Genomic DNA, 114,327 nt, shown 5'->3' with positions numbered 1-114,327 from the left:
CGGACGACGCCGCGTCCGCACCCCTCGACGTGTTCGCTCCGGACATCGAGATCGCACTGACGAAGGCCCTCAGCCCGCAGGAACCGATCGCACCGGGAGGCACGGTCGTGGCGCAGCTCCCGGCGACCACCAGCACGGACTCCGCGTTCGTCACCCCGACGACGATCACCGTCGAGGACGTCGCACCCACGCCGCACGACCAGAGCTCCTTCTGGAACGCGTTCGACCCGGTCGCGATCGCGCCGACGCAGGTCCCCGCCGGCACCACGCTCACCATCGAGTACACGACCGACGACGGCGACACGTGGCAGCCCCTGCCGATCGACGGCCTCCCGGCAACCGGCCCGACGAGCTTCTCCGGCACGATCCCCGCGGACCTGCAGGGCGAGGTCACCGGGCTCCGGTTCGAGTTCACCGACCCGGACGGCTTCCCGCAGGGCACCACCGTGCAACCCAACGTCGTCGCACAGGCACGGGCGGACCAGCGCTGGGGCGGCGACCCGACGAGCACCCCCGACGCCGGCCCCACCACCTACACGAACCACGCCACCGCGCAGGGCGAGGGCAGTGTCGACGGCGGCACCACCATCGTCAGCGACCCCGCCGAGGCCGACGCCGACGCCGCGATCGAGTCGGTCACCGGCGACGGCAGCACCATCGCCGGGAAGCGGTGGACCGACACCGACTTCAGCACCGACCGTGCCACCGTCGACAGTCAGTCCGGTGCCCAGGTCGGGACGGTCCTGCAGTGGGGAGCCCGGACGACCGGCACCTCGGCGATCACCGTCACCGATCCGGCCGGCAACGCGGACGACCCCGCCGACACCGTGTTCCAGGCGTTCGACCTCCGCGCGATCGCCCCGGTGCCGACGAGCGTCGACCCGCTCTGGCGCTGGGACACCGTCGCGTCCGTCGAGCTGTTCAGCGGCGGGACCTGGTCCACGGTCCCGGCACCGGCCACGGGCTGGGTCGACGGCAGCGGCTTCGTCGGGTACACGCTCTCCGCCGACCAGAGCGCCGTCACGACCGGCGTCCGGATCACCGTCGTCCCGAACGACGACGCCCGAGCGTCGAGCACCGACCCGACACGGCCGGTCCCGGGCTCCGGGATCGCCACCAGCACCACGCCGCGACCGTTCGACCTCACCTGGCAGCTGCGGAACGTCCTCCGGGTGCCGGGGGACGCCGGCGACCGCTGGGTGAACGGCACCACCGAGTACGACCTCAGCACCGCGGGGTCGATCCGGAACACCGTGCAGGTCAGCGCGACGACGGACGACGGCGTGGAGACCGCGTCCGCATCCGACGACCTCGTGATCCTCGACCGTCCGCCGCTCGTCGGCGTGACCAAGGCCTCCGAACACGACACCGTCACCGTCCCGGCCCGCGGTGACGTCGACCCGGGCGACTACCCGACGGACGACGTCACGGTCACCGCCAGGAACGGCTCCGCGTCCCGCGCCTCGTACGTCCGCGTGACCGACCCGATGCCCTGCACGCCGGCGTCCCTCTCCGACTGCACGAGCGACCCGGATGCCTGGGCGGCGGACCCGTTCGCCGATGCCGGGTACACCACCAGCAACCCGTTCGAGCGGTTCACGCTGACCGGTCTCGACTTCGCCTTCGACGCGAGCGAGGTCGATGCCGACGCGTCGACGGTGACGCTGTTGCACCGCGCCGACGACGGGACGACCTCGACCAGCACCACGTCGATCTCGGGTGCCAGGGCCGCCACCGCCGCCCAGCTCGCCGACGTCGTCGGTGTCAGCGTCGTCTACCAGGGCACGGACCCCGCGGAAACCGGCGGGACGATCTCGTCCGGCGACGCGCTGACCATGACGATGCACACGCAGCTCCGCGCCACCCTCCGGAGCTTCCCCGCCGTCCCCGTCACGGTGACGACCGTCACGAACCGGGCCTTCGCGCAGTCCTACGACCCGGTCCTGGCTCCGTCCGGACAGACGAGCACCCCCACCGACTCGGCGGCTGCCGACGTCGTCCTCGTCCGCGGGGTCCTCGACGCCACCGCCACGAAGACGTTCGACCCGGACACCCTCCTCGAAGCCGACCGGGCGGACACGGTCGACGTGACGCTCACCGGTGCGCAGGGCCCCGACGCGACCGTCGCGCCGGACACCGTCACGGTCGAGGACACGGACACCGGCTTCTGGAACGACGCGCGCCTCGTGTCCTTCTCCCCCGACGACGTCACGTTCCCCGCCGGCGCCGACCGCGTCCGGGTCGACGTCCGCTCCGACGGCGGGTCCACATGGCAGCTCGGCACGGCCTCGGCGACGGCGACCCTGCCGACGTCCGACCTCGCGGCGATCACCGGCATCCGGTTCGTGTTCGACCGTGCCGACGGCGACGTCCTCTCCCACGCCCGCCCGCCGACACCCTGGACCGCCACCGCGGTGCTCCACGTCCGCGTGCTCGACACCGCCCGCGACGGCGACCCCGTCCCGTTCCCCGGGACGATCGACGACACGACCACGGTCACCGCGCACCGCACCGACGACACCCTGTTCCCGGACGCGACGGCGACCGGCACGGACGAGCTGACGCTCGACCCGGGGACCCGGACCCTGGACATCGTCAAGGCCCCGGCGAACGACCAGCACACCGTGGCGGTCGGCTCCCCCGTCCCGTGGACCATCACGATGCACAACACGGGGACCGGCATCATCACCCTGCCCTCGGTCCGCGACGAACTGCCGGACGCCCTGAGCTGGGACGGCACCGACCCGACGTTCAGCACCAGTGCCGGCGGGACCCTCGCCACCACCGTCACCACCGCCCGGGCCGACGACGGGGCCATCGTGTTCACCTGGCCGACCGACGGCGACCGGATGGCACCGGACGAGACCTTCACGATCACCATCCCGCTCGTCCTGCAGCCCGGACTCCACGAGGGCGAGCGCACGACGAACACCGTCGTCGCACGGACCGGCGCGGCGCTCGACGGCTGCACGAACGACTCCGGCAACGGCCAGGGCATCGTTCCCGACCTGCCCGCCGACCAGTGCGGCACGACGAACTACGTCCAACCGACGCCCGGGCCCGCCCTCCGCACCAGCAAGGCCGTCCGCGGGGACGTCGTCGATCCGCTGGTGTCGGGCGCATCGGACCCATCGGACCCCACCCGCTCCTGCACACCGGACGCTGACGGCTACTTCCTGCCGCCCTGCGTCGCCGAGACCCGGGTCGGTGGGACCGACCAGTGGCGTCTCGCCGCGACGAACACCGGCACGGTGGACCAGACCACCGTGACCTTCGTGGATCCGCTCCCGCAGCCCGGCGACGTCCTGCTCGCGACCGGCTCGGCGCGCGGCAGCACCTACCGGCCGGTCTTCGACGGCACCTTCGGGGTCGAGATCACGGCGCCGGCCGGATCGACCACGAGCTGGCAGGTCACCACCGACCCGACGGTCTGCTCGAGTGCCGGTGGGACCACGTGGACGTCGGATCCGACCTGTGCCGCGAACACCTGGACCGACAGCGCCGACTACTCCGGCGACTGGCACGCGGTCACCGGCATCCGCATCCTCGTCGACGCCGCCGCAGCCGGCGGGGTCGTCCCCGGTGGCTCGGTGTCCGCCGACTACCGCACCGTCGACGAACCCGCGTCCGCCGCCGACCCCGACGGTGTGCCGGCGACCGTCCCGCTCGCGGACGCGATCGCGTACGACCAGGTCGGCACCACCGCCACGCTCGCCGACGGCGGACTGCCGATCTCGCAGGCGCCCGTGAAGGTGGGAGTCGCACCGACGGCCGGCGCGATCCTCGTCCGGAAGCACGTGACCGGCGCCGGCGCCGATCGTGCGCCGACCCGGTTCACGGCGGACGTCCGGTGTTCCGTGGCCGGCGTCGAGCTCGACCTGGGCGACGCGGCACAGCTGGAGCTCACGGCGGCGAACGGGTTGGAGGCACGGGTCGACGGCATCCCGGTGGGCGCCGACTGCGTCGTCACCGAACACGGCGCAGCAGGGGCGTCCGGCGAGGACTCCCGCACGGTCACGCCGGGCACGGTGCGGATCCTGGTCCGGTCGACGCCGGACGAGGCCGTTCCGGATCTGCAGGTGGTGACGATCACGAACACCTACGACTTCACGCCGACGCCACCCACGCCGCCGACGCCGCCGGCCCCGGCGCCGACGCCGTCGTCGGGCGGGACGGGCACCGGCGGGGGTGGCTCGTCGGGGACCGTGACCGGCTCGGGGAACCTGGCGTTCACGGGGATGGACGGTGCCGGCGCGATGTCGATGCTCGTCGTCGCAGCGCTCGCACTCGGCGCGGGACTCGTCCTGCGGCGTGCCGCACGCCGTCGCCGGTGATGCCACGAGCGGGCCGGAGCCCGGCCCGCTCTGTCCGATCTCCGTCAGTAGTTAGACGTCCTAGTAACTCCGTGGAATGATCGTTCTCAGCGGCACCCGGGACGGGTGCCGGACGGATCGGAGCGGATCGACATGAGCAACGCAACTCTCGTTCGACACTCGCAGCGCCACCCGTTCAGCGAGGTGCGCGAAGCGCGTCACCAGCGCGCGCTGCAGATCAGCGCGGTCATCAGCGGCATCGCCGGTGTGACCGCCACCGCACTGGCACTCGTCACGATGGGACTCGGCGCATGAACATCGACGGCATCAGCACCGCCCACCGTGGCACCTGGTCCAAGCTCAACCGGCTGCACACCGCCACGATCGTGCTCCCGATGCACACGAAGCACATCGACGACGCGGACCGTCGCCCGGACCGCCCGACGCGCTAGGCGGGCTTCTTCGCCCGCGACGGCTGCACGCGCGGCGGCTCCCCCGGCATCTTCGGGAAGTCCGGCGGGAACGGCAGCTCGCCGAGCCCGTTCTCCAGGTCGCGCTCCCACCACGCCAGGAGCGGTGCGATCGAGCCCGCTTCCTGCCCCATCGACTCCCACGGGTCACCCGTGGTCCGCAGGCGCTCGGGCATCGTCAGGATCGTGAACGTCGTCGGGTCCGCGTCGCGGAGTTCCTCCCACCGGATCGGCGCCGAGACCGAGGCGTGCGGGAGCGCCCGCGGACTGTAGGCGCCGGCCATCGTGCGGTCCCGGTTCGCCTGGTTGAAGTCGACGAAGATGCGCTGCCCGCGCTCCTCCTTCCACCACGCGGTCGTCACCTGGTCCGGCATCCGCCGCTCGAGCTCCCGCGCCGCCGCGATCACCGCGTGCCGCACGTCGAGGAACTCGTGCTCGGGCCGGATCGGCGCGAAGACGTGCAGCCCGCGGTTGCCGCTGGTCTTGATCCACGCCGTCAGGCCGACCTCCTCGAGGACCTTCCGCAGCTCCTCGGCCGCCGGCACCGCGTCGTGGAAGTCCGTCCCCGGCTGCGGGTCGAGGTCGATGCGGAGCTGGTCCGGGTGGTCGCTGTCCTCGGCGCGGGAGGCCCACGGGTGGAAGACGACGGTGTTCATCTGCGCCGCCCACACCGCGACGGCCGGCTCGTCGAGCACGAGCTGCGGGTGTTTCCGGGCGCTCGGGTACGTCACCGTCACCGAACGGACGTAGTCGGGCGCGCCCTTCGGCGGGTTCTTCGAGAAGAACTGCTCACCGTCGACGCCGCCCGGGAACCGCTGCAGGGACACCGGACGGTCGCCGTTGGCGCGGACGAAGGCGTCGCCGACCTCGATGAGGTAGTTCGCGAGGTCGAGCTTCGTGATGCCGGCGTCCGGCCAGAGCACCCGCGACGGGCTCGACAGCCGGACCTCCCGGTCGCCGTCCGGGCCGGGTACGGTCAGCGTCGTCGCTTCGCTCGCCATGCAGCGGAACCTACTCCCGGCACCGGGGTGTCGGGCGTGCGGGGCAGGATGGGCGGGTGAGCGCGTACCTCGGAGTGGACCTGGCGTGGGGGCTCGGGACCGCGACGCGGCGACCGAACGAGACCGGGCTCGCAGCGCTCGACACCGACGGGCGGGTGCTCGACGCGGGGTGGGCCCGCGGTGTCGACGAGGTCACCGACTGGATCGCGCAGCACCTCGGCCCGCGCACGCTCATCGGCGTCGACGCGTCGTTGGTCGTGACGAACCCGACCGGCATCCGCGAAGCGGAGCGGCAGGTCGGACAGCGCTACGGCCGGTGGAAGGTCGCGGCGAACCCGACGAACCTCGCCTCCGCGGCGAGCGCCGGCGCCCAGCTGCTCGACCGGCTGACCGCGCTCGGCGTCGGGTACGTCAGCGACACCGCGGCGATGCGGGAGCGCCGGCGGCCGGTGGTCTTCGAGTGCTACCCGTACACGACCCTCGTGGGCGTCGAGGAGCTCGGCTACGACGACGAGCGTCCCCGCTACAAGCGCCTCGACACGAGCATCCCGCCAGCGACGGCCAGGGCTCGTCGCGCGGTGGCGTTCGACGACCTCGTCCGGCGCCTCCGGGAGACGCCGCTCGACCCGCCCCTCCACCTCGACGCGCACCCGCTGACCGCTGCGCTCCGAGATCCTTCGGTGCTGCACGGCCCCACGCACAAGCACCGGGAGGACCTGCTGGACGGCGTCCTGTGTGCCTGGACCGCCACGTTCTGGGACCGGCACGGCGACGAGCGCGTGCAGATCCTGGGCGGTGATCCGAGCCTCCCGTCCGATCCGCTCGACGAGGCGGGCCGCACGCCCGTCGTCGTGACACCGGCCCGCGGGTCGCAGCGGCGGCCCCGCGGCTAGGGTTGAGCGTGTGACGAGGACCTCCGAACCCCTGCGCATCGGGCTGGTCTCGCTGCACACCTCCCCCGGCGACGAACCCGGGTCCGGTGAGGTCGGCGGCATGAACGTCGTCGTCCGGCACCAGGCCGAAGCACTCGCCGACCGCGGCCACCACGTCGAGATCATCACGCGGCGGTCGGCGCCGACGCAGCCGGACTCGGTGTCCCTCGTGCCGGGCGTCTGCCTGCGGTTCCTGTCCGCCGGTCCCGCCGAGACGGTCCCCAAGGGCGAGCACGACGCGTTCATCGAACCGTTCCGCAACGAACTCGCGGCGCTCGGCCCGTTCGACGTCCTGCACTCGCACCACTGGTTCTCCGGCGCCGCGGCCCTGCCCGTCGCCCGGCAGCGCGGCATCCCGCACGTGCAGTCCTTCCACTCCATCGCCGCCGACTCCGCGTCGCCGCTGTCCGAGGGCGAGCGCCCCGAATCGGCCGGCCGGATGGCGGGCGAGTCGACGCTCGCGCGCGACTCGGACGCGGTCGTCGTGGTCAGCGAGGCCGAGGCGGAGACCGTCCGCTCACGGCTCGGCGGCGACCCGTCCCGCGTCTGGATCGTCCCGCCGGGAGTCGACGGGTCCGTCTTCCGCCCGGCGCCGCCGGACGCGCGCCGGGCCGACGTGCCCTACGTCGTCGCAGCGGCGCGCGTGCAGCCGTTGAAGGGGCTCGACCTGGCGATCGAGGCCATCGCCGGCATCTCCCGGGAGGCCCGCCCCACCCTCGTCATCGCCGGCGACTCCTCGAGCGAGGCCGGTGACTACGTCGCCGAACTGCGTCGGCTCGCCGCCGAGCACGGCGTGGCCGACCGCGTGACCTTCATCGGTCCGCAGTCGCGTGCGGACCTGGCGTTCCTGTTCCGTGGCGCCGCTGCGGTGCTCGTCCCGTCGCACTCGGAGACCTACGGGCTCGTCGCGCTGGAGGGCTCCGCTTCCGGGGTGCCCGTCGTGGCCGCCGCTGCCGGTGGCCTCCGGGAAGCGGTGCTCGACGGCGAGACCGGCGTCGTGCTCGAGTCCCGCGCGCCCGCGGTGTGGGCGGCGGAGATCGAGCGGATCCTCACGGAGCCCTCGTACGCCGCGGCGCTGTCGGCAGCCGGGCGGGAGCACGCCGAGCGGTTGAGCTGGGAGCGTTCGGCCGGCGGACTCGAGCAGGTGTACCGCCGGGTGCTCGGGCGCGCGTGATGGGTGCTGCCGCGCCGCTCCTGCCGCGAGACACCGCCGTCCGCTCGAGACGCCGCCCCCTTCCGCGGCGTCTCGCGGGCACGAGGGCGTTTCGCGGAGGCGGAGGCGGACGCGGACGCGGAGGTGTGGCGTGACACCGCTCGACGCGTTCTGGGCGGCGCTCGATGCCGTCCCGGTCGCGGACGATGCGGAGGCCCTGTACGACCCGAGCACGGCGGAGGGGTCACTGCTGCGGACGAACCTGGCGCGGTACCTCGACGCCGTCGGACCGGGCGCGGACACGCTGCTCGTCGCCGAGGCTCCCGGGTGGCGCGGCATGACGAACACCGGAGTGCCGTTCACCAGCGTCCGCGAGCTCGGGCCGGAGTACCTCGTGCCGCCGGCGCCGACCGCCCCCTGGGAGGCCTCGTCGCGCATCGTGCACGCTGCGCTCGCGACCTGGTCGGGGCCGCTCCCCGTGGCGTGGGCGATCTTCCCGCACCACCCGTTCGTCGCCGGTGACCGGCTGACGAACCGGACGCCGCGCCCGTCGGAGGTCCGCGACGGAGCGCCGGTCGCGCTGGCGCTCGTGGCTGCGCTCGGGGTGTCCCGCGTGGTCGCCGTCGGGCGGAAGGCGCAGGGTGCGTTGGCGTCCGCGGGCATAAACGCGATCGCGGTGCGGCACCCGGCCCAGGGCGGAGCGCGGCAGTTCACGGAGCAGCTGGCGGCGCTGTCGCGCTGACGGCTGGAGTGGGCCGGACCGGGCGGCTGGCCTGGCAGCGGCGGGCGGCTGGCCTGGCAGCGGCGGGCGTCAGGCGGACTGGATGTCGACGCCCTTCGCGGCGAGCGCCTCGGCCACGTGGGCGGGCAGGCGTGTGGCGACGTACACGGTGTGCAGCGCCGGCAGGTCGATCACGTCGTCCCAGTTCTGCGGGTCGTAGCGGTCGTCCGAGCCCTCCCAGCCGGGGTGCACGTCCTGCAGGATCTCGAGCGCGGAGTCGACCGTGACCTCGGTGACGAGCGACAGATGCGACGGCAGGAGGTCGAGGTCGTCGTAGTACTCGCGGGCCCGGTCGTCCTGCCCTTCGACGTCGAGGTCCTCGTCGGTCTCGTCGGCGGAGTCCCCGTCGTACGGCTCGATCACGTCGAGGTCGTAGCAGAGCACGTCGAGGACGAGCAGCTTCGCGTTGAAGTCCGCGAACTCGACTGGTTCTTCGGTGGTGTTCGACTCGTCGTACATGCAGCGGATGCTATCCGTGCTGATCGCGGCGCGACCGGTTTCCGGCAGGACACGGACAGGTTGCGATCGACGGGGAGAACCCTGAGAAGCCGGACAGGGAAGCGTGCTTGGTGGAGGGTGGTGCATGACCACCATCAAGACCGATCGGCCGGACACGGAGCAGCCCGAGCTCCGCCGGGTCATCGGACCCAAGCTCCTGTTGCTCTTCATCGTCGGGGACATCCTCGGCACGGGCGTCTACGCCCTCACGGGTCAGGTCGCGGCCGAGGTCGGCGGAGCAGCGTGGCTCCCCTTCCTCATCGCCTTCGCGGTCGCCCTGCTCACGGCGTTCTCCTACCTGGAGCTCGTCACGAAGTACCCGCAGACCGCCGGTGCTGCGCTCTACGTGCACAAGGCGTTCGGGATCCACTTCGTCACGTTCATCGTCACCTTCATCGTGATGTGCTCCGGGATCACGTCGGCGTCGACGGCCTCCAGGGCCTTCGCCGCGAACCTCGGCGCCGGCTTCGGCCTCGAACTGCCGAACGCCGTCGTGATGCTCATCGCGATGGGCTTCATGCTCGCGGTGATGGCGATCAACTTCCGTGGCGTCAGCGAGAGCGTGAAGACGAACGTCGTGCTGACGCTCGTCGAGCTGAGCGGCCTGGTGATGGTGATCCTCATCGGCTTCTGGGCGATCGCCGGCGGCAACGCGGACTTCTCTCGTGTGGTGATGTTCGAGACCCCGGAGGAGAAGAGCCTGCTGCTCTCGGTGTCCACCGCGACGTCGCTGGCATTCTTCGCGATGGTCGGCTTCGAGGACTCGGTGAACATGGCCGAGGAGACGAAGGACCCGTCCCGGATCTTCCCGAAGGTGATGCTGACGGGCCTCGGCATCACGGCCGTGATCTACGTGCTGGTGTCCATCTGCGCCGTCGCCGTCGTACCGATCGGTGAGCTCGCCGGCAACGAGACGCCGCTGGTCACCGTGGTGCAGACCGCGGCGCCGGACTTCCCGATCGCCGACCTGCTGCCCTTCATCTCGATGTTCGCCGTCGCCAACACCGCCCTGATCAACATGATGATGGCGTCCCGGTTGCTGTACGGCATGAGCAAGCAGGGCGTCCTGCCCGGGTTCCTCGGCAAGGTGTCCCGCACCCGCCGCACCCCGTCCACCGCCATCGTCTTCACCACGCTCATCTCGCTCGCGCTGATCGGCTGGGTGTCGCTCAGCCCGGACTCCCCCATCGTGGTCGTCCTCGGCGGCACGACGTCGCTGCTGCTGCTGTCGGTGTTCGCGGTCGTGAACCTGGCCGTGCTGGTGCTCCGCCGGGACAAGGTCGACCACCGGCACTTCAAGGCCGGCGTGGTGATCCCGGTCATCGGCGTCGTCACCTGCCTGTGGCTGGTGCTGCCGTTCTCGTCCGGGCGGGACATCGAGCAGTACCAGATCGCCGGCGCGCTGCTGGCGCTCGGGATCCTGCTGTGGATCGTCACGTGGTTCACCCACGGCCGGAAGCAGACCGCCGAGAAGGCGCCGACCGGCCTGGTCACGGAACCGACGAAGGTGGTGCACGAAGAGGAGCACAAGCGCTGACCCCGCCCGCCACGCCCCGGATTGGGGCATGGCGGGTGCTGCGCTTCCCAGCGACTCCTCGTACCCTCGTTCTGGCACCCCGGACGAGAGGACCCGTGCATGCACCGCGTCGGCATCACCCTGGCGTCCGTGTTCGGCGCCGGCATCGTGGCCGTCGGGATCGGCGTCGTGGTCCTGGTCGTCATCGCGGTGAACTCGCTCTCCGGGATCACCGGCTCGGCGTCCACGCCGAGGGCCGTGACGTGTCCGTCGGCTGCGTCGAAGACCGTCGGCGGGATCGTCGTCCCCGAGGGCCCGGTCGCCGGCTACTGCCAGGACCGCCTGGTGAACGCCGCGTCCGTGATCGAGGCCGCCGAGGCGCTCGGCATCGGCCCGCACACCCAGGCCGTCGGCGTGATGACCGCGATCGGTGAGTCCGGTCTGGTGAACCTCGACCACGGGGACGCCGCCGGCCCGGACAGCCGCGGGCTCTTCCAGCAGCGTGACAACGGCGCGTGGGGCACGTACGCGCAGCGGATGGACCCGTACACCGCGGCGTCGATGTTCTACGCGAAGCTCGTGAAGACCCCGGGGTGGAAGACGATGACCCCGACGCAGATGGCCCACGCCGTCCAGGTGAACGCCGACCCCGACCACTACGCGAAGTTCTGGCCCACCGCGAAGCAGGTCGTCGAGGGCCTGACCGGGGAGACGGTCCCCGACACGGCGCCACAGGGCTAGTCGGTACAGGGCCAGTCGGTACGGGGCTCGTCGGTACAGGGACAGTCGGTACGGGGACAGCACCTCACGCCACCGCCTCGGTGACCTCGTCCTCGTCGAACTCGATCATCGCGGCACCCGCGTCGTGCACCACCACCTGACCGCGGAGCCGCACGTGGTGCTCGTCGAGGACGCACGCCATCGCGTCGACCCACTCCCAGTCGACCGGGTACAACGCCGTGGCGCCCGGTCGTTCCCAGGCGAGCACCACGTCGGCCGCGTCGACCTGTTCGACGACGTCGGCGACGAGCGCGCCGAAGTCCTCGACGTGGTCGTCGGGTTGGTAGGGCAGGTCCGCGATGGGGATCACGAGGCGGATCGGGATGGCGTCGGCGCCGATGAACAGCACCCAGCACTGTCGTCGGAACGGACGTTCGATGAGTGCGACGACGAGGTCTACGACGTCGTCATCGGTACGGACTGCGGTCTGCTCGAGTCGGTCGAGCACGTCGGTGTCTGGCATGCCCCAACGCTCGCGGAACAGCTCCCCCGACACCGGCGACCATCACGATCCGTGCACAACGCGGTGCCTGGACCGCCCTGTGGAGGAACGGCCTAGATCCCGTGCGTGATGGCGCTGTCCACGAGCAGCAGCGCCGCGAAGAAGGCCGCCAACACGGCGACGAGCCCCACCGCCGCGATCGGCCACGCGACGTGCCGCCGCACGAGCCGGAGCACCGAGAACACGATCGTCAGCACCAGGACCAGCGCCACGACGATCGGCCCCGCGTAGACCACCGTGCCGCCGAGCGTCTCGTCGCACCGGTTCCCGGGAGCGATGCACGAGTGGAACCCGAGCGAGAGGAACACGATCCCCCACCCCGCGAGGACCGCAGCCGCCGTCGCCGTCGTGAGCAGGGCGATGGTGGCGACCATGTCCGCGACGCGACGGCCGCCGACCAGCGGGTGCCGAGCCTCCCGTCCGGGGACGGAGGATGCAGGGTCCGCCACCCGCGCGTCCATCAGGGACGCCGAGTGCCGCCGCGCGTGGACCACAGTGCGGCGGCGATGAGGAGGGGCTGCCCGAACAGCCGGGCGATGCGCTTCTCGTCGGAGTCGAGCCCGAAGGCGCTCCGGCGGTTCAGCCACTGCGAGACGTTGCCGGGGAAGACCGCCACGAAGAACAGTGCGGCGACCGTGCCGACGAACCGCCGACGCCGCGACGCGAACACCAGCGCCGACCCGAGGCCGATCTCCGCGACGCCGGATGCCAGCACCGTGGTGTCGGTGTCGAGCGGGACGAACTCCGGGACCTGGGCGCGGAAGTCCTGCCGCGCGAAGGAGAGGTGGCTCGTGCCGGCGAAGACCAGCGCGAGCCCGAGCAGGACACGGACGAACGAACGCATGCCACCAGCATGCCCGGACACGTCGACCTCGGTTCCGCGGTGCCCCTCGAACCGGCGTCTCCCGGACATCGCTGCGCCTCGGTAGGTTCGGATCATGGCAGTCCGGACGCGTGACCAGGAGCCGCCGGCCGCTCCGGCGTTCGTGGCGGTCCTCCTCGGCTGCATCGCGCTGTACCTCGGGCTCGTGATCCCCTCGGAGTCGATGGTCCGGCACGTGGTCCTCGCCGTCGTGTTCGGCGTGGTCGGGCTGCTCAGCGGGTGGCGCGCGATCGCGATCTCCGGCCGCCGACGGGCACCTCGTGCGTGGGCGTGGGTCGGCATCGTGCTCGGCGGGATCGGCCTCGTGGCGCTGCTCTACCAGGTGCTCTTCATGGCGACCGGGGGCGCGCTGCCGGCGCCGTTCTGGTCGCCGTACGCGACGCACTGACGCACTGCGGATGCCCGGACGGCGTTCCGGCGGCGGGTTCGGGTTCGGGTGCGTCTGCATCGTTCGACACCGCGGGCGTCGATCGACTCGTGCGGTGTCGAAGAAGTGCTGCCGTGCGGACGCGCCGCCGCAGCGCGCCGCGCCGCCGCCGCGCGCGCGAGCCCCCCGAGGTGCAGAGTGGTCCGCATGGCAACGACGCCCCGAGCCACCCTGTTCCGCCGCAAGCCGATCGAGGAGATCGACGACGCCACCGGCGGTGAGGACGGCCTCAAACGCCACCTCGGCCTCTGGCAGCTCACCGCGATCGGCATCGGCGGCATCATCGGCGCCGGCATCTTCACCCTCGCCGGCACGGTCGCCCACGGCGTCGCCGGCCCCGCCGTCCTCATCTCCTTCCTCGTCGCCGGGGTCGCCAGCGCCGCCGCAGCCCTGTCGTACGCCGAGTTCGCCGGCCTCATCCCCAAGGCCGGCAGCGCGTACACGTACGGCTACGCGGTGCTCGGCGAGATCGTCGGGTGGTTCATCGGCTGGGACCTGCTGCTCGAGTACACCGCGATCGTGGCGGTGGTCGCGATCGGCATCTCCGGCTACGTCGGGTTCCTGGTGGGCCAGTTCGGCATCGACCTGCCCGCGTGGATGCTCGGCGCGCCGGGCACCGGGGACGGCCACGTGCTCGACGTCTTCGCGATCATCCTGTGCCTGCTGACCGCGTTCGTCCTCACCCGCGGGATCCGGAGCGCCGCCCGCTTCGAGTTCGTCGCCGTCGGCATCAAGGTCACCCTCGTGGTGCTCATCGTGGTGCTCGGCGTGTTCCACATCAACAGCGCCAACTACGACCCGTACTTCCCGTTCGGCTTCGGCGGCGTGATGACGGGTGCCGCGACGGTGTTCTTCGCGGTGTTCGGCTACGACGCGATGTCGACGGCGGCCGAGGAGTCGATCGACGCCCGGAAGCACATGCCGAAGGCGATCCTGCTGTCCCTGGCGATCTCGATGGTGCTCTACGTCCTCGCGACGATCGTCCTGACGGGCATGCAGAAGTACACCGACATCGACCCGGCGTCGGGCTTCTCGTCCGCGTTCGCGTCGGTCGGCCTCGGCGGCGTCGCGAACATCATCGCCATCGGCGCGATCGTCGGCATCGTGACGGTGCTCGTCACGTTCATGCTCGGCGCCTCGCGCGTCTGGTTCTCGATGAGCCGTGACGGCCTGATGCCGAAGTGGTTCTCGAAGACCGACCCGAAGCGGCACGTGCCGACCCGGGTGACGTGGATCCTCGGCATCGCGTCGGCGGTCCTGGCGGGTGTGCTGCCGATCGGCGTCGTCGCGGAGCTGACGAACATCGGCATCCTGCTCGCGTTCGTGGTCGTCTGCACCGCGGTGATCGTGCTCCGCTACACGCAGCCGGACCTGCCGCGGCAGTTCAAGCTCCCGTTCATGCCGATCATCCCGATCATCGGTGTGATCGCGTCGCTCTGGCTCGTCACGTTCCTGCAGTGGGAGACGTGGGTGCGGTTCGCGGTGTGGTTCGCGATCGGCCTCGGCGTGTACTTCGGGTACTCCCGGAAGCACAGCAAGCTGGCCGGGTCCGGCGGTTCTACTCCCCTGCAGTCCGCAATTGGTCCGCAGAATCCTCCGAAGAGGTCATGAGGGACGCGGCAGCTGCACGAGTGCGGTCCGCGGCATCCGGCCACAAGTGCGCGTAGACCTCGAGCGTGATGGACGGTGAGCTGTGCCCCATCGCCTTGGCGACCGCCACGGCGTCGAGTCCTGCCCGGATCAGTCCCGAGGCGTAATGGTGCCGCAGATCGTGGGGCGTGACACCCGTGACGCCCGCAGCACGGCATGCGTTCACGAAGTAGTGCCGAAGCGCTGTGGGCGACGGTGGACGACCGAAGAACCAACCGTCGTCGCCGTGCACGCCGATCGTCTCGACATGCCGGGAGAGGCGCAGCAGGAGCTCGTCAGGCACGGGGACCACACGCTCGGAGCCATGCTTCGGTGGCAGTACGTCCAGGTGGCCGACGCGGTTCTGCACCTGCCGTTGCACGTGGATACTGCGACCCGACAGGAACCCGACGTCACCGACCTGCAGGCCAGCCGCCTCACCGATCCTCAGCCCGGCGTAAGCCATGACGTCGACCAGCGAGCGGTAAGCAGGTTCGAGCTCATCCCGAATCGCGGTCACCTCGGCACTCGTCGGGATCCGCATCGCGTGCTCGGCCTTCCGGATGGCCGGCAGCTTCACGCCCTCGAGAGGATCCTGCGCAAGCCGTCGATCGAGGACAGCCGCATGAAGCACGATCCTGACGTACCGGACACGTGTCTTCACGGTCGATGCAGCAAGCGTGCTCGCGAGCGCCTTCACGTAGGACTCACCGTGCGAGCGCTTCAGCTTGCCGAACGGGACATCAGCAAACGTGCAACCCGACAGAGCGCGGTCAGCGAGGCGTCGAGTTCCCTCGGCCCACAATTGATGCTCCACCCACTCGCGGTAGAACTCAGCGAGCGTCATGCGCTGTGCGGCCGGTGCGACGTACGTCCCAGTCAGGCGAGAGGACGCCACCTCGTCGAGCCAGGCCTGCCCGTCGCGCTTCAGCTTGAAGTGGCGTGCGTGCTCCTTGCCGTCGTCGTCGCGATAGCGAGCGCGCCAGGTGCCGTTAGTCCTCTGCTTCAGGCTTGCCATTGGGGTATTCCTTCGCGATGGTCGCGTTGTATTGCTCGATCCATGCGCCGTTGGAACCGCCCGACACCTGGCCGATGTTCTCCTCATCGCCCCGGTCGCGTTGACGATGCTGGCGCACGATGTCTTCGACTGTGGTCGACAGCCATCCCCCGGCGTTGTAGTGACGGTTGGTGGGGCGCTCCGGTAGGAACTCTTCGGTTAGAGCGAGGTTGAAACGAGCCTGCTCGAACCGGTCGATTGCGGCATCTATCTCTTGAGCCGCCTGGCTGCACTCGCGCATCCATGCCTCGATCTTGGCTTCACCCTCGTCGGCCGTGAAGTTGAAGAAGGGCTGGTTCAGCACCTCCGCGGCGGCCTGCGCCTCGGAGAGCCGCAGCGGGCGCTCACCCTTCTCGATGCTCCAGACGGTCGCTTGTGACCACCGGAACCCCCGGGCGCGCATCAGATCCGCAACCTCCTTCTGCGAGAGGTCGCCCCGGGCACGCGCGAAGTTCCGGCCGATCTGTACGTCGTCAACACTCACGTGAGCGACTGTAGTCGAAAGCTAGTTGAAGTCAACACGCGGGAAATCTAGTTGCGATCGACTAGCATCGGTGGTGTACTGAGTTTGCAAGTCGCCGACGACTAGGGAAGGACAACCCCATGGCGAATCGAATCAACACCATCGCCGAGACAGCTCCGCAGCTCCGGAAGACGACGGCGGCTACCCGCTGGTACCTCCGTCAGCCGAACTGCCCGCTCAAGACCGTGCGCATGGGCTCCCGCATCTACGTCACGCAGGACAGCATCGACGCCCTGCTGTCTGGGGACCTCGCGGAAGCCTCATGACCATCACAACGAAGAACGCCCCCGACACGAGCGGCAACTCGGTCGAGGGCAACGATCACAACACCCCAGCTGGAGATCTCATGAACACGCAGGACGCTACCACCATGCACCGGACCACCGACAGTGGGCCTGGTGCATCCCTCAAGATGCTGCGTGAGTCGCACGGCATCGGCATCGAGCACGTCGCCGCGCTCTCGGGTACGGGCATCAACTACCTCAAGCGCGTCGAGGATGGCCTGCTCACCCCGGCGAACACCTTCGTCGCGCGTGTCACCTACGCGATCTGCAGGCTCATGAAGGCACCGAAGCCGCCATGCCCCAAGGTCGGATGCCTGGGCGTCAACCACCGCCCGACCGAAGACGAAGACGACGGCTGGCACACCGCGCACGAGAACAGCGGCGACGAGTGGGAGATCACCGTCGACTGGTTCAAGGACCAGGACACCCAGTGGAAGGTCTACGGACACCTCAAGGACGAGCAGACCGAGCTCACCGAAGACAAGGTGCAGGGGTTCCACGAGGCATGGCAGCGTGCCCGCGCGTACGCCCGCACGCTGAACCGCTCCGGCTACGTGAACGAGGTGCGCTGATGACCGACGAACAGACCAGCAAGTTCCAGATGCTCGCTGCTCACATCGATGACCAGCACGACCGCTGGGGCATGGACGGGGTGATGAGTGGACCCGAACCGCTGTACTGGATCCTCGGCATCCTCCACGAAGCATCGCAGCAGCCCTCGATCGACGGCGCGCGACTGATCGAGGAGATCTTCGAGCAGATGTCGCTCAACTTCTCCGTCGGCTTCGACTTCAACTCGTTCTACAAGCGCATGGAGAGCGAGCGAGCATCTCTCTCGACGTACAAGCCGAGCGTCGAAGACCCGACCGACCAGCGAGACACCGAGCAGCGCATCGCCGCCATCAGCAACGCGCACGACGCATCACCGCCGCCCACCCTCGACATTCCGAACTGACCCACCCGCGAGGGGTGTAGGTACACCCGACACCCCTCGCCTCCACCCGAAGGAGGTGGCGATGACCTGGACCCGACTCGACGACAGGTGGTCCGAACAACCCATGTTCGAGGACATGAGCTTCGAGGACCGGTGGCACTACCTGGCCATGATCCAACGCTGCAGCCGCGCCGAAGCGTACGACGGCGTGATCCGAGCCGTCGACGCCCGACGATGCTCCGATCACCCCGACCCCGCCGGCGCACTCGCACGACTCGTCGAAGCACACCTGATCGAGATCGTGAGCGGTGGCAAGTACCGCGTCGTGCACATCGACGACCACACCCCGCCGCCCAGCTTCCGCAAGAAGACCGAGGCCGATCGCGACCGCCAGCGACGCAAGCGAGCCCACGACAACGACGACCACCACCTGTGCAAGGCCGACGCCGACTGTCGTGTCACGCCGACTGTCACGCGTGACATCGCGCGTGACGTCAGGACAGGACAGGACAGGACAGGCCGGGACGAAGTGAAGAAGATCACGCCCACGAACGAGTGGCCTGTGGTGCACATCAGCAAGGCCCCGGTGTGCGAGGTGTGCATGGAACCGATGTCGACGGACGCTGCGTTGACGATCTGCGAGACGGATGATGAGCGTCACGACGACGCACGGATGAGGAGCGCATCATGACGCACGCTGAAGAGGCCGCTCGGTTGGCGAAGAAGGTTGAGAAGGACAACCCGGCGATGGCAGGTGTGATCCACGCGCTCCTCGCGCTCGCCGAGGGTTCGGCCGGCGGTGACGCGTGGCACAAGCTCGATGACTTCGATGACCTCCCGGACCAGCTCGGACAGGACTACGTGTTCGAGACGGCGGACGGCGGCCAGGTGAAGTGGCGGTTGAGTGCGGACAATCCGTCGAGCATTCACCAGCTTGTGTGGCCGGACGGGTCAAACGTCTGGAAGGACCTAAACGATGCTGTCGACGAGTACACGGGGTGGCGTTTCGCATGATCTGCCTGGAGTCCGTTGGAACTCACGTCTGCGACCTCGAAGCGGGGCACACCGGACTTCATGAGGACGGCCCCGAGGGGACCGCCTTCTTGTGGGGCTACGAGAACGCATGAGCCTCGCCACCACTCCCCTCACTGAGACAACGACAACTCCGCACGCGCCGCGTGTGCCCGAAGGAGAAGAAGTGACCAATTTGACCCCTGATGAAACCGAACCGGAAGTTCTGCTGTCATTCGCCGCTGCGCGCGCTCGTCAGCGGCTCAACGACGCGGCTGGCCTCATCGCTTACGTTCGAACGCTCGTCGCACCGTCAGGTGTCCAACGCAGCGACGGGCTGCCCCGCCCTGCGTCGAAGGACGCACCCGCACCCCTCAGAGTCAACGCGGTCGACGCGGCGGACAGTGCCTACGCGCAGCTCGTGAACTGGGTTGGCTACTGGTCGGAGACACTGCACCTCTCGCCTCCGGTGACTGCAACCTACGCATGGTCAAACGCCCGAGAGGTGCAAGGCTTCCGTGGCGGCGTCACCCCCGAAGGTGCAGGCATGCTCGTCAAGAACCTCACTGTTTGGCTACTGACGCATCAGGACAAGATCGAACGCCACGAGTACGCCGGCAGCTACTTCGATGACGGCGCCGCGATCATCTGGGACCTCCGGAAAAAGTTCCCCCGCTCAGGACGCGGCACACGCCCCGTGTTCCCAAGGTCCTGCCCCGTGTGCGACAGCCCGTCGATGGGCGTCGAGTGGCAATCGGAACAGCTCACCGACTTCACACTGATCTGTGCGTACTGCGGGTTCGAAGGCAGCACCGTCGCCCTACTCAAAGACCCGCATGTGAGTGAGCTCATGCGAGACATGCGCGTTGAGGACACTCCTGAAACGACATCCTGGTGGACGAAGAAGCAGGCGGTGCGGGAGATGCGCCTGACACCGCAGACGCTGAACCGCTACATCCAGCACGACGGCCTCGCCACGCATACTGCGGATGGCACCGTCTACGTCAACGCTGACCAGTTGCGCGAGCTGTGGCGGGCCAAGCGGTCGCGAGACAAGGCAAACCGGGCGATCGCGACCCCCGATACCCTGCGAGCATGAGCGAACAGGACGGCTTCGAGAACGCCGCGCGGCAGTACTGGGTGAAACTTGTCCTCCGCCTACAGGACGGAGGCATCGCCGCGGTCAAGGAAGCACTGAGGGGCATCGACCGCGAGCTGCTCGAAGACATCGTGCTTATCCATGCGATGGACATCGCCGTGCAGTCAGTACCCGCCACGCCGAAATCTCCGGAATAGCGCGGGTGTTCATTCCCGGGCTATACTGTCCGTGACACCGCATGCCCGCCTGACAGAAGTTCGGCGGGCATTACTCTTCCCTCGGTCATCCCGCATGATCGAGGGATACGCGCCTCTAGCTCAGCGGAAGAGCAACGAGCTTCTACCTCGAAGGTCGGGAGTTCGAATCTCCCGGGGCGCTCTCACGAGCCAACGGATCACGCAGGAAGTCCCCGTACGTCACCTCAGCGCTGCGGCTGCCGAGCACATCATCGAGGCGAACCGTTGGCGGTTGCGGTTCCCAGCCTGCACGAAAGGGAGCGACGCTCGCCGGAGCAACGTCTTCCGTGCCCTCGTACGCAGACCTGGAGTCCTCAAGCGCCGGATCGTCGCCTGACGAGCGCAGTTCCCGTTCAGGAGTATTTCGTGTCACCGGTGCAAAGTACCGCCCGCGAACGACCATCTCAACTTCGGCACTTCCATCGCCAAGCTCGCTGCGTTCTGGGCATAACTGCCGGGGATGTCGCAACTCCGCTCCGATCCGTGTGCCACGACGCCCCACACGACTCGCACGTCGCCACGTAGAACGGTTCGATCGCAAGCGGTCTTTCCCCAGGAGCCTGGTACTTGACAACCGCCACCCCGTCGCACTCCTCAACGACACAGTTCACCAGATGCACGACCTCTACTGTGCACCGCTCCGAAGTCCGACGCAGCTAGAGGCCCAGCCAACGGCACGCCGCAGCCTTCCGTTCAGCATCAGCAAGACCATCGCACGGGAACTCCAGCCCGCTCCTCAGCATGCACACCTGACACCGTTCAGGCAGCCGCATGGTGACATCGGCCGCCCAAAGCCGGTACCCGTCGAGCATCACCTCGAACTCGAACTGGTCAAGCATGAACCGATCACCCGGAGCCATCCTTCGACTGTAAGCGCCACCTAGCCCCACGAGGCAGCATCACGGCGGAATCAGGTCCGCCCCCACCGTCAACTCGGGTCTTCCACGTCCTCGTCGACCTTGCGCTCCCCCATGGTGGGAGTGGGGACAGCAAACGGATGGTTTCGGAACCAACGCAACAGCTCACGCGACCGACTGTGGTCAGCGCTCGTGTCCCCGCCAGTCAGGAACGTACTGAAACCCTCTGGCAGCGCACCATCAGCCTCCCGGTGGAAGGCCATCGACCAGTCGGCGAATCGTCGGGTATGGATGTTCTCCTCGACCAACAGACCCACATCGGTGTGCCGCGGATCGTCCACGATCCGTGCGTACCGCTCGAGCACGGCCTCGCGCGGCCCTTCCAGCAGTTGCATGAACCGGCCGTCCTTGAAAATCAGGAGCCCGGACAGTCCAGCCTCAGCGTTGCGGTGCCGAGCCGTCCGAAGAACCTCGTCGAGGTCGGATGAGTTGAAGGGGACGGTCGCCGCGCTCATGTACACGAGGGAAAGAAGCACCAGTACCTCCGGTCGGTGGACGATCAAATCAGCATCGCGCTATCTCAACTCGGAATCCAGCCCCAACCTGGGGCTTGACCGCGTCCCCGAGGAGCGGTGCTGCGGATGATGCCGACATCAACTCTCACCGCACACTCCAACGGACTTCGCCTACGCCATCGAAGATAGGAGTTGAGCATGACGCTCTCCGAGATCCGCGCTCTCCTCAGAGCGCACGGCTACAAGCCCGCCGACGAGCTCGACCGCTTCGACGTGAAGCGCGCGGCCTGCGCGGTCATCGGCGTGGACGTCATGCTCACCGACGGCGCTGTCGCCTACCTGCCCGTCGAGGCGGGGTAGGCCACCTGATGCCCGGAGGGGGTGCCGCTGACACCCGGATACCCGGGGCCCCAGCGGACCGGAGACCCCGTCCAGATCCCCGGACCACTCGACCCGCTCACCGCGCACCGGACCAGAACCAACACGCGCATCTCCTTCGACCCCATCAGCTACGACAGCGAGGTCTCGCCGCTGTACGCATGGCAGCTCGACGACGAGCGCTGACGACAGGAGGACGTCGTGGGTGAGCAGTGGTCAGGCAGCACACGCAAGCACCGACTGCCGCGCGACTGGGGCGAGCGACGCGCGACCGTGCGTGATCGTGCTGGTGGTCGATGCCAGGCCACGATGCGCGACGGCACACGCTGCGTCGAGGTCGGCACAGACTGCGACCACATCGTGCACGGCGACAACCACGCGTTCTCGAACCTGCAGTGGCTGTGCTCATGGCATCACGACAAGAAGACCGCGCGTGAAGCCGCAGAAGCACGACGATTCACGCGCGTTCCGTCCGCACGTAAGCCACGCGAGAAGCACCCAGGACTCAGGTAGAACAAACACTTTCACCCAACCCAAAGTCGCCCCAAACTCTGGGCACCCCCGCCACCCCCGCCCCCGGGGTCCGTCCTGGTCGTAGAGGTGCTGTGGCTCAGGCCGTGTACGGGTCTGGGGATTTCCGCCGTTCGTCATCGAAGGGAACCTCATGCTCGGACTCGCGGTCATCCTCGCCCACCTCCTCGGCGATTACCTGCTGCAGACCGACAGCATGGCGCAGCGCAAGACCTCGTCCTGGCGGTGGGCGCTCACGCACGCTGCGATGTACTCGCTGCCGCACGCCGTGCTGTTGTTCGTCCTCCTCGGCGGCTTCAGTTGGCACTGGCTCGTCGCGCTGCTGATCATCGGTGGCACGCACGCCGTGATCGACCGGTACCGCCTCGCGAAGCACGTCATTTGGGCGCTCAACCACGCGCTCCCTCACGACCATCGCGACGAGTACGCGTGGGCCGAGGCTCGCGAGAACGCCGGCTACTCCCCATCGTCTCCGGTGTGGATGAGGACCTGGCTCATGATCATCGTCGACAACACGCTCCACCTCGCCATCAACGCAGTCACCATCGCCGTCGTGCTGGCGGCCTGAGGAGCGTCTTCCCGAAACGGGGTCCCCTCATGCCTGGTCATGGTCCCGCACCGAAGGATCCGAAGAAGCGCGCTCGACGCAACTCGGAGCCGACGCTGGTCCGGATCCTGCCGCGCGCTGTCGTGTCGCAGCCGGCACTCCCGACGATCGCGGTCGAGGAGGACGGCGAGCTCCGCGAGTTCAAGTGGCCGGCCATCACCCGCGAGTGGTGGGACATGTGGGCGACGTCGCCGCTGTCACTGGACTTCACCGCGACTGACTGGTCCGAGCTGCGGGACACCGCGCTGATCCACGCCCGGTACTGGAACGGCGACATCAAGCTCGCCGCCGAGCTCCGGCTGCGCACCGCGAAGTTCGGCGCGACCCCCGAGGACCGTGCGCGGCTCCGGATCACGTTCGCGCAGGCTGAGGAGGCGGAGACGAAGACCACTGCACGCCGCAGCTCGCGTGACCGCTTCGGTGGCATCGCCCTTCCCCCGGAAGCGACGGCGAACTGATGCCATGGCGACCGATCGACGGCGAGGCGTTCCCGACCCTCGGCTTCCACGTCGCCGATCAGATGGCTGAGTATCTCGACTACGTCGTCTCCCGCGAGCAGCTCGAGTTCCTGATCCGCCTCTACGAGATCGACCCGCTCAGCTGCAAGCGGATCAAGACCCGCGCCGTCATCCAGCGCCCCCGAGGCTGGGGCAAGTCACCGTTCCTCGCCGCGACCGGCATCGGCGAAGCGCTCTTCGAGGTCGTCCCCGACGGGTGGGACGCCGACGGGCAGCCCGTCGCCCGCCCGTGGATCGACTTCAAGACGATCATCAACGTCCCGGTCACCGCGACCTCCGACGACCAGGTGCAGAACACGTGGGCACCGATGCTCGAGATGGCGCGCACCGACGCGCTCGTGAACGAGTTCGACGCTGCTCGGGTGCGGGATTCGTCACGTCGATACTCCTGTCTCGGCCTTGCCTTTCACCCTCCATTCAGGGGACGGGCGCGGGTCCAGGAGTGCGGACCCGACCCGCGCCCGGAGCGGCATCTCGGGCTGAGCCGCTCTCGGCAGGCACCTGTGGCCTACTTGCCAACCAGTATTGCTCCAGTCGGGCGAACTGCCCAGCTGGCGCACGAACCCCGGACACGTCCCGCGATCCGGCGCATGATGATCGAGTCAGCTCGGGGAGGAATCATGGACCAGTCGCGCTACGAACGGGACCCAAACGCACCCGCAGCCCGGATCTCGTCGATGAGCTCGATCCGCCGTCAAGCGAGGCGTGGAGAGTTCGGTGCGCGAGAGGCGTCACCGTTGGATGACCTTTACACGAACACAACCCGTGACGAGCGATTGGTTGCTCGGACCCGGAAGAGCCAGCGCCCACGTCCATGAGCGCGGCGCTCCTCGAAGGCAGCTCAATCCCTCGCTTCAAATTCTGCAGTCAGATGGACGAGATCCGCCGAGAGCGCCGAAGCCCGCTCAGCGGGCACTGCATGTTCAAACACGGCTTCGTACGTGGCTCGCACCATTGCTGCCAACCGCTGACCTGACGGTGTCAGCTCCAGCAGGCTCCCGCGCCGATCGCCCGGGTTCGGGATGCGCCGCAGCAGATCACGCGTCGTGAGCGCGTCGAGAAGGGCCGTGATCGTGCCCGAAGCCAGGCCGAGGCGGCGGCCCACGTCTTTCGGTGTGAGGCTGCCCGTCTGGCTCGTCGAGAGCATCAGCGCGCGTAGAGCGTTTTCGTGGAGGTCGTGTGCACTGGCCAGCCGGCGAAACAGCACGCGCTCGGCGCTCTGCATCTCGACGAACGTCTCGTAGAGGGCCAGCAGGTCACCTTGATGAGCTTGTTCCATGCACACAGTTTGCCTGCTCCGATCCGTCCGCCCTGGGCAAGGCGGTGCCGACCCCCTGAACGAAGTCGGCACCGCCTCGGACCCGCTGGTTGCGAACCCTCACCCAGGAGCATGCTCAAACCAGGCTGGAAATGAGCGTAGATCGGTTCGTTGCGCACCGATAGCCCTCATCCGCAACTGGTGCTGTCGGTGGACAGATGCGCAGCATGGGACACTGGCAGGCATGTCGGTTGGTAACCGACTAGAGCGTCCCTACCTGATCGGGGGGTCACGCTCGGGGGAACGCCCCGTCTGGCGGCGTTCCCCTTCAACAGACGCCCAGTCCGCTATGAAGCTGCCCACCGGCTGCGGCTCAAGTCACGTGTCGACTTCAGCCCTCAGCATCGGTCACGCAGGTTGCGCCGAACTCCACCGCACCCACGCACTCACCTGGGACACCGCACTCTCGAACGATGTGTGCTCTCCAGTAAGGAAGTGGCCCGGGGACTCAACCACGAAACGGTCGGTGCGGGTGACGTCGCAGAGAGTCTCGGCTCCGAGTCGGACCTCCCAGTGGTTCGGAGCATCACGGGTCCAGCGAAGGCGATGCGGCATAGCGGTGGTCCGATCCGAGCGTCGTAGCCGAAGCTCTTCAGTCGGACACTACTCCCCCACCGCTCGGCAGCCGTCGAGCGCCCACCCCGCTCCGATTAACACGACACGTGTGGACCAGAGCACAGTGGGAGTCGGCGGGACTCTTCGGGTCAGGACCGCCAACAGGGGTGCCGGCGATCAGGGTATGCGCCGCCCCACCACCCGGCCTAGCGATGTTCGTGACGAGTCGAAACCAACACCTGAGGGCTGCCTCTCCCGGGGAGGGAGGAGTTCATCAGAGCCGGGCTACCCGTTCGAGGACAGACCCCGAACTGGGGAGCCCGAGGCCAACGATCATGTCCCCCCAGGCGCTCATCAAACGGCGGCTCGTGGCAACTTCTTCAATTCCGTGTATTTTCGCGGTCCAAACTCCGAGCGTGGTTACCAGAACACGATCCATAACCTCGTCGGCACCTACGGTGACGCCTTCAAGATCGTTCAAAGTCAACTGAATTTGCTGCGCTCCATACTTTCGCCACGAGAAAACGGATGGCGGGAGGGCAAGTTTCACAACTTCGGCGTCGGTGAGCAGCCGCACGGTAGCAGCAGCAAAAGGATTTACTTCAGCGTCGAGCACCATGGTCAACATCACGCTTAGTAGCCGGGCAAGGCCAGGAGGCACATGCTCAGCTCGCTCCACCAGCTTGCGCCAATCGTCATACTGCTGCTCCGTGATCGCAACAGCGATTTCTTGCTTTGACGCGAATTGATGGTGCCCCACCGCGGATTTCGGGCGACCCATAGCCGCAGCGATCGTTGCAAAGCTCGTCCCACCATAGCCCCGCGTTGCAAACTCAAGAGCAGCGGCCGACAGGATTGCTTTGCGGGTCTCCGCCTTGTGTTCTTCACGTCGGTTCACCACCTGGTCAACGTACGGGAAGCCGGGGGGCCTTGTCTGGGAGTTCAACACCTGTCGACGAACGCCCACCAGCGGCGAGCCCTCAACGGGGGGCTAGGAACCCATGGCGTTTCACCATACGATCGTCTAGCGACCGGATCTAGGACCGGTTGCAGCCGCCGACGCACTCTGCGCGTCGGTCACGTCCGCCCCGGGTATCGCTGCGTCCTGCCTGTTCGGGTCAGTGCAGAGACAGCGCCCGGGGCGGCCCCCTTCACCCCTCTCGATCCGAGGGGCATATTCGCGACCGCGAACTCCTCCCACCACCAACTCCCCCACCACCAAAGGAAAACTGCATGTTCCAGAAGACCATTGCCATCAGCGGGCTCGCTGTCGTCCTAGTCGCCGCCAGCGCGCTGGTTACCACGCTGCCGGCGTCTGCTGCCACTGCCGACACTTCAGTGACCGCCGCGGTTGCTTCAGGCGGACTTTCCATCAGCGCGCCCGGTGACCTAGATCTGGGTGCCATCACGCCGGGACAGGTGGGCCGCGCCCCGCTGACTGCCATCACCGTCACCGACCTCCGCGCAGGCACGGCTGGGTGGGCTGCAACTGCGAGCATTAGCGACTTCCGTTCCGCTTCACTCGGGACCACCATCCCGAGTGAAGACGCTTCATACACGCCCACCACCGCCACCACAACCGGCACCGCAACCGTCACCGAGCACTCAACTACCGGCGGGGCACAGGCGACCACCGTCCAGGAGGCGGCGGACGTTACCGGAAACAACTCCGCTTCGTGGGACGCCGCGATCGCGCTGGCCGTCCCCGCCGACGCCCTCGCTTCGGACGACTACATCGCGACCCTCACACACTCCGTAGCCTGACCGTGAGCAGAACGCTTCTCTGGCTCACCACTGCAACTCTGGCCGGAATAATCCTCCTAATAGGAGCGGGCCCGGCCAGCGCAGCTGATCAAGAGACGCAAAGCACGGCTCCTGCGGCAGATACCGGACTCGGGATACGCCTCCTCGACGTCCCCGTCGACCAGGCCGATGACCCTCGAGCCCGTGAGTACATAACCCAGAGCGCCTCGCCCGGAACCGTCATCCGCCGGAAGATCCGGATCACCAACGCCACGTCAGCCACAAAAGATATCCGAGTGTATGCGACGGGCGCGACAATCGGCGATGGTACTTTCGACGTGAGTAGCAACGACCGAAACGAGCTGTCCGACTGGACCTCCCTCGACCGTACGAGTGCAGCAATTCACAACGGAAGCTCTGTTGATGTGAACGTATCCATAGAGATTCCAGCAGATGCAGCCGGCGGGGAGTACTATGCCGTCATTTGGGCTGAAATGCGCGCATCCCAGAGCAAAACTGTTCAGGTTGTGAATCGGGTCGGCATTCGAGCGTACATCGATGTCTCCGGAGCCGGGCGTGCCACCACAGATTTTACAATCGACCATCTCCATAGTTCCCTTGACTCCTCCGATTTTCCACTCATTACCGCCAGAGTTCGGAATATCGGGCAGCTCGCCGTCGATCTTGAAGGGCGCCTAAGCTTATCTGAAGGCCCCGGAAAAATGAGCGCAGGTCCATTCACTGGTGCACGAATAGTTTCTTTGGCACCAGGCCAGTCGGGAACCCTGAAATTCCGCACGTCGACAAAGCTCCCAATTGGAACATGGAACGCAACTGTTGAAGCGCGTAGCGGCACTGTTACACGCGAATCCTCGGCCAAACTGGCCCTCAATAAGGTTCACGCGACTGTCATCGAGCCGACCGCTTCCCCCGCCTGGCCAACAGTTATCGCGGTTGTACTTGGCGGCATGGTGATTGCCACCGTGCTTCTAATCCGCAAATTCCGGAAGCGCTACCAATCTCGCGGGGGAAAGCCGTAACCATCGGCAATGATTCCGTATGGACAATACGCCAATGCTCGAAGCGCGCCGCGCACTTTTGCGTTCTACCGACCGTCATAGCGCCACTTGCCTCCTGCGAATGCCTACGCTCGAACACCTGGCACAACTACTCGGCGTTCCACTCCGCGCGATCTTGACTCATTTTCCAACGCGTGCTGGCTTCTTATTTGCAATCTATGACAGGCGTGATATCCGGTGGGATCGTTTTGTCGCCTCAGCGCTTGAGGAACATGGCACAGTCGAGGGCCTTGCACAAGTACTTCGCACCTCAGATCGCCAAATGCCACTCCTCGAGTTTTCCGGAGCAGATATTCCTCTCTCCTCTGCTCAGTCCGATAGCTTCGCGCGACTGCTTCGACGGAGCTCGGTGCAATTCCGACGGGACGTGCTGGTGAGCATGGGCAGGGAGCAATCGACCAAAATCACCGTTAACCAAGTCTCAGCAATAGTCGGCTTGTTCTTAACGCTGAAGATGGATGCCGGTAATGATCAGCTCGGCGAAGTTACTGTTCGCATCTGGCATCAGGAGGCGTCAAGGATCAGTCAGAGCTGGTCTTCCAGCGTCCCGTCGAGCCCTGTCTTCGCAGTTCATGAATAACTCCCGGGAAAAACCCATTCATCCGACACTGCCGGCTCGAAGCACCCTTGCCCCTTCAAGACGCTCGTACGCTTGCCCGAATTGTTTGGACTCAGTATTCCCGGTGAAGAACAACTACTTTGGCGTTGGCCTCGCCGTTCACGAGTGGCTCTACACTTGCGGGAATTGTGGAGCTGCAGGATTTCTTGTGATTGATGAGCCGACAGCTGAGTCGCTCGCAACAGAACCGTCTCGCCATCAAAACCGAGTACTAAAGATTCTCGTAAGGCTTGGCCTGAGCAAGTGAATAGGTCTTTGAACATCGGGGACATAAGCATAAATTTGCTCATACCAAGCCCATCTCCGTGGTCGAAGCAAGAACACGTTGAGAAAGTTATCCGTACTGCCGTTGACACTAGCAGACTCGCCGAAGGCACACGGCTTCCGTCAATCAGACTAGCCGCACGAACAACTGCGTTAAATTGCAAGACGATTCAGAACGCGTATCGCAAGCTTGCCGCCGCTGGATACCTTCGAGCAACGCCCCGCGGATATGTTGCGAGCGGGGGACCTCGCTATCAAGATTTCTTCGCTCGAGAATATTGAAGGCGCTGAACGCCGCCCCGGTCAGGGTGAAGTCGATCGATCCGAATCGCTTGACTTTTCATAGCGGGCCCAAGCACTCCGTGCTCATCGAGCCGGGCGTCACGACGCTCCTCGACGACGAGCGGTTCCGGTTCTGGTCCGCGATCGCACCGGCCCGGCAGGGCAACGAGCGCTCGTTCGCCCCCGCGATCGAGCACCGGAAGCGCGCCAAGAACAAGGTGCAGATCTGATGGGCGACCACGAGCAGACCAGTACTGGGGTCCTGGCGGAAGTCGGGCAGAAGCTCGCCGAAGCGTGCAAGGCGATCGCCGCGGGTCTCACCGCTGGCGTGGGCGGCGCGTTCACCGCGGCTGTCGCGGCCGTCCAGGAGACGTCTCCGGGCGGGGCCACGATCACCGGATATGAGTGGCACGGCGTAGCTCTCGCCGGGTTCGGCTCTCCCTGACCGCGGGATACGCCGCGTGGCAGGCCGTAAACCGCGCCAAGCCTGAGGAGCAGACCAGCGCCCCGTACCCCGACGCCCTCGAGCGCGAGCCGGAGGACGCGCTTGGCTAGTGCTGCGCGGCCAGCGAGAACAGGAAGGCCACCGGGCAGAGCACGACGACGGCCAGGCAAACGCCGATGCCGACCATCTTCGCGCGGGGCGACACGTTGTTGTCAGGCTGAGTCATCGCGATCCTGGGTTGGTCGGGTTGTTGAAGAAGGCGTCGGCGCTAGCATGCCATGCCCGGACCACATCCTGAGTTCGGCTCGATGCCACGTAGGCGTCGATGTTCTGCACCAGAGTGACCTTCCAGTCCTCGAAGCATCGAATCGCACTGTCGCGAGCCTGCTTCGCCTCAGCGTTAGGCGCGCCGGACCACTTGCGGTAGTTCGTCTTTGCGGCGGTGAAGAGCATCGCGGCCTTCACGTGTTCCCGTTCGAGCCACGCACGCAACCACGGCTCATCCTTCGGCAGCTCGCCGAACGTGACGCTCATGCGCCGCAGTCGGTCGGCCACCTCGTCTGAGCCCTGCAGGTACTCGTCAGATAATTCGAGGCTCCTCGCAAGAGTTTGGATGCGGTCCAGTGCAGCGTCGCTCATGTTGCCAGGGTACAAGTCCGCAAGGAGTCCGCAAGGAGTCCGCAAAAGCCCCACCACGGGGCTCATCTCAGTGACACCACGCACCAGCGAGATCCCCGCCAAATCAACGATCACTCCACTCTTCACCACGCGACTACAACTAGAGTCGTGTACTTCGGGTACTCCCGGAAGCACAGCAAGCTGGCCGCCGAGCAGCAGCGCTAGCGCCGGTGCTTGCCGCCCGACGCCGTCGGGTCCGCCAGCGGGTGGTTCCGGAACCAGCGGAGCAGCTCGCGGGAGCGGCTCCGGTCGGCGCTCTGGTCGCCAGAGCCGAGGAACGCGCTGAAGCCCTCGGGCACGTCGGCGTCGTCCGATCGGTCGTACGCCATGGTCCAGTCCGGGAAGCGCCGCGTGTGCAGCGACTCCTCGACGAGCAGGGCGACGTCCCCGTGCCGGTCGTCCTCGAGGATCCGCGAGTACGTCGCCATCACCCGGTCGTACGGTCCCTCGAGCAGCTGCATGAACCGCCCGGAGCGGTGCACGAGCATCCCGGTCAGGCCGTCCTCGGTGTTCCGCATCCGGGCGTGGTCGAGCAGACGCTCGAGGGCGTCGTCGTCGAACGGCTCGGTGGCGGAGCTCATGTAGACCAGTGACTGCAGCATGGTGCTCCCGAGCCTGACGGCTCGGGTCCGCGCGCGACAGCCCCCTGTCCGGGTGGGGGCAGGTCCGCGGAGGTCGGTGGGTGCTGGCACGATGGGCGTGTGCCTGCCGCCCCGATGATCGACGCCGTCGACGTCATCCGCTTCGTCGGGCCGCAGACCTTCGGCCGCGCACGGGACATCGTCCGCCGCGGCCTGGTCGAGGAAGCCACCTTCCACGACGACGGCACCATCACCGCCAGCGTCGCCGGCTCCGAGGACGACCCCTACGTCGTCTCCGTCGACACCACCGTCGCCCGCGGCGAGTTCGTCCGCCCGGTCCGGTCCCGCTGCTCCTGCCCCATCGGCGGCGAGTGCAAGCACGTCGCCGCAGCGCTCCTCACCATCAACGCGCGTGCCCTCGCCGCGCAGGCCGGCCCCCGCTCGGCAGAACCGGCTCCGCCGGCACCGGACTGGAGGCACGAGGTCGCCCGCCTCGCCGGTGACACCCCGCCACCGGTCGCGTCCTCGGGCGTCACGCCCCTCGGTCTGCAGTTCGAGCTCCGCGACGCGGTCCCGGCCCGGATGGCCGCGCGAGCGCGGGCCGCCGGGCGAGCGCTGCCCACGGCATCGCGGTCGGTGCGACTCGGGGTCCGCCCGGTCACTCGGAGCGGCGCGGGCAACTGGGTGCGCGGGCAGCTGACGTGGGGCACGCTCCCCTACTCGATGAACCGGCTCGGCCTCGGCGCGGAGCAGCACGCCTGGTTCCTGCAGTTCGCCGCGCTGCACCGTGCGGGTGCGCTCGCGGGGCTGCCCGGGGAGAGCGACTGGATCCACCTCGACGACTTCCAGAGCCCGCTGCTCTGGCCGCTGCTGCGCCAGGCCCCGGCGCTCGGGATCGCGTTCGTCACCGGGAAGCGGGAGGGCGGTGTCGTGCTCGGCGATGAAGCCCGCGTGCTGCTCGACGTCGCCCGCTCCGAGCGTGGTCTCGTGATCGGCACCAGCGCCGTGCTCGACGGACGCCCGGTCGTGGACGGAGCCGCTCGACTCATCGGCGACCACGGCCTCTACGTCCCGCGGGAGTCCCCCGACTTCCGGGTCGAGCTCGCCCCGACGCCCGAGCCCGTGCCGGACGACCAGCGCCGCATGCTCGTCGAGGGCACCCGCATCCAGGTCCCGGGCAACGAGGTCGACGAGTTCCTGGCGGACTGGTCCCCGCGGCTCCGCGGAGCGCTCGGACTCGTGAGCTCCGACGGCTCGATCGAGCTCCCGGAACGGACCCCGCCCGAACTCGTGCTCACGGTGACGTTCGAGCCGGCGCGGGCACCCCGCACCGACGACGTCGCACACCTGCAGTGGCGGTGGCACGTGGACGGGCGGAAGGACCCCGTTGCCGTGCACGGGCCGCTCCCCGACCTGACGGGCGTCCGCGCGGCGGACGACGCGACCCCGTCGGAGCCGACGGCCGACGACGCGGGCCGAGCCGAGCCTCCCGTCGGTCCCGGGGGTGGACTGGACTGGTTCGTTGACGGCACCGTCGACGGCGCCGACGTCGCCGTCCTGGCGAACGAGCTGCTGCCGGCATTGCCCGAGCACGGTGTCCGCGTCGTGGTGCAGGGCGAGCGGCTGGACTACGAGCGGCTGAGCGGCCGGCCGCACATCCGCGTCACGACGATGCCGTCGGACAAGCACGACTGGTTCGACCTCGGGATCATCGTCAGCGTCAACGGCAAGGAGATCCCGTTCACGCCGCTGCTCACGGCGCTCGCGAGCCGGCAGCGGCGGCTGAAGCTCGTCGACAACTCCTACCTGTCGCTCGGGGACCCCGCGTTCGACCGACTCAAGGAACTCATCGAGGAAGCCCGCGAGCAGAACGAGTGGGAACCGTCGCAGCCGATGACGGTCACGCCGCTCCAGGCCGGGCTGTGGTCCGAGTTCGACCAGCTCGCCGACGAGACCGACCACGACGAGCGGTGGCAGGCGATGGCGGCGCGGCTGCTCGACGCGGCACCGCCGACGGACGTCGTCGTGCCGAGCACGGTGCACGCCGACCTGCGGCCGTACCAGCTCTCCGGGTACGCGTGGCTGTCGTTCCTGGTGACGCACGGGGTGGGCGGGGTGCTCGCCGACGACATGGGGCTCGGGAAGACCCTGCAGGCGCTCACGATGATCGCCGAGCAGCGTCAGGCGGCACCGGACGCACCGCCGTTCCTCGTCGTCGCGCCGACCTCCGTCGTCGGGAACTGGGCGCTCGAAGCGGCCCGCTTCGTGCCCTCGCTCCGCGTCGCCACCGTGACGACGACCTCGTTGAAGGACCCGGCGCTCGTCGCCCGGCAGGCCGCAGCGGCGGACGTCGTCGTGACGTCCTACGCGCTGCTCCGGCTCGACGAGCAGGCGTACACCGACCTGTCGTGGTCGGCGGTACTGCTCGACGAGGCGCAGTTCGTGAAGAACCCGCAGTCGCAGACGCACCGGGTGGCCGCGGAGCTCCGGGCGCCGGTGAAGATCGCGATCACCGGCACACCGCTCGAGAACGGGCTGACCGACCTCTGGGCGCTGTTCTCGATCGTCGCGCCCGGGCTGCTGTCGTCGTGGACACGGTTCGGCGACGACTACGTGAAGCCGCTCGCGTCGCCGGACCTCCGTGGCGAAGCCCGCCGGGAACTCACCGCCCGGCTCCGTCGGCGGATCCGCCCGCTGATGCTCCGGCGGACGAAGGAGAGCGTCGCCGCGGACCTGCCCCCGAAGCAGGAACAGGTCGTCCGGGTGACGCTCGACCCCGCCCACCGCGAGGTCTACGAGCGCACCCTGAACCGGGAGCGCCTCAAGGTCCTCGACCTCATCGACGACCTCGACCGCAACCGGATGATCGTGTTCCGGTCGCTCACGCTGCTCCGGATGCTGGCGCTCTCGCCGGCGCTCGTCGCGGACCCGGCCGAGGGCGCGTCGGAGATCCCCTCGGCGAAGCTGGAGCTGCTGCTCGACGAGCTCGAACAGCTCGCCGCCGAGGGGCGCCGCGCGCTCGTGTTCAGCCAGTTCACGTCGTTCCTCAAGATGGTCGCCGACGCCCTCGACGCGCGCGGGATCGGGTACGACTACCTCGACGGGTCCACCCGGGGGCGCACGAAGGTCATCGAGCGCTTCCGCAGCGGCTCGACGCCCGCGTTCCTCATCTCGCTCAAGGCCGGCGGGTTCGGGCTCACCCTGACCGAGGCGGACACCGTGTTCGTGCTCGACCCCTGGTGGAACCCGGCGGCCGAGTCCCAGGCGGTCGACCGGACGCACCGCATCGGTCAGACCCGGTCGGTGAACGTGAACCGGCTCATCGCGGAGGACACCATCGAGGAGAAGGTGCTGGCGCTCGCGGCGCGGAAGGCGCAGCTGTTCCAGGCGATGATCGACGACGACGCACTGTTCGCCGACGACCTCTCCCCCGAGGACATCCGCTCGCTCCTCAGCTGAGGGACGCGGTCCACTCGGCGGTCGTGGTGACCTCCGCCTGGCGCGGGAACACCTTCTCGAGCAGCACCCGGTGCACCTCGGGGTCGCCGTCCGAGCACGCGTCGGCGAGCACGGTCAGCCCGAAGTCCAGGTCCGCCGCCTGCCGCAGCGTCGAGAGCACGACACCGCTCGTGGCGATGCCGGCGAGGACGAGGTCCCGGACCTCCAGCCCGCGGAGGAGCACCTCGAGGTCCGACCCGGCGAAGGCGCTGACGCGGAGCTTCGTCACGACGATGTCGTCGTCGCCGACCCCGAACGCGGAGTGGATCTGCGTGGACTCGGGCGTCTGGTAGGCGATGCGCTCCCGCATCCTGCCGAACATCTTGTTCGTCGGCGCGGCCTCGGGAGCACCCGGCCGGAACGCCACGCGGACGCACACGACCGGGATGCCCCGCTCCCGGGCGGCCGAGACGGCAGCGGTCGCCGCCGCGAGGACCTCCTCGGTCCCGAGCCGGTCGACGATGCTGTTCTGGTAGTCCATGACGAGGAGTGCAGTGCTCACTCCACGGACAGTACCGCTCCGGTACCGCCTCGGCCTGTGCGCGGGTCAGTGCCCGAGGGCGTCGATCCGGGTGACCTCGTCGTCGGAGAGCGTCACGGTCGCGCCGGCGGCGTTCGACCGGATGCGCTCCGGGTTCGAGGACTTCGGGATCACCACGAAGCCGTGCGCCACGTGCCACGCGACGATGACCTGGGCGGCGTCGACGTCGTGCGCCTCGGCGATGGACACCAGCGTCGGGTCGTCGAGGTTGCTCGCCTTGAAGGGGCTGTAGCCCTCGAGGACGACACCACGCTCGCGGAGTCCGTCGGCGAACGCCGCGTCGAACTCGACCGGGCTCCACTTGACCTGGTTCACGGCGGGCGTGACCCCGGTCGCCTCGATGAGCTCGTCGATCTGCGCGAGCGAGTAGTTGCTCACGCCGATCGCCTTCGTCAGGCCGTCCTGCTGCGCCTGCACGAGCTGCTGCCAGACGTCCGGTCGGGCCTCGCCGTTCGGCGGCCAGTGCACGAGCCACAGGTCGAGGTGGTCGAGCCCGAGCTGCTCCAGGCTCTCCTCGATGGTCTCCCGGACACGGTCGGCGTTGTCCGGCGGGAGCTTCGTCGTCACGAAGACGTCGTCGCGGTCGAGCCCGGAGGACGCGATCGCCTTCCCCACGCCGCGCTGGTTCGAGTACCCCGTGGCGGTGTCGATGTGGCGGTAGCCCGCCTCGAGTGCGGCGCCCACGGCTGCGGGTGCATCGGCGTCGTCGATCTGCCAGGTGCCGAACCCGAGGAGCGGCATCGTTCCCCCGGTCACCGGCACGGACGGTTCTGCGTAGTCGGTCATGCACTCGTGTCTACGCGGCGATGTCGGAGGAGTCCGCCAGGATCGGGTGGACCACCGAGCACCAGGAGCACCATCCCGCATGACGTCCCGCCGACGCCGCACCCGCATCACCCTGTCCTCCACCCTGATCCTCGTCGCGATCGCCGTGGCCGGCTACGCGCTGCACGGCACCACGACCACGACGGATGCCGGCGCGCCGGAGCCGACCCGAGCCTCCAGTCCGGATGCCTCCGCGACGGCGACGGCGACGGCGACGGCGACGACGGACGCAGCGCAGGCCCGCGCGCTGCTCGCCGCGCTGCCCGTCAAGGGGAAGGCGCCGGCGACCGGCTACGACCGCACCGGGGACTTCGGCAGCGCCTGGCTCGACGTCGACCGGAACGGCTGCGACACGCGGAACGACGTCCTGGCGCGGGACCTCACCGACGTCGTGCGGAGCGGTCCCTGCAGGGTGATGTCGGGTGAGCTCGTGTCGCCGTACACCGGGCAGGCGATCGACTTCGTCCGCGGGAACACGACGTCCACCCTGGTGCAGATCGACCACGTCGTCGCGCTCGAGAACGCCTGGACGACGGGCGCGCAGCAGCTCAGCCAGGACGAACGCGAGGCCCTGGCGAACGACCCGGAGAACCTCTTCGCCGTCGACCAGCACTCGAACGCGCAGAAGCGCTCCGGCGACGCCGCGACGTGGCTCCCCGCGAGCACGCCCTTCCGGTGCACCTACGTCGAGCACCAGGTCACCGTGAAGACGAAGTACCGCCTGTGGGTCGTGCCCGCGGAGCGCGACGCCATCGAACGCATCCTCGCGGCCTGCTGACCAGGCAACGCACCAAAACGACAGGTGTAGCCTAAAAACCATGTCTACTTCCCGTTTCACCGACCGTGTCGTCCTCATCACCGGCGGCGGCTCCGGACTCGGCCGCGCCACGGCCGTCCGACTCGCCACCGAGGGCGCGAAGCTCTCCCTCGTCGACGTCTCCGAGCAGGGGCTCGAGGCGTCCGTCGCCGCCGTGCACGACGCTGCTCCCGACGCGGAGGTGCTCACCACCGTCGCCGACGTCTCCGACGAGGCCCAGGTCGACGCCTACGTCACCGCGACCACGGAGCGCTTCGGCCGCATCGACGGCTCCTTCAACAACGCCGGCATCGAGGGCAAGCAGAACCCGACGGAGTCCTTCACCGCCGCCGAGTTCGACAAGGTCGTGTCGATCAACCTCCGTGGCGTGTTCCTCGGCCTCGAGAAGGTCCTCAAGGTGATGCGCGAGCAGGGCTCCGGCATGGTCGTGAACACCGCCAGCGTCGGCGGCATCCGCGGCATCGGCAACCAGTCGGGCTACGCGGCCGCCAAGCACGGCGTCGTGGGCCTCACCCGCAACTCCGCGATCGAGTACGGCCGCCACGGCATCCGCATCAACGCCATCGCCCCCGGCGCGATCTGGACCCCGATGGTCGAGAACTCGATGAAGCAGCTCGACCCGGAGAACCCGCGCAAGGCCGCCGAGGAGTTCATCCAGGTGCACCCCGCGAAGCGCTACGGCGAGGCCCCCGAGATCGCTGCAGTGGTCGCCTTCCTGCTCTCCGACGACGCCAGCTACGTCAACGCGACGGTCATCCCGATCGACGGCGGGCAGTCCGCCGCCTACTGAGACGGTCGGCTGGGCATCGGCCTGGAGGCTCGACCCGACTCCGCCACGCGTGGAACGATGCGGACATGGCTGAGCTCACCGTCCCCCAGGCCTTCGCACTCCTCCTGACCGATGCCGACGGGCGCCGGGCAACGGACGCGCAGACGTTCGATGCCGGCCTCGCCGGCGCGGTCCTGGCGGACCTCGCCCTGCGCGGTGCCGTCTCGCTCGAGGGCAAGGACGTCCGCGTCGTCGACGGATCGACCACGGGAGACCCCGTGCTCGACGGCGTCCTCGGCACGATCGCGGCGGCTGGAGCGCCCCGCAAGGCGAAGTGGTGGGTGTCGCGGCTCGGCAAGCGCCAGCTCCGCGACGACGTCTTCGCCTCGCTGGTCGCCGGCGGCCTCCTGAGCGAGGAGCAGCGGAAGACGCTCGGCATCTTCCCCTCGACCGCGTACCCGGAGCGGGACGGCGGCCCCGAGGCGCTGCTCCGATCCTCGATCGCCGACGTCCTCGCGACTCGTTCCGCGCCGACGCCCTCCACCGCCGCGGTGATCGCGCTGCTCGATGCCACGAACACCCTGCGGAAGCAGTTCGGCAAGGTCGACAAGGCGCTGGTGCGTGAGATCACGTCCGGCAACTGGGCGTCTCCGGCGGTCAAGGCCGTCCTCGAGGAGATCCAGATGGCCGCCGTGATGGCCATCGTCGCCGCCACGACCGCGACGACGGCCTCGACGAGCTGACGCGCGCGATTCCGCTTCCGCTTCCGCTTCCGCTTCCGCTTCCGCTTCCGGGGACCGGTTTTGCTTCCTCGCGTTGACCGATCCGGTTCACGAAACGCGGCTCCAGCGAACCGGATCGGCCAACGCGGCTGATCGGAACGGTTCCCAGCCCCGTTCTGGGGATCGCTCACCTCTACGGGCCTCGGCCACAGTGGTCGGGTCGCAGGTGAACGAAACGGGGGCGACGATGCCGTTGGGTGGACCGGGACCGCGAGACTGGTCCCCACCGGAGTCGTCCGCGATGCCGTCGCGGCATCGAAACCGGACGCGGTCGGCGCTGTACGACCCGACGCCCTGGATCGGCGCGAAGCCTCGCCGAACGACGAGGCCGTGGGCGTACGCCACGCTCTCGATGCTCCTCGGGGCGCTGAGCCTGGGGATCGCGGTGTTCGAACCGGAGCGGTCGGGCGTCCAGACGGGCTTCGTGGTCTCGACCGTCGGGGTGACCGCGATCGTGATGGGTGTCCGCGTCGTCAAGACCTGCCGGTGGGGCTCGGCGCCGGCCCGGGCGTTCGGTCGGGGTGGGGCGATCCTCGGCTCCGTCGGGACCGCGCTCATGGTCTACGCCGTCGTCGGCGTCGGCCTCTCGAACGTCGGCGTCGAGTTGCCAGCGCTCTCACTCCCGAGCGCGGGCAACGGCTCGGTGCTCGCCCTGCCCTCCGCTGCGGCCGCACCTGCCGCGGTCCCAACACCGAGGTCGACCCCGGCGCCGGCGACGCCGTCGACTCCCGCCACCCCGGCACCACCGGCGGCCGTAGCCCCGGCCCCGGCAGCGGCAGCGCAACCCGCGACCCGCGCGGCCGAGCAGTCGGCGGTAGTGCAGAGCGCCGGGACGCTCGCGTTCGTGATGCGCCAGCGGTACGGCGCGGGTCCGTTCCCGGCGGACCTCGCGGTCGGCATGAGCGACCCGCAGCGCATCATGCTCGCCGACGGCACCGGCCTCGCGGCCATTCCGGACGATGCGCGGGTCCTCTACTCGGTGTCATCCGACGGCACCGCCTGGTCGGTGACGATCATCGGTGCCCGGTTCGGGGCCGTCGCGACCTACAGCTCGGCAGTCGGCACCGTCCAGGCCGGCTGAACCGCTCGCGGCGTCAGCCGGGTCAGCGGCGTCAGCCGGGTCAGCGGCGTCAGCCGGGTCAGCGGGGCTCGACGAGCTCGATGAAGCGGGAGAGCAAGGCCAGGCCGGGGATCGACGGCGGCAGCGCCGTGGTGAGCGCCGGCGAGTGCACGAGGTACGCCGCCCACTTCGCCCGCGAGAGCGCCACGTTCAGGCGGTTCGGCATCAGGAGGAAGTCGAGTCCGCGCGGGATGTCCGCCGCCGAGGACGCTGCGAGCGAGACGATGGACACGACGGCCTCGCGCCCCTGGAACAGGTCCACCGTCCCGACCTGCGTGCCGGTCAGCCCGGCCCGGTCGAGTTGCTGCCGGATCACCGCACCCTGCGCGTTGTACGGCGCGACGACGATGACGTCCTCGTCCGTCAGCTTCCGCACGGTGTCGCCGTCCGTCCAGGGACGCCCCACGACGTCCTGCGCGAGGGCCACGACGCGCTGTGCTTCCTCGAGCGAGGAGGTCGTGTTGCCTGCGTGCACGACGGGCACCGGGTGCACGCCGGGCTCGACGCCCTCGAGGTGCCGCCCGGACGCCATGGACGTGAGCTGCCCGTTGTAGGACAGCCCCGAGACGGACGCCGTCAGCGCGGGCTCCATCCGCCGCGTGCGCGCGAGGAAGTACCCGAACTCCGGCGGCAGGACGTGCTCGCCGTCCGCCAGCCACCCGAGCGCCGACTCGTCCACAGGCTCCGGGTGCGAGCCCTGCGACACCTGGGGCAGCTGCTGCGGGTCCCCGAGGAGCAGCAGCCGCGAGGCCGCGATCGACGAGGCGATCGTCGGCGCGAGCGAGAACTGCCCGGCCTCGTCCACGACGAGCAGGTCGAGGGAGCGCCGCTCGATCGTGGACTCGTTCGCGAAGGTCCACGCCGTGCCGCCGACGACGCCCCCGGTGCCGCTCTGCTCGCACGAGGCGAGGAACGCCGCGATCGCCGCACCGTTCTTCACGGGGGTCCACGCCGCTGCCTCGACGTCCTCGGGATCGGCGCCGGACTTCGGCTGCTTCACGACCCGGTCCGCCGGCACCCCGGCGGCGATGACCGCGTCGAGGAAGTTCGCCGACGTGGCGTGCGACTGCCCGACGACACCGACCCGCCAGCCGTACTCCCGGACGAGCCGCGCGACGACGTTCGAGCCGACGTAGGTCTTGCCCGTGCCGGGAGGGCCCTGGATCGCCAGGTACGACCGGTCGAGTCCGAGCAGCGTCGTCACCACGGCGGAGACGGTGTCGTCGCCGACGACCGGGGCGAGCGCTCCCCGCGGCGGCACCCGCCGGAGCAGGTCGAGCGCGGGGTCCGGCAGCATCTCCGGAAGGGCGTCCAGCACGGACCCACCCCACTCGGCGATCGCCTCGGGCTGTGGTTTCGCCCGCGGCGGGGACGACGGCGCGAGCGCGACCGGGAACTCGTGGTGGGGTTCCCCACCGACGGGCAGCCGTTCGAGGAGCAGGACCTCCGTCGCCTCCCCGTCGTCCCGCACGTCGATGACCTGGGCGCGATCCGTCGCGCCCTTCGACCCGGGGCCCGGAGAGCCGACCGATGGCGGAGGCGGGGTGTCGTAGACGAGGTGGGGCGAGCCTCCCGGCCGGAGACGACTGCCGGGCGCGAGCGTCCCCGACAACCGGATTTCTCGGGACTGCGAACGGGCACGCGGCAGCGTGTCCCAGTCCCGCTCCACGGAAGCGCGCTCCACGACCAGCACGTCGCGGGTGTCCGCCCACTCGTCGAGGGGGTTGCGGAGGCGGTCGAAGTGGTCCTGCCAGAAGGTCTTGGCCTCGCGCCGGTGGTAGTCGATCGCGGCTGCGGCGAGCGCCAGCGCCGTCTCGTCCGGGGTGCGGTCGAGCGCGACCACGCCCTCGAGGTGCTCCGCGAGGGCGACGTACACCGGGTTCGGCTCGCGCTCGACGGGGATCGGCGGCAGGTCGAGCTCGGCCGGCGCGTCCGTCGACGGCGGGCGCAGCGAGCGGAGCCAGTCGCGCAGGCGCAGCGTCGAGCGGCAGTCGTAGGCGTTGTAGTCCGCGACCTGGTCGAGCATCCGCTGCCCGGTCGCGGGGTCGCCGTTCCGGAGTTCCTCGATCGCCTCGACGTAGGCGGTGATGCTGTCCGCGGCGTTCGTGACGTCGCTCAGGCGGAGGTCCTCGCCCATGTAGAGCGGCTCGAGCTTCTTGATCGAGTAGCTGTGGCTGCCGACGACCAGGGCCTTGCGGACGATCGGGTACAGGTCGACCAGCACGCCCGCGCGGAGCAGGTCGTCGACCGCCTCTTCGCCGACCCCGTGGCGCGCCGCGAGCGAGAGCAGGTGCGTCCGCTCGTAGGCCGCGTAGTGGTAGATGTGCATGCCCGGGTACTGCGCACGCCGCTCGGCGATGAAGGCGAGGAAGTCCACGAGCGCCTGGCGTTCGTCGCGGATGGTGTGCGCCCAGAACGCCGTGAAGTCGGCCCGGTCGTCGACCAGGCCGAAGAGGTAGTCGAGGCCCCAGTGCACGCCGTCCTCGGTGTGGAGCGGGTCGCCCTCGAAGTCGAAGAACACGTCGCCTGCGTCCGGCACCGGGATCGCGTCCAGGGCCGACGGGTCCAGGACCTCGAAGCGCGGGCGGTGGTCGCGCGCGTGCTCCGAGTCGATCTGGAGGCTCGCCTGACGGACGAGTCGGTCCAGCGTCGACTTCGCCATGGTGGGCACCGGTGCGGTGCGGACCGCCAGGTCGTCGATCGTCAGGACACCCTGCCGGATCAGCTTCGTGCGCTGGTCGAGGCGCATCCCGGCGACGAGGACCAGGTCGCGGTGCTGCTCCACCTGCTGCTGGCAGGCGCCACACCGGCCGCAGCTGGCGTAGCGCGGGTCGCCCCAGGCGAGGGGTTCGTCTGCGCGCAGCCGTTCTTCGATCACCCTTCGCAGTTCCGTTCGCTGCGTGCGGTACACCGGCGCGATGTCGGCCAGGTCGTGCGTGGTCGTCGTGCGGTCACCGAGGACCAGGTGGACCTGCTGGCCCGTCGGGATGCCGTGCGCCTGCATCTGCTCCGCGTAGGCGGTGAGCTGCAGGAGTGCGCTGATCTTGGCGTGCCGGGCGAGCTTGGTGTCGTAGACCTCGTACTCCCCCGCGGCGTTCTGGATGATGAAGTCCGCGAAGCCGATGAAGCCCGCGCTGTCCGGTGTCGGCGCTGCGAAGAACGTCGGCTGGTAGAGGACGTCCGCGCCGCTCCGCATGGCGTCCAGTGCTGCCGCTGCTGCCTCCGCGTACTGCGGGGGTGCCGGGCGGTCGAACTCGACGACGTCGTGGCTCGTCTTGAGGATCTCGAGGTAGTCCAGCTCGTGCTGGTCCCCGAGCTTCGCCGTGCGGTCGAGCATGTCGTCGTGCTCGTCCGGCAGGGCTGCTCCGCGGCCGAGCTTGGCGTCGAGGCGGCGCAGGAACGCCCATTCGCACGACGCCCACGTGGTGAGGTCGCTGGGGCTGAGGAGCGCCCGGCCCTCGGAGGTGATCTGCACGGCTTCACCCTAGGGGCGGGGGCCGACACCGCCCGTTGGCTCGTCGTGGTCTCAGCTGGCCGTCGGTCGCTCCCACATGCTGACGGTGCTCTCGAGCTTGTCGTAGCGGTACGGCTTCGTCTCGCCGGTGGGCTCGTAGCCGAGGGCGGTCCAGAACGGCGCGGCCCAGTCGGCGTTGCGCTCGACGATCCCGAGGCGGATCCGGGACGCGCCGGTCTCCTGTCGCACCCGGTCGAGGATCGCGTCGTGCAGTCGCCGGCCGAGGCCCTTCTCCTGGTGGGCGCCGTGCACGATCAGCAGCCCGATGTACGCGGTCTCCGGGTCGGGGTACCCGAGCAGCACGTCGGCGAACGCGACCAGCTCCCCGTCGTCCCAGAGTCCGATGCTCCGCTTGCCCGCCGGGTCGAGCCCGAGCGGCACGGAGATCAGCGCGGAGAGTGCATCGGACGGGCCGGGCGGGCACCGTGCTGCTCCGCAAGAACGCGACGTGCTTCATCAACGTCGCTGCGTACCGGCGCGTGGAGCTCGACGTCGAGGCTTTCCAGCCTCCCGGCGGGGTGGCGCGCGGCATGTTCGGCACTCGCGGCATGGAGGGCATCGGCGGTCGTCTGACCCTGACGTCGACAGCGCTGTGGTTCCACGCGCACCGGCTGAACTTCGTCCGTGCCGAGTTCGGGATCCCGCTGGATCAGGTCGTCGAGGTACGGAACGCTTCCCGGGGGCTGTCGCGGCAGATCGAGGTCGTGATGCAGTCCGGTGCCCGGCCGCGCTTCCTCGTCTGGGGCGTCCCGACGGTCATCGCGGCGATCGACGAGGCCGGCCGCCGATTGCACTGAAGGCGGGAGTTGACGACCTCAGCGCTCCATCGCCAGGGCGAGGTCGAGCAGCGCCACGTCCGAACCAGCGGGCCCGACCAGGCAGACACCGACGGGGGCGCCGTCCACCTCGAGCCAGGGCGCGGAGACCGCTGGCAACCCACCGACCCCGGCGACCGATGTCATCCGGAGCGTCGCAGCCCGGGTCGCCTGGACGTCGTCATCGGTCGCGTCCCGCAACGGGGCTGGTCCCGGCACGGTCGGGAGGCACAACACGCGTCCGCCGAGCACGTCCCGGACGTCACGGCGCAGCTCCACGAGCCGTGCGCGCGCCGTGCGCACCTGCTCGGTCGTCACGGTGGCCGCGACGTCGAACCGGCCGAGCACGTCGGGTCCGAGGGCGTCGCGATGGGCGGACACCCACGCCCCGTCGTTGTCCCATGCCTCAGCCGCCTGCACGATCCGGAGCACATCGGCCAGTTCGATGAGTGCCGGGAGCTTCACCGCCGCCACCGGCCGGCCCGACGCGTCGAGCCAGCCACGGAAGGCGGTACGGGTGCCGAGGTCGGCGGCCTCGACGAGCGCGTCGGAGACGACGAGCCCGCCGTTGAGTCCCGGCACGTCACCCGCTCCTAGGCCTGAGGCGACCGCTGCGTCCCGGACCACCGCCGCGTCCCGGCCGAGCCACCCGACGGTGTCGAACGTCTGCGCGAGCGGGTGCAGTCCTCCGCGTGACACGGCTCCGTGCGTCGTCCGGAGCCCCCACAGCCCCTGGTACGACGCCGGGACGCGCACGCTGCCGGCGGTGTCCGTCCCGAGGGCGAGGTCGGCCATGCCGAGTGCCACGGCGGCAGCGGCGCCGGACGTGGAGCCGCCCGGCATCCGTGACGGCGCCGCACCGTTCAGCGGGGTGCCGGTGTGTGCGTTCCGGCCGGCGATCGAGTAGGCGAACTCGTCGGTCCGCGCGATCCCGACCACGTCCGCGCCGGCGTCCAAGAGCGCGCGGACTGCCGCAGCGTGTTCCGACGCCACCGGTGCGGACGCTTCCCACGTCGGGTTCCCCAGCCCGCGGACGTACCCCGCGACGTCGAACAGGTCCTTGACTGCAACGCGGACGCCGTCGAGCGGTCCGCTCTCCGCGCCGCGGACGAGCGGCGCCCCCACGACGCGCCAGGTGCTCGCGTCGAACGACCGGGGCCGTCCTGTCACGTGGGCCGCGGTGATCCGCCAGGAGGTGTCCAGCCAGCGGTGCCACACCTGGGTCTGCACACCGCTGCCGCCACCCTCGAAGCGCGAGACTGCCACCACGAGGACGTCGTCCGTGCCGAGCAGCCGGACCTCGGTGGACGCGATCGTGCGTCGAGCCACGCCACCTCGGCCCGAGCGGAACGCGCTGATCACGTCGTGCCCGACGAGCAGACCGGTGTGGTCCGCCCGCATCGTCTGCTGGCCGGGAGCGAACAGGTCGTCGAGCACCGCGGTGTCGTCGCGCATGAGCGCGTCCTCGTACGAGTCGAACGCCTCGCGCAGGCCGGACGGCCACGTCGTCATCCGAGGACCTCGGCGAAGTCGGCCTTGCGGATGGTGGCGTGCGCCCCGCAGACCAGGTCGACCACCTGCGAGATCCGGAAGTCGGTCGCCGCGCTGAGGTAGGCGTACGCGATGTGCTCGTCGACACCCCACCGCGCCCGGACCAGCGCGATCGCGGCCCGCACGCACTGCCGCAATGCTTCGTCGAGGTCCTCGTCCATCCCGGTCGGCACGAGGTACTCGGTCGTCTCCGCGAGCGGCCCAGCGAGGTCCCCGAACTGGCGGAGCGCCTCGGCACGCGGGACGACGTCGAGGCGGATCGTCGCCCGGAGCGACGCCTCCATCGCCGTGAGCGCGACCTCGCCGTCGCCCTGCGCGAAGTGCGGGTCCCCGACGTACACCCCCGCTCCCGGGACCTGGACGGGCAGGTACAGCGTGGCCCCCGCGGTGAGCAGGGCGATGTCGATGTTGCCGCCGTGCGGTCCGGGCGGGACGGAGTGCGGACGCTCGTCCGAGTCGACCGTCACCCCGACGATCCCGAGGAACGGCCGGAGCGGGAAGGTGATCGTCGGTGGGCCGCCCTCGACGCGGGGTAGCCGCCCGACGAGTTCCCCGTCGCGCTCGACCACGTCCGCGAAGACGCTGACCGGTTCCTCGGCGCGGGGCAGCTCGCCGGAGAGCGCGCCGCGCCCGTGCCGGTTCGAGATGACCCCGTACGGCACGCGTGGCGTCATCGCGAGCATCGTCACCGAAACCAGGTCACCGGGTTCGGTGCCCTCGACCGTGATCGGGCCGGACACGACGTGCGGCCCGTCGCCCGGGCCACGGCTGACCGAGCGGGCGATCTCGACGGCGTCGCGGAGCACGAGCTCCGGTGCGACACCGTGCTGGCCGAAGAACGCGACGGGATCGTGCCCCTGGTCCGCCAGGATCCCCTCGTGGCTGACGGTGTCGATCGTCACGCTCGCCCCGGGCTGGACGGTCGCGATCGGCGCATCGGCGCGGGACGGGAGGCGCCCCCACAGCACCGCAGACGGGGTCGCCTCGATCAGCTGGCCCCCCGGGACGGGGCCGGTCCCGGGCTGCAGGACGTCGATCGCCATCACACCAGCCAAGCGTCGGGGTCGAGCCGGCCGGCGGGGACGTGCCGACCGCGGGCCCCGCTCTCGACGAGCGCACCGTCGTGCACCACCACGGTGCCACGGACGATCACCGTCTCCGGCCGTCCGCTGACCTCGATGCCCTCGTACGGCGTGTAGTCGGTCGCCATGTGCAGCGTGTCCGCGGTGATCGTCCACCGGGTCGACGCGTCCCAGATCGCGATGTCGGCGTCCGAGCCGGGCATCAGCGCCCCCTTCGTCGGGTGGATGCCGTTCACCTTGGCGGGGTTGGTGGCGGTGAGCTCGACGAACTTCCGCGGGTCGAGACCGCCCTCGGCGACGAAGCGGGAGAACACCATCGGCAGACGGGTCTCGACGCCGGGCAGCCCGTTCGGCATCTCGCGGACGTCGTGCGTGTGCGCCTCCTTCTGTCGGAGGTCGTAGCAGCAGTGGTCGCTCGACACGGTCGTGATCTCCCCGCGGGTGAGGAGCTCGCCGAGCCCGGCGACCCGGTCGGCTGGGCGGAGCGGCGGGCAGCACACCCAGCGCTCCGGGTCGTCGCCGTCGTAGAGCCCGGCGTCGAGCGTCAGGTGGTGGGCGACCGCCTCGGTGTACACCTTGACACCGCGGCGGCGGGCGTCGGCGGAGAGCCCGACGGCGGCCGGGGTGGACTGGTGCACGAAGTACACCGGTGCGTCGATGGACTCGGCGAGCGCGATGACCTCCGCGACGGCGGCTGTCTCGGCCAGCTCGGAGCGGGTGGTGCCCATGTGGGCCGCGTCAATCTCCCCGCGCGCCGCGCTCCGTCGCTGGTCCTCCTCGATGATCGAGTTGTCCTCGCAGTGCACGACGGCCATGCCGCCGAGCTCCCGCAGCGCCCGCATCGTCCGGAGGATCGTGTCCGCGCTCGCCATCGTCTCGTCGCGGTAGGTGGTGAACATCTTCACGGTGACGATGCCCTCGTCGACGAGGGTGCGGAGCTGCTCCTCGGTGGTGTCGTCCCACTCCACGACGGATGCGTGGAGCGCGCTGTCGCAGACCCCGTCGCCGGCCAGTGCGCGCTGACGTCGAGCGACCTCGAGCGGCACCTCGCCCGGGGACGGGATCGCGAAGTCGACGATGGTCGTCGTGCCGCCGAACACCGCCGCGATGGTGCACTCGCGGTAGCCGTCCCGCGACGTGTACTCGCCGGACGTGTAGCCGACGTGGCAGTGCGCGTCGACGCCGCCCGGCATGACGAGCTTGCCGGTCGCGTCGATGACACGGTCCGTCCCGCCGGGAGGCTCGGTGCCGGCCGCGACGACCGCGACGATCCGCTCCTGCCGCACCCACACGTCGGCCACGCCGCTCCAGGACGCGTCGACGACAGTGCCGCCGCTGATGACGAGGTCGAGGCGATCGGTGGTGTTCATCGGTTCCCTCCGGCTGTGGGGAGCCCAGCGACGGCGAGCGCTCGCTCGCGGTCGATACGCTCCCGCTGCTCCTGTTGCCGGACCCGCTGGACCGCGGGTTCCGGCACCGGCACTGCTGCCAGCAGTGCCTTCGTGTAGTCGTGGGTCGGGTGCTCGAACAGCTGGTCACGGCTGCCCTGCTCGACGATCCGGCCGCTGCGCATCACGGCGACCTCGTCGCACAGGTACCGGACGACGGCGAGGTCGTGCGCGATGAAGAGCACTGCGAGGCCGAGCGACTCCCGGAGGTCCCGGAGCAGGTTGAGCACCTGCGCCTGCACGGAGACGTCGAGCGAGGAGACCGGCTCGTCGCAGACCAGGAGCTTCGGCCCGACGGCGAGCGCGCGCGCGATCGCGATGCGCTGCCGCTGTCCGCCGGAGAACGACCGAGGGTAGCGCGTCAGGTGTTCCGCTTCGAGCCCCACCGTCTCGAGGAGCTCGACGACACGGTCCCGACGCCGGCGCCGATCGCGCTCGATGCCGTGCACGAGCATCCCCTCGCCGACGAGCTCCTCGATGGTCATGCGCGGGTCGAGGGAGGAGTACGGGTCCTGGAACACCATCTGCATGTCGCGTCGTGCCCCGTGCACCGTTCGACGGCCGGCTCCGACGAGTTCGGTGCCGTCCAGTCGGACGGAGCCCTCGTCGGGCCGGAGCAGCGCGGTGACCAGGCGTGCGGTGGTCGACTTGCCGGATCCGGACTCGCCGACGAGTCCGAACGACCCTCCGGCCTCGATCGTGAACGCGACCTCGTCGACGGCTGGACGGCTGTTCCCGAAGCGCTTCACGAGCCCTTCGACCTCGAGCAGGCTCATCGGACGTCCTCCTTCTCCACGTCGCTGACCGACACGAGCCGGACCGACGGGTCCGCGTCGATCCGGGGAACCGCCCCGATCAGTCCGCGGGTGTACGGGTGTTGCGGGGTGGCGAACAGGGTGTCGGTGTCCGCGTGCTCGACGACCGCTCCTGAGCGCATCACGACGACGTCATCCGCGAAGCCCGCGACGAGGCCGAGGTCGTGCGTGATGAGGAGCACCCCCATGCCGCGTTCGGCGGCGATCTCGTCGAGGAGCGCGAGGACCTGGGCCTGCACCTGGACGTCGAGGGCCGTCGTCGGCTCGTCGGCGATGAGCAGTGCGGGTTCGGCGATCACCGCGATGGCGATGACGACGCGCTGACGCATCCCGCCGGAGAACTCGTGGGGGTACGCGTCGAAACGGTCGGCGGCGTCCCGGACGCCCAGGCGTTCGAGCATCTCGATCCCACGGCGGCGCGCGTCCCGCTTGGGCACCCCGCGGAACACCAGCGGCTGCATGATCTGCCACCCGATGGTCATCACCGGGTTCAGCGCGGTGAGCGGGTCCTGGAACACGAGTCCGACCTGCGCTCCCCGGATGCCCCGGACTGCCCGAGCGGATGCACCGACGAGCTCACGGCCGTCCAGACGGATGCTCCCGGAGAGCCGGGCGTCGGTGTCGAGCTGCATGACGGCACGCGCGGTGACCGACTTGCCGGAACCGGACTCCCCCACGAGTGCGACACGCTCGCCGCGGCGCACGGTCAGCCCGACACCGTGGACGACCTCGAGGGGGTCGTGCGCGGTGCCGAACGCGACGTGGAGATCGTCGATGCTGAGCAGGTTCGCGGTCATCGTGCGCCTCCTCGGAGGGTGGGGTCGGTGCGGACGCGGATCCAGTCGCCCACCAGGTTGAATGCGACCCCGGTGACCGCGATCGCGAGTCCGGGGAAGACCAGAGCCCACCAGGCCGAGGTCGCGTTGTCGGCCGCCGCTGCGACCATCGCGCCCCACTCGGAGGACGGGACCTGAGCGCCGACGCCGATGAACGAAAGACCGGAGATGACGAGCATCACCGCGGCGACGTCGAGCGTGAGCTGCACGTAGAGCGGGTCGAGCGAGTTCGGCAGGATGTGCCGGAACACCAGTCGGAGCCGCCCCACGCCGAGGGAGCGAGCGGCGGTGACGTACTCCGCCTCGCGGACGTCCCGCACGATCGTCCGGACGAGCCGTGCGTACCCGGGCCACCAGGTCGCGGACACGGCGATGACGGTCGAGGTCAGGCTCGGTCCGAGTCCCGCCGCGATGCCGAGCGCGAGGACGATCGACGGCAGCGCGAGCCCGATGTCGGTGACGCGCATGAGCACTTCGTCCAGGACCCCGCCGACCAGTGCGGCGAGGACCCCGACGAGGAGCCCGATCACGATCGTGACGGCGAGGACGATGGCCGTCGCGCCGAGGGTGGTGCGAGCGCCCGTGAGCACCCGGCTGAGGACGTCGCGGCCAGTGGCGTCGGTGCCGAACAGGTGTGCGAGGGAGGGCGCCTGCAACGAGTTCCCGATGTCCACCTGGGTCGGGTCGAACGGCGCGATCCACGGTCCGATCACCGCGATCACCACGACGACGGCCGCCACGACGAGCGCGATGCCCTCGAGCAGCGGCGTGGTGCGACGACGGCGACGACGGACGGGTCGGAGCAGCGTGCTCGAGGCGCCGACGGCTGCCATGCGGGAGTCGGTCACGATGCCACCTCCGTGGAGACGAGCGCACTCGGACGACGCCGTGCGCGCGGGGTGCCCATGCCGGAGCGCAGGCGGGGGTTGATCCACAGCTGGACCAGGTCGACGACCAGGTTGGCGATGATGAACACGACGCCGACGACGAGGATCGAGCCGATGACGGCGTAGAGGTCGTTCTGCAGCACCGCGGTCACCATGTAGGCGCCGATCCCGGTCCGGTTGAACGTCGACTCGACGAGGACCGTCGAGCCGAGCATCCATCCGAGCTGCATGCCGAGGATGGTCGACACGGGCAGCAGGGCGTTCCGCAGGCCGTGCCGGACGACGACACGGAGCTCGGATGCCCCGGTCGCCCGGGCGAGGGTGACGTAGTCGGCGTCGAGCGTCGTGATCATGCTCGAGCGCACCGTCCGGGCGACGACGGCGATGAACGCCGCGGCGAGGGTGATCGCCGGGAGCAGCAGGTGCACGATCGCGGAGCCGAAGGCCGACCAGTCGCCGGCGAGGAGCGCGTCGATCGTGGTCGCCCCGGTGACGGTCGGGACCTCGATGCCGAAGCCGAGCTGGCCGTAGAGCGGCAGCCATCCGAGCTTCGCCGCGAAGAGCAGCTGGAGCAGGAGGCCGAGCCAGAAGACGGGGAGCGCCGCGCCGAGGAGCGCGACGATGCGGGAGGCGGCGTCGGCTGCCTTCCCGCGGCGGTACGCGGCGAGGACGCCGAGCGGGACGCCGATGAGCACGTTGAGGAGCATCGCCGCGACGACGAGCTCGAGGGAGGAGGGCAGCACCGTGGTGATGTCGCCGAGCACCGCGCGGTGGGTGACCACGCTCGTGCCGAGGTCGCCCTGCAGCAGCCGGCCGATGAACCGGACGAACTGCACCGGGAGCGGCTCGTCCAGTCCGAGCGCGGTGCGTGCCTGGGCCACCTGCGCCGCGGTGGCGGTGCGGCCGGCTGCGGCGCGGGCCGGGTCGCCCGGCAGGATCTGGACCATGACGAACGCGAGCACGACAAGGCCGGCGAGCACGACGACGCTGAGGCCGAGTCGTTTCAGGACGTACCGGGTCACCGGGTCCTCCTAGGGGTGTGGTGCGGTGATGCGGGTGGGTGGTGGCCGGCGCCCCGCGGGACGCCGGCCACCGGGTGGGTCAGTCGCCGAGCGTGATGGCGTAGACGTCGACGGTCTGGTGGTGCGCCGGTTGGTACGTGTACCCCTTGACGCGGTCGGACATCACGGTCACGTACTTCGAGTTGGCGAGGTTGATCGTCGCGTAGTCGGCGGTGACGATCTGCTCGACCTTCAGGTAGTCCGCCTTGCGGGCGTCCTCGTCCGTGGACGACTGCGCCGCGGCGAGGAGCTCGTCGACCTCGGGGTTCGAGTAGGCGCCCCAGTTCTGGCCGCCGCCGATGAACTGCGAGTCGAAGTTCTGGTACAGCACCGCACTCGCGTCCGGGAACGCCGGGAAGGCGTACACCTCGGCGATGTCGGGGCGCGTCTCCGGCTTCGACGCCATCTCGACGTAGGCCGGGTAGGTGACGGCCTTGACGTCGAGCGTGACGCCGATCTGCTTCAGCGAGGACTGCAGCAGCGTGGCGGCCTGCTCCATCTCGGTGGTGGCCTTGAAGTAGGTCATCGTCAGCGTGGTACCCGAGAGGTCGTTGTCGTCGATGAGCTTCTTGGCGGCGTCGAGGTCGTACTCCGGCTGCGTGACACCCTCGGTCCCGATGTCGAACCCGGACGGGAGCACGCCGTCGAGCTCGGTGCCCGCGCCCTTGAGGATCGACTTCACGTGCGACGAGTAGTCGTACGCGGTCGCGACGGCCTCACGGAGCGCCTTGTCCTTCGTCGAGGTGCCGTCCATGTTGAAGAAGGCGTAGAGCCCGACGTTCGTGGTGGCCTGGTCCACCTTGTACGCGCTGTTCGACTTGTACGACGCCCATTCGCTCGGTGCGATGTCCATCGCGATGTCGACGTCTCCGGCCTTGAGGGCCTGGTTCTCGTCGTTCGCGCTGGAGAAGTACTGGAACTGCAGCTTCTTCGCCTGGCCGTCGAAGCCCTTCCAGTAGTCCTTGTACTGCGAGTACGCGGCGGACTGGTTGTCCGTGTACTTGGTGAGCGCGTACGGGCCGGAGCCGGCGTCGTTCGTGGACAGCCACGACTGTGCGTGGTCGTCGCCCTCGTGCTCGGACACGAGTGCCTTCTCGAGGACGTAGACCCGCGAGAGTGCCGGCACGAACGTGGCGTCCGCAGTGGAGAGCTTGATGGTGAGGTGTGTGTCGTCCGTGGCCGTGGCCGAGTCGTACGCGGTGAGGAAGGAGGCGACACCGGTGTTGATCGCCTTGATCCGGTCGAGCGTGTACGCGACGTCCTCGGCGGTGAGCTTCGTGCCGTCGTGGAACGTGACGTCGTCGCGCAACGTCAGGTCGATGCTCTTGCCGTCGTCGGAGAGGGTCCACTCCTTCGCGACGTTGCCCTTGAGGTCACTGCCGTCGTAGGCGAGGACCGAGTCGTACGCGGGCGACACGACCTCGTCGACGGTGGAGTTGTCGGCCTGCACGGGGTCGAACGAGGCGGGGACCTCGTTCTCGGCGATCACGAGCGTGCTGGTCCTTGCGGACGACGACGACGACGCGTTGCCGCCGGTGGAGCAGCCGGCGAGCACGGCGATGGCGACGAACGCGGTCGCCACGGCCGCGATGCGCCGGGGCGATCGCGTGGGGGTGAGACGGATGGACATCGTGTCCCTCGTTCCTGGTCGGGTGGTGCAGGTGAGTTGGGAGCGGTGCTGGGTGGGATGAAGCTGGGGAAGAACGGTGCTGGGTGGTGCGGTCAGGCGGTCGGCTGAGCACCGCGGGCCGCGGTGGGCTGCCAGGTGCCGTCCGGTGCGACGTCGACGCCGTAGTGCTCGCGCGCCGCCTCGACGCTCACGTAGCCGTCGAGCACGTCGGCCGCGATCGCGGCGGGGTCCCGGGTCAACGGGTCACCGTGGCCACCGCCGCCGGCCGTGCGGTTCACGAAACGGTCACCGGACGCCATGGAGGCTCGGTACATCCCGACGCGCTGCTCGCGCTCGGTCCCGGGCCAGATCACCATCTCGCTCGGCTCCGGCTCCTGGCCTCCGTCGAGCGCCCACGGCCGGGTCTTGGTCTTCTTCTTCATGGAGAGGACCTCACCGGGCTCGGTGTACCGGACCTCGCGGAGGACGCCGACGCCACCGCGGTGCCGTCCGGGTCCGCCGGAGTCGGGGATGAGTTCGAGACGCTCGTGGAAGATCGTCGACTTGTTCTCGAGGACCTCGATGGGCGTGTTCCGGACGGTGGTCTGCGACGGGTGCTGCTGGGCGTTGCCGCCGTCGTGGTCCTTCGTCGCGCCCCACCCGATGCCCTCGTTGTTGCTGATCACGAAGTCGGTGCCGGTGCGCGGGTCGTGGCCGAGCGCCATGAAGCCGGGCTCGTCGCCACCGGAGGACGCGGGGATGTCGTCGAGGACCTGCGCGAGCGCCTTGTGCATCAGCTCTGTCGCAACGATCGCGCTCCACTGGGTGAAGGTCGCCGCCGGGTAGACCGCGTTGAAGATGCTGCCCGGCTCGGCGATGATCGTGACCGGCGCGAAGTGCCCGGCGTTCGAGGGTTCGTTCGGCGTCGTCAGGCTCTTGAACGTCGCCTTGACGATCCCCTCGGTGGCACCGATCGGCAGGTTCACCGGACCGAGGACCTGCGCGTCGGACCCCGTGTAGTCGGCGGTGATGCTGTCCCCGTCGATGGTCACCGTGATCTGGATCCGGATGAGGTCGTCGGAGATGTTGTCGTCGTCGATGTAGTCGAACGCCGTCCAGCTGCCGTCGGGCAGGGCGGCGACAGCGCGGCGTGCGACGGCCTCGCCGTGCTCGATGACCTGCGAGATCGCCTGCTCGACGGTGCCGACGCCGAACTTCGCCCAGAGCTGGTGCAGGGAACGCTCCCCCACTCGGATCGCGGCGAGCTGCGCGTGGAAGTCACCGATGGTCAGGTCGGGCAGGCGCGAGTTGAAGCGGATGAGCTCGAGGATGTCGTGCACGAGCTCGCCGCCGGCGACGACCTTCGTCCCCGGGAAGATGAGGCCTTCCTGGTGCATGTCCGTCGAGTCCAGGACGTACCCGGGAGCCTTGGCGCCGAGGTCCATCCAGTGCGCCCGCACCGCGAGGAACGCCGCGGGGGCGGCACCGCGCTCGGCGCCCTCCTCGAACACCGGCGCGAAGAGCATCGCGTCGTAGGCGTGGGCACCGCTCCAGTACGGGTAGTTGAGGACGAAGACGTCGCCGGGGTGCATGTTCTCCACCCCGATGTACTTCGTGCCCTCGACGAGCGCCCGGTCGTTGGCGCCGAGGAAGTGCGTGATGCCACTCGCCTCGGCCATCAGCCGCTGGTCGGCCGTGTAGAGCGAGATCCCGAAGTCGAGGACGTCGTAGATCACCGGGTTGAACGCGGAGCGGACGAGCGTGCGGCGCATCTGCTCGGCGGCCGAGACGACGTAGTTCCTGATGACCTCGACGGTGGCGCCGTCGAGCCGGTCGGTGGCGGTCATGCCGTTGCTCCCGTGTCGGTGGTGCGGTGCTGGCGGATGGCGAGGTCGCCGTGGGCGTCGACCTCGAGGTACTGGTCGCCGAAGAACACCGTCGTGCTGGTGCCCTCCTCGACCACGGCGGGGCCTTCGACGCGGTCGCCGGCGCGCAGGGTGTCGCGCTCGTACACCGCGAACGGGTGCCAGGCGCCGGTCGCGACGTCCCAGGCGTCGCGGTGCTCGACGGGTTCGACGGGGCTGCCGTCGGACTCGGCGATGCGGCCGAGCGGCGGCTTCGGCTGCTCGCCGATCGCTCGGAGGCGGATCGAGAGGATCTGCCCGGGCTCGGTCATCGCGTGCCCGTGTCGGGCGGCGTGCAGGGCGTTGAAGCGGTCGAGGACGGCCATGGCGGTGTCACCGGCACGGAACTCCACGGGCAGCGCGTGCTCCTGGCCGCGGTACCGGACGTCGAGCGTCCGGACGAGACGCCGACGCTCCGGCGCGACGCCCTGCTCGTCGAGGACGGCCACGGCCTGGTCCTCGAGCTCGCTGAACTGCTCGGTGATCTCGGCGAGCGCCAGGTCGTCGAGCGGCTGCAGCGAGGTCGCAGCGAACTCGTACTCCAGGTCGGACATGAGCATCCCGAAGGCCGAGAACGCGGCGGGCACGCGCGGCACCATGGTGGTGTCGATCTCGAGCTCGCGACCGACCATCGGGCCGAGGAGCGGGCCGGCGCCGCCGAACGCGAGCAGCGTGAACTCGCGCGGGTCGAGCGCACGCTCGATGGTGATCTCCCGGAGCGCCCCGACGGTCCGGGCCGTCAGTATCCGGAAGATGCTCTCGGCCGCACGGGTGGTGTCCATGCCGAGCGGGGCGGCGATGCGTTCGGCAATCGCGGCGCGTGCCGCCTCGGCGTCGACGTCCATCTGCCCGCCGAGGAACCGCTTCGGGTCGAGGTAACCGAGGGCGAGCGCCGCGTCGGTGACCGTCGGCTCGGTTCCGCCCTTGCCGTACGCGACCGGCCCGGGCACGGCGCCGGCAGAGCGCGGACCGACCTTGAGCAGGCCCTCGTCCATCCAGGCGATCGAGCCGCCCCCGGCTCCGATGGTGCGGATGTCGAAGATCGGGATGAGCAGTGGGAGCCCGTCGATCGATGCCTCGTGGACCTCGCTCGGCTCACCGTTCTCGATGACGCAGGAGTCCACGCTCGTGCCGCCGACATCGAACGAGAGCACCCGGTCGAGGCCGAGTTCACGGGCGAGGAACGATGTCCCGACGACGCCGCCTGCGGGTCCGGAGAGGACCGTGGTGAGCGGAGCCCGACGGGCGAGCTCCGCCGTCATCGCCCCGCCCCCGGAGCGCATGATCTGCAGCGGGGTGGCGAGACCGCCCTCCGCGAGCGCCGACTCGAGCGACGCGATGTAGTCGTTCAGCACAGGACGGATGTAGGCGTCGAGGGTGACGGTGCTCGTTCGCTCGTACTCGCGGTACTCGCGGGTCAGGTCGCTCGAGATCGACACCGCCACGTCGGGGAAGACGGTGCGGAGTCGTTCGGCCGCGAGCCGCTCGTGCGTGGGGTCCGTGTAGGAGTGCAGGAACACGACGGCGATCGATCGGAGGCCGTTGTCCTCGATCAGGGACCGACCAGCGGCCTCGACCGCGTCGAGGTCGAGCGCGACGACCTCGACGCCCTGTGCGTCGATCCGACCGGGCACGCCGCGACGGTGACGGCGTGGCACGAGCGGTGCGGGACGCTGGAACGAGAAGTCGTACATGTGGTCGGTCGGGATCGCGGCACGGGCGATCTCGATGAGGTCGCTGAACCCATCGTTCGTGATGATGCCGACGTCGGCGCCGTTCCGCTGCAGGATCGCGTTCAGGCCGAGCGTGGTGCCGTGCGCGAAGGACTCGATCGCGTCGAGGTCGTCGACGAGCTCGACGACGGCCTGGAGCACACCCGCGGCTGGTTCGGCCGGAGTGGTCGGGACCTTGTGCACGGTGATCGCGCCGCTGACGGAGTCGTAGGAGATTGCGTCGACGAAGGTGCCGCCGATGTCGACGGCGACCTTGAGGGACGGAGTCGCGGTGCTCATGCGGCCTGGCCTTCCGAGGTGGTGGGGATGTCGGTGCGGACGATGCGACCGGCCTGGATGACCGTGCCGATGGTGCGGAGGGCGGAGACCGTCTCCGTCGGGTCGTCCGTGGTGAGGACGATGTCCGCGGCGAGTCCCTCGGCGACGGAACCGAACTGGTCCTGCCTGCCCATCAGCCGGGCGGCTTCCCACGTTCCAGCGCGGAGCGTCGTGCGGGTCGGGAGTCCCGCCTGCTCGAGGTACTCCATCTCGCGGACCGCGCAGGACGTCCCGGCGTGCGGCTCCCCCGGCAGGTAGTCCGTTCCCGCGACGATCCGGATGCCGCCGGCGTCGAGGTCGTCGCCGATCGCCCGGGTGAAGGCGCGCTGGATGCTCTCCAGGTGGGTCGGGTGCACGTTCAGGGCGATGTCGATCTGCCACTCGGTGAAGCCGTGGTCGCGCATCCACTCCGGGGAGCTCGTCACCGACAGCGTCGGGGTGAGGTAGGAGTTCGCGGCCGCCATCTGGTCGACGGTCTCCTCGTCCAGGTCGTAGCCGTGCTCGAACGCGTTGATCCCGACCTTCAGGGCCTCCTGGATCGCCGCTCCGCCGCCGGCGTGCGCCACCACGTACGTGTTCTGCTCGCTGGTGGCACGGACGACCGCGGCCATCTCGTCGGCCGTCATCTGCGCACCGTTGAACGTCTCGCCGAGGTGGGCGATCCCGCCGGAGATGAACACCTTGATGTGGTCGGCGCCGGCCTCGAGCTCGGAGCGCGCCGCCTTCAGGAACGCGTCCGCACCGTCGGCGAACGCGCCAGGTCGACCCCGGCCGTGGCCGCCGGTGATACCGATCGCCTGTCCGGAGGCGACGATCCGCGGGGCGTCGAGCCATCCAGCCTGCGCGGCACGGCGGATCATGATGTCCGCCCGGTTGTGCTCGTCGAGCGTGCGGACCGTGGTGACGCCGGCGAGCAAGGCGTCCCGGGCGCGTGAGGCTCCACGGAGCGCCGAGTCGCCGGGGTTCTCGTTGACGTCGGTCTCCTCGAACGGGTACACGATCGTCAGGTGGGTGTGCACGGAGACCAGCCCCGGGAACACGAACCGGCCCTCGAGCTCCAGGGTGTGCTCGGCGTCGGCGGGCGCCGTGTCGGTGATCGTCCGGATCAGACCGTCGTGGAGTTCGACGGCGCGGTCGCGGAGGACGGTCCCCGCCACGACGTCCACGACGTGTCCGCCGACGAGCCAGAGCGCGTCGGGGTGTCCCGGCGTGCCGGGGGTCGCTGGGCGGGTGTTGGTGTTGCGCACGGGGTCAGCCTCCGATCGTGGTATGGGTGAGGAGTCGGTCGGGCGAGAAGGCGCCGACGTCGAGGACGGCGGTCGAGCCCGTCACGTCGTCGGCGACGGCTCGCGCCCAGACCGGGGAGAACGTGAAGGCGTAGGTGCCGCCGACGACGTGGAAGCCAGGGACGTCCGAGACGCGCCCGACGACGGGCATCTCGTCCGGGGTCGCGGCGAGAGGACCTGCCCACGCCCGCGTCAGACGGAGTCCGGACAGACCGGGCAGCACGCGCCGGACCTGTTCGACGTTCCCGTCGACGCTCGCCTGGCTCACCGGCGAGACGCCCTCGAGGTCGAGCCGCTGTGCCGGCCAGCCCCCGCCGATCACGACGGAGCCCGTCGCGACCTGCTTCACGGACAGGCCCTCGCCGATGTGCTGCACGAGGTGCTCGAGCCGCGGCTCGGCGCGGACCGTCTCGAGCATCTGGATCGCCAGCGGCGCCAGGTCGAGCTCGATGCCGGCCATCCGGGCGACCCGGTCGAGCCAGGGCCCGGCTGCGTCGATCACGACCGGCGTGCTGACGTCTGTCGTGGCCGAACGCACCGTCCAGCCGTCGCCGCTCCGCTCGATCGCGTGCACCGGGCTGTTCACCACGACCGCGGCACCCGCACGCCGCGCTGCGGCGAGGTAGGCGGGTGTGACGACCAGGTTGTTCGCCCAGCCGTCCCACGAGCACCAGGTCGCGCCGATGACGGACGTGCCGAGCGCGGGGACCAGTTGCCGAGCCTCCAGGCCGGTGAGCACTTCCGTGGGGATGCCCGCACGACGCTCCCACACGGCCTTCTCGCGGAGAAGCGTCAGCTGCCCCTCGGTCTCGGCGACCGTCAGTCCGCCCTTGACCGCGACGTCGACCGGGGTGCCGAGGCGCTCGCCGAGGCCGTCCCAGAGGCGGTGCGCCTCGGCCTGGAACGGGACGAGCTGCTCGGTGTCCACCGGCACGCCCTGATCCGGACGCTCCGCGTGGATCGCCTGGATGTGCAGGTTGCCCGCGGTCGTGCCGGAGCCCTGCCGGTTCGGCAGCCCTCGCTCGAGGAGGACGACGTCGAGGCCCCGCGAGGCGAGCTCGAACAGGATCGCCGCGCCGAGGACCCCGCCGCCGATGACGACGGCGTCCGCGGTCCGCGCGCTCACAGGACGGCCTGCCCGGCGGCCTCGGGGACGAGCAGTCCGCCATCGGTGAGGATCCCGCGGATCGCCGCGAGCGCCTCCGGGTCGGTCAGCGGCAGCAGCGGCTCGCGGACGTGCCCGCCGGGCTGGTCGAGGAGCTGCATCGCGGCCTTCAGCTGCGGGATTGGCGATGCGTAGATGCCGGAGTAGTCGGGGTTGATGAGGCGACCGCTGATCGCGCGGTACTTCTCGAGCCAGAACGCGGCCAGGTCGTGGTCGCCGGCCTCGACGGCCTCGAAGAAGGGCACGCCGTACGGGGCGCCGACGCCGCCGCCGTCGATGGCACCGTCGCCGCCGATCCCGCCGAGCATGAGCGCGAGGCCGCGGCGGTGCACGAGGCTGCCGAACACCCGGACGCGGTCGGCCGTCGCCTCGAACGTGTCGAGCATGCGGAGCCAGTCGCCAGTGCTGTCCTTGATCGCGACGACCTGCTCGAGGTCGGCGAGGTCGGACATCAGACCGGGTGTCGCGGCGAGGTCGACCGCCACCCCGCGCGGCCAGTTGTAGACCATGAACGGCAACGCGCTCGCCGCGGTGAGGCGACGGTAGAACTCGAGCGACTCGGCCGGCGAGGTGTGCGCGTACGGCGGCACCGTCGCGAGGACGCCGTCCGCACCGGAGGCCTCGGCGTGCCGTGCGAGCTCCCCCGCCTCGGCGCCGGTGAACGCACTGACGCCGATGACGACCGTGGTCCGGCCGTCGACCGCGTCGATCGCGATCTCGGCGACGCTGCGGCGCTCGTCGGCGGACTGGGCGAACCACTCGCCGGTGCTGCCGTTCACGAGCACCCCGTGCACGCCGTTCGCCACGTACAGCTCCATCAGCTCGCGGAGGCCCTGCTCGTCGACCGCGCCGTCGGCGGTGAACGGAGTCGGGGCGGCGGGCCAGTAGCCGTGCCAGGAGACGTCGGTGCGGTTCATGGGGATCCGTTCGTCGTTGCGTCGTGCGGTGGTGTGGTGCAAACGTTTGCACGGCATGTCATTCGTGCGCCAGTGACGAAACAGCCATTTCACACGACGAAACATGCTGGAAATAGGCGACGGGTGTTGCTTGCCGTGGCGGCTGCTATTCCCTATGCTGCAAACGTTTGCACGCACCGCGTGCCGAGGAGGGGGTCCGCCGCATGGCGATCACGCTGAAGGACGTCGCCGACACCGCCGGTGTCTCGACGAGCACGGCGTCGCGTGCACTCCGGGGTTCGCCGCTGATCACGCCTGAGACCCGCACCGCCGTGCAGTCCGCCGCGACGTCCCTCGGCTACCGGCTCAACCGGGCCGCCAGCTCGCTGCGCGCCGGCCGGTCGCAGCTCGTCGGCCTCGTGCTCAACAACCTCGTCAACGCCTCCTTCCACACGATCGCCGAGATCGTCCAGAAGCGGCTCGCCGACGAGGGCTACCAGCTCATCCTCGGCACCACCGACGCCGACCCCACGGTCGAACGACGGCTGCTCGAGACCCTCGGCGACCACGGCGTCGACGGCGTGATCGTGATCGGCACCGGCCAGAACGCCGCCGTCACGAACCGGTTCCTGGAGGACGGGATGAGCGTCGTCAACCTGATCCGCTCGTCCCGCGACAGCGCCGCCCCCACCGTCCTCGCCGCCGACCGGGACGGCGCCTTCGCCGCCGTCGATCACCTGCTCTCCCTCGGCCACCGCCGCATCGGCTACATCGGCGGTCCGGTCTCCACGGACTCCGGCCGCGAGCGGTTCGGCGGGTACACCGATGCCCTGGAAGCCGCCGGCCTCTCGGTGGATCCGTCGCTCGTGCTGCAGGGCCCGTTCACGCCCGACTTCGGCGCCTCAGCCGTGACGACCCTGCTCGACCGGGACACCGGCATGACCGCCCTCTTCGCCGCGAACCACGAATCGGTGTTCGGTGCGCTGCCGGTCCTCGTCTCCCGAGGCGTCTCCGTCCCCGACGACCTGTCCCTGATCTGCTACGAGGACATCCCCTGGCTGCAGATGTGGCGACCGCCGATCACCGTCGTCGACAACGGCGCGAGCGAACTCGCCGAACTCGCCGTCAGCCTCCTCCTGCAGCAGATCAAGCACGACCACGCGGCGCCCGTCGACCGCACCGGCCGCACCTACCGCGTCGGTGCGCAGCTCATCCACCGGGCGTCCTGCGCACCCCTTCCCTGATCCCCCTCGCCTTCCCTGGAGTTCCCGTGACCAACCCCGTCGTCGTCCTCATCGGCTCCCCCACCGCGCCCGACTCCGCGCTGCACGTCGTCGACGCGCACGACCCGCACGTCGACGTGATGGACCTCGGCATCACCCGGGGCGACGGGGTCTTCGAGACCGTGGGGATCATCGACGGCCGCGTCCACGCCGTCGAGGAACACCTTGCCCGCTTCGCGCACTCCGCGTCGATCCTCGACCTGCCGGTTCCGTCCGCGGAGGCCTTCCGCGCCGCCGTTGCGCTCGGTGTCGAGCACCTCGACGACGCCTCGGACGCATACTGCAAGTACGTCCTGACCCGCGGCCGCGAGAGCGGCCCGGTCGGCCGCCCCGGCGAGCCCGTCGGCCCCACCGGGTACGCGTACCTCGACGTCAACCCGTCGTGGGAGCGCGAGCGGACCGAAGGGATCGACGTCGTCCTGCTCAGCCGCGGCTACCAGCTCGACGTCCAGACCGCGGCACCCTGGCTACTGCAGGGGGCGAAGACCCTGTCCTACGCCGTGAACCGGTCGGTGCTCCGCGAGGCCGCTCGACGCGGTGCGGAGGACGTGCTGTTCACCACGATCGACGGGTACGTGCTCGAGGGGCCGACGTCATCGCTCGTCGCTCGCTTCGGCGACGAGATCGTGACGCCCGCCCAGTCCGGCGGTGTGCTGCACGGGACCGCCCAGATCGGGGCGTTCGCGTTCTTCGAGGCGGCCGGGTACACCACGACCTACCGGGACGTGCAGATCTCCGAGCTGGACAGTGCCGACGCGCTGTGGATGACGAACAGCCAGCGGCTCGCGGCGCCGATCCGGTCGCTCGACGGGAAGGCACGCGTCGTCGACAGCGCTCTGACCGCGCGGCTCAACGAGGCGTTGCGGGCCCGGTAGAGGCGGCTGTCGCCGCGATCGGACGGGAGGCTCGGATCACGCCCGGCGCTCGAGCCCGGTCCGCATCGAGTGGATCCAGCCGTGCATCGCCGGCAGGACCGCGGCGGCCGCTCGGACATCGACCGGTTTGAGGTACCCGGCCGCAGTCAAGGGCATCCCGTCGCCCGAGGCGCGCTCCAAGAACCATCGGTGCGCGGTGAGCGCGGCGCGACGATCGACGTCGACACCGAGCGCCTGCGTCGAGCCGGCTTCGACCACGCGGTCACGCAACGCCAGCCCGAGCGGCGTGCCGTCCGTGCGCGCGAGGACGTCAGCCAGCGCAGGGTGGAGGCGGTGGACGACCTGGCGCGGATCACTCACTGCATCCCCCTCATCGTCAGTCACGCCGTAGGGGTTCGACCACGGAATCGGCAGCTCGGTGAGAGCCTGCCGACCCGACCGCCACGAACCGCGGTCCGTCGTAGCCGGCGCGGGAGACGTGTGCGGTGAAGTCGGCGAGCGAGCGGACCCAGTGGCCGCGTTCGCCGTAGAGCGCCTGGTACACGACCACCGGTTCCTCGGTCTCGGTGTCGCGTGCGACGAGCAGCACCTCGTACTCGCCGCCCTTGAAGTGGCGGTACCGGCCGGGCGTCACGTCGCTGCTCACGCCTCGATGCTACGAGTTCCCGGATCGTCCGCCGACCGGAGCCACGACTCGATCCGGATGATCGAACGCCAGTCGCCGCCGAGGACCGCGCTGATCGTCTGCTCGGGGACCCGGAGGAGTGTTCCGACGAACGCGTCCCAGCCGAGCCCGGGCAACGCACCGACGCGCGTCTCGTACAACAACCAGTCCTCGGGGATGCGCTCGAGCAGCACGAAGGCCCTGTCGACGTCGCCGCTCGACGGGGTTCCATCCCGGAACTCGGTCGGTGTCGCCGGACCGACGACTCGACGGACTCGTCCGATCTCTCCCTCGGCGGGCAGCTCAGACAGAACGTCCACTTCGACGCAGAACGGCAGATCGGGTGGAACTGTCCCGAGGCTGACGTCCACCGTGGCCCACCACCGCGAGGGCGGACTCCCCTCGTACAACAGAGGGAGGCCGCCGGTCGGCTCCGCCACGAGGGCACCCCCGCGCCACACGAGAAGAGCTTCACAGGACATCACGGGCATTGCGTCACACCGCTACCCAGCGGTGCGGTGCGATCTGCTGCATGGGCTGCATGGGCTGCATGGGCTGCACGGGCTGCACGGGCTGCACGATCTTCACGAATTGCTTCCTCGTGGTGTTCGTCGTCATCGCCTCTACTGTTGGGCAGTGCCTGACATTTCTGGTTTCACAGCCGTTGCGATCAGGAGACGAACAGTTCATGACGAGCGCGAGGCCAACCGGCGGGGTGCGCGGAGGTGAGGCGAGGAACATGTATAGGTGTCGCTGCCTCGCTGACGAGCGCACGAGGTTCGAACCGATGAGCGACTCGATCCGCGCCTTCACACCGAGGTCGGATGCCTACGCTCGGGTGTTCTTCCCGGTGACGAGTGAGGGCCCGGACACACGGACGTGGTCGCAGGCCTTCGCCACCGCACCGCCGACCCCCGACACCGCCTGGCCAGAGGAGCGAGCGCGATCCTCGAGTCTCAACTCTGCGTCGGGCGACGTCCCATCCGAGGTGGCCTCGGTCCTGATCGACGTCCTCGTCAGATCGGGCGTCGCTCGTGACGAACAGGTCGTCCTCGGCTGGTGGTCGGGGTACGGCGACACCGTTGCACCACCAAACGCCCACCTCGACTTCCTGCCACCCGACGACCGCGAGATGTGGCTCGTCCTCTCGCGGCTCGATGCGATCCCGAGGCTGACCAAGCAGGTCGGTCGCGGACCGACTCGGTGGCTTCCGATGAGCCGGAGCTGGAGTGTCGTCTCCGACATCTACGACCGGTCGGTCATCGTCGTCGGGAGCACGCGTCTCGTTGACGCGGTCGTGTCGGCATCTGGACTGGAAGCGGTCTTCGTGACGGATCGAACGCGCCGCGCGGTGCTGTCCTGACGGACATCCTCACTTGTCCCAGGCTGACGTCGGCCCGAGGCCCCGCCGTGCGCGCTCGGCGTTGAGGACCTCCTCGACGAGGTCGAGCTTGCCCGCGGTGTAGTCCCGTCCGTCGTCGAGGCCGGAGAGCGAGCGCTTCAGCTCGGCGTACCGCTGCCGAGCGGCCGGGTCCCGCAGCAGAGCGTCCCGGAAGAGCCGCTGGTTGCAGTGCTCCCACGCCTCCGCGGCGAACACGTGCAGGATGTGGGTCCGCGTGCCTGACGAGCTCCGGACGTACACGCCGTGGTTCTTCGGCCCGTTCGAGTGCCGCACGTACCCGAGCCCCTCCAGGAGCGGCCCGAGGGCGAACGGGTCGACCCCGGCTGCGGCACGCGCGGCGAGGTCGATGACCGGCTTCGCGAGGAGTCCGGGGACTGCGGTGCTCCCGATGTGCTCGATCGCAGTGACGCTGCTGCCCAACCCTCGAAACACGCGAGCGGCCTCCGAGCGGAAGTCCAGCGCCCACACGGCACGGTGTTCCACGAGCTCGACCATCGCCCGGAGCCTATCGCCAGCCGCGGCTGTGCCCGGCTCTACCGCCGCCGCACAACCGAAAACACCCCGCACCACGCAATGGCGCGGTTCGGAGTGCTTTCGGTTGTGCGAAACCACTCCGTACCACCTCCGCTCCGCCCCGCCCCGCCGCGATGAGCAGCCGGATGAGCCAGCTCGCGATCGCCGCAGCGTTCGCGCGCGGCGGCAGACTCGTCTACGTCGGCGCCGGCACGCCGGGCCGGCTGGGCGTCCTGGACGCTAGCGAGTGCCCGCCCACCTTCGGCACCGACCCGTCCCAGGTCGTCGGCCTGATCGCCGGCGGCCAGGTCGCGTTGACGACCGCCGTCGAAGGCGCGGAGGACGACGAAGCAGCGGCGGTCCGCGACCTCGACGCGCTCGGCCTGACCGGGGACGACGTGGTCGTCGGGATCAGCGCGTCCGGCAGGACGCCCTACGTCATCGCCGCCATCCGGGAGGCCCGGCGCCGCTCCGCCTTCTCGGTCTCGGTCGCGTGCAACGCGGGTTCGGCCGCGGGGCGGCACGCCGACATCGCCATCGACGTCGTCGTCGGCCCGGAGTTCATCGCCGGGTCCACCCGCCTCAAGGCGGGGACTGCGCAGAAGCTCGTCCTCAACATGCTCACCACGCTCGCGATGGTGCGCAGCAACAAGACGTACGGCAACCGCATGGTCGACGTGCGTGCCACGAACGCCAAGCTCGTCGCCCGGGCGTTCACGCTCGTGCAGGACGTGACCGGCGCCCCCGACGCCGAGGTCTCCGCTGCCCTGTCCGAGAGCGACGGCGAGGTGAAGACCGCCATCGCGGTGATCCTCACCGGGGCGTCCGCCTCGGACGTCCGCGAGCGTCTCGCCGATGCTTCCGGCTCCCTCCGAGCCGTTCTCTGACCCTTCCCCGCAACCCGAATCCTTCCCCCGAGGAGCACCATCAATGACCGATGCACAGCAACTCGCACAGCGGATCCTCGACACCGTCGGTGGGTCCTCGAACATCGCCGACGTCGAGAACTGCATGACCCGGCTGCGGGTCGAGGTCGTCTCTGAGTCGTCCGTCTCGCTCGACGAGCTCAAGGCGACCGACGGCGTCATGGCCGCGATCGCGGCCGGCTCGAACCTGCAGATCGTGCTCGGCCCGGGTCTCGTCGACCGCGTGGCCGTCGACCTGGAGGCACTGCGCACCTCCGCCCCGCCGGCTGCGGCTGGTGGGTCCGGTGCGTCCGGCGCTTCACCTGACGAGCTGGCGGCTCGCGGCGCGTCGATCAAGGCGTCGGCGCGCGCTCGTTCGGACGGCCGCACCATGCGCGCCATCCGCCGAATCTCCGCGATCCTCATCCCGCTCATCCCCGCGCTGATCGCCTGCGGTCTCATCGCCGGGATCAACGGGATCCTGACGAACCTCGGGTGGCTTCCCGGCGTGACGCCGTTCCTCGGTGTCCTGTCGTCCGGCTTCCTGTCGCTGCTCGCCGTCTTCGTCGGGATGAACGCCGCGAAGGAGTTCGGCGGCACGCCGATCCTGGGTGGTGCCGTCGGCGCGATCGTCGTCGCGGCCGGGGTCGCGAACGTGACCGTGTTCGGGCAAACGCTCGCTCCCGGGCAGGGTGGTGTGCTCGGTGCGATGGCCGGCGGCATCCTCGCCGCCCTGGTCGAGCGCTTCATGCGCCGGCACACGCCGGACGTCATCGCGCTCATCGTCGTGCCGACCGTCACGGTGCTCGTCGCCGGGTCGATCACTCTCGGCATCCTGATGTCCGTCGCCGGTGTCGTCTCCGTCGCGATCGGCACCGCAGCGACCTGGCTCCTCGCGAACGGCGGCGCGTTCGCCGGGTTCATCCTCGGCGGGTTCTTCCTGCCGCTCGTCATGACGGGCATGCACCAAGCGCTCACGCCGATCCACACCACGCTCATCGACCAGACCGGGTGGACCGTGCTGCTGCCCGTCCTCGCGATGGGCGGTGCCGGTCAGATCGGTGCCGCGATCACACTCTGGATGCGCTTCCGTCGCAACGAAGCGCTCTCGCGGACGATCCGTGGTGCACTGCCCGCCGGCCTCCTCGGTGTGGGCGAGCCCCTCATCTACGGCGTGACGCTCCCCCTGGGTCGGCCGTTCATCACCGCCTGCATCGGTGGCGCGTTCGGCGGCGGTGTCGTCGGGCTGTTCGACCAGCTCGGGCACTCCGTCGGGGCGATCGCGATCGGCGCCTCGGACCTGTCGCTCCTGCCGCTGCTGAACGGGTCGTCCGGGTACGGCTGGGCGCTGCTCGGGTACGGGTCGGGACTCGTCGTGGCGTACATCGTGGGGTTCGTGGCGACGCTGCTGTTCGGGGTGTCCGCGTCGGTCAAGGCTGACCTGGAGGAGCAGTCCGCTCCCGGTGCACCGCTCGACCTGGTGTCGTCGGCCGTGGCGGCTGACGCGACCGATGCGCCTCCGGCTGCCGGGGCTGCGGGTACTCCTGCTGCCGGCTCCGCCGCTGGTTCCGCTCGGGCTGGGGCTTCGCGCTGATGCGGTTGGGCGCGAGCGCGTACCTGGCGCACGCTTCGTTGGCGGAACCGACGTTCGCGGCCGCAGCGGAGGCGGGTGCGACGCTCGCGTTCACCTCGTTGCACGTCCCAGAGGACTCCCCCGCCGGTGCACGAGCCGCCGCGACTGCGATCGTCTCGGCAGCCACTTCATCTGGCCTGTCGGTCATGGCCGACGTCTCCCCCAACACCGCTCGGTTGCTTGGTGATTCGCCGTGGGAGTTCCTGCGGTCGATCGGCGTGGCGCGAGTGCGGATCGACTTCGGGTTCTCGGTCGCGGAGATCCGTTCGATTGCCGCAGTCCTGCCGATCGCGCTCAACGCGAGCACACTGCGGGCCGCCGACCTCGCGCCGTTCGCTCACCTGGACGTCGAAACTCATCCACAACTTCTACCCGCGGGAGTGGACCGGGCTGGCGCCGGCTTTTGTCGCCTCGTCTGTGTCCGTTGCCCGGAAGTTCGGGTAGCGGGTCGGGGCGTTCATCGCCGGCGATTCAATGCGGCGTGGGCCGCTCGGCGAAGGGTTGCCGACCGTCGAGCAGCACCGGACGATGCCGCTGTTGTTCCAGCCGCTCGAGCTCGTCGATGCCGGCGTGGACGATGTGCACGTCGGGGATCCGGCGCTGACTGATCACTCGTGGTCTCGGCTCGGGTCGTTCGTCCGCGAGGACCTCGTCGTGCTCGACGGCACCGCTGCCCCGGGTGTGCATCCGCCGGTCATCGAGGCGCTGGCGGTTCCCGATCGGAACCGGCCCGACGCTGCAGAAGCAATGATCCGGCTGGAGCACTCGCGTGAGCGGTTCGCGAGGTTGCCGCTCCCCGAGTCTGGTGGGCAGCCGAGGCCGGCGGGGTCGGTCACCGTGCAGTTGCCGACGGCGGAAAGGTACTCCGGCGAAGTGGCGATCACGCTGCAGAACCTGCCAGACGACGAACGCGCCGCAGTCGTGGGAAGCGTGCGGCGCCCGATGGCTTCTCGGTTGGCGTGCATGGAATGCCCACCGCCTCACGCCCCCCCTTCTCCGTTCCTCGAGCTGAGTCCGAAGAAGCGGTCGAAAAACGCTTCAAGTCGTCCGATCACACGCTGCTTCTTCTCACCATGACCGCCGTTCGCGGAGAAGCGCGACACCGGCGGCAGCACCGTGGTGATGGCTGTGCCGCTGGTACGCACCTGACCGTCTCGGAAAGCGGTCGCGATGAAGCTCTGGGTCTCGTCCGGCCTGAGGCCTTCGTCCACGATGATGGCCTGAAGCTCCGCCTCTCGGCGTCCGGCGATGTACGCGCGCCACTCCTCGTCGACCTCGCCATCCGCCGATACCGAGTCGACGAAGTCCTCGATGAGGTCCTTCTTGTTGCGGAGCGTCGGGCTGGAATCAACTGCGCGGGAGATCTCGGCGCGGACCTCCTTGTCGTCCCCGTCACCACGTTCATCCCGGTACTTCTGCACGAGCAGGAGGATGTAGTCGACGTTGATCTCAACCTGTTTGACCAGCTCGATCTCGAAGACGAGGTCGTCGTTGATCTGCTCCTTGTCCGCCTCAGTTCCCTTCCGGAACTCGGCGTAGAAGTCGAGGTACAGGCTGCGATAGTCCTGGCTTTGACGGTCGGTGAGCAACGCGGAGCCATCGAACTCATCGAACGAAGTGAGGATGTTCTGCAGCCGCAAGATCGCGCCGAACAGCTGGATGAACTCCTTCTGCGCCGCCTCACCGATGATGGGCTCGCCGAGCGGGAAGGCGTACACCAGTTCTGTGACCTTGTCGGCGTAGTCGTCGTAGTACTCGCCGTACGGCTTGAGCAGCACAACACCGCGGGCGTCCTTGTTTCCGAAGAGGGCGATCGCGTCGTTCGTCTCGTCGTCCAAATCGCGGAAGCTGACGATGTTCCCGTAGGTCTTGACGGAGTTCAGGATGCGATTCGTCCGTGAGTACGCCTGGATGAGGCCGTGCGCACGGAGGTTCCTGTCGACAAAGAGCGTGTTCATCGTGGTGGCGTCGAACCCGGTGAGGAACATGTTGACGACGATGACGAGGTCGATGTCCCGCTGCTTGAGCTTCAGCGACAAGTCTTTGTAGTAGTTCTGGAAGCTGTCACCGGTGGTATCGAACGAAGTCCCGTAGAGCTCGTTGTAGTCGAGGATCGCATCGTCCAAGAACGAACGCGCGTCGATGGTGAGGGCGCTGGTGTCGAAGCCCTCTTCGTCGAGAGCCCCATCCCCGACGGCCTCGTTCGCTCCGTATGAGTAGATGAGCCCGATCTTCAGTCGCTTGTCAGGTACCAAATCCTGCTGCTGCTTGCGGAAGTGGTTGTAGTACATTCGGGCCGCTTGGATCGAAGCAGTCGCGAAGAGTGCGTTAAAACCGCGGACGCGTCGTTCGCCGAGCGTGTAGTGCTCCGCCCGTCTGGTCTTCCGGTCGAAGTGCTCAAGAATGTACCGAACGACGTCACCGACGCGCCGCGGGTCAAGCAGCACGCTCTCCTTGTCGATCGCAGACACCTGAGTGTTGTCGGGGTCACCTATCTTGACCGTGTTGACGTAGTCGATGCGGAACGGCAGTACGTTCTTGTCGGTGATGGCATCGACGATCGTGTATGTGTGCAGCTTCTCGCCGAAGGACTGCTCGGTCGTCTTCAGTTGCGGGTTGCCCCCGCTGCCGGCGTTGGCCGAGAAGATCGGCGTACCGGTGAAGCCAAACAGGTTGTACCGTTTGAAGGCCTTCGTGATGGCGGTGTGCATGTCGCCGAACTGCGACCGGTGGCACTCGTCGAAGATGATGACGACATGGCCGTCGTAGATCCCGTGGCCCTTGTTCCCTGCGATGAACGTCGAGAGCTTCTGGATCGTCGTGATGATGATCCGAGCGCCCGGGTCCTCGAGCTGCTTCTTCAGAACCACTGTCGAGGTGTTCGAATTAGCAGCACCCTTTTCGAAGCGGTCGTACTCGCGCATGGTCTGGTAGTCGAGGTCCTTGCGGTCCACGACGAACAGCACCTTGTCGACGCTCGGCAGCTTCGAGGCGAGCTGAGCAGCCTTGAACGAGGTCAAGGTCTTGCCCGACCCGGTGGTGTGCCAGACGTAGCCACCCGCAGCCACACTGCCGAGTCTCTTGTAGTTTGTGGAGACGTGAATGCGCTGCAGGATCCGCTCGGTGGCCACGATCTGGTATGGCCGCATGACGAGCAGCATGCGATCCGAGGTCAGCACGCAGTACTTCGTCAGGATGTTCAGCAGCGAGTGCTTGGCGAAGAATGTCTTCGCGAACGCCGACAAGTCGGTGATCGGCTTGTTCTGTGTGTCCGCCCACCAGGAAGTGAACTCAAACGAATTCGACGTCTTGCGAACCCGCTTTGAGCCAGGCGCCTCGCTGAGGTGCTGGCGACGGGTGGTGTTGGAGTAGTACTTCGTGAGCGTACCGTTGCTGATGACGAACAGCTGCACGTACTCGAACAGTCCGGAGCCCGCCCAGAAGCTGTCCCGCTGGTAGCGGTCGATCTGGTTGAACGCCTCGCGGATGTCGACGCCTCGACGCTTCAGCTCGATGTGCACCATGGGTAGACCGTTCACCAGTACGGTCACGTCATAGCGGTTCGAACGGGCGGCACCGCCCTCGCTCTGGTCGATCTCGTACTGGTTGATGACCTGCAGCCGGTTGTTGTGGATGTTCTCCTTGTCGATCAGCGTGACGTTCTTGATTGACCCATCGTCTCGCTTCAGTAGCTGGACGTGGTCCTCCTGGAGGCGCACCGTCTTCTCAACGATGCCGTCGTTCGCGCCAGCGACGCGCTCGGAGAAGAACCGCTTCCACTCCGCGTCGGAAAGCGTCACCGCGTTCAATGACTCAAGCTGTGTGCGCAGATTCGCTACCAGCTGCGCCTCTGACGTGATCGGCAGATACTCGTATGCCTGCGACTGCAGCAGCCGAACGAGCTCACGCTCAAGGTCCGCCTCAGACTGATAGGACGAAGCACAAGCATTGTCGAGGATGTACTCGGCAACGACTGTGCTCTCCGACGACACAGCGATTGGGTCGTATTTATGAGAAGTCAGGTCACTCATGCCGATCCTCCGCAAAGGTCAAAAGGTTCTCACGGTAATACTCGTACTGCTTACGCCGAGCTCTGAGCTCAGCAGGAAGACTGTCGCTGAGGCTGTTCGTTAGAGACTCGAAGCTATCGAGGATGGCCGCGATTCGCCGTTGCTCCGTGCGGCGTGGAAGCGGAACAGAGATTGTCGCAAGACGAGCTTTCGAAACGTTGATACGAGTCACCCCACTTGCGGTTTTGATGATCTGAGATCGCATGGGCATGGATCGAAATAAGTGCTTCGAGAATTCGGGATCAAGTCGTCCTTCATCGCGCGGACGAACTCCAATGCAGAAGCTGTTCAAGTACAACGGTTCCAACAGACGCTCGGTTACTACGGACGTCATCCCGACTTCAGCTGCTGATTCCGAAGAGCCGGTGAAGACTATGTCGCCGTAAGAAAGCGAGCGCTGACGCTCGCTTGGGCCCACGCGGACCCGATCATTCGCTTCAACGTTGAGTGCGATGTTCTTGAACACGTTCTTGTATGAAGCGAAGCGAGCGTTTCCATCGCTGGAGAAATCAGCTTTCGATTTACCCGTCAGGCCGCCGAAGATAGCACCGAACTCACCGAGTGGTATGCGCTCTATGTCGCTACCGAAGGTGAGGAGAGAATCGCGGTAGTAATCGTATTGGCGACGTCGAGCTTCCAGCTCCGCTTCCAGCTCCGCTTCCAGCTCCGCTTCCAGATGAGTAAACTGATCTAATACGCGCACGATCTCCCGCTGCACCTTGAGAGGTGGAACGGGGATTCGAAAATCAGTGATCATCGGCTTGCGTATGGAAGTCACGGTCGCGCTGACCGCTTTTCGAAGGATGAATTGCTTGAAGTGAACCAAAAAGTAGTAGTAGGCAAATCTAGTGTCGATATCCGCGCTCAGAAAATTGATGCGGTACGCGCGCTGGTGAAGAGCGTACTTACCAGATACGACGTGGAAGATCTCCCCAATTCCACCCTCACCGGGTATCAGAATTGCATCCTCATCGAACTCAAAGGAATCGATGCGCATCACGTCCTTTGAGCGCACATAGAACGGATATTCACCATCGACTATAGCGTCCTTGCGATCACTGCTTCCGGTACCTACCTGCGCCAGATCTCCGATCCGCTGATACGGAACTCCAGCAGGTGCAAGTCTTTTGATCAGCGCGCCGATCTGGTTCACTGGTCGCGCTCCAAGTCAGCGACAATTGTGTTGATCGAGATGCGAAGCTCCGCTTGCCGCGTCACGATGCACGCGATTTCAGCATTGAGTTCAATGATGTCGACTACCTCACGAGCATTTTCGGCTTCGACGTACGACGACACGGAGATGTTGTAGCCATTTGCCGCGATGCCCTCGTTCGTGACGAGCTTCGCGAAGTGGTCGAAGTCTGCCCGCTCCTCGATCGCGCCGAGTATTTTCCGCTGGTTCTCGGGCGTCAGCTTGTTTTTGTTGCCGACGCGCTTGAACTCGGCCGACGCGTTGAGGAAAAGTACCGAGTTGTCGGTCTTGGACTTCTTGAGCACGATGATGCAGGTGGCGATCGTGGTGCCGAAGAACAGGTCCGGCGGGAGCTGGATCACTGCGTCGACGTAGTTGTTGTCGATGAGGTACTTGCGGATCTTCACCTCGGCTCCCCCGCGGTAGAGGACGCCAGGAAACTCGACGATCGCGGCGGTGCCGTTGACCGACAGCCACGACAGGATGTGCATCGTGAACGCGAGGTCCGCCTTCGACTTCGGCGCGAGCACACCGGCCGGTGCGAACCGAGGGTCGTTGATCAGAAGGGCGTCCGCGTCGCCAGGCCACTTGATCGAGTAGGGCGGATTGGAGACGATCGCTTCGAAGGGCTCGTCGTCCCAGTGGGCTGGCTCGAGGAGCGTGTCCCCGTGCGCGATGCTGAACTGCTCGTAGTTCAGCTCATGCAGGAACATGTTGATCCGGGCGAGGTTGTACGTCGTCAGGTTGATCTCCTGGCCGTAGAACCCGCCGACGTTCTCCTTACCCAACACCTTCGCGAACGTGAGCAGCAACGAACCAGAGCCCGCCGCCGGGTCGTAGACCTTGTTCACCCTTGTCTTGCCGGACACCGTGATTTTCGCGAGGAGCTCTGACACCTCTTGTGGCGTGTAGTACTCGCCGCCAGATTTACCTGCCTGCGATGCGTACATCTGCATCAGGTACTCGTACGCATCACCAAACAGGTCGATGGAGTGGTTCTCGAAGTCGCCGAGCGGGAGCTCTCCGATGGCGTCGAGGAGCTTCACGAGCTTCTCGTTGCGCTTGGTGACGGTGTTGCCGAGCTTGTTGCTGTTGACGTCGAGGTCGTCGAAGAGCCCCTTGAGGTCGTCTTCGCTGTCCGTGCCGAGGGCCGAGCCTTCGATGTTCTTAAACACGGTCGCAAGCGTCTCGTTGAGGTCTGGATCCTGCGGCGCGCGCTTTCGGACGTTCTGGAACAGCTCTGACGGAAGGATGTAGAAGCCCTTCTCATAGACCGTCTCGCGCCGGCCGTGCTCCGCAGCCTCGTCCGGCAGGTCTGCGTAGGCGAAGTGTGCTTCGCCCGCCTCGCGCTCACCCTTGTCGATGTACGCAGCGAGGTTCTCGGAGATGAAGCGGTAGAACAGCATGCCGAGCACGTAGGACTTGAAGTCCCATCCGTCGACGCTCCCCCGAAGGTCGTTCGCGATCCGCCAGATCGTCTTGTGCAGTTCGGCGCGCTGCGCCTCTTTGGTGGTCGGTGCCATCGTGATGTCTCCTGCGGCTGGCCGGTCGGTTCGAGGTGGCCTGGGCCGCTTGATCACCGTAGCGGGAGCACAGGACATACCGAGCGCGCGACGCGGGCCACGAAGCGTTTGCTCTGTGCCAGGAGCCCAGCTCCGTCCGCGTCGAGTGCCACGTATTTTCGCACCACTTTCGGCCCCTCGACGATACGCACAGACTCGGCGAAACCGGAACCTGCGGCGTACACGAGCCATCCCTCCTCCAACCCAAACCGCCGGCAGTACGCCGCCATCTGGTAGAGATCCGCGTTCGGGTACTGCCCGTGCTTCTCAACCTTGTACTTCACGTCGATGCACGCCCGCACGACCCCCTCGACGACCCACACGAGGTCCGGCGCGATCTTCACCGTCCCTTCGACATCGAGCGTCGACGCGTACTGCGACACCAGCTCTCCCCCGTACGGCTTGAACGCCTCGCGCAGCGCAGCAGACACGAAGTCCTCGAACACCGACCACATGTCGACCAGAAACCCGGACGCCACGACCGACCCTGCGCGCTGCTCGACAGACGAGCCCGACAGCACGAGCGACGCCAACGCCAGCGCCGACGAGTACCGCGCGTTCCGTCGATTCGGCCGCACGACCGGCACCGGAGCTCCGACCGGGATCACCGACACCCCATCGAGCACTCGCACGATCCGCCGGAGCACCCCGAGAACGTCCGCCGGTACTCCCGGCAGCCGCAACAACCGCGTTGCGGCAGTGAGAAGTACCTGGTTCTCCGCGATGTCCTCGACGTAGTCGTCGAACGACACCTCGACCGGCAGCGTCTGCCCTCCCCGCCGCGTCAGCTGGTCCCCGATCCGCCACCGACCACGCACGAGCGGCAGCGCATCCTCGCGGGTGACGTACCCTCGGAGCGGCCCTCCCGCTAACGCCCGCGAGGCCTGCCGCACGAACGCATGCGCCAACGCCGGCACCAGCTCGTCGTCCTCCTCGAACCCGAAGTCGTCCTCGGTCCAGAGCGCGCTCCCCGCCCGCGCGTACCCGAGCATCGCGAACAGCCTCCGCACGGGCGTCTTCGGCTTGAGCCACACCGTGTGCCCGGCGATCCGCACGACACCGACCTTCCGGACACCACTCACGCGGTACTCGTCCGCGCCGAACGTCGGCGCAATTGTCGCGATGTTCGCCGCCGCGAGCCCGACCGCCACCGCGCGCGGCAGCCGGTGCACCACCGGCTGGTCCGCCTCTCGCAGCTCAATCGTCGACGGAAGCACCTTCGGTCCCGTCCGCAGCCGAGGACTTCGCCTGGCGACGCAGCGTTGTCAGGCCGTACCGAGCCTCCAGGTCGACGCCTTCGCCGTAGTGGTGCTCCGCCAGCAGCGGAAGGATCTCGTACCGCCACACGTCCTGCAGACCCGTCACACCCAGGTCGCGCATCAGGAACGAGGGACCGACCTTGGCGTCGTGGTCCTGGATCTGCGCGTTGAGTCGCATCAGCAGGTCGGCGCGGTCGTCCTGGAGGCCCTTGGTCGCCGCCCAGCGTGAAAGCACGTTCTGCACGGGCTCGCGTTCCGGGTGCAGCTCGATGAACGCGAACCGGCGCCGCATCGCGGCGTCCAGCATCGCGATCGAGCGGTCGGCGGTGTTCATCGTGCCGATGACGAAGATGTTGCTCGGCAGGGTGAACGGCTCGTCGCTGTAGAGCAAGGAGATCTCGCTGTTGCGGTACTCCAACAAGAAGTACAGCTCGCCGAAGACCTTCGCGATGTTGCCGCGGTTGATCTCGTCGATGACCAGGAAGTAGTTCGCCTCCGGATTGGCGACGGCAGCGTCAGCGAGGCGGCGGAGCGGGCCCCTCCGCAGGGTGAAAGCGAGGTTGCCGCTGTCGTCGTTTGCGACGGGGCGGAAGCCCTCGAAGAAGTCCTCGTACGAGTAGGTCGGGTGGAACTGGACGATGGTCGTCTCGCCGTCGGTGCCGTCTGTGACGTGCTTCGAGAGCGCCTGGGCGAGGAAGGTCTTCCCGGTGCCGGGAGGGCCGTAGAGGATGACCTGCTTGCGGCGCTCGATGAGGTCAAGGGTGTCCTGCAGCCAGACGAGGGGCATGTGCAGGCTCGACGAGAGCTCTCGGCTGACCGAAGGGAATCCGGTCCGCTCCTCCGCCTTTTCTTGGTCATCCGGTTTCGTCACCGGCGGGTCATCCGGTGTCTCCGGTGGGACGGGCACACCGGCCCAGCGAGACCGAAGTGGTTCTCGGTAGTAGACAGCCGCGCCGTTCTCCTTGGCCTGCAGCGCGAGGGTGATGTCGAGGAACTCCCGGTCGGGATCGTCCGGGACCTCGATGGCCCCCGCGTCACCGGCTACTTCACCGCGGAACGCAGTCCGGATCCGATCGCGGTCCACAGCAGAGACCACCTCGCCGAACGCTTCCGGGTGTACGAGGTACATCAACTCGTTGCGCTGCGTCGGGAACGGCGTCCCTGGAACCAAGGCGACGAAGTCCCGCCATGCCCACGGGTCATCGAGCAGGGCACTCCGCTCTTCATCTGCCAACGAAACCCATTGGTGCACGAGCCGCACCACGATCGAGAGAGCGTTGTGGATGCCGTGCGCCATCCCCTGACCAGGGTTGAACGACCACGAGCGGAATGCCTGGTCCACGGAGTCGCTCCTGTCCTGCGGGCCGTCTGGGAGAGGCCCTCAGCTTCCAGATCCTACGGCGACGTCCGTCGAGGCTCGCGCCGCGAGACCTTCCTCGAAGCCGCACCGTGTTGCGCTTTGCCGCATCACCCTCGGACGGGTGATGGCCAGACATGAGCACCACTCGTACGCTGCCCTGTGGAGCGAGAGGTACAACACATGGCGAAACGCGTCGAGACCGGTTGCCGGGACTGCAAGAAGTGCACGAACAGTGCAGCCGCGAACCTCGGCCGGAACAGTGGACGCGCCGGCCTCGCGGTGATGAGCCTCGGTACTTCTGAGCTGGCCATGGGCTTCACGAAGACCTGCCGCGGATGCGGCCACAAGATATCGCTCCACCTCGGCGCAGCGGCGACGACTCCGCAGCCGACCGTCACGGTCCAGCAGCCAGCGGTTCCTTCGATTGCACCGCAGGGTCCACCGCCCGGCTGGTACGCCGATGCACAGGGTGCGAACCGGTGGTGGGACGGTGTGCAGTGGACGGAACACGTGCAGCAGTCAGCTCCACCGGTTCCGCCGACGCCGACACCGGACCAGTTGCACTGATTGACCCGTTAGCTCCTGGTCCAGGAGCGGGGCACGACCAGCCCGACGTCCCTACCGAGCACCAGGAGAGCACTTTGGCAGACGAGATCGACTTCATCAACGACGGAGACGGTGTCGCCATCATCGGCGAGGCATCGGCTGTCGATCGATTCCTGGTGTCGAACGGCTTGGAGTCTCGGGGCTTCGACCTCCCAAAGCTCAGCCAGGCGTACAGCATCGGATCGGGCGCGACCGGCGCCGGAGCGGAGATCGCGGCCAACGCAGGCCGTTGGGTGAAGCTCACCAAGGAGTCCGCGAAGGCGATGCAGCACTCGTCACTCATGAAGGGGTCGTCTGCAGGGGTAAGCCGAGCCGTGCTGACCGACGGCGGCAAAATCAAGGGCCTGCTCGAGATCACAAAAGCGTCGAGGTCATTCCTCACGAACCCCGCAATATTGACCGGTGCGGCTGGGATCATGGCGCAGCTCGCGATGCAGCAGGCCATGGACGAGATAACTGACTACCTCGCAACCATCGACGCCAAGCTCGACGACGTCCTCCGCGCCCAGAAGGACGCATCCCTCGCGGACATGATCGGCGTGGACCTCGTGATCGCTGACGCCCTCCGGATGCGCGACAGCCTCGGATCCGTGAGCGAGATCACCTGGTCGAAGGTGCAAGGCACCGAGTTCACGATTGCTCGCACGCAGGCGTACGCACTCCGTCAACTCGATGCACTCGCCGAGAAACTCGAGAAGACGACGAAGGTCAAGGACCTGGCCGAGACTTCGATCGCAGCGGAGGCGACTGTTCAGGAGTGGCTCGCAGTCCTCGCCCGTTGCTTCCAGCTGCAAGACGGTCTCACCGTGCTGGAACTCGATCGAGTCCTCGAAACCGCTCCCGAGCAGCTCGACGAGCACCGGAGAGCCCTCAAGCTCGCAAGGCAGGAGCGGAAACAGTCGATCTTGCGGAGCACAGGGCGTCTCGTTGCACGGATGGACCACGCTGCGGGAGTCGCCGACCTGAAGATCGTCCTGCACCCGAAGGCGTCTCGTGCACTCGTCAACTCCACGAACCACGTCGCGGACGGCGTAGAGGTCTTCCACGACAGCCTCGGGATCGAACGCGAACGCCGGGCGCTGGAAGCGACACGATGGAAGGATGCCGCGGACGCCGTTGCTGACGGAGCACGGGACAAGGCACTCGAGCTCGGCGAGGACGGAGTCGACCTTGCGAAGCGCCTGAGCGGCGACGCGATCGAGCACGCGGCGTCAACCGCAGGTGCATTGTCTTCCGGGCTGGCGGGAATTGCCGGGCGCCTCCGCCGCCAGGAGGCTGCTGACGACGGACGACTCGAGGAACGCTCCGCCTCGTCACCGGAGTGACACGATGCCGAAGGCTGGAGCCCGTGCCGCAGCGCTCGATCGCGCACTCCAATATGCCGGACTACGCACAACGACGAAGCCGCCCCGTCCGCGTCTCGAGGACCTTCCGAACTGTGTTGGCACTGAGGTTCGCGAGCTCTATCGGCAACTTGGTGGAGTGCTGGACGAGCCGGTGTTCCGTCCCGGAGCTTGGGATTTGGCCTACACGAGCGTGATCGTCGAACTGGACGAGGACATGCATTTCAATCGCTACCGAGCGACAACCCTGCAGAGGACGGCCGCCGAAACTCTCCCGTGGGCCAGTGCATACCGCGGCTACGCCGCCTCGCACGAAGGGCGCTGCGGTACGGGTGGCAGACGGTGGACTAGCCCTCCTGCTGAGCGGATGTTCGGACGTGCGGACCCGCATTGCGTCTTCGAGGGCAACGGCGCGCCGAGGTGGAAACAGCGCGCCTTGTACGACGCGATGAAAGACGCCGTTGCTACAGCCGGTGCCATTCGTCTCGCGCGGCTCTCGATCTACGATCACATCGATGGGGTCCTCATCGAGGACTACCTCCGCGGTCGAGTCCCGATCGTCCCGGACAGGTTACGAGCCCTGGTCGACAGCCGGACTTACACCGGATCAGCGCCCCCACAACTGGTACTCCCGCCACTCGACTCGAGTTGCGAGGATGGTTCACGACCAGACGCCCGAAGGAGGCGCCCGGCCGAGGGGAACCACACACGATGACCATCGCCGGCGACTCAGCACGCGTCGAAGCACGCCGCCAACGCGGCCGAGCCCACGAACTCCGGCGACAGGCCGACGAGGCCGAAGCCCGCGCCGGCCGCTTCGAGATCGCCCACCGCACCGAGAGCGAGACCGCCAAGGTCCTCGCTCCCCTGGCCGGCATCGGCTACCACCTACTTGCCGACCGCCGCTGGCCCGGCAGCAGGACCGCACAGGTCGACATGGTCGTCGTCGGCAGCGCGGGCGTCTTCATCGTCGACACGAAGGCCTGGGGCGACGTCGCCGTCCACGAGGGCCGCATCACCCGCGGCCAGGAGGACGTGACGGACGACATCGCCAACCTCGCTGACCTGGCGTGGAAGACCGAGGCTGCTCTGGCAGAGATCGGCCTCCCTCCGGGTGAGGTCCACGCGGTCGTCGCCCTCGCCGGTCAGAGGAAGGTGAGCGCCGAAGTCGCGTCGGTCGACGTCGTCGGCGTCCACGACCTCATCGCGCACATCACGAAGCGGGGCCGGCGCCTGTCGCCGGTACGTGTCGACGAACTCCTCGCCGCCGTGCTCGCCCACTTCCCCGTCATCGACGAGGACCAGCAACTACCGGTGCAAGTCGTCATCCCGGCAACGGTCCTCCCCCGCGATCCCGACCCGCTCATCGAGACCGAGGAGCTCCAGGACCTCCTGCTCGATGGCGTCCTCGACGCACCGATCGAAGAGTGGATGGCCTTCCTCGACCCGACCCAGGCGAAGCTCATCCGCCGCAGCTTCAACGGACCGGCACGCATCCGAGGCGCGGCAGGCACCGGCAAGACCGTCGTCGGCCTGCACCGCGCTGCCTACCTTGCGCGGGCGACCGGCGGCCGTGTCCTCTTCACCACCTACATCCGCACCCTCCCTGCGGTGCTCGAGTCGCTGCTCGAGCGCCTTGCGCCCGACATGGTGGGCCGAGTCGACTTCGTCAACGTCCACACCTTCGCGAGTCGCCTCCTGAAGGAGGGAGGGGTCGCGTTCCGCGTCGACACCCTGGAGGCCCAGCGCGCGTTCGCCGATGCGTGGAACGTGATCGGAGCCTCCAGTCCACTGCGCGCGTCGCGCTTCACGCGTCGCTACTGGGAAGAAGAGATCGCCCACGTCATCAAGGGGCGCGGGCTGACGCACTTCGACCAGTACGCCGACCTGGCACGCGTCGGCCGGAAACACGCGCTGCCCGTCGAGATCCGTCAGGCGGTCTGGGACCTGTACGAGGCGTACTCGGCGAACCTGCGGTCACGGGGCGTCTGCGACTTCGAGGACGTCGTCCTGCTCGCAGGTGACGCGGTACGCGAAGTCCCACTCGAGCGCTACGACGCCGTCATCGTCGACGAGGCGCAGGACCTGTCCTGCGCGATGGTCTCGCTGCTGCATGCGCTGGTCGGCGACCGACCGGACGGTCTGACCCTCATCGGCGACGGCCAGCAGACGATCTACCCGGGCGGGTACACGCTCGGCGAGGTCGGTATCAGCCTGGCCGGACGCGGGGTGGTCCTCGACGTCAACCACCGCAACACCGCCGAGATCCTGGACTTCGCCAAGCAGATGGTCGCGGACGACCAGTTCGTCGACATCGAGGGCGTCGACGGCGCCGGTGACGCGGTCTCGGCCGTCACGCGATCTGGTCCGACGCCGGGGATCCACGGCTTCACAGACCGCACCGAACACGATGCCGCACTGCTGGCGCGCGTCGAGGAAGTGCTCCGGCTGGTCGGGACTGGCCGCGGCGACGTCGGTATCCTCACGGCGACGAACCCGCAGGCCGACAAGGTCAAGGCTGTCCTCGATGCCGCCGGTGTGCCGTCCGTGTCTCTGAAGCACTACGCCGGCAAGAGCTCGGACATGGTCCGCGTCGGGACGATCAAGCGGGCGAAGGGTCTGGAGTTCAAGCAGGTCCTGCTGCCGCACGTCCCCGCGAAGCTGCTCGCCGATGCTCCCGGCACCGAGTCCGTCGCCGCCCGCGAGCGCCGTGAGCTCGACCGCCGCGAGCTCTACGTCGGCATGACCCGGGCGCGTGACGGGTTGTGGGTCGGAGCACTCGGTACGAACGGACGGAAGGACTGAGATGACCGACAAGGGTGGGCGCGAGCGCATCGACGGCCTCCGGAAAACTGCAGAGGGCGTGCTCACGCACCGCGCCGCCGTCAGAGCCGCTGCGGACTCTGCGCTTGCAACGCTCCGACAGCGAAGGGTGACGGTCGACCTCGACGGGGAACGAGCGGGAGTGGTCCCCCTCGGTCCGGCGGACGCCGCGCTCGCGACCGACCTCGTCCGCGCCGCCGCTCTGCCACCGACCGGACCGCAGACGGACTCACTGATCCGGACGCTGTCCGAAGACGTCCCGAGGGCCCTCGACGACGTCCGTCGCGGTTCCGGGTTCACCGCGATCTTCGCGGGTCGCGTTCGCCGCGAGACGGCGGCCCGAGCGGACGAGTTCCTCGACCGAACGCTCGATTGGATCGATCGCACCGGCGCGACGGGTCAGCTCCGTGCCGTCGATGACCGCGACGCGGCGCAGCCTGTCGTGCCACTGGAGGCCCTGACCGATCCGCGGGGTCCCCTTGCCGCGGCAGCGCCCGACCTCGGCGACGGTGCGCCGCTCTTCCTCGATGCGTTCGGTGACGTGCCCGGCGTCGTGGCCGGGCTGGCGGACGCTGTCGCCTGGGAGCGCGCAGCACACGCCGAGGTCATCGAAGCCGGACGGATGCAGCGCGACGCGGCCGCCCAGGACGCGCTTGCCGACATTGACATCGATCGTCTGCGCGAGGCGACCGGTGATCAGCTCCGCCTCACCGCGCTCCGCGATGCCGGGGTCTCGACCGTCGGGGCTGTGCTCCGACACCCCGTGTTCCCGGGCCAGTTCAGCGGGGTCGGCGAGGTGACGGCGGCACGCATCAACGGAGCCGCTCAGGCGCTCCAGTCTGCCGCTCGAGAAGATGCGGTCGTTCGGATCGACGTCCAGCGTCGCGACGACCAGACGCTCCGACTCGTCGCCGCCTTGCAGACTTGGGAGGCGGCGAAGACGTTGGTCGGGCCAAGCGAGCAGGTGCTGATCGACGCGCTCCAGCCGGTCGCGACGATGGTGGCACGCGGTGCATCGATGGCGCTCGTCGTGCCCGGCCAGACTGGGCGTGACGCCGGTGACCTGGTGCAGCGGATCATCTCCATCGCCGAGGACGCGTGGCGGAGGAGGCAGCGGATCGCCGCGAGCACCCTCGCACCGGTAGGAGACCCATGGCAGGACTTCCTCCAGCGGCCAGCGTCGTTCTTCGCGCTGCTCGACGAAGCCGGTCTGACGAAGCCGTCGGGAGCAGCGGCACGCGGAGACCTCGGCGACGACCTGATCGCTCAGGTGGAGGCGTTCAGCCTCGACACGTCCCGACTCTCCGCCTCGCTCCGCGGGTACCAACGGTTTGCCGCGGCCTTCGCGCTCGTCCAGAAGCGAGTCGTCATCGGCGATGAGATGGGACTCGGCAAGACGGTTGAGGCCCTTGCGTCAATTGCCCACATCGTCGGCACCACGCCGGGTCGGACGCCACACTTCTTGGTCATCTGCCCTGCCGCCGTCGTTGCGAACTGGGTTCGTGAAGCCGAACGACACACCGACGTCCGGGCGTTCAGACTGCACGGCCCGGCGCGCTTGCTCGGCCTCCGGCACTGGATCGACGAGGGCGGTATCGGCGTGACCACCTACGAGACCCTCGAGTGGCTCCGCACCCGAACGCCGGATGACCTGCGGCTCGCTTCGGTGGTCGTCGATGAGGCGCACTACGTCAAGAATCCCGATGCGAAGCGAACCATGAACGCACGGGCACTTCTCCGTCGCGCAGACCGTGCGATCCTCATGTCCGGAACGCCACTCGAGAACCGCGTCGACGAGTTCCGCGTGTTGATCGACCACATCCGGCCTGACCTCGTCGTCGACCAGTCAGACGACAGTCCGCTGCGCTTCCGGAAGCAGATCGCACCGGTGTACCTGCGCCGGAGGCAAGAGGACGTCCTCACGGAGCTCCCCGGACTCGTCGAGGTCGACGAGTGGACTGACCTGACCGACGCGGAGGCGCGTGCGCACGCGGCTGCCGTCGAGGCCGGCGACTTCCACACTTTGCGACAGCTCGCGATGACCGGCGGTGCCGAGTCGAGCAAGGTCGCTTCACTCGTCGAGATCGTCGAGGAGGCACGAGCCAACGACCGCAAGGTGCTCGTCTTCTCGTACTACCGCACGGTGCTCGACGTCGCGAAGCGAGCAGTGGGCGGGATCGTGTTCGGTCCACTGACCGGCAGCACCCCGGCATCGGTCCGGCAGGACCTCGTCGACGAGTTCGCGGCGGCCCCTCCGGGTTCCGTCCTGGTGGCACAGATCGAGGCGGGCGGGGTCGGACTCAACATCCAGGCGGCGTCGGTCGTCATCATCTGCGAACCACAGCTCAAGCCGACGACGGAGTGGCAGGCGATCGCGCGGTCTCGGCGGATGGGACAGCTCCAGTCGGTACAGGTCCACCGGTTGCTGTCGGAGGACGGCGTCGATGCGGCGCTCGTGCGGATGCTGGCCCGCAAGGCGCAGACCTTCGAGGACTTCGCAGCGGTGAGCGAGACAGCGACCTCGTCCGCTCAGGCAGTGGACGTCTCCGACTCAAGGCTCGTCGCGCAGGTGCTGGCCGAGGAGCGACAGCGGCTCGCGGCCGCGTCGGTGCCTCCTGCCACCGGATCGGAGCAGATCACGGTGATGCGCTGACCGCTCGGTCGGCGAGCTCGACCGCCCCGGACAATCAGTCGTTGCCCAGGAGCGCAACGCGAACGCGAACGGGTACCGCGGGTTCCCTGAACGTAAGCAGGTACTTCCGTCCAACCCGCATCACGATCCACACGGCCGCCCTCCCGCCGGTCGAGAACAGCCGGCCACGAGGGCTCCGCGCCGAGCCCTTGATGTCCCAGCCGCCGTAGTCCGCGTACACATCGACCTGCGCAGTTGCCACATCGACGATGTCGCGGCGCTCCAATCGTGACCTCCAGAACGGTGCAACACCGATCCTCACCAGCTCCGGCGAACACCCCACGAACGTGGCAGCGCGCGATGCGAACACCATCGCCGAGACCAGCGACACGAGTACCACGGCAAGCATGATGATCGAGGTGCGGTCAAACCGCTGCACCGCAGCCCCCGCAAGCACCATCGCCCCCGCGGGCGCAATGATCAGCAGCGCCCCGACGGAGACTCCACTGTCCGCTCGACTGACGAAGACGCCCGCGCTTCGACTCGTCGTCCGAGAAGTCAGGTGTGCACCCTCCTGGTTCTTGACCGGACCGGGTTCTGGCGAGAGGCACCTAGCAGCGCCCGATTTGATACTCAACGGTAGTACTTCAGTAGGCTGGTGGAGTATCTGACAGAAGGGGGCTATACATGAGCAACGAAGCTCTCGCCGCATGGTTCGGCGTCGCCATCACACTCTCCATCTCGATCTGCAGCCTCGTCATCGCGCAGCGCGCCGATCGGACCGCCCGTACCGACCGGGACGAGCGCGAAGCGGCACGGGTGAGCGCATGGGTGTCGTTCGTGTTCTCCAACCAGGACACGGAAGACCGTTCGCATTGGAACAACGTGCTTGTCGTTCGGAACGCCTCGGACGCCGTGATCCACAACGTGCGAGCGAAGGCGATCATGAACGGTTCTGAAGAGATCGAGTTCAGCGCAAAGGTGTGCCCGCCCGGTGAGTCGTACTCCGCGTGGATCCACCCGAAAGACCGGCCCCACAAGGCACGCGTCTGGGCGCTTCTGTCGAGCTGCTCAGAGCTCGTCCGCAACGATCACGGCATGCGACCGTTCACTGTCGCCGAGAAGTGGACCCTCGTGTCGATGTCCTTCACGGACGCCCTCGGCAAGCGCTGGGAGTACGAAGCCGGACGCGGCGTGCGGCCAGTCTGACCTGGCGGTCGTCGGTTCTCCGGCGTCGCCTAGGTTCCTGACTCGGCGGACGCTCTGGCGGCGATGAAGCAAGGTACTCCGGCGGGCCGTCCGGTGTAGCCGGTGGACATCGCGCGTGCCGTTCGTTGGGTCGTCTCCGACGAGGCCGCGTTCGTGAACGGCGGCACGATCGACGTCGACGGCGAGATCGCATCCACGCGAACGCGCTGAGACGGACGGAGGACAGTGGTCCTTGCCGCTGTTGCATCCGCGTCGCTTTGCGCAACACGACTAGCGGCGTGGACGCCGCTGCCCTCCGCCTCTTGCGCTCAGCTCAAGCGTCGCTTGGTGGTGCCTCCAGGAACACCGACAGCACGTCTCGGAACACCGCGCCGCCCGGGACGACCTCAATGCGACACGACCTCCCGTCAGCGACGGGAACTGCCCGGAAAGTCCCGTCGGCACCGGCTGAGATCCACTCGGTACCACGACCAGTCGCTTCTGACCACACACGCACGCGCGTCCAGGTGGGCGCCGACCAGAGCCGCTCCATCAGCGAGTCGGCCCCCGGTGGTTTCGGCACCGACTCGCCCTCGATCCGACGATCGATGTCGCTCGTCGGCACCACGATGGGTCCGTCCGACGCGAAGGCCCACGCCGGTGTGAGCCCGCTCCACGCCATCAAGTGCCCGACTGCGCTCCCGGCCGGCAGTATGTCGAACCGACTGACATCGAGGTCTCCGATCCCGGCGACCAGGCCTGCGACCGAACCCTGCGCACGAACGAGCGCTGAGTCGCCGCCGAGCCACATGCCCCAGTGCGCCCTTTTCCCGTGGTGCGCGGCGCTCGCACCAAACCGAACGTCGGGCCGATCGAGGAGACGAACGAACCGTGCGCCATCGTCGGTCAACGCGCCGAAACGACCGGTCAGGCCGGCATCGCGGAGCTCAGCACCGGACGCCGACCGTCTGGATGCGACGCTCACCAGCCCTCTGTCCCGCACGCCCCAGAGGTGCTCCAGTGCAGCATGCGTGAGGGTCCACCGCGCGCTGGGTCGTGGTTGCAGTGCCAGGATTCCGTCAAGTGCTTCGACCCGCTCCCCCAAACGACCTGAAACCACGGGATCGGTACGCGGTTCACTCACGATGCTGCCCCTGCGACGATGTCTGCTCCGTTTGGAAGGTCGCGAGTACCGACCGGAACACCGGACCGAAGTCGTCGAAGTCCTCGACCGCACAGCTCCCCGTCACGTGGACCTGCTGGTCCTCGACGACCGCGAGCCAATGACGCACGCAAATCCAAGTGCGATCGCCGTCATATCCGTACTCGATGGAACGATCCGAGAGCCCATGGAGCCCTTCGGCCGTGACGCTGAGTACCTGTGCTCGGAGTCCCGAAGCCAGGATGGACGCGATCGCCTCGGAGGAGACGACGTGCACGGGTTCCGATGTCGGAGCGGACGTCAGCACGATGGTCGGTCGGAACAGCGCGCCTTCGAGCTCGGGGGCGAGCGCGACGAACGTTCCCGGAAGACTGTCGTCCAGTGACCAATCGCCGGGGACACGGACTGAGGCACTGATCGTCACCGTCCGTGCGCCGTTCGATACCAGCCGGGTTGCAGCCAGCGGGGCGCACCGCCCAGGAGGACAACGATGCCGAGGATGGTAGCGATGATGGCCACAACTGCAATGAGCAACGAAAGGCCGCCCATAAGGTCGGCCAATACGCCTGAGACCCCGATAGCCAGGGCGGCGAGGCCGAGCCAGAACAGCCCGAGGATCACATTGGTGGATGTGTTGCGCGCCCACGAACGCCACAATCCGGTGTACGCGGCGCCGCCGAGCGCCACGAAGACGCTTCCAAACAGGATCATGAACAGCGGGATCATCCGAATACCTTCTTCCAAGTCCCTTCGATGACGTCGGACGACCAAGTCCACGCCTGGTGGAAGTCGTTCTGCATCGCGCTGCCCTCGTAGACGTCCTTTCTGAACTGCTTCCCGGCGTCTTCCCCAAAGTCTCCCATGGCGTACCCGACGAACGCTCCGCCTGCGATGCCGCCGACGACCCCACCGACTGCTCCGAGCCCGATGGTCCCGACCACCGGAAGCGTCACTGTGCCCGCTGCCGCGCCGCCCGCAACACCCAGTGCCGTTCCCACCGTGGACCCGACCGCGGCGCCCGCGCCGCCGAGGACAAGGGAAAAACCACCGACGATCACCGCGTTCTCGGTGGCGCTCTCGAGACGGCGCGACGTATCCCAGTTGGGGTGGTTCTTCATGTCCTTGGTCCACTGCTCGTTGCCGGCCGCGTAGACGGTCACAAGCCCACCGACATATCCCAGTGCTTTGCCCCCGGCCTTGGCCCACCCGGGTACCGCGCCCGGCGTCGCTTGCTTGTCCGGGACGAAGAACCCGTGCGACGAAGTAGGGCCCGTCACCTTGAGCTCGGGCGGGAGAGGCGGGTCCAACAGCAGTGCACCGTCAGCGTCCTTCCAAACTGGATGTCCCAGGACGAAGTGGTCAGCCTCAGGGATGGTCAGCTTGGCGTCGATCGAGGACGCCGGCACGACGATCAGCCGCCGCCACCGGTCCACCGCCTCCTGGCTGGCCCCTGTCCCGAGACCAAATGCCGTCCCCGCTGCGCCGCTGCCACCGAGCGCGTCTGCGACGACCTGCACCTGCTTCTTGCTGTACTTCTCGAGCTTGCTCAGCGCGTCGGCGCAGTCCTGGTCCGCCTGCGCGGCCTGTAGATTGAATGTCGCAATCTGGTCAAGGACGAGCGACGGGGTGGTGGAGGGATCCGCTCCCGGCGACGGCGAAGGGGTCGCGGTCGGCTCCCCGGACGACGACGGGGCTGGGTCCACCGCGGCCTTGAGCTCCGCCTCGTTCGACGCTTGGACCGCCGTGACGATCGACGCTCGGCGGGTGATGAGTCCGGAAACTGTGGTGGCGTAGGTCTCGAGCTGCTTCGCGGCCCAATCCGCGTTCTGTTTGATCATCGCCGCGATGGCGCTCGGCGGCTGTGTTGCGGCCAGCACCACTTCGCGTTCTGGGGTCTCGTAGACGTCGGCCGCGGATAACCGTCCCCACGCTGTCGAGACAAGTGCCATCCGGTCGACCACGCTCGCACCGAATGTCTTCAGCTCGGATGCGGCCCTCTCGAGCGTTTCAGGATCCGGCAACGATGCGAGGGCGGAAGCGGAGATCACGCGATGACTCCCTTCTCGTAGCGTGCGGCCATCTCCTCATCGCCACTCTCGTACGCGGCGACCGCGTTCCGGGTTCCCTCGACCGCACGCCGAACTTGTTGCTGCGTGGCAAGCAGGTCAATTTCGAATGGGTCCGTGCGGATTTTGCCGAGCGCGGCGGCCGTCGCTGGCCCGTGCGCGGACACGGCCGCAAATGCATCTGACAGGGCGGTCGTCAGTGAAACCTCGAGGTCACCCCAGCCGTCGATCTCGGTCTCCGTTGCAGCGATCGCCGCCCTTGCTGCGGCCAGATCGATCCGCCACCCGTTGGACATGGTCGTCTCCCCCCTCCGTCAGACGCGAACCCCCGCGACCGAACACATCGACACTACCCGGTAAAATACCAGAGGGTCATGTCAGCGTTCCGCTGCCGATCCGGATCCGATCCGATCCGATCCGATCCGATCCGATCCACGAGATCAGGCTGACAGGCCGGTCACTCCCCACGCGCCACTCGGTACCACCGCGGCTGCAGCCAGCGTGGGACACCCATCACACCGCTCCAGACCCCGAGCGCACCGGTGACCGCCGCTGTGAACGCGAACACGAGGGACACCCCGAAGACCGGCGTCCGGACGAAGCTCGCTGCGAGGCCCATCGACAGCAGGGCCAGCCCCAACCAGAACCACCCGAAGACGACGTTCTCGTGCAGCCGACCGAGCCACGACCGCCATCGCCCGGCGTAGGCCAGCGCTCCGAGTCCACCGAAGACCACACCCATGGCGAAGAGGGTGGCGATGAGGCCGAACGCAGTCACCCGACCACCGTACTTTCCCGGGTCGCGCGCCCATCGCCGGGCTCACCCTACGATCACACCATGCACATCCGCCTCCTCCAAGTGATGCCGTTCCCCGACGACGGCACCGACGAGGTGCAGTGCATCGTGCGATTCTCCAGTTCGTGGCAGTCACTGACGGAATTGCCAGGCGGCCGCCACCTCACCCGCGTCCCGGGCACCCTCCGCTGGTCGCACGGCGGCGGGCTCTTCGTCGAGGAGCGCTCGGGCAGCCGGTTCACCGTGCAGTCTCTGTGGCCGATCGTCGACGAACCGGACTTCTGGCCGGACGGCCAAGACCCGGACAGCAAGCCAGACGAAGATGACGACCAGGACAGCGGCTTCACGTGGAAGGTCGGACACGTCCGGGTCGACCCGGACGCCGAGACGCGCGGAGCAGCACTCGACCACGCCGAACGCCGGAAGGCAGCGAGAGCTCGCCGCCGCCCCAGGGCGGACCCAGCCGAGCGGATCACCGTTCGTCTGATGCTCGAGTACGGCGCGGACTGGCCGCTCTGGGGTCCGGAGGGCCCGCTCGAGCCGTGGGAACTCGCGCTCTCCCCCGAGCTCACCGAGACCATCCGGCAGTGGCATGCGTTGTGGGACCGGAGCCACGACTGGGAGGACGGCTGGACGAACGCCGACGACCGGGCCGAGCACGAGCGCGAACGCCCGGGGATCGCGGAACAGCTCCGGCAGGAGATCGCGGCGTTCGCCGACCTCGAGGTGTTCGGAGCGGAAGAACAAGAGGAACAGGACTGAGCACGCCATCCTCCGATCGGAGGATGGCGACCACACCCCCTCCGCCGATCCGCCAGCAGCGCAGACCGGCGACGCTGGTCTCATGCCCGCCACCCCAGCCATCGAGGTCCAGCACCTCACGAAGCAGTACCCCACCGGCAAGCGCGCCGTCGACGACATCTCCTTCACGATCGAGGCCGGCGAGACCTTCGCCCTTCTCGGTCCCAACGGCGCCGGCAAGTCGACGACGGTCGAGATCCTCGAGGGCTACCGCTCCCGGACGAGCGGGGACGTGCAGGTCCTCGGCCACGACCCCGCCCGCACGAGCCGCAGCCACAACGCCCGGATCGGCATCGTGCTGCAGAGCACCGCCGAGTCCCCCAACGTCACGGTCGCCGAGCAGCTCGACCACTTCGCGAAGCTCTACCCGAAGCGCCGGGACGTCGACGAAACGCTGCAAGCAACAGGCCTCGCGGAGCAACGCAACACCCGTATCGCAAGACTCTCCGGCGGGCAGCGCAGGCGCGTCGACGTCGCCCTGGGGATCATCGGCCGCCCCGAGGTCCTCTTCCTCGACGAGCCAACCACAGGCTTCGACCCTGAGGCTCGCCGCCAGTTCTGGGACCTCCTCAAGCAGGTCCAGCGCGAGGGCACGACGATCCTCCTGACCACGCACTACCTCGACGAGGCCGCACACCTTGCCGACCGGGCCGCGGTCATCGCCGACGGCAAGCTGCTCGACATCGCGCCGATCGACGAGCTCGGCGGCGCCGAGGCACGCACACCACGCGTGACCTGGACGAGCAAGAACGACACGAACGACAGCGACACGAAAGACAGCGACACGAACACCAACAACACGAGCACGACCAAGCACGACGAACGCACCACCGACCCCGCAGCACTGATCAGGTCCATCACGGACCCGATGCGAGACCTCGAAGTCATCCGCCCGTCCCTCGAGGACGTCTACCTGGAAATGGTCGGCAACGCATGAGCGCCGCAGCAGTCAACACCGCCCGCATCACCTACGAGATCCGCTCCTACTTCCGTGCCCCCGACGCGGTGTTCTTCACGTTCCTCTTCCCGATCATCATGCTGGCGCTCTTCTCGGTCGCATTCAGCAGCGCCCCCGACATCCGAGCGGGAAACGCGAGCGTCGACTACGCCACGTACTACCTGCCCGGACTGGTCGCGACGGGGTTCCTCCTCTCCGGCACACAGTCGCTCGGCGTGGACATCGCCACGGAACGCAGCGACGGCACGCTGAAACGCCTCGGCGGAACACCACTGCCGGTGCTGAGCTACTTCATCGGCAAGATCGGCATGGTCCTCGTCACGACGATCATCCAGACCGCATTGTTGATCGGCATCGCGAGCATCGTCTTCGGCGTGGATCTCCCGACGGACCCGGCGAAGTGGGCGCGTTTCGCGGGCATCATGCTGCTCGGCATCGCGACAGCGTGTGTCCTCGGCATCGCGATCTCGGCACTCCCCCGCGAGGGTCGCCGCGCCACTGCGACGATCGTCCCCGTGGTCCTGGTGCTGCAGTTCATCTCCGGCGTCTACCTCCCCTTCACCCAGCTCCCGACCTGGCTGCAGAACGTCGCGTCGGTCTTCCCCCTCCGCTGGATGGCGTCGGGGATGCGATCGGTGTTCCTCCCCGACGCATTCGCGTCCGCCGAGCCGGGAGGCACGTGGCAACTCGGCCTCGGAACCCTCGTCCTGGTCGCATGGCTGGTCCTGGGCACGGTGGCCTGCATGCTGACGTTCCGGTGGAACCGCAAGGACTCCTGATGCCGGGAAACGCGGGAACGGAACCGCAAAGGTGGAATGCTGACCGCATGACCGGCGAGACCTGGGTGCGCAACCGGTGGCTGCACGCGTTCTTCGCCGCGACGATGGCGCTGACCGCCGTCATCACGGCCGCGGGCTGGTCCCCGTGGGAGACCCGCTGGCCCGCGTACGCCGCGATCGCCGTCCTGGTCGTCGCGTACATCGGGTTCGGGCACCGCGGATACGACGAGCCCCGCGCGGCCGCAGCCTTCCTGCCGCTGCTCGTCGCCGCCGCGCTGGTCCTGCCGGCGGTGGCTCCGAGCACCGCGTTCGTCCAGTGCATCCTGTTCCCGCTGGTGTGGGTCCAGTCCGAGCGCATCCGGAGCGCGGTCCTGCTCTCCATCGCGATCGGCATCGCGAGCGGCATCGGCCTGCAGATCTCCAGCGGCTCCGAGGCGCTCGTCGGCACCCTGCTCATCGAGGGGATCAGCGTCATCGGCGCCTGCGCGATGGGCATCTGGATCTCGAGCATCGCCGACCTGTCCGAGTCCCGGCGCGAACTCCTCGACGAACTCCGAGCCACGCAGACGTCGCTCGCCGAGGCGAACCGCACGGCCGGCGTCGCCAGCGAGCGGGAACGCCTGGCCCGCGAGATCCACGACACGGTGGCGCAGAACCTCGCCGGCATCGTGATGCTCACGGAGCGTGCGCAGAGCGACCTCGCGAGCGACCGCACCGACGCGCTCGAGGAGCGCCTCACCATCCTCGAAGAGTCCGCCCGCGCCGCGCTCGAGGAGTCGCGCACCCTCATCGCTGCGGGCGCCGCTGGGGTCACCCGCGACAGCCTCGGCGGCGCGCTGCACCGCCTCGGCGAGCGCCACACCCGCGAGACCGGCACGCCCGTCACCGTGGACGCGCCCGACTGCGCGCTGGATCGCGACGCGCAGGTGGTGCTGCTCCGCGTCGCCCAGGAGGCTCTGGGCAACGTCCGCACACACGCTCGCGCCGCCGCGGTGCGCGTCGCACTGCTCCCCTCGCCCGAGCAGACCGTCCTGCGGGTCGAGGACGACGGGGTCGGCTTCGACGCGTCGGACCCGTCCGCTGGCCACGGGCTCCGCGGCCTCCGCGAGCGCCTCGCCCTGGCGGGCGGGTCCTGCCGGATCACCAGCGGCCCCGGTCGCGGCACCGTCGTCGAGGCGACGCTGCCCACCGGAGCCGCGCCGAGCCTCCCGGCCGCCCTGCCCGTGACCGGCACCGCGGCGGAGGTGACCCGGTGATCCGCGTCGTGGTGGCGGACGACCACCCCATCGTCCGAGCCGGCATCGTCGCGCTCCTGCAGGACGCCGACGACGTCGAGGTCGTGGGTCAGGCGGCGGACGGCGAGTCCGCGGTGGCGACGGTCCTCGCCGAGCGGCCCGACGTGGTGCTCATGGACCTCCGGATGCCGGGCATCGACGGGGACGCCGCGACCGCGCGGATCCTCGGTGCCGAGCCGGGCATCCGCGTGCTGATCCTCACGACGTACGAGTCGGACGACCAGATCCTCGCCGCGATCGAGGCCGGCGCCACGGGCTACCTGCTGAAGGCCGCGCCGGAGTCCGAGATCCTCGCGGGGGTGCGGGCGACGGCGCGGGGTGAGACCGCGCTGGCTCCCTCGGCGGCCGCGGCCCTGGTGCGCCGGGCCGCGGGCACGCTGCCGATCGGCCCGTCGCTGACGCCCCGGGAGCTCGACGTGCTGCGCCTCGTCGCCCAGGGCAACAGCAACCCGGCGATCGGCCGCGCCCTGTTCCTCAGCGAGACCACGGTGAAGACGCACCTCGGCCACGTGTTCGAGAAGCTCGGCGTCAACGACCGCACCCGGGCGGTCACGCGGGCGATGGAGCTCCACATCCTCTGACCCCGGGGTGATGGGCGAGCGGCGGTCAGCGGCGCGCGTCTACAGTCGTACGAATGCCCGCTCCGCACCCTCGGTCCACCCCGTCCACCGCTGCCGACGGCATGATCCGCGTCCGCGGTGCCCGCGAGAACAACCTCCGCGACGTCGACGTGGACGTGCCCCGCGACCGGATCGTGGCGTTCACCGGGATCTCGGGCTCGGGGAAGTCGTCGCTGGCGTTCGGGACGATCTTCGCCGAGGCGCAGCGCCGCTTCCTGGAGTCGGTGGCCCCGTACGCGCGGCGGCTCATCGCGCAGGGGTCGACGCCGCACGTGGAGTCCATCACCGGGCTCCCGCCGGCCGTCGCACTGCAGCAGCGGCGCGGTGCCCCGAGCTCCCGGTCGACGGTGGGGACGCTGACGACCCTGTCGAACTCGACGCGCATGCTGTACTCCCGCGCCGGCACCTACCCGTCCGGCGCCGAGCGGCTCGAGTCCGACTCCTTCTCCCCGAACACCGTCGCCGGCGCGTGCCCCCGGTGCCACGGGCTCGGCACCGCGCACGAGGTCACCGAGGCCTCCGCCGTGCACGACCCGTCGCTGAGCATCCGGGACGGCGCGATCACCGCGTGGCCCGGTGCGTGGCAGGGCAAGAACCTCCGCGACGTCACGGCGGTCCTCGGGTACGACATCGACCGGCCGTGGCGCGAGCTGTCCCGGGAGGACCGGGACTGGCTGCTGTTCACCGAGGAGCAGCCCGTCGTCGACGTCCACCCGAAGCGGGACCGGGTCGCGAAGCCGTACAAGGGGCGGTTCTGGAGCGCGCGGCAGTTCGTGCTGCACACCCTGGCCGACTCGCAGAGCGAGACGCAGCGCACGAAGGTGCTGCAGTTCGTCGAGTCCGGGCCGTGCGGGCTCTGCGGCGGGACGGGACTGACGCGAGCGGCGCTCGCCGTGACGTTCAGCGGCAAGACGATCGCGGAGCTCAACGCGCTCCCCCTCACCGCGCTCGCCGAGGTCCTGCGCCCCGTCGCCGCGCTCACGGACGCCGGGGCTGCGACGTCCCGCGCGTCGTCGGGCGAGCACACCGAGGTGGCCGTCGCGATCTCGCGGGACCTGCTGACCCGCGTCGAGGTGCTCACCGGGCTGGGGCTCGGGTACCTCAGCCTCGATCGGGCGACGCCGACGCTCTCCCCCGGCGAGATGCAGCGACTCCGCATCGCCACGCAGCTGCGGTCGGGGCTGTTCGGCGTCGTCTACGTGCTCGACGAGCCGAGCGCCGGGCTGCACCCCGCAGACGTCGAGCCGCTCGTCGAGGTCCTCGACGGGCTCCGCGCCGGCGGCAACAGCGTCTTCGTCGTGGAGCACGACATGAGCATCGTGCGGCAGGCCGACTGGATCGTCGACGTCGGTCCCGGTGCCGGGGCGTCGGGCGGGACGGTGCTCTACAGCGGGCCGGTCCCCGGGCTCGCCGAGGTCGAGGCATCGGTCACCCGCCGGTACCTGCAGCCCCGGCAGCCCGGCGTCGAGCGCACCCCGCGGACGCCGACCGGCACGCTGGAGCTCCGGGACGTCACGCGGCACAACCTCCGCGGGCTCGACGTGGACCTGCCGCTCGGTGTCCTCACGGCGATCACGGGAGTGTCCGGGTCGGGCAAGTCGTCGCTCGTCGGCGGTGTCCTGCCCACGCTCGCCCTGACGCACCCGGGCATCGACCGGGTCGTCGAGGTCGACCAGAAGGCGATCGGCCGGACTCCGCGCTCGAACCTCGCCACGTACACGGGGCTCTTCGACGCGGTGCGTGCCGCGTTCGCCGCCACCGAGGACGCCAAGGCCCGCGGGTGGACCGCCGGCCGGTTCTCGTTCAACGTCGTCGGCGGCCGGTGCGAGGTGTGCCAGGGCGAGGGATCGGTGTCCGTGGAGCTGCTGTTCCTGCCGGGCAGCTGGGCGCCGTGCCCGGAGTGCCACGGGTCGCGGTACACCGCGGAGACGCTCGAGGTCCGGTGGCACGACGCGACGATCGCGGACGTCCTCGGGATGACCGTCGAGGAGGCAGCGCCGTTCCTCGCCGAGCTCCCCGCTGCGGCGCGCGCGCTGGAGACCCTGCGGCAGGTCGGGCTCGGGTACCTGCGCCTCGGACAGCCCGCGCCGGAGCTCTCGGGCGGTGAGGCGCAGCGCATCAAGCTCGCGACCGAGCTGCAGCGGGCGCGGTCCGGCCACACCCTCTACCTGCTCGACGAGCCGACCACCGGACTGCACCCCGCGGACGTCGAACTCCTGACGTCGCAGCTCTCGCGCCTCGTGGACGCCGGCAACACGGTCGTCGTGGTCGAGCACGCGATGGCCGTCGTCGCCGCAGCGGACCACGTCATCGACATGGGGCCCTCCGGCGGCGACGACGGCGGGCAGGTCGTCGCTGCCGGAACCCCGGCCGAGGTCGCGGTGTCCCCGGCGAGCCGCACGGCACGCTGGCTCCGCGCCGAGCTCGGGCTCTGACCCCGGCGGCGTCCATCTCGGGGACGTCCGGCGGCGACGCGTGCGAGCCGTCCCGCACCGACGACCACGTTCGGATTCGGAGATGACCGATCCGGTTCACGAACGCCGGGAATCGTGAACCGGATCGGCCAGGAGCCAGAACGAAAACGTCCCCCGGCCGCCCGGGCGACGCTCATGGAGTGCGGGTGTAGCGTCAGGTCGTCAGCATGCTGAAGACCTTGGAGACCACCCCGTGAGCACATCCGCCGCCGCACCCGGCACCACCGCTGCCGATCCCCGCCGTTGGCTCGGCCTCGTGGTCATCAGCCTCGCCGTGGCGCTCATCATCGTCGACTCGACGATCGTGAACGTCGCGATCCCGAGCATCGTCGCCGACCTCGACATCGGCTCGACGCTCGTGCAGTGGGTCCAGGAGAGCTACACCCTGGTGTTCGCGGCGCTGCTCCTGGTGTTCGGTGCCCTCGCGGACCGCTACGGCCGTCGGCGCCTGCTGACGACGGGCGTGATCGTGTTCGCGCTGGCCTCGGTGCTGGCGGCGCTCTCCCCCACGGGCGACCTGCTCGTGGCCTCCCGGGTGGTCCAGGGCATCGGCGGCGCGATGGTCCTGCCGACGACGCTCTCGATCCTCAACGCCACGTTCACCGGCCGCGAGCGCGGGATCGCCTTCGCCGTCTGGGGCTCCACGATCGGCGGCATGGTGGCGGTCGGGCCGCTCCTCGGCGGCTGGCTGACGACGGACTTCTCGTGGCGCTGGGCCTTCGGGATCAACGTGCCGATCGTGGTGCTCATCGTGATCGGCCTCGGGCTCGCCGTCCGGGAGTCCCGCGACACCGCACACGCCGGCCGCATCGACGTCGTCGGCGCGGTGCTGTCGGTGGTGGCGAGCGCTTCGCTGGTGTTCGGCCTCATCGAGGGGCGCACCTACGGCTGGTGGACCCCGTCGTCGACGCCGCTGACGATCGGCGACTGGTCGTGGTCCTCCGGGATCAGCCCGATCCCGATCGCGTTCCTCATCGCGGTGCTCGCGGGATCCGGCTTCGTGCGGTGGTCCCTCCGACGGCAGCGGACGGGGCGCTCGGCGCTCATCGCGCTCGACCTCTTCCGCATCGGTTCGTTCCGGAACGGCTCGATCGCGGCGCTCATCGTGTCGCTCGGCGAGTTCGGCATCATCCTGTCGCTGCCCCTCTGGCTGCAGAACGTCCTCGGCTACTCCGCGCTGCAGACCGGCTTCGTGCTGCTCGCCCTGGCGATCGGCTCGTTCGTCGCGAGCGGGTTCGCCGCGACCGTCGGGCAGCGGATCGGGGCGCTGCCGATCGTGCGGATGGGCATCGGCGCGGAGATCGTCGGCGTCGCCGCGATCGGCTTCGTGGTCTCCGCGACGACCGAGTGGTGGGCGATCGTCCCGTGCCTGTTCGTCTACGGCTTCGGCGTCGGACTCGCGACGGCGCAGCTCACCGGCGTGGTGCTGCAGGACGTCCCGGTCGAGCGGAGCGGCGAGGCCTCCGGCGCGCAGAGCACCGCGCGACAGATCGGCTCGGCGCTCGGGATCGCGGTCCTCGGCACGGTGCTCTTCACCTCGACCGGCAGCATCCTCGAGCACCGCCTGGAGGACGCCGGCTCCTCGGTCCCCGCAGCGACGAGCATCGCGGACTCGGTCGTGCAGTCCTCCGGCGGGGCGATCGCCGCCCTCACCGGCCCGACCGCGACCGCCGCCGCCGAGGCGTTCTCCGACGGCACCCGCGCAGCAGCCTGGTCCGCCGCCGGCTTCCTGGTCATCGGCCTCGCCGCGACCCTGCGCCTGCGCGCCCCACGCGCCGAGCGCGCAGCCGCCGACGACGAGCACGCACCGGCCACGACGAGCGGCGACTGACGGTCGTACCGCGACCCCACACCGGACGGGAGGCTCGGTGCCTGCCCGCACCGTGCCTCCCGTCCGTCCTCGACGCGCGCCGCTGCCATCGGCGCCCGTCCGCTCAGTCCCCGGCCGCTCCGTCGGTTCCAGGGCGGATGCGGAGCACCCGCGCCGTCGGCGCCGTGTCCCCGCTGGTGAGGTGCAGGGTCCCGTCCGCCTGATCCCAGGACGGCACCCACGGTGCCGGTTCGAGCGGGAACAGCGGCTCGACCGACACGGCCTGCCCGGTGAACTCCGGCAGCGGCAGCGTCACCGAGTCGCCCGCCCCGGGGAGCGACCACACCGACAGGTACAGGTCGCCGGACGCGGCGCGGAGGCCGAGGGCGACCCAGGTGTCCTCCCACACGGGCAGCCCGAGCGGCCACACCGGGACCGCGTCCGAGACCACCGTCAGGACCTCCCGGTGCGCCGCGATCGCCGACGCCACGAGGGCTCGCTGCGCGTCGGACATCTCGTTGAGGTACCCGGACAGGTACATCCGGCCGAGCACCCCGTTCACGAGCGACAGCACGAACAGCTCGTCGGACATCGCGACTGCCGGGTACGCCCAGTTCCCGGCCTGCTCGGGGAGCATCGCCGCGGGTGCAGCGGCCGCGATCGAGGCGTACAGCACGGGGTCCTGCTGGTCCGAGGTGGACTGCATGTGCAGCCGCGAGAGCATCGCCCCGTCGGCACGCATCGCTCCCGACGCGCAGTTCTCGATGAGGAGCTCCGGGTACCGGGCCTGCACGTCGTCGAGCCAGTCCAGGAGCGCCCGCTGGTGCTCGAGCATCCCCGGGAACGGACCCGTCATGGTGTTGTCGTCCATCTTGAAGAACGTCACGCCGAGCTGCCCGACCAGCCGGTCGACGACCTCGTCGAGGTGCGCCCGCGCGGCCGGCGAGCGCAGGTCGAGCAGGTGCCGCCCGTGCTCCGCGACCCGCACCCCGTGGTGCTGCACGAAGGCGTCGGCCGGCAGCGTGGACGCCAGCGGGGAGTTGATGCCGACGACCTCGGGCTCGAGCCAGAGCCCGGCCTGCATCCCGCGGGAGCGGATGTGGTCGATGACCTCGGCCAGCCCGCCCGGGAACCGGGATGCCGCCGGCAGCCACTCGCCCACCGTGTCCCACCAGTGCCCCTCGGCGTACCAGCCGGCATCGATGCAGAACAGGTCCGCTCCCGCATCGGCCGCGGCGTCGACGAGCGGCAGCAGCTTCGCCGTGGTGGGGTCGCCCATGAGCGTGTTCATGTAGTCGTTGAAGACCAGCGGCAGCGCGAGGTCCGCCGGTCGCACGTGCCGGATCGCCCGGCGCTGCGCGGTCAGCACCCCGAAGGCCCCGTCGAGCGACGTCGCGATCCCCACGGACACGGGCACGCTCGTGAACGGACGCCCTGGTGCGACCGGCGCCGTCCACTGGTGCTCCTGGTCGGTGGGCCCGCTCAGCACGACGTACGCGTGCCGCCGGGTCTCCCCGAGCTCGTACAGCCACGGCCCGTTGTGCTCGATCTGCCAGACGAGCGAGTACTGCTCGGCCTGCAGGAGCCCGATCGGCAGCGCCTCCCCGGTCGACCACGAGCCGCGGTTCTGCACCACGGCGCGGCTGCGGGGTGGGTGGTGCTGGGCCTCGCGGTCGATGCGGGCGAGGCCGATGTCCCGCAGGGGGTCCGTACGCCACCGGTTCTCCGCAGCCCAGTCGTTGTCGGCGTGCGTCAGCGTCAGGTCGTCCACGCTCGCGCCGGAGTCCGTCAGGAACGCCCCGGTCGCGAAGGACGAGACGAAGTCGACGACGTGCTCGACGTGCTCGACGACGCCGTCGGTCTCGCTGGCGGTTCCGCCCGTCGACACGTCGGTCCACGTCCGGAACGCCGCGACGCCGTCGCGGGCCCGGAACACCGACTCGACCTGGAGGCCCGTGGCCGCGTCCGCCTGTCGGATCCGGAACTCGACGTCGGACCTGTCCACGTCCCCGTCTCCGTCTCCGTCTCCGGGCTCGTGGTGCGTCACCCCGTCCGGCACCGGCCGGAGCCGCGCGCCGATCGTGGAGTCCACGTGCCGGAAGCCGCCAGGGAACCGGCCGTGCCCGATCGTGGTGAGCTCGACGAGCGGCTGCGGGTCGTCGGGCCCGTCGGCGAGCGCCGCCCCTGCCGGGACGAACGACACCAGCGCGACCGGCTGGTCCGCGGCGACGCGGAAGCGCGCCGAGAACCCGGACGTGACCCAGTCGACGAAGGGCGTGGCGCTCACCGGGCTCCGACCGGTGCCGGCGTGCTCGACACCCACGCGCCGACAGTGTGGTCGTAGCACGTGGTGTTGTCGATCTTCGAGCGGTCGAGCGCCGGCCCCGCGGTGACCCGGCGTTCCCCGCGCTCGGGGTCGGGCGCCGCCTCGGCCAGCAGCCGCGTGTAGTCGTGGTGCGGGTCGAGGATGACCGCGTCCGAGGGTCCTCGTTCGACGACCCGGCCGCGGTAGAGCACCAGGATCTCGTCGGAGAAGTGCCGCGCGGTCGCCAGGTCGTGCGTGATGTAGAGCACCGCAAGGTGGTCCTCGCGCTGCAGCCGCCCGAGCAGGTTGAGCACGCTGAGCCGGATCGACACGTCGAGCATCGACACGGGTTCGTCGGCGATGAGCACCTGCGCGCCCGGTGCCAGCGCGCGGGCGATCGCGACGCGCTGCCGCTGCCCGCCGGAGAGCTCGTGCGGCCGACGGGACGCGAAGTCCTCGTCGAGGTTCACGCGGCCGAGGAGCTCCCGGACCTTCGCCGACGTCTCCTCGGAGCCACGGGCCCGGTTGTGCAGCTGCAGCGGCCGGGCGATGTGGTGCTCGATCGAGTGGAACGGGTTGAGCGACGCGAAGGGGTCCTGGAACACCATCTGCACGTGCCGGCGGTACATGCTGCCGAGCACCGGGGTGCCGTCCTCGAGCCGGACGTCGATCGAGCCGTGCGTGAGCGTCTCGAGCTTCGCGAGCATCCGGGCGATCGTGGACTTGCCCGAGCCGGACTCCCCGACGAGCGCGACGGTGCGTCCGGGCAGCAGCTCGAACGACACGTCGTCGACGGCGTGCAGGGTGGTGCGCTTCAGGCCCTTGCGGGTGTGGAAGTCCTTGCCGAGGTGGCTGACGGTCACGCTGGTCATGCGAGTTCCTCCTGGGCGGTGACGGCGTGCTCGAGTGCTTCGTCCTCGACGCCCGAGCGGATGAAGGACCCGCGTGCGCCGGACAGGCTCGGGAACGACTGCAGCAGCCGCCGGGTGTAGGGGTGCTTGGCGTCGTGCTGGATCACCGCTGCCGGTTCGCACTCGACGACCTCGCCGCGGAGCATCACGGCGATCCGGTCGCTGATCTCCAGGAGCAGCGGCAGGTCGTGCGTGATGAAGACCACCGCGAAGCCGAGCTCGTCGCGGAGCCGGACGATCTCGCGGAGGATCTCGCGCTGCACGACGACGTCGAGCGCCGTGGTGGGCTCGTCCATGATCATGATCTGCGGTTCGAGCAGCATCGCCATCGCGATCATCACGCGCTGCCGCATGCCGCCGGAGAGCTCGTGCGGGTACGCCGTGATGCGGGACGGGTCGACGCCGACGCGGCTGAGGGCGTCCTCGGCGATCGCGCGCCGCTCCTTGCGGGACAGCCCCTTCCGGTGCTCGACGAGTGCGTCGTCGAGCTGCGCGCGGATGGTGGTCACGGGGTTGAGCGCGTTCATCGCGCCCTGGAACACCATCGACAGCTTCGACCAGCGCACCGCGCGGAGCTGTTCGTGCTCCAGCCCGAGCAGGTCGATGTCGGTGCCGTCACGGTCGTGGAACGTGATGCTCCCCGAGGTCACCTTCGCCGGCGGCCGGTGCAGCCGGGTGATCGCGTACGCCAGCGTGGTCTTCCCGCAGCCGGACTCCCCCGCGAGCCCGAGGATCTCCCCGGGGGCGAGCGTCAGCGACACGTCCTTGACGGCGTGCACGGGGTGTTCGGTCTCGTAGACGACGTCGAGGTGCTCGATCGTCAGGACGGCGTTCATCGTTGCGTTCCCTTCAGGCGGCGGAGGCGACGCTCGCGCCGACGCTGCGCACGGACGTTGGCGAGTCGGGGGTTGATGACCTCGTCGATGGAGAAGTTCACCAGGGACAGGCCCATGCCGAGCAGGGCGATGAGGAGCCCCGGCGGCACGAACCACCACCAGGCGCCGTTCGCCAGCGCGAAGCCGTTCTGGGCGTAGAAGAGCATCGTGCCGAGCGTCGAGGAGTTCGACGCTCCGAGCCCGAGGAAGGACAGACCGGCCTCCCCGAGGATCGCCGCGATCACCGCGAACACGAACTGCGACGCGAGGACGGGCAGCAGGTTCGGCAGGATCTCGACCGCGATCACCCGCCAGGGCTTCTCGCCGGCGACCCGGGCGGCCGAGACGTAGTCCCGGTTGCGGATCGACATCGTCTGCGCGCGGAGGACCCGGGCGGACCCGGCCCACGACGTGATCGCGAGGACCACGGCGATCGTCCAGAGCCCGCGCGCCTCACGCGGCACGAGGCCGGAGATGACGATGACGAGCGGCAGGCCGGGGATCACGAGGAAGACGTTCGAGAAGAGCGAGAACGCCTCGTCCATGAAGCCGCCGAGGTAGGCGCCGAGGATGCCGAAGAACGCGGACAGCACCGTTGCCAGGAGCCCGACGATGAGCCCGATCTGCAGGCTCCCGCGGGTGGCGTAGGCGAGCTGCGCCAGGACGTCCTGCCCGGTCTGCGTGGTGCCGAGCAGGTTCGCTGCGCTCGGTCCCTGCAGGCCGGAGTCGCGGATGGTGGTCGGGTCGCCGACGAGCAGCGGCCCGATGACCCCGAACAGCGTGACGCCGAGGACCAGCACGATGCCGGTGATCAGCCACGGGGTGGGGGTCGGGAGGAAGCGGCGGAGACCGCCCTTCGTCGCCTTGCGGGTGGCGATCGACGTGGTGCTGTCGGCCTCCTCCGCGAGCGCGCCGATGGTGGGTTCGGTCTCCTGCTGGATGTTCGTCATGGTCTGCGCGCTCCCTAGGCCCGTGCCCGCGTGCGGGGGTCGATGATCCCGTAGAGCAGGTCGACGACGAGGTTCGCGCCGAGGACCGCCAGGGTGATGAACAGGAAGATGCCCTGCATGAGCGCGTAGTCGTTGTTCGTCACCGCGGAGAGGAGCTTCGACCCGATGCCCGGGTAGGAGAACACCTGCTCGGTGACGACGGAGCCGGACACGATGAACCCGAGGGAGATCGCGAAGCCGGCGACGGAGGGCAGCACGGCGTTCCTCGCGGCGTAGTTCCGCAGGATCTTGCCGTCGGAGAGGCCCTTCGCCTGCGCGGTGGTGATGTAGTCCTCGGACAGCGTCGAGACCATCATGTTGCGCATCCCGAGCAGCCAGCCGCCGAGGGACGCGAGCACGATCGTCACCGCCGGCAGCACCCCGTACTTGATCGCCGAGGCGATGAAGTCCCAGTTGAACCCGGGGTTCAGCACGACGTCGTAGCCGCCCTGCGCCGGGAACAGGTGGAGTCCGGTGGCGAAGAAGTACACCAGGATCAGCGCGAGCCAGAAGTACGGCACCGCGGCGAGCAGGGTGGTGGCCGGGACGAACGAGTCGAGCCAGGTGCCGGGGCGCCACCCGACGAAGGCGCCGAGGCCGACGCCGATGATCGCGGCGAGGATCGTCGCGATCCCGACGAGGGCGATGGTCCACGGCAGCGAGCTCGCGATGACCTCGGTGACGGGGGCCGGGAAGTAGCTGACGGACACGCCGAGGTCACCGCGGAACACGTTGGCGAGGTAGCGGCCGTACTGGACGATGAGCGGTTCCGAGGAATCGCCACCGAGGAGCAGCTCGTACGCCTGCCGGGTCGCCGGGGTCACCTGTCCGCCGCGCTGCTGGAGCTTGGCGAGCAGGATGTCCACCGGGTTCCCGGGCAGGAGCCTGGGGATGATGAAGTTCAGCGTCAGTGCCGCCCAGAGTGCGACGACGTAGAAGCCGATCTTGCGCAGGAAGTAGGTCATCGTCGAGTGCCCCTCGGTCGCGATCCCATCGTGATCAGCCCTTCGCCGGCTTCAGCGCCTTGAAGATCTCGGCGTTGTCCGGGCTCGCCCAGACGGCCGGGAAGGCGAAGAGGTCCTTCTCGGTGGGCCAGCCGGTGAACTTCGCCGAGTGGAACTCACTCGTCGTGCCGCCGGTCATCACCGGGATGTAGGGCATGTCCTCGACGATGTGCTGCTGGATGGTGTCGAACTCCGGCTGCGTCGCCGCGGTGTCGGTCGGGTTGATCGTCGCGAGCTTCGCGAGCGCCGCGTCGACGTCCGGGTTGCTGTAGCGGGCGATGTTCATCGGGGCGGCTTCGCCGACCTTCGCGGTGTTCGCCGTCGAGTAGTAGTTGTTGTAGAGGTAGTACGGGTTCGATGCCGGGCCCTGGCCGAGCGAGTCGATCGCGAGCTGGAAGTTGCCCTTGGTCTTCTTGTCGGTCCACTCGTTCCACGACGACTGCTGCGCCTTGAGCTCGATGCCGGCGGCCTTGAGCTGCTGGGTCATCGTGTCGATGGCGGTGATGTAGTCGGTCCAGCCGGTGACGACCTCGACGGTCAGGGACAGCTTCTTGCCGTCCTTGGCGTAGATGCCGTCGGCGCCCTTGGCGTAGCCGGCACCCTTCAGCGCTGCGTCGGCTGCGGCGGTGTCGGCGGAGGACGGCATCACGGCCGGGTCGACGTCCTTGGAGATGGTGTCCTTCTGCGTGCCGGTGAGGGCGAAGGTCGGCGAGATCTCGCTCGCGGTGTTCTCGAACGCCAGCGAGTTGAGCTGCTTGCGGTTGATCGCGTCGGCGATGGCGTGCCGCACGGCCGGGTCGGTCTGCGGGCCGGTGCAGCCGAGCGCGGTGGACGAGCAGGTGAGCAGCGCCATCTGGTTCTGCGGGATGGTGATGCCGTCGTAGCCGGGGTACTTGGCGGCGATGTCGTCCATGTTCGGCACCGGGCCGGTCTGCCAGTCGATCGAGCCCTGTGCGAGCGCGTCGGCGCCGGCGGTGTTGCCGGAGAGCGAGAGGTAGCGGACCGTCTTCACGGCCGGGGCGCCGCCCCAGTACTTCTTGTTGGCCTCGAGCGTGAACGCCTGCGCCTTGAAGGTGCCGAGCGTGTACGGGCCGGTGCCGACGGGCTTCCGGACGACGTCCGTGGTCGGGTCGATGTCCTTCCAGAGGTGCTCGGGGACGATCCAGGTCTTGCCGAGCAGGTTCGGGCCGAGGACGAACGACGGCTTGTCGAACGAGACCACGACCTTGTCGTCGCCGTCGGCCTTCGCGGTGCCGTCGTAGCCGATCGAGTTCAGCGCCTTCTGCTTCTTGAGCATGTCGAGCGTGAAGACGACGTCCTTCGAGGTGAAGGGCTTGCCGTCGCTCCAGGTCGCGCCGTCGCGGAGCGTGATGGTCAGCTGCGTGCCGTCGCCGTTCCACTCGTAGGACTTGCCGAGGAGCGGCTTCGGGTCGTTGTTGTTCACGTTGGTGATGAAGAACAGCGACTCGTAGATCGTGCCGACGCCACCGATGTTCGACGGCGACCACGGGTTGAAGTTGATCTGGTAGTCGCCGGACTGGCCGGTGTACGCGATGAGGGTCGAGGCGGCGTCGTCGGTGGTGCTGGCGCTGCCGCTCGAGCTGCAGCCGGTGAGCGCGAGGCTCCCGGCGAGGAGCACGGCCGCGCCGATGGCGAGCCGCGAACGGGTTGTCTTGAACATCGTTGTCCTCTCGGTCTGCGTCGTCGCAGGTCCACGTTGTGAGCGTGATTGTTACACGCATAAACTAAGTCGGTCAAGAGGCGGCGACGACGCGGCCCGACGAGCACTGGAGACGCGATGGAGCGGACGACACTGGACGGCACGTGGACCCTCGAGGCGGTGCACGGCCCGGCCGAGGCACCGAGCGCCCCGATCGCGGCGGTGGTCCCCGGCTGCGCGCACACGGACCTGCTCCGCGCCGGCCTGATCCTCGACCCGTTCGACGGCGACAACGAGGCCGCGACGCAGTGGATCGGCGACACCGTCTGGCGGTACCGGCGCACCTTCGACTGGGCGGCACCCGACGCCGAGCGGCACGACCTGGTCGCCGAGGGCCTGGACACCCTCGCCACGATCGAGGTGAACGGCATCGTCGTCGCCACGACCGCGAACCAGCACCGCTCGTACCGCTTCCCGGTCGGGCACCTGCTCCGCCCCGGCACGAACGAGCTCGTGGTCACCTTCGACGCCCCCGTGCCCGCGGCCGAACGGCTGTCCGAGCTGCACGGCGGCGAGCTCCCGCACGTCAACCACCACCCGTACAACGCGCTCCGCAAGAACGCGTCGAACTTCGGGTGGGACTGGGGCATCGACGTCGCCACGAGCGGCATCTGGCGCTCGATCGGCATCGAGTCCTGGAGCGGCGCCCGGATCGCCGCCGTCCGCCCGCTCGTCGACGTCGACGGCACCACCGGTGTCCTGACGGCGCACGTCGACGTCGAGTCCGCCGGCGGCGCCGGCGTGTTCCGCCAGGCCATCGGAGCCGCACCGGTCGCGTCTGCGGACGGTGCGACTGCAGCCGGTACGGTCGCACCCGGTCTGGAGGCTCGGATCACCGTGGCCCCGCACCGCGCGTCCGCAGCGAACCCCGGTTCCGACACCGAGCCTCCCGTCCGGATCACCGGCGTGCGCCGCGTCGAAGGCGGGTCCGCGACGCTCCGTCTGGAGGTGCCGGACGTGGCGGTGTGGTGGCCGCGCGGCGAGGGCGACCAGCCCCTGTACGACGTGACCGTCGAGGTCGGCGACGACGTCTGGACCGGCCGCGTCGGGTTCCGCACCGTGACGCTCGACACCGCCGCGGACGAAGGCGGGGCGCCGTTCCTCCTCCGCGTGAACGACCGGCCGGTGCTCGTCCGCGGGGCGAACTGGATCCCGGACCACGCGTTCCTGACCGAGATGACGCCGGAGCGGTACCACGACCGGATCGAGGACGCGATCGCCGCCAACATGAACCTGCTCCGGGTGTGGGGCGGCGGGATCTACGAGTCCCGCGAGTTCTACGACCGCTGCGACGAGCTCGGGGTCCTGGTGTGGCAGGACTTCCTGTTCGCCTGCGCCGCCTACGCCGAGGAGCCCTGGCTCGCCGACGAGGTCGAGCCCGAGGTCCGCGAGGCCGTCACCCGCCTCAGCCGGCACCCCTCGCTCGTGGTGTGGAACGGCAACAACGAGAACCTCGTCGCGTACGCCGAGTGGGGCTGGCGGCGCGCACTCGTCGGCCGGACCTGGGGCAACGGGTACTACCGGTCGCTGCTGCCCGCCGTCGTCGCGGAACTCGACCCGACCCGGCCGTACACGCCGGGCAGCCCGTTCTCGTTCGACGAGTACCTCACGCCGAACGACGACCGCAACGGCACGGTGCACATCTGGGACGTCTGGAACCGGCTCGACTACCGGCACTACGCCGACTGGGAGCCGCGCTTCGTCGCGGAGTTCGGGTTCCAGGGGCCGCCCGCGTGGTCGACCCTGACCGCCGTCGTGCACGACGAGCCGCTCGACCCGGACGGGCACGAGATGCTCGTGCACCAGAAGGCGGACCAGGGCAACCGGAAGCTCGCGGACGGGATGCGTGGGCACCTGCCCTCGCCCGCGTCGATCGAGGACTGGCACTGGGCGGCGCAACTGAACCAGGCGCACGCGATCCGGTTCGGGATGGAGTGGTTCCGCTCCCGGACGCCGGACAACACCGGGATGATCGTGTGGCAGCTCAACGACGACTGGCCCGTGGTGTCGTGGGCGCTCGTCGACCACGCGGGGATCCGGAAGCCCGTCTGGTACGCGGTGCGTCAGGCGTACCAGCCGGTGCTCGTCACGGTGCAGCCGGGCGCTGCCGGTGCGCGCCTGGACGTGGTCGTGGTGAACGGGTCGGGGGCCGCGGTGTCCGGCGAGGTCCACGTCGCGCGGGTCCGCTTCGACGGGACCCCGCTCGCGGCCGAGTCCTTCCCGGTGTCCGTCGACGTCGCCGATGCCGCGCGGGTGTCACTGCCGTCGTCGCTCGCGGAAGCCGGGGACCCGGCGTCCGAGGTGCTCGTCGTCACCGGGCCGCTCGGCCGCACGGTGTTCGACTTCGCCGAGGTCGTCGACCAGGCCCTGCCCGCGTCCCCGTTCACCACCGCGGTGTCCCCGACGCCGGACGGCGCCCGGGTCACCGTGACGGCCACGGCCTACGCGCGGGACGTCGCGCTCTTCCCGGACCGGGTGGACGCGGCGGCCCGGGTGGACGACGGCCTGGTGTCACTGCTGCCCGGCGAGTCCGTGACGTTCACGGTGACGGGCGCTCCCGGCATCGACACGGCGGCGCTGCTCACTCGTGAGGTCCTCCGGCACGCCGGCTCCCTGCTCGCCTGATTGACGAGAGGGAGGCCTCCCCGGGCCTCCCTCTCGTCAGTCGAGCGCGGTGAACTCGAGCACGATCGCGGTGCCCGGCGCGAGCATCGGCAGCCGGGCACCGACGTCCTCGAAAACCGCACCGGAGAGCTCCAGGTACCCGCGCCCGAGCCACGGCGGCGGCACCATGTCGAGCCCGTGCGGCACGCCGAGCCCCGCGGCCGGGGCCATCCGGTAGCGCCGCGCCCGGTCGAGCCCGCGCACCCGCAGCGGCACCGCGAGGGACTGCGGCCCGGTCACGGTCCGGGCGACGCGCACGAGCGCACTCCCCCGGTCGACCGACACCACCGACGTGGTCGCGAGCCCCGGGTCCCCGAGGTCGAGGTGCCGCAGCCGTCCGGTGTGCAGCAGCCCGCGCACCCGCTTGTACAGCGTCGTCCAGGCCCGCAGCCGGTCGAGCTGCTCGGCGGTCAGCCGCGTGACGTCGGTCTCGAGTCCGGCGGAGCCGAACAGCGACACCGCCATCCGGAAGTCCAGGTCGAGGTGGCGCCCGGTGGTGTGCGAGACCTCGGGGCCGACGTGCGCGCCGATGAGCTCCAGCGGCAGCAGCGCCTCGGTCCACCGCTGGATCGCGAGGCGTTCCATCGCGTCGTTGGTGTCCGACGGCCAGACCCGGTCGGTGCGCTCGAGCACCCCGAGGTCGACCCGGCCGCCCCCGCTCGCACACGCCTCGATCTCCAGCCAGGGGTGCCGCGCGCGCAGGCTGTCCATCAGCGCGTAGACCCCGCGGGTGTGCGCGTCGACGCCCGCGCGTCCGGCGTGCACGGCGTGCACGATGTCCCGGTTCATGTCCCACTTCACGAAGTCGACGTGGTGCTCGCCGATCACGGCCGACATGCTCTCCAGGACGAACGCCCGCGCGAGCGGGTTCGCCATGTCGAGCACGTACTGGTTCCGCCACGTGCGGACGTCGTCGTCGGGGCGTTGCAGCAGCCACTCCGGGTGCGCGACGGCGAGCTCGGAGACCGGGCTCACCATCTCCGGTTCGAACCACAGCCCGAACTCCATGCCGAGGTCGCGGACCCGGTCGACCAACGGGCGGAGACCGTCCGGCCACACCGACGGGTCCACCCGCCAGTCCCCGAGCGAGGTGTCGTCCGAGCGCCGGCCGAGGAACCAGCCGTCGTCGAGCACGAACCGTTCGACCCCGATGTCCGCGGCCGTCTCGGCGAGTGCGACGAGCGGCGCCAGCTCCTGCCGGTAGTAGACGGCCTCCCAGGTGTTCAGCACGACGGGCCGCGGACGGTTCGGGTGCCCTGGGCGTGCGCGCAGCGAGTCGTGCAGGCGCGCGGACATCCCGTCGAGCCCCTCGTCGCTCCACACGAACACCGCGTCGGGCGCGGTGAAGTCCTCGCCGGCGCCGAGCACGACCTCGCCGGCACGCAGCAGTTCCCCCGCACCGAGGACCGGTCGGGCCTCGGCGAGCACGTCGTGGCGGTGCACGGAGTCCGCGCTCCACGCCAGGTGCACGGCCCAGACCTCACCGGAGGCGTCGTCGAACCCGGGCGTCCCGAGCACGAGCAACGTCGGCGCGTCGTGCCCGGTCCGGCCGCGGCGGCTCTCCCGGGCGTGACTCCCCTGGGGCAGTGCGCGACGCTGCGGCGTGCGCTCCCGGGTCCAGCGGCCCGCGAGGTCGAACACCTCCGAGACCCGCTCCCCGACGGGCAGCACGGCCTCGAGCGCCTGCAGGTGCACGGCCCGGACACCGCGGTTCGTGACGGTGTGGCGCACCCGGAGCACGCCGGCGTCGTCGAGGGCGAAGACACTGCGGAGCGCGAGCTCCTCGGAGTCCGCGGTGACCACGGCCTCGCGCGACGTCGAGGTCACCTCGACGTCGCGCCACCGCGGCACGAGCGGCAGCCCCTCGACGTGCCCGGCGATCGCGGGGCGCCCCTCCCAGCCGTCCCGTTCGGTGGGCAGCACGGTGAGCGGCCACGGTGCGTCGAACGCGCTCGGCGAGATCGGCCGACCGAGCGCGAGCAGCAGTTCGTCGGTGTCGGCGACGTCCACGGGTCCGACGTCGCGGCCCCAGTGCAGCACCTCGGGCAGGCCGTCGGCGGCGGTCACCAGGACGAGCGACACCCCTGCCGCGCGGAGCACGTGGACCCGTCGGGCCGGGAGTGCCGGCACCGCGGCCGCGGTCGTGTCCCGCTCGACGATGCTCACGAGACCGGCTCCTCGCGGAGCACGCGGACGCGGCCCGCGGGCACGACGGTCTCCGGCCCGTGGCCGGAGCCGTCGAGCAGGTCCGTCCCGGACGCGAGCACCGTGACGGGGTCCGCGCGGTGGTTGACGAGGAACAGGAACGCGGAACCGTCGCGTCCGACGCGACGCACCGCCTCCAGGCCGGGAGGACCGGTGACGGTCCGCGGGACCGCTCGCTCCTCGACGATCCGGTCCACGAGCCGTTGGATGCTGTCATCCGCGAGGGCCGCTGCGACGTACCAGGCGCCGCCGCCGGCGGCGCGGCGCGTGACCGCTGCCCGGCCGGCCAGCGGACCGTCGGTGTACGCGAGGACGACCTCGGCGTCCTCGACGACGACCGCCTCGGCCCAGTCGGTGACGGTCTCGCCGTCGTCGAGCGGCCAGCGCTCCCCGCGCTGCAGCGGGGTGAACTCCTCGGACCACGCGCCCAGGACGTCGCGGAAGGCGCCCGGGTACCCGCCGGTGCGGATGCGGGCGTGCTCGTCGGCGACGCCGGACAGGTACGTGACGACGAGGGTGGCACCGCGGTCGACCACGGCGGCGAGCCGGGCGGCAGCGGTGTCGTCGACGATCAGCAGCGTCGGGAGCACCACCACGTCGTAGCCGTCGAGGTCCGCGTCGAGCGGCACCACGTCGGTGAGGACCTGACGGTCGAAGAACGCGCAGTGCCAGGCACGGAGTTCGCGGGCGTAGCGGAGTGCCCGGTGCGGCTTGAGGCCCGTCTGCATCGCCCAGCCGGAGGCCTCGTCGACGACGATCGCCACCCTCGCCGGCTCGACCGTGCTGCCCTGCACCGGAGCGAGTGCCTGCATCGCGCGGCCGAGCGCGGTGACCTCGCGCCAGACCCGGGTGCGGGTGCCGGCCTGCGGCAGCATCGCGGAGTGGAACTGCTCGGCGCCGGCCGTCGAGGCGCGCCACTGGAAGAACAGCGCGCCGTCGGACCCGCGGGCCACGTGCGCGAGCGAGTTCCGGAGGATCTCCCCCGGTTCCTTCGCCCGGTTGCGCTCCTGCCAGCTCGGTCCGCCGGTCGAGTGCTCCATGAGGAGCCACGGCCGGCGCCCGGCGGTGATGCCGCGCATCCGGTCGGCCGCCGCGGCGAGGTCCTGCTCGCGTCGGGGGTCGTCGACGATCGTGTAGTGGTCGTTCGCGGGGATCGCCACGTGCGTCGCCCAGTCCGCGTAGTCGACCACCTGGGAGGCCGCGCCGACCATGAAGTTCGTCGTCACGGGGACGTCGGAGTGCGCTTCGATCGCGGCCTTCTCGAGCTGGTAGTGCGCCAGGAGCGAGTTCGAGGAGAACCGTTCGGCGTCGAGGAAGAGCCCCGGGTTCGGTGCGCCGTTCCGCGGGCCGCGCGGGAGCGACACCTCGTCGAAGTCGGTGAAGGTGTGCCCCCAGAAGGCCGTGCCCCAGGCGGCGTTGACGGCGTCGATCGTGCCGTACCGCTGCCGGAGCCAGACCCGGAACGCCGCGACGGAGGCGTCGCAGGCGCAGCGGGCGTTCCCGCCGCCGAGCTCGTTGCTGACGTGCCAGAGCCGCACGGCGGGGTGCTTGCCGTACCGCTCGGCCACGGCGTCGACGATGCGGCGCGCGTGCTCCCGGAACACCGGCGAGTCCGGGCACCAGCCGAGGCGACCACCGGGGTGCTGGCGGGTGCCGTCCCGGTCGACCGGCAGGACCTCGGGGTGTGCCCTCAGGAGCCAGCTCGGCGGTGCCGCGGTCGGCGTCGCGAGGTCGACGGCGATGCCGTTCGCGTGCAGCAGGTCGAGGACGTCGTCGAGCCAGCCCCAGGTGTACTCGCCCGGCGACCGCTCGAGCAGCCCCCAGGAGAACACCCCGACGGTGACCAGGTTCACCCCGGCTTCGCGCATCAGTCGGACGTCCTCGTCCCAGACCTCGCGGGGCCACTGCTCGGGGCTGTAGTCGCCGCCGAACGACAGGCCATCGGTGGGCCACGAGACGGTTGGTGCTGCGTTCACGCGCACCAGCCTCCCGTCTCACGGGAGGTTTGTCAACGGGTGTAACTAAGTCCCTACACGCCCAGCAGCTGGCGGATCGCGAGCACCGCTCCGGCCCGCGCCCACTCGGAGAACTCGAACGGCTGCACCTCGACCGTGACCGGGTCCGTGTACGGCGCCATCGCACCCCGGAGCGCCTCGTCCACGCTCGACCGCGCGATGTCGTACACCGGCAGCCCGTCACCCGTGAGGACGATCGCCGCCGGGTCCGCGACGAGCACCACCGTGGACAGGACCACGCCGAGCGCACGGCCGGCGTCCTCGAACGCCCGGAGTGCCGCGGCGTCCCCGGTCCGGGCCAGCTCGACGACCTCGTCGTAGGTGGCACCGACGTGGCCCGAGTTCCGGACGATCACCGGGCTCGGCAGGTAGCTCGAGGCGCACCCGGCGTGCCCGACACCGCAGTCCGGACCGCCGCCGAGCACCGGGACGTGCCCGATCCGCCCGAGGCGCCCGTGCTCCCCCGTCGACACCTCCCCGTTGGCGATCAGCCCCAGCCCGACCCCCTCACCCACCGTGACGAGGACCATCGAGCGGCGCCCGGCACCGGCACCGAACCAGTGCTCCTTCGCCGTGAGCGCGTGCACGTCGTTCGCCGTGAAGGCCGCCAGGCCCGTGCGCTCGGTGAGCATCCGCGCGAACGGCACGTCCGTCCACCCGAGGAACGGGGACGACGACACCACGGCCTCTCCCCCACGGGTCAGCACGTCACCGGGCAGGGAGACCCCGATCGCGCACACCGCCGGGTGCACCCCGCGGAGACGCTCGTGCACGGCCGTGATCTGGTCGGCGACGTCCTCCGCTGTGGTGGACGGCATCCCCTCCTCGTGGAGGGCGAGCACGCGGCCGCCGAGGTCCGTCACGGCGGCGTACAGCCGGTCCTTCGTGAGCTTGATGCCGAGGAACTCCCACGTGCCCGAACTCGCCTGCAGGAGCTCCGAGGGCCGGCCCGTGGCACCGCGGACGTCCGTACCGATCTCGGACACCATGCCGTGTCCGACGAGCACCCGCATCGCCCGCGTCAGGCTCGCACGCGACAACCCGAGCGACCGCGCGATCTCCGCACGCGAGAGCGTCCCGTGGATCAGGATCTCGCGCAGCGCCAGGCGAGAACCTTCCGGCAGCGGTGGCCATGTGTGGGTCATCGTTCCTCCGTCGTCGGCTGATCCTAAACGCAGAAAACCCCCGACCAGTACTGGTCGGGGGTTCCCTGTTCTTGCAACGTTGAGTCCGGCGGCGTCCTACTCTCCCACAAGGTCCCCCTTGCAGTACCATCGGCGCTGAGAGGCTTAGCTTC

107 protein-coding genes, 1 tRNA gene and 1 pseudogene (1 of these 109 only partly in view) are annotated in these 114,327 nt (G+C 69.1%); 54 read left to right on the top strand and 55 right to left on the bottom strand.

Annotation, left to right across the window (positions count from 1 at the left end):
• The 3 genes from EDF55_RS00535 to EDF55_RS18625 form a co-directional block, all read left to right on the top strand.
• Positions 1–4,334: the 3' portion of a DUF5979 domain-containing protein gene (locus tag EDF55_RS00535; protein ID WP_148079022.1), read on the top strand. 1,687 nt of this gene lie to the left of the window's left edge; only the last 4,334 of its 6,021 coding nucleotides appear in the window; the start codon falls outside the window, past its left edge; it ends in the stop codon at positions 4,332–4,334.
• Between the two features lie 132 nt (positions 4,335–4,466).
• A complete protein-coding gene (locus EDF55_RS18630; protein WP_165931497.1) occupies positions 4,467–4,628 on the top strand; it encodes a hypothetical protein in 162 nt (53 codons plus the stop codon).
• A complete protein-coding gene (locus EDF55_RS18625) occupies positions 4,625–4,765 on the top strand; it encodes a hypothetical protein (RefSeq protein WP_165931498.1) in 141 nt (46 codons plus the stop codon). The genes EDF55_RS18630 and EDF55_RS18625 overlap by 4 nt, the downstream gene beginning before the upstream one ends.
• Here EDF55_RS18625 and ligD read toward each other — a convergent pair.
• Positions 4,762–5,784, bottom strand: a complete 1,023-nt coding sequence (gene ligD, locus EDF55_RS00530) for a non-homologous end-joining DNA ligase (protein WP_123653013.1) — start codon at positions 5,782–5,784, stop codon at positions 4,762–4,764. The two genes, EDF55_RS18625 and ligD, sit on opposite strands and share 4 nt — an antisense overlap.
• A gap of 56 nt (positions 5,785–5,840) precedes the next feature.
• On the opposite strand from ligD, the gene EDF55_RS00525 reads away from it, so the two are divergent.
• The 3 genes from EDF55_RS00525 to EDF55_RS00515 all read left to right on the top strand — a co-directional run bounded on the left by EDF55_RS00525 (position 5,841) and on the right by EDF55_RS00515 (position 8,611).
• Complete coding sequence (locus EDF55_RS00525; RefSeq protein ID WP_123653012.1) at positions 5,841–6,677, top strand: DUF429 domain-containing protein; 837 nt, start codon at positions 5,841–5,843, stop codon at positions 6,675–6,677.
• Positions 6,678–6,687: 10 nt separating this feature from the next.
• Entirely contained in the window at positions 6,688–7,890 is a 1,203-nt protein-coding gene (locus EDF55_RS00520; protein ID WP_123653011.1) for a glycosyltransferase, read from the top strand.
• Positions 7,891–8,020: 130 nt separating this feature from the next.
• Complete coding sequence (locus EDF55_RS00515) at positions 8,021–8,611, top strand: uracil-DNA glycosylase (protein WP_123653010.1); 591 nt, start codon at positions 8,021–8,023, stop codon at positions 8,609–8,611.
• Positions 8,612–8,680: 69 nt separating this feature from the next.
• Here the strand turns inward: EDF55_RS00515 and EDF55_RS00510 are convergent, their stop codons facing one another.
• The gene (locus tag EDF55_RS00510) at positions 8,681–9,109 is read right to left on the bottom strand and encodes a DUF6892 domain-containing protein (protein ID WP_123653009.1); all 429 of its coding nucleotides are present in this window, start codon (positions 9,107–9,109) and stop codon (positions 8,681–8,683) included.
• A 124-nt stretch (positions 9,110–9,233) separates the two neighbouring features.
• Between EDF55_RS00510 and EDF55_RS00505 the strand changes: the two genes are divergently transcribed.
• Complete coding sequence (locus EDF55_RS00505; protein ID WP_123653008.1) at positions 9,234–10,685, top strand: APC family permease; 1,452 nt, start codon at positions 9,234–9,236, stop codon at positions 10,683–10,685.
• Positions 10,686–10,784: 99 nt separating this feature from the next.
• Positions 10,785–11,405, top strand: a complete 621-nt coding sequence (locus EDF55_RS00500; protein WP_123653007.1) for a hypothetical protein — start codon at positions 10,785–10,787, stop codon at positions 11,403–11,405.
• Between the two features lie 64 nt (positions 11,406–11,469).
• On the opposite strand, the gene EDF55_RS00495 is transcribed toward EDF55_RS00500, so the two are convergent.
• The 3 genes and pseudogenes from EDF55_RS00495 to EDF55_RS19035 all read right to left on the bottom strand — a co-directional run bounded on the left by EDF55_RS00495 (position 11,470) and on the right by EDF55_RS19035 (position 12,790).
• On the bottom strand, positions 11,470–11,907 hold the full coding sequence (locus EDF55_RS00495) for a hypothetical protein (RefSeq protein ID WP_123653006.1): 438 nt from the start codon (positions 11,905–11,907) through the stop codon (positions 11,470–11,472).
• Between the two features lie 92 nt (positions 11,908–11,999).
• Positions 12,000–12,464, bottom strand: a pseudogene (locus EDF55_RS00490) (hypothetical protein); the annotation flags it as partial.
• The gene (locus EDF55_RS19035; RefSeq protein ID WP_123653004.1) at positions 12,407–12,790 is read right to left on the bottom strand and encodes a hypothetical protein; all 384 of its coding nucleotides are present in this window, start codon (positions 12,788–12,790) and stop codon (positions 12,407–12,409) included. The pseudogene EDF55_RS00490 and the gene EDF55_RS19035, both read right to left, overlap by 58 nt.
• Before the next feature lie 94 nt (positions 12,791–12,884).
• Between EDF55_RS19035 and EDF55_RS00480 the strand changes: the two genes are divergently transcribed.
• Both EDF55_RS00480 and EDF55_RS00475 read left to right on the top strand, forming a co-directional pair.
• Complete coding sequence (locus tag EDF55_RS00480; protein WP_123653003.1) at positions 12,885–13,217, top strand: hypothetical protein; 333 nt, start codon at positions 12,885–12,887, stop codon at positions 13,215–13,217.
• A 186-nt stretch (positions 13,218–13,403) separates the two neighbouring features.
• Positions 13,404–14,867 carry an amino acid permease gene (locus EDF55_RS00475; RefSeq protein WP_123653002.1) on the top strand — a complete coding sequence of 488 codons (1,464 nt, stop codon included), beginning with the start codon at positions 13,404–13,406 and terminating at the stop codon, positions 14,865–14,867.
• Here the strand turns inward: EDF55_RS00475 and EDF55_RS19030 are convergent.
• Positions 14,815–15,903, bottom strand: a complete 1,089-nt coding sequence (locus EDF55_RS19030; protein WP_123653001.1) for a site-specific integrase — start codon at positions 15,901–15,903, stop codon at positions 14,815–14,817. The two genes, EDF55_RS00475 and EDF55_RS19030, sit on opposite strands and share 53 nt — an antisense overlap.
• The gene (locus tag EDF55_RS00465; protein ID WP_123653000.1) at positions 15,878–16,426 is read right to left on the bottom strand and encodes a helix-turn-helix domain-containing protein; all 549 of its coding nucleotides are present in this window, start codon (positions 16,424–16,426) and stop codon (positions 15,878–15,880) included. The genes EDF55_RS19030 and EDF55_RS00465 overlap by 26 nt, the downstream gene beginning before the upstream one ends.
• A gap of 119 nt (positions 16,427–16,545) precedes the next feature.
• On the opposite strand from EDF55_RS00465, the gene EDF55_RS00460 reads away from it, so the two are divergent.
• The 8 genes from EDF55_RS00460 to EDF55_RS00425 all read left to right on the top strand — a co-directional run bounded on the left by EDF55_RS00460 (position 16,546) and on the right by EDF55_RS00425 (position 20,171).
• A complete protein-coding gene (locus EDF55_RS00460; protein ID WP_123652999.1) occupies positions 16,546–16,731 on the top strand; it encodes a hypothetical protein in 186 nt (61 codons plus the stop codon).
• Positions 16,728–17,321, top strand: coding sequence for a helix-turn-helix domain-containing protein (locus tag EDF55_RS00455; RefSeq protein ID WP_123652998.1), 594 nt, complete (start codon positions 16,728–16,730; stop codon positions 17,319–17,321). Before EDF55_RS00460 ends, EDF55_RS00455 begins: the two co-directional genes overlap by 4 nt.
• A complete protein-coding gene (locus EDF55_RS00450; RefSeq protein WP_123652997.1) occupies positions 17,321–17,704 on the top strand; it encodes a hypothetical protein in 384 nt (127 codons plus the stop codon). Before EDF55_RS00455 ends, EDF55_RS00450 begins: the two co-directional genes overlap by 1 nt.
• 61 nt (positions 17,705–17,765) lie before the next feature.
• Positions 17,766–18,374: a hypothetical protein gene (locus EDF55_RS00445; RefSeq protein ID WP_123652996.1), complete on the top strand. Its 609-nt coding sequence runs from the start codon at positions 17,766–17,768 to the stop codon at positions 18,372–18,374.
• On the top strand, positions 18,371–18,697 hold the full coding sequence (locus tag EDF55_RS00440) for a hypothetical protein (protein WP_123652995.1): 327 nt from the start codon (positions 18,371–18,373) through the stop codon (positions 18,695–18,697). The genes EDF55_RS00445 and EDF55_RS00440 overlap by 4 nt, the downstream gene beginning before the upstream one ends.
• A 109-nt stretch (positions 18,698–18,806) precedes the next feature.
• Entirely contained in the window at positions 18,807–19,793 is a 987-nt protein-coding gene (locus tag EDF55_RS00435; RefSeq protein ID WP_123652994.1) for a hypothetical protein, read from the top strand.
• Positions 19,790–19,990: a hypothetical protein gene (locus tag EDF55_RS00430; RefSeq protein ID WP_123652993.1), complete on the top strand. Its 201-nt coding sequence runs from the start codon at positions 19,790–19,792 to the stop codon at positions 19,988–19,990. Before EDF55_RS00435 ends, EDF55_RS00430 begins: the two co-directional genes overlap by 4 nt.
• 109 nt (positions 19,991–20,099) lie before the next feature.
• Positions 20,100–20,171: transfer RNA gene (locus EDF55_RS00425), tRNA-Arg, on the top strand.
• A gap of 786 nt (positions 20,172–20,957) precedes the next feature.
• On the opposite strand, the gene EDF55_RS00420 is transcribed toward EDF55_RS00425, so the two are convergent.
• Positions 20,958–21,407: a BLUF domain-containing protein gene (locus EDF55_RS00420; RefSeq protein WP_260235821.1), complete on the bottom strand. Its 450-nt coding sequence runs from the start codon at positions 21,405–21,407 to the stop codon at positions 20,958–20,960.
• Positions 21,408–21,599: 192 nt separating this feature from the next.
• On the opposite strand from EDF55_RS00420, the gene EDF55_RS18620 reads away from it, so the two are divergent.
• From EDF55_RS18620 to EDF55_RS00395, 6 genes are all read left to right on the top strand, one after another.
• On the top strand, positions 21,600–21,761 hold the full coding sequence (locus EDF55_RS18620) for a hypothetical protein (protein WP_185017010.1): 162 nt from the start codon (positions 21,600–21,602) through the stop codon (positions 21,759–21,761).
• A gap of 21 nt (positions 21,762–21,782) precedes the next feature.
• Complete coding sequence (locus EDF55_RS18615; protein ID WP_123652991.1) at positions 21,783–21,965, top strand: hypothetical protein; 183 nt, start codon at positions 21,783–21,785, stop codon at positions 21,963–21,965.
• Positions 21,966–21,980: 15 nt separating this feature from the next.
• Entirely contained in the window at positions 21,981–22,292 is a 312-nt protein-coding gene (locus tag EDF55_RS00410; RefSeq protein ID WP_123652990.1) for an HNH endonuclease, read from the top strand.
• A 151-nt stretch (positions 22,293–22,443) separates the two neighbouring features.
• Entirely contained in the window at positions 22,444–22,878 is a 435-nt protein-coding gene (locus EDF55_RS00405) for a DUF3307 domain-containing protein (RefSeq protein WP_123652989.1), read from the top strand.
• A gap of 122 nt (positions 22,879–23,000) precedes the next feature.
• Entirely contained in the window at positions 23,001–23,375 is a 375-nt protein-coding gene (locus tag EDF55_RS00400) for a hypothetical protein (protein ID WP_221180706.1), read from the top strand.
• Entirely contained in the window at positions 23,375–24,253 is an 879-nt protein-coding gene (locus tag EDF55_RS00395; RefSeq protein ID WP_123652987.1) for a hypothetical protein, read from the top strand. Before EDF55_RS00400 ends, EDF55_RS00395 begins: the two co-directional genes overlap by 1 nt.
• A 23-nt stretch (positions 24,254–24,276) precedes the next feature.
• On the opposite strand, the gene EDF55_RS00390 is transcribed toward EDF55_RS00395, so the two are convergent.
• Positions 24,277–24,714, bottom strand: coding sequence for a MarR family winged helix-turn-helix transcriptional regulator (locus EDF55_RS00390; protein WP_123652986.1), 438 nt, complete (start codon positions 24,712–24,714; stop codon positions 24,277–24,279).
• An 868-nt stretch (positions 24,715–25,582) separates the two neighbouring features.
• Positions 25,583–26,209 carry a TetR/AcrR family transcriptional regulator gene (locus EDF55_RS00385; protein ID WP_185017008.1) on the bottom strand — a complete coding sequence of 209 codons (627 nt, stop codon included), beginning with the start codon at positions 26,207–26,209 and terminating at the stop codon, positions 25,583–25,585.
• A gap of 332 nt (positions 26,210–26,541) precedes the next feature.
• On the opposite strand from EDF55_RS00385, the gene EDF55_RS00380 reads away from it, so the two are divergent.
• The 4 genes from EDF55_RS00380 (at position 26,542) to EDF55_RS00365 (ending at position 29,740) form a co-directional block, all read left to right on the top strand.
• Positions 26,542–27,072 (top strand): WxL domain-containing protein, encoded by a 531-nt coding sequence (locus EDF55_RS00380; protein ID WP_123652984.1) that lies wholly within the window; start codon positions 26,542–26,544, stop codon positions 27,070–27,072.
• Positions 27,073–27,074: 2 nt separating this feature from the next.
• A complete protein-coding gene (locus EDF55_RS00375) occupies positions 27,075–28,091 on the top strand; it encodes a hypothetical protein (protein ID WP_123652983.1) in 1,017 nt (338 codons plus the stop codon).
• 1,284 nt (positions 28,092–29,375) lie between these two features.
• A complete protein-coding gene (locus EDF55_RS18610; protein WP_185017004.1) occupies positions 29,376–29,525 on the top strand; it encodes a hypothetical protein in 150 nt (49 codons plus the stop codon).
• Entirely contained in the window at positions 29,525–29,740 is a 216-nt protein-coding gene (locus EDF55_RS00365; RefSeq protein ID WP_123652981.1) for a hypothetical protein, read from the top strand. The genes EDF55_RS18610 and EDF55_RS00365 overlap by 1 nt, the downstream gene beginning before the upstream one ends.
• 222 nt (positions 29,741–29,962) lie before the next feature.
• Here EDF55_RS00365 and EDF55_RS00360 read toward each other — a convergent pair whose 3' ends face one another.
• The gene (locus EDF55_RS00360) at positions 29,963–30,379 is read right to left on the bottom strand and encodes a hypothetical protein (RefSeq protein ID WP_123652980.1); all 417 of its coding nucleotides are present in this window, start codon (positions 30,377–30,379) and stop codon (positions 29,963–29,965) included.
• Positions 30,380–30,579: 200 nt separating this feature from the next.
• On the bottom strand, positions 30,580–31,020 hold the full coding sequence (locus tag EDF55_RS00355) for a BLUF domain-containing protein (RefSeq protein ID WP_260235652.1): 441 nt from the start codon (positions 31,018–31,020) through the stop codon (positions 30,580–30,582).
• Positions 31,021–31,119: 99 nt separating this feature from the next.
• On the opposite strand from EDF55_RS00355, the gene EDF55_RS00350 reads away from it, so the two are divergent.
• The gene (locus tag EDF55_RS00350) at positions 31,120–34,458 is read left to right on the top strand and encodes a DEAD/DEAH box helicase (RefSeq protein WP_123652979.1); all 3,339 of its coding nucleotides are present in this window, start codon (positions 31,120–31,122) and stop codon (positions 34,456–34,458) included.
• On the opposite strand, the gene EDF55_RS00345 is transcribed toward EDF55_RS00350, so the two are convergent.
• Positions 34,451–34,999 carry a cysteine hydrolase family protein gene (locus EDF55_RS00345; protein ID WP_123652978.1) on the bottom strand — a complete coding sequence of 183 codons (549 nt, stop codon included), beginning with the start codon at positions 34,997–34,999 and terminating at the stop codon, positions 34,451–34,453. The genes EDF55_RS00350 and EDF55_RS00345 overlap by 8 nt on opposite strands.
• Before the next feature lie 45 nt (positions 35,000–35,044).
• A complete protein-coding gene (locus EDF55_RS00340) occupies positions 35,045–35,824 on the bottom strand; it encodes an aldo/keto reductase (RefSeq protein WP_221180705.1) in 780 nt (259 codons plus the stop codon).
• Between the two features lie 79 nt (positions 35,825–35,903).
• Between EDF55_RS00340 and EDF55_RS00335 the strand changes: the two genes are divergently transcribed.
• The 4 genes from EDF55_RS00335 to EDF55_RS00320 all read left to right on the top strand — a co-directional run bounded on the left by EDF55_RS00335 (position 35,904) and on the right by EDF55_RS00320 (position 39,312).
• Positions 35,904–36,641, top strand: a complete 738-nt coding sequence (locus tag EDF55_RS00335) for an HNH endonuclease family protein (RefSeq protein WP_123652977.1) — start codon at positions 35,904–35,906, stop codon at positions 36,639–36,641.
• A 40-nt stretch (positions 36,642–36,681) separates the two neighbouring features.
• Positions 36,682–37,470, top strand: coding sequence for a glucose 1-dehydrogenase (locus tag EDF55_RS00330; protein ID WP_123652976.1), 789 nt, complete (start codon positions 36,682–36,684; stop codon positions 37,468–37,470).
• A gap of 65 nt (positions 37,471–37,535) precedes the next feature.
• Positions 37,536–38,192 (top strand): GPP34 family phosphoprotein, encoded by a 657-nt coding sequence (locus EDF55_RS00325; protein ID WP_123652975.1) that lies wholly within the window; start codon positions 37,536–37,538, stop codon positions 38,190–38,192.
• 391 nt (positions 38,193–38,583) lie between these two features.
• Entirely contained in the window at positions 38,584–39,312 is a 729-nt protein-coding gene (locus EDF55_RS00320) for a hypothetical protein (protein ID WP_123652974.1), read from the top strand.
• A gap of 58 nt (positions 39,313–39,370) precedes the next feature.
• Here EDF55_RS00320 and EDF55_RS00315 read toward each other — a convergent pair whose 3' ends face one another.
• Both EDF55_RS00315 and EDF55_RS00310 read right to left on the bottom strand, forming a co-directional pair.
• A complete protein-coding gene (locus tag EDF55_RS00315) occupies positions 39,371–42,826 on the bottom strand; it encodes a TM0106 family RecB-like putative nuclease (protein WP_123652973.1) in 3,456 nt (1,151 codons plus the stop codon).
• A 51-nt stretch (positions 42,827–42,877) separates the two neighbouring features.
• On the bottom strand, positions 42,878–43,246 hold the full coding sequence (locus tag EDF55_RS00310; protein ID WP_185017002.1) for an N-acetyltransferase: 369 nt from the start codon (positions 43,244–43,246) through the stop codon (positions 42,878–42,880).
• A gap of 98 nt (positions 43,247–43,344) precedes the next feature.
• Here EDF55_RS00310 and EDF55_RS00305 point away from each other — a divergent pair, with 98 nt between their 5' ends.
• Positions 43,345–43,662, top strand: a complete 318-nt coding sequence (locus EDF55_RS00305) for a hypothetical protein (RefSeq protein ID WP_123652971.1) — start codon at positions 43,345–43,347, stop codon at positions 43,660–43,662.
• An 18-nt stretch (positions 43,663–43,680) separates the two neighbouring features.
• On the opposite strand, the gene EDF55_RS00300 is transcribed toward EDF55_RS00305, so the two are convergent.
• From EDF55_RS00300 to EDF55_RS00240, 13 genes are all read right to left on the bottom strand, one after another.
• A complete protein-coding gene (locus EDF55_RS00300; RefSeq protein ID WP_123652970.1) occupies positions 43,681–45,192 on the bottom strand; it encodes an amidase in 1,512 nt (503 codons plus the stop codon).
• The gene (locus tag EDF55_RS00295; protein WP_123652969.1) at positions 45,189–46,274 is read right to left on the bottom strand and encodes an acetamidase/formamidase family protein; all 1,086 of its coding nucleotides are present in this window, start codon (positions 46,272–46,274) and stop codon (positions 45,189–45,191) included. The genes EDF55_RS00300 and EDF55_RS00295 overlap by 4 nt, the downstream gene beginning before the upstream one ends.
• Positions 46,274–47,683 (bottom strand): dihydropyrimidinase, encoded by a 1,410-nt coding sequence (hydA, locus tag EDF55_RS00290; RefSeq protein ID WP_123652968.1) that lies wholly within the window; start codon positions 47,681–47,683, stop codon positions 46,274–46,276. Before hydA ends, EDF55_RS00295 begins: the two co-directional genes overlap by 1 nt.
• Positions 47,680–48,537: an ATP-binding cassette domain-containing protein gene (locus tag EDF55_RS00285; RefSeq protein ID WP_123652967.1), complete on the bottom strand. Its 858-nt coding sequence runs from the start codon at positions 48,535–48,537 to the stop codon at positions 47,680–47,682. Before EDF55_RS00285 ends, hydA begins: the two co-directional genes overlap by 4 nt.
• Entirely contained in the window at positions 48,534–49,373 is an 840-nt protein-coding gene (locus EDF55_RS00280) for an ABC transporter ATP-binding protein (RefSeq protein ID WP_123652966.1), read from the bottom strand. Before EDF55_RS00280 ends, EDF55_RS00285 begins: the two co-directional genes overlap by 4 nt.
• Positions 49,370–50,260, bottom strand: coding sequence for an ABC transporter permease (locus EDF55_RS00275; protein WP_123652965.1), 891 nt, complete (start codon positions 50,258–50,260; stop codon positions 49,370–49,372). The genes EDF55_RS00280 and EDF55_RS00275 overlap by 4 nt, the downstream gene beginning before the upstream one ends.
• Positions 50,257–51,321, bottom strand: a complete 1,065-nt coding sequence (locus EDF55_RS00270) for an ABC transporter permease (protein WP_123652964.1) — start codon at positions 51,319–51,321, stop codon at positions 50,257–50,259. The genes EDF55_RS00275 and EDF55_RS00270 overlap by 4 nt, the downstream gene beginning before the upstream one ends.
• Before the next feature lie 79 nt (positions 51,322–51,400).
• Positions 51,401–52,990 (bottom strand): ABC transporter substrate-binding protein, encoded by a 1,590-nt coding sequence (locus EDF55_RS00265; RefSeq protein ID WP_123652963.1) that lies wholly within the window; start codon positions 52,988–52,990, stop codon positions 51,401–51,403.
• A 92-nt stretch (positions 52,991–53,082) separates the two neighbouring features.
• Complete coding sequence (locus tag EDF55_RS00260) at positions 53,083–54,816, bottom strand: hydantoinase B/oxoprolinase family protein (RefSeq protein WP_123652962.1); 1,734 nt, start codon at positions 54,814–54,816, stop codon at positions 53,083–53,085.
• The gene (locus EDF55_RS00255) at positions 54,813–56,885 is read right to left on the bottom strand and encodes a hydantoinase/oxoprolinase family protein (protein ID WP_123652961.1); all 2,073 of its coding nucleotides are present in this window, start codon (positions 56,883–56,885) and stop codon (positions 54,813–54,815) included. Before EDF55_RS00255 ends, EDF55_RS00260 begins: the two co-directional genes overlap by 4 nt.
• Entirely contained in the window at positions 56,882–58,171 is a 1,290-nt protein-coding gene (locus EDF55_RS00250) for an amidohydrolase family protein (RefSeq protein WP_185017000.1), read from the bottom strand. The genes EDF55_RS00255 and EDF55_RS00250 overlap by 4 nt, the downstream gene beginning before the upstream one ends.
• Positions 58,172–58,175: 4 nt before the next feature.
• Positions 58,176–59,336, bottom strand: coding sequence for an FAD-binding oxidoreductase (locus tag EDF55_RS00245; RefSeq protein WP_123652959.1), 1,161 nt, complete (start codon positions 59,334–59,336; stop codon positions 58,176–58,178).
• The gene (locus EDF55_RS00240; RefSeq protein WP_123652958.1) at positions 59,333–60,292 is read right to left on the bottom strand and encodes a dihydrodipicolinate synthase family protein; all 960 of its coding nucleotides are present in this window, start codon (positions 60,290–60,292) and stop codon (positions 59,333–59,335) included. Before EDF55_RS00240 ends, EDF55_RS00245 begins: the two co-directional genes overlap by 4 nt.
• Positions 60,293–60,495: 203 nt before the next feature.
• Here EDF55_RS00240 and EDF55_RS00235 point away from each other — a divergent pair, with 203 nt between their 5' ends.
• Complete coding sequence (locus tag EDF55_RS00235) at positions 60,496–61,515, top strand: LacI family DNA-binding transcriptional regulator (protein WP_123652957.1); 1,020 nt, start codon at positions 60,496–60,498, stop codon at positions 61,513–61,515.
• A gap of 26 nt (positions 61,516–61,541) precedes the next feature.
• Positions 61,542–62,429, top strand: coding sequence for an aminotransferase class IV (locus EDF55_RS00230; protein ID WP_123652956.1), 888 nt, complete (start codon positions 61,542–61,544; stop codon positions 62,427–62,429).
• A gap of 36 nt (positions 62,430–62,465) precedes the next feature.
• On the opposite strand, the gene EDF55_RS00225 is transcribed toward EDF55_RS00230, so the two are convergent.
• From EDF55_RS00225 to EDF55_RS19025, 4 genes are read right to left on the bottom strand one after another with little or no spacing between them, the layout of a single operon-like run.
• Positions 62,466–62,789, bottom strand: a complete 324-nt coding sequence (locus tag EDF55_RS00225; RefSeq protein ID WP_123652955.1) for a hypothetical protein — start codon at positions 62,787–62,789, stop codon at positions 62,466–62,468.
• 16 nt (positions 62,790–62,805) lie between these two features.
• The gene (locus EDF55_RS00220) at positions 62,806–63,075 is read right to left on the bottom strand and encodes a DUF1653 domain-containing protein (protein ID WP_185016998.1); all 270 of its coding nucleotides are present in this window, start codon (positions 63,073–63,075) and stop codon (positions 62,806–62,808) included.
• Positions 63,072–63,533 (bottom strand): hypothetical protein, encoded by a 462-nt coding sequence (locus EDF55_RS00215; RefSeq protein ID WP_123652954.1) that lies wholly within the window; start codon positions 63,531–63,533, stop codon positions 63,072–63,074. Before EDF55_RS00215 ends, EDF55_RS00220 begins: the two co-directional genes overlap by 4 nt.
• Before the next feature lie 55 nt (positions 63,534–63,588).
• The gene (locus tag EDF55_RS19025; RefSeq protein ID WP_260235645.1) at positions 63,589–63,711 is read right to left on the bottom strand and encodes a hypothetical protein; all 123 of its coding nucleotides are present in this window, start codon (positions 63,709–63,711) and stop codon (positions 63,589–63,591) included.
• 70 nt (positions 63,712–63,781) lie between these two features.
• Between EDF55_RS19025 and EDF55_RS00210 the strand changes: the two genes are divergently transcribed.
• The gene (locus tag EDF55_RS00210; protein WP_148079020.1) at positions 63,782–64,456 is read left to right on the top strand and encodes a hypothetical protein; all 675 of its coding nucleotides are present in this window, start codon (positions 63,782–63,784) and stop codon (positions 64,454–64,456) included.
• Between the two features lie 9 nt (positions 64,457–64,465).
• Here EDF55_RS00210 and EDF55_RS00205 read toward each other — a convergent pair whose 3' ends face one another.
• The gene (locus EDF55_RS00205; RefSeq protein ID WP_123652952.1) at positions 64,466–64,990 is read right to left on the bottom strand and encodes a GrpB family protein; all 525 of its coding nucleotides are present in this window, start codon (positions 64,988–64,990) and stop codon (positions 64,466–64,468) included.
• Positions 64,991–65,154: 164 nt separating this feature from the next.
• On the opposite strand from EDF55_RS00205, the gene murQ reads away from it, so the two are divergent.
• The 4 genes from murQ to EDF55_RS19195 are packed head-to-tail and all read left to right on the top strand — an operon-like array spanning position 65,155 to position 68,623.
• Entirely contained in the window at positions 65,155–65,895 is a 741-nt protein-coding gene (gene murQ, locus EDF55_RS00200; RefSeq protein WP_123652951.1) for an N-acetylmuramic acid 6-phosphate etherase, read from the top strand.
• Between the two features lie 43 nt (positions 65,896–65,938).
• Positions 65,939–67,507, top strand: coding sequence for a PTS transporter subunit EIIC (locus tag EDF55_RS00195; protein WP_123652950.1), 1,569 nt, complete (start codon positions 65,939–65,941; stop codon positions 67,505–67,507).
• Positions 67,507–68,154: a MupG family TIM beta-alpha barrel fold protein gene (locus EDF55_RS19200; protein ID WP_123652949.1), complete on the top strand. Its 648-nt coding sequence runs from the start codon at positions 67,507–67,509 to the stop codon at positions 68,152–68,154. Before EDF55_RS00195 ends, EDF55_RS19200 begins: the two co-directional genes overlap by 1 nt.
• A complete protein-coding gene (locus tag EDF55_RS19195; protein ID WP_395869627.1) occupies positions 68,048–68,623 on the top strand; it encodes a phospho-sugar glycosidase domain-containing protein in 576 nt (191 codons plus the stop codon). The genes EDF55_RS19200 and EDF55_RS19195 overlap by 107 nt, the downstream gene beginning before the upstream one ends.
• On the opposite strand, the gene EDF55_RS00180 is transcribed toward EDF55_RS19195, so the two are convergent.
• Genes EDF55_RS00180 through EDF55_RS00160 form a run of 5 tightly spaced genes read right to left on the bottom strand, consistent with a single transcriptional unit; the run spans position 68,527 to position 76,971 of the window.
• Entirely contained in the window at positions 68,527–71,577 is a 3,051-nt protein-coding gene (locus EDF55_RS00180) for a type I restriction endonuclease subunit R (RefSeq protein ID WP_123652947.1), read from the bottom strand. The two genes, EDF55_RS19195 and EDF55_RS00180, sit on opposite strands and share 97 nt — an antisense overlap.
• Complete coding sequence (locus EDF55_RS00175; RefSeq protein WP_123652946.1) at positions 71,570–72,769, bottom strand: restriction endonuclease subunit S; 1,200 nt, start codon at positions 72,767–72,769, stop codon at positions 71,570–71,572. Before EDF55_RS00175 ends, EDF55_RS00180 begins: the two co-directional genes overlap by 8 nt.
• Complete coding sequence (locus EDF55_RS00170) at positions 72,766–74,331, bottom strand: type I restriction-modification system subunit M (protein ID WP_123652945.1); 1,566 nt, start codon at positions 74,329–74,331, stop codon at positions 72,766–72,768. Before EDF55_RS00170 ends, EDF55_RS00175 begins: the two co-directional genes overlap by 4 nt.
• Positions 74,332–74,384: 53 nt before the next feature.
• Positions 74,385–75,587: an McrC family protein gene (locus EDF55_RS00165; protein WP_123652944.1), complete on the bottom strand. Its 1,203-nt coding sequence runs from the start codon at positions 75,585–75,587 to the stop codon at positions 74,385–74,387.
• Positions 75,568–76,971 carry an McrB family protein gene (locus EDF55_RS00160; protein WP_123652943.1) on the bottom strand — a complete coding sequence of 468 codons (1,404 nt, stop codon included), beginning with the start codon at positions 76,969–76,971 and terminating at the stop codon, positions 75,568–75,570. The genes EDF55_RS00165 and EDF55_RS00160 overlap by 20 nt, the downstream gene beginning before the upstream one ends.
• A gap of 198 nt (positions 76,972–77,169) precedes the next feature.
• Between EDF55_RS00160 and EDF55_RS00155 the strand changes: the two genes are divergently transcribed.
• From EDF55_RS00155 to EDF55_RS00135, 4 genes are all read left to right on the top strand, one after another.
• The gene (locus EDF55_RS00155; protein WP_221180704.1) at positions 77,170–77,556 is read left to right on the top strand and encodes a DUF2510 domain-containing protein; all 387 of its coding nucleotides are present in this window, start codon (positions 77,170–77,172) and stop codon (positions 77,554–77,556) included.
• Between the two features lie 74 nt (positions 77,557–77,630).
• The gene (locus tag EDF55_RS00150; RefSeq protein ID WP_123652942.1) at positions 77,631–78,920 is read left to right on the top strand and encodes a hypothetical protein; all 1,290 of its coding nucleotides are present in this window, start codon (positions 77,631–77,633) and stop codon (positions 78,918–78,920) included.
• A 729-nt stretch (positions 78,921–79,649) separates the two neighbouring features.
• Positions 79,650–81,743, top strand: a complete 2,094-nt coding sequence (locus tag EDF55_RS00140; protein WP_123652941.1) for a nuclease-related domain-containing DEAD/DEAH box helicase — start codon at positions 79,650–79,652, stop codon at positions 81,741–81,743.
• A 1-nt stretch (position 81,744) separates the two neighbouring features.
• Positions 81,745–84,414 carry a DEAD/DEAH box helicase gene (locus EDF55_RS00135; protein ID WP_123652940.1) on the top strand — a complete coding sequence of 890 codons (2,670 nt, stop codon included), beginning with the start codon at positions 81,745–81,747 and terminating at the stop codon, positions 84,412–84,414.
• Between the two features lie 34 nt (positions 84,415–84,448).
• Here EDF55_RS00135 and EDF55_RS00130 read toward each other — a convergent pair whose 3' ends face one another.
• Positions 84,449–84,832, bottom strand: a complete 384-nt coding sequence (locus EDF55_RS00130; RefSeq protein WP_123652939.1) for a hypothetical protein — start codon at positions 84,830–84,832, stop codon at positions 84,449–84,451.
• Positions 84,833–85,080: 248 nt separating this feature from the next.
• On the opposite strand from EDF55_RS00130, the gene EDF55_RS00125 reads away from it, so the two are divergent.
• Positions 85,081–85,602 carry a hypothetical protein gene (locus tag EDF55_RS00125; RefSeq protein WP_123652938.1) on the top strand — a complete coding sequence of 174 codons (522 nt, stop codon included), beginning with the start codon at positions 85,081–85,083 and terminating at the stop codon, positions 85,600–85,602.
• Between the two features lie 313 nt (positions 85,603–85,915).
• On the opposite strand, the gene EDF55_RS00115 is transcribed toward EDF55_RS00125, so the two are convergent.
• From EDF55_RS00115 to EDF55_RS00090, 6 genes are all read right to left on the bottom strand, one after another.
• Entirely contained in the window at positions 85,916–86,566 is a 651-nt protein-coding gene (locus EDF55_RS00115) for a hypothetical protein (protein WP_123652937.1), read from the bottom strand.
• Between the two features lie 151 nt (positions 86,567–86,717).
• A complete protein-coding gene (locus EDF55_RS00110) occupies positions 86,718–87,167 on the bottom strand; it encodes a hypothetical protein (protein ID WP_123652936.1) in 450 nt (149 codons plus the stop codon).
• Positions 87,164–87,469, bottom strand: a complete 306-nt coding sequence (locus tag EDF55_RS00105) for a hypothetical protein (RefSeq protein WP_123652935.1) — start codon at positions 87,467–87,469, stop codon at positions 87,164–87,166. The genes EDF55_RS00110 and EDF55_RS00105 overlap by 4 nt, the downstream gene beginning before the upstream one ends.
• Complete coding sequence (locus EDF55_RS00100; RefSeq protein ID WP_123652934.1) at positions 87,466–88,791, bottom strand: hypothetical protein; 1,326 nt, start codon at positions 88,789–88,791, stop codon at positions 87,466–87,468. Before EDF55_RS00100 ends, EDF55_RS00105 begins: the two co-directional genes overlap by 4 nt.
• Positions 88,788–89,105 (bottom strand): DUF6507 family protein, encoded by a 318-nt coding sequence (locus EDF55_RS00095; protein ID WP_123652933.1) that lies wholly within the window; start codon positions 89,103–89,105, stop codon positions 88,788–88,790. Before EDF55_RS00095 ends, EDF55_RS00100 begins: the two co-directional genes overlap by 4 nt.
• A 161-nt stretch (positions 89,106–89,266) precedes the next feature.
• Complete coding sequence (locus EDF55_RS00090) at positions 89,267–89,587, bottom strand: hypothetical protein (protein WP_123652932.1); 321 nt, start codon at positions 89,585–89,587, stop codon at positions 89,267–89,269.
• A gap of 60 nt (positions 89,588–89,647) precedes the next feature.
• Between EDF55_RS00090 and EDF55_RS00085 the strand changes: the two genes are divergently transcribed.
• From EDF55_RS00085 to EDF55_RS00055, 7 genes are all read left to right on the top strand, one after another.
• Positions 89,648–90,367 (top strand): hypothetical protein, encoded by a 720-nt coding sequence (locus tag EDF55_RS00085; RefSeq protein ID WP_123652931.1) that lies wholly within the window; start codon positions 89,648–89,650, stop codon positions 90,365–90,367.
• 82 nt (positions 90,368–90,449) lie between these two features.
• Entirely contained in the window at positions 90,450–91,343 is an 894-nt protein-coding gene (locus tag EDF55_RS00080; protein WP_123652930.1) for an ABC transporter ATP-binding protein, read from the top strand.
• The gene (locus EDF55_RS00075; protein ID WP_123652929.1) at positions 91,340–92,143 is read left to right on the top strand and encodes an ABC transporter permease; all 804 of its coding nucleotides are present in this window, start codon (positions 91,340–91,342) and stop codon (positions 92,141–92,143) included. The genes EDF55_RS00080 and EDF55_RS00075 overlap by 4 nt, the downstream gene beginning before the upstream one ends.
• 47 nt (positions 92,144–92,190) lie before the next feature.
• The gene (locus tag EDF55_RS00070) at positions 92,191–93,399 is read left to right on the top strand and encodes a sensor histidine kinase (RefSeq protein ID WP_185016992.1); all 1,209 of its coding nucleotides are present in this window, start codon (positions 92,191–92,193) and stop codon (positions 93,397–93,399) included.
• A complete protein-coding gene (locus tag EDF55_RS00065) occupies positions 93,396–94,019 on the top strand; it encodes a response regulator transcription factor (RefSeq protein ID WP_123652927.1) in 624 nt (207 codons plus the stop codon). The genes EDF55_RS00070 and EDF55_RS00065 overlap by 4 nt, the downstream gene beginning before the upstream one ends.
• A 53-nt stretch (positions 94,020–94,072) precedes the next feature.
• Complete coding sequence (locus EDF55_RS00060) at positions 94,073–96,493, top strand: excinuclease ABC subunit UvrA (protein WP_123652926.1); 2,421 nt, start codon at positions 94,073–94,075, stop codon at positions 96,491–96,493.
• 232 nt (positions 96,494–96,725) lie between these two features.
• Positions 96,726–98,363 carry a DHA2 family efflux MFS transporter permease subunit gene (locus EDF55_RS00055; protein ID WP_123652925.1) on the top strand — a complete coding sequence of 546 codons (1,638 nt, stop codon included), beginning with the start codon at positions 96,726–96,728 and terminating at the stop codon, positions 98,361–98,363.
• A 103-nt stretch (positions 98,364–98,466) separates the two neighbouring features.
• Here EDF55_RS00055 and EDF55_RS00050 read toward each other — a convergent pair whose 3' ends face one another.
• Genes EDF55_RS00050 through EDF55_RS00025 form a run of 6 tightly spaced genes read right to left on the bottom strand, consistent with a single transcriptional unit; the run spans position 98,467 to position 106,107 of the window.
• Positions 98,467–100,665, bottom strand: a complete 2,199-nt coding sequence (locus EDF55_RS00050) for a glycoside hydrolase family 36 protein (protein WP_185016990.1) — start codon at positions 100,663–100,665, stop codon at positions 98,467–98,469.
• A complete protein-coding gene (locus EDF55_RS00045; RefSeq protein WP_123652923.1) occupies positions 100,626–101,519 on the bottom strand; it encodes an ABC transporter ATP-binding protein in 894 nt (297 codons plus the stop codon). Before EDF55_RS00045 ends, EDF55_RS00050 begins: the two co-directional genes overlap by 40 nt.
• The gene (locus EDF55_RS00040) at positions 101,516–102,394 is read right to left on the bottom strand and encodes an ABC transporter ATP-binding protein (RefSeq protein ID WP_123652922.1); all 879 of its coding nucleotides are present in this window, start codon (positions 102,392–102,394) and stop codon (positions 101,516–101,518) included. Before EDF55_RS00040 ends, EDF55_RS00045 begins: the two co-directional genes overlap by 4 nt.
• A complete protein-coding gene (locus EDF55_RS00035; RefSeq protein ID WP_123652921.1) occupies positions 102,391–103,383 on the bottom strand; it encodes an ABC transporter permease in 993 nt (330 codons plus the stop codon). Before EDF55_RS00035 ends, EDF55_RS00040 begins: the two co-directional genes overlap by 4 nt.
• A 14-nt stretch (positions 103,384–103,397) precedes the next feature.
• The gene (locus EDF55_RS00030; protein WP_123652920.1) at positions 103,398–104,387 is read right to left on the bottom strand and encodes an ABC transporter permease; all 990 of its coding nucleotides are present in this window, start codon (positions 104,385–104,387) and stop codon (positions 103,398–103,400) included.
• Between the two features lie 34 nt (positions 104,388–104,421).
• Complete coding sequence (locus tag EDF55_RS00025) at positions 104,422–106,107, bottom strand: ABC transporter substrate-binding protein (protein ID WP_123652919.1); 1,686 nt, start codon at positions 106,105–106,107, stop codon at positions 104,422–104,424.
• 117 nt (positions 106,108–106,224) lie between these two features.
• Between EDF55_RS00025 and EDF55_RS00020 the strand changes: the two genes are divergently transcribed.
• Positions 106,225–108,771 (top strand): glycosyl hydrolase 2 galactose-binding domain-containing protein, encoded by a 2,547-nt coding sequence (locus EDF55_RS00020; RefSeq protein ID WP_123652918.1) that lies wholly within the window; start codon positions 106,225–106,227, stop codon positions 108,769–108,771.
• A 36-nt stretch (positions 108,772–108,807) separates the two neighbouring features.
• Here EDF55_RS00020 and EDF55_RS00015 read toward each other — a convergent pair whose 3' ends face one another.
• From EDF55_RS00015 to EDF55_RS00005, 3 genes are read right to left on the bottom strand one after another with little or no spacing between them, the layout of a single operon-like run.
• Positions 108,808–110,976 carry an alpha-galactosidase gene (locus tag EDF55_RS00015; RefSeq protein WP_260235638.1) on the bottom strand — a complete coding sequence of 723 codons (2,169 nt, stop codon included), beginning with the start codon at positions 110,974–110,976 and terminating at the stop codon, positions 108,808–108,810.
• Positions 110,973–112,991: a beta-galactosidase gene (locus tag EDF55_RS00010; RefSeq protein ID WP_260235637.1), complete on the bottom strand. Its 2,019-nt coding sequence runs from the start codon at positions 112,989–112,991 to the stop codon at positions 110,973–110,975. Before EDF55_RS00010 ends, EDF55_RS00015 begins: the two co-directional genes overlap by 4 nt.
• A 53-nt stretch (positions 112,992–113,044) precedes the next feature.
• Complete coding sequence (locus EDF55_RS00005) at positions 113,045–114,175, bottom strand: ROK family transcriptional regulator (RefSeq protein ID WP_123652917.1); 1,131 nt, start codon at positions 114,173–114,175, stop codon at positions 113,045–113,047.
• Positions 114,176–114,327 lie beyond the last annotated feature (152 nt).

It is taken from the genome of Curtobacterium sp. ZW137, from assembly GCF_003762905.1.
GTDB lineage: Bacteria > Actinomycetota > Actinomycetes > Actinomycetales > Microbacteriaceae > Curtobacterium.
The sequence above is the reverse complement of the archived record's forward strand: the minus strand, read 5'-3'. Positions and strand labels throughout refer to the sequence as shown.

What these genes read in the sequence shown, in the direction of transcription:
- EDF55_RS00495 (WP_123653006.1), bottom strand. Translation starts at nt 11,907, where the DNA reads ATGCCAGACACCGACGTGCTCGACCGACTCGAGCAGACCGCAGTCCGT.
- EDF55_RS00195 (WP_123652950.1), top strand. Translation starts at nt 65,939, where the DNA reads ATGACCGATGCACAGCAACTCGCACAGCGGATCCTCGACACCGTCGGT.
- EDF55_RS00330 (WP_123652976.1), top strand. Translation starts at nt 36,682, where the DNA reads ATGTCTACTTCCCGTTTCACCGACCGTGTCGTCCTCATCACCGGCGGC.
- EDF55_RS00510 (WP_123653009.1), bottom strand. Translation starts at nt 9,109, where the DNA reads ATGTACGACGAGTCGAACACCACCGAAGAACCAGTCGAGTTCGCGGAC.
- EDF55_RS00265 (WP_123652963.1), bottom strand. Translation starts at nt 52,990, where the DNA reads ATGTCCATCCGTCTCACCCCCACGCGATCGCCCCGGCGCATCGCGGCC.
- EDF55_RS00300 (WP_123652970.1), bottom strand. Translation starts at nt 45,192, where the DNA reads ATGACGACGTGGCCGTCCGGCCTGCGCGAGGCGTTCGACTCGTACGAG.
- EDF55_RS00170 (WP_123652945.1), bottom strand. Translation starts at nt 74,331, where the DNA reads ATGGCACCGACCACCAAAGAGGCGCAGCGCGCCGAACTGCACAAGACG.
- EDF55_RS00020 (WP_123652918.1), top strand. Translation starts at nt 106,225, where the DNA reads ATGGAGCGGACGACACTGGACGGCACGTGGACCCTCGAGGCGGTGCAC.
- EDF55_RS00045 (WP_123652923.1), bottom strand. Translation starts at nt 101,519, where the DNA reads ATGACCAGCGTGACCGTCAGCCACCTCGGCAAGGACTTCCACACCCGC.
- EDF55_RS00360 (WP_123652980.1), bottom strand. Translation starts at nt 30,379, where the DNA reads ATGAGCGACGCTGCACTGGACCGCATCCAAACTCTTGCGAGGAGCCTC.
- EDF55_RS00105 (WP_123652935.1), bottom strand. Translation starts at nt 87,469, where the DNA reads ATGATCCCGCTGTTCATGATCCTGTTTGGAAGCGTCTTCGTGGCGCTC.
- EDF55_RS00460 (WP_123652999.1), top strand. Translation starts at nt 16,546, where the DNA reads ATGGCGAATCGAATCAACACCATCGCCGAGACAGCTCCGCAGCTCCGG.
- EDF55_RS18630 (WP_165931497.1), top strand. Translation starts at nt 4,467, where the DNA reads ATGAGCAACGCAACTCTCGTTCGACACTCGCAGCGCCACCCGTTCAGC.
- EDF55_RS18620 (WP_185017010.1), top strand. Translation starts at nt 21,600, where the DNA reads ATGACGCTCTCCGAGATCCGCGCTCTCCTCAGAGCGCACGGCTACAAG.
- EDF55_RS00355 (WP_260235652.1), bottom strand. Translation starts at nt 31,020, where the DNA reads ATGCTGCAGTCACTGGTCTACATGAGCTCCGCCACCGAGCCGTTCGAC.
- EDF55_RS00500 (WP_123653007.1), top strand. Translation starts at nt 10,785, where the DNA reads ATGCACCGCGTCGGCATCACCCTGGCGTCCGTGTTCGGCGCCGGCATC.
- EDF55_RS00475 (WP_123653002.1), top strand. Translation starts at nt 13,404, where the DNA reads ATGGCAACGACGCCCCGAGCCACCCTGTTCCGCCGCAAGCCGATCGAG.
- EDF55_RS00285 (WP_123652967.1), bottom strand. Translation starts at nt 48,537, where the DNA reads ATGAGCCTGCTCGAGGTCGAAGGGCTCGTGAAGCGCTTCGGGAACAGC.
- EDF55_RS00180 (WP_123652947.1), bottom strand. Translation starts at nt 71,577, where the DNA reads ATGAGTGACCTGACTTCTCATAAATACGACCCAATCGCTGTGTCGTCG.
- EDF55_RS00205 (WP_123652952.1), bottom strand. Translation starts at nt 64,990, where the DNA reads ATGGTCGAGCTCGTGGAACACCGTGCCGTGTGGGCGCTGGACTTCCGC.
- EDF55_RS00030 (WP_123652920.1), bottom strand. Translation starts at nt 104,387, where the DNA reads ATGACCTACTTCCTGCGCAAGATCGGCTTCTACGTCGTCGCACTCTGG.
- EDF55_RS00455 (WP_123652998.1), top strand. Translation starts at nt 16,728, where the DNA reads ATGACCATCACAACGAAGAACGCCCCCGACACGAGCGGCAACTCGGTC.
- EDF55_RS00070 (WP_185016992.1), top strand. Translation starts at nt 92,191, where the DNA reads ATGACCGGCGAGACCTGGGTGCGCAACCGGTGGCTGCACGCGTTCTTC.
- murQ (WP_123652951.1), top strand. Translation starts at nt 65,155, where the DNA reads ATGAGCCAGCTCGCGATCGCCGCAGCGTTCGCGCGCGGCGGCAGACTC.
- EDF55_RS00075 (WP_123652929.1), top strand. Translation starts at nt 91,340, where the DNA reads ATGAGCGCCGCAGCAGTCAACACCGCCCGCATCACCTACGAGATCCGC.
- EDF55_RS18625 (WP_165931498.1), top strand. Translation starts at nt 4,625, where the DNA reads ATGAACATCGACGGCATCAGCACCGCCCACCGTGGCACCTGGTCCAAG.
- EDF55_RS00260 (WP_123652962.1), bottom strand. Translation starts at nt 54,816, where the DNA reads ATGACCGCCACCGACCGGCTCGACGGCGCCACCGTCGAGGTCATCAGG.
- ligD (WP_123653013.1), bottom strand. Translation starts at nt 5,784, where the DNA reads ATGGCGAGCGAAGCGACGACGCTGACCGTACCCGGCCCGGACGGCGAC.
- EDF55_RS00440 (WP_123652995.1), top strand. Translation starts at nt 18,371, where the DNA reads ATGACGCACGCTGAAGAGGCCGCTCGGTTGGCGAAGAAGGTTGAGAAG.
- hydA (WP_123652968.1), bottom strand. Translation starts at nt 47,683, where the DNA reads ATGAACACCACCGATCGCCTCGACCTCGTCATCAGCGGCGGCACTGTC.
- EDF55_RS00135 (WP_123652940.1), top strand. Translation starts at nt 81,745, where the DNA reads ATGACCGACAAGGGTGGGCGCGAGCGCATCGACGGCCTCCGGAAAACT.
- EDF55_RS00445 (WP_123652996.1), top strand. Translation starts at nt 17,766, where the DNA reads ATGACCTGGACCCGACTCGACGACAGGTGGTCCGAACAACCCATGTTC.
- EDF55_RS00095 (WP_123652933.1), bottom strand. Translation starts at nt 89,105, where the DNA reads ATGTCCAACGGGTGGCGGATCGATCTGGCCGCAGCAAGGGCGGCGATC.
- EDF55_RS00005 (WP_123652917.1), bottom strand. Translation starts at nt 114,175, where the DNA reads ATGACCCACACATGGCCACCGCTGCCGGAAGGTTCTCGCCTGGCGCTG.
- EDF55_RS00340 (WP_221180705.1), bottom strand. Translation starts at nt 35,824, where the DNA reads ATGACCGACTACGCAGAACCGTCCGTGCCGGTGACCGGGGGAACGATG.
- EDF55_RS00295 (WP_123652969.1), bottom strand. Translation starts at nt 46,274, where the DNA reads ATGGCGATCGACGTCCTGCAGCCCGGGACCGGCCCCGTCCCGGGGGGC.
- EDF55_RS00235 (WP_123652957.1), top strand. Translation starts at nt 60,496, where the DNA reads ATGGCGATCACGCTGAAGGACGTCGCCGACACCGCCGGTGTCTCGACG.
- EDF55_RS00140 (WP_123652941.1), top strand. Translation starts at nt 79,650, where the DNA reads ATGACCATCGCCGGCGACTCAGCACGCGTCGAAGCACGCCGCCAACGC.
- EDF55_RS00365 (WP_123652981.1), top strand. Translation starts at nt 29,525, where the DNA reads ATGGGCGACCACGAGCAGACCAGTACTGGGGTCCTGGCGGAAGTCGGG.
- EDF55_RS00320 (WP_123652974.1), top strand. Translation starts at nt 38,584, where the DNA reads ATGCTCCTCGGGGCGCTGAGCCTGGGGATCGCGGTGTTCGAACCGGAG.
- EDF55_RS00405 (WP_123652989.1), top strand. Translation starts at nt 22,444, where the DNA reads ATGCTCGGACTCGCGGTCATCCTCGCCCACCTCCTCGGCGATTACCTG.
- EDF55_RS00480 (WP_123653003.1), top strand. Translation starts at nt 12,885, where the DNA reads ATGGCAGTCCGGACGCGTGACCAGGAGCCGCCGGCCGCTCCGGCGTTC.
- EDF55_RS00060 (WP_123652926.1), top strand. Translation starts at nt 94,073, where the DNA reads ATGCCCGCTCCGCACCCTCGGTCCACCCCGTCCACCGCTGCCGACGGC.
- EDF55_RS00210 (WP_148079020.1), top strand. Translation starts at nt 63,782, where the DNA reads ATGACGAGCGCGAGGCCAACCGGCGGGGTGCGCGGAGGTGAGGCGAGG.
- EDF55_RS00080 (WP_123652930.1), top strand. Translation starts at nt 90,450, where the DNA reads ATGCCCGCCACCCCAGCCATCGAGGTCCAGCACCTCACGAAGCAGTAC.
- EDF55_RS19030 (WP_123653001.1), bottom strand. Translation starts at nt 15,903, where the DNA reads ATGGCAAGCCTGAAGCAGAGGACTAACGGCACCTGGCGCGCTCGCTAT.
- EDF55_RS00430 (WP_123652993.1), top strand. Translation starts at nt 19,790, where the DNA reads ATGAGCGAACAGGACGGCTTCGAGAACGCCGCGCGGCAGTACTGGGTG.
- EDF55_RS00035 (WP_123652921.1), bottom strand. Translation starts at nt 103,383, where the DNA reads ATGACGAACATCCAGCAGGAGACCGAACCCACCATCGGCGCGCTCGCG.
- EDF55_RS00040 (WP_123652922.1), bottom strand. Translation starts at nt 102,394, where the DNA reads ATGAACGCCGTCCTGACGATCGAGCACCTCGACGTCGTCTACGAGACC.
- EDF55_RS00025 (WP_123652919.1), bottom strand. Translation starts at nt 106,107, where the DNA reads ATGTTCAAGACAACCCGTTCGCGGCTCGCCATCGGCGCGGCCGTGCTC.
- EDF55_RS00335 (WP_123652977.1), top strand. Translation starts at nt 35,904, where the DNA reads ATGACGTCCCGCCGACGCCGCACCCGCATCACCCTGTCCTCCACCCTG.
- EDF55_RS19035 (WP_123653004.1), bottom strand. Translation starts at nt 12,790, where the DNA reads ATGCGTTCGTTCGTCCGTGTCCTGCTCGGGCTCGCGCTGGTCTTCGCC.
- EDF55_RS00155 (WP_221180704.1), top strand. Translation starts at nt 77,170, where the DNA reads ATGGCGAAACGCGTCGAGACCGGTTGCCGGGACTGCAAGAAGTGCACG.
- EDF55_RS00125 (WP_123652938.1), top strand. Translation starts at nt 85,081, where the DNA reads ATGAGCAACGAAGCTCTCGCCGCATGGTTCGGCGTCGCCATCACACTC.
- EDF55_RS00390 (WP_123652986.1), bottom strand. Translation starts at nt 24,714, where the DNA reads ATGGAACAAGCTCATCAAGGTGACCTGCTGGCCCTCTACGAGACGTTC.
- EDF55_RS00255 (WP_123652961.1), bottom strand. Translation starts at nt 56,885, where the DNA reads ATGAGCACCGCGACTCCGTCCCTCAAGGTCGCCGTCGACATCGGCGGC.
- EDF55_RS00240 (WP_123652958.1), bottom strand. Translation starts at nt 60,292, where the DNA reads ATGAACCGCACCGACGTCTCCTGGCACGGCTACTGGCCCGCCGCCCCG.
- EDF55_RS19025 (WP_260235645.1), bottom strand. Translation starts at nt 63,711, where the DNA reads ATGACGACGAACACCACGAGGAAGCAATTCGTGAAGATCGTGCAGCCC.
- EDF55_RS00280 (WP_123652966.1), bottom strand. Translation starts at nt 49,373, where the DNA reads ATGACCGCGAACCTGCTCAGCATCGACGATCTCCACGTCGCGTTCGGC.
- EDF55_RS00435 (WP_123652994.1), top strand. Translation starts at nt 18,807, where the DNA reads ATGAGCCTCGCCACCACTCCCCTCACTGAGACAACGACAACTCCGCAC.
- EDF55_RS00450 (WP_123652997.1), top strand. Translation starts at nt 17,321, where the DNA reads ATGACCGACGAACAGACCAGCAAGTTCCAGATGCTCGCTGCTCACATC.
- EDF55_RS19200 (WP_123652949.1), top strand. Translation starts at nt 67,507, where the DNA reads ATGCGGTTGGGCGCGAGCGCGTACCTGGCGCACGCTTCGTTGGCGGAA.
- EDF55_RS00395 (WP_123652987.1), top strand. Translation starts at nt 23,375, where the DNA reads ATGCCATGGCGACCGATCGACGGCGAGGCGTTCCCGACCCTCGGCTTC.
- EDF55_RS00325 (WP_123652975.1), top strand. Translation starts at nt 37,536, where the DNA reads ATGGCTGAGCTCACCGTCCCCCAGGCCTTCGCACTCCTCCTGACCGAT.
- EDF55_RS00505 (WP_123653008.1), top strand. Translation starts at nt 9,234, where the DNA reads ATGACCACCATCAAGACCGATCGGCCGGACACGGAGCAGCCCGAGCTC.
- EDF55_RS00085 (WP_123652931.1), top strand. Translation starts at nt 89,648, where the DNA reads ATGCACATCCGCCTCCTCCAAGTGATGCCGTTCCCCGACGACGGCACC.
- EDF55_RS00380 (WP_123652984.1), top strand. Translation starts at nt 26,542, where the DNA reads ATGTTCCAGAAGACCATTGCCATCAGCGGGCTCGCTGTCGTCCTAGTC.